This window comes from Crossiella sp. S99.2 (genome assembly GCF_023094165.1).
In the GTDB taxonomy this organism is placed as follows: domain Bacteria; phylum Actinomycetota; class Actinomycetes; order Mycobacteriales; family Pseudonocardiaceae; genus Crossiella.
The window spans coordinates 115,343-202,948 of record NZ_JALMDK010000019.1 but is presented as its reverse complement, the minus strand read 5'-3'; the positions used below and the strand labels follow the sequence as shown (position 1 = coordinate 202,948).

At 71.2% G+C, this 87,606-nt stretch carries 64 protein-coding genes (1 of these 64 running past the window's edge); 29 read left to right on the top strand and 35 right to left on the bottom strand.

The genetic code is table 11. From position 1 onward, the window contains the following. The first annotated feature begins 339 nt into the window (after positions 1–339). Positions 340–2,445, top strand: a complete 2,106-nt coding sequence (locus tag MZC64_RS43620) for an amidase (RefSeq protein WP_247765243.1) — start codon at positions 340–342, stop codon at positions 2,443–2,445. Between the two features lie 44 nt (positions 2,446–2,489). Here the strand turns inward: MZC64_RS43620 and MZC64_RS43615 are convergent, their stop codons facing one another. Together MZC64_RS43615 and MZC64_RS43610 are read right to left on the bottom strand one after the other, a co-directional pair. Further along, the gene (locus MZC64_RS43615; protein ID WP_247765244.1) at positions 2,490–4,094 is read right to left on the bottom strand and encodes an alpha/beta hydrolase; all 1,605 of its coding nucleotides are present in this window, start codon (positions 4,092–4,094) and stop codon (positions 2,490–2,492) included. A gap of 78 nt (positions 4,095–4,172) precedes the next feature. Further along, positions 4,173–4,994: an SMI1/KNR4 family protein gene (locus MZC64_RS43610; protein WP_247765245.1), complete on the bottom strand. Its 822-nt coding sequence runs from the start codon at positions 4,992–4,994 to the stop codon at positions 4,173–4,175. 101 nt (positions 4,995–5,095) lie between these two features. Between MZC64_RS43610 and MZC64_RS43605 the strand changes: the two genes are divergently transcribed. The 3 genes from MZC64_RS43605 (at position 5,096) to MZC64_RS43595 (ending at position 8,445) form a co-directional block, all read left to right on the top strand. After that, positions 5,096–6,334 carry a sugar efflux transporter gene (locus MZC64_RS43605; protein ID WP_247765246.1) on the top strand — a complete coding sequence of 413 codons (1,239 nt, stop codon included), beginning with the start codon at positions 5,096–5,098 and terminating at the stop codon, positions 6,332–6,334. Next, entirely contained in the window at positions 6,331–6,834 is a 504-nt protein-coding gene (gene msrA / locus MZC64_RS43600; RefSeq protein ID WP_247765247.1) for a peptide-methionine (S)-S-oxide reductase MsrA, read from the top strand. The genes MZC64_RS43605 and msrA overlap by 4 nt, the downstream gene beginning before the upstream one ends. A 111-nt stretch (positions 6,835–6,945) precedes the next feature. Continuing rightward, entirely contained in the window at positions 6,946–8,445 is a 1,500-nt protein-coding gene (locus MZC64_RS43595) for an alpha/beta hydrolase (RefSeq protein WP_247765248.1), read from the top strand. 81 nt (positions 8,446–8,526) lie between these two features. On the opposite strand, the gene MZC64_RS43590 is transcribed toward MZC64_RS43595, so the two are convergent. The 6 genes from MZC64_RS43590 to MZC64_RS43565 all read right to left on the bottom strand — a co-directional run bounded on the left by MZC64_RS43590 (position 8,527) and on the right by MZC64_RS43565 (position 29,288). Next, a complete protein-coding gene (locus MZC64_RS43590; protein ID WP_247765249.1) occupies positions 8,527–8,703 on the bottom strand; it encodes a hypothetical protein in 177 nt (58 codons plus the stop codon). A gap of 84 nt (positions 8,704–8,787) precedes the next feature. Next, positions 8,788–9,048 carry a PASTA domain-containing protein gene (locus MZC64_RS43585; RefSeq protein WP_247765250.1) on the bottom strand — a complete coding sequence of 87 codons (261 nt, stop codon included), beginning with the start codon at positions 9,046–9,048 and terminating at the stop codon, positions 8,788–8,790. 63 nt (positions 9,049–9,111) lie between these two features. Continuing rightward, complete coding sequence (locus MZC64_RS43580) at positions 9,112–13,116, bottom strand: type I polyketide synthase (protein ID WP_247765251.1); 4,005 nt, start codon at positions 13,114–13,116, stop codon at positions 9,112–9,114. Positions 13,117–13,167: 51 nt separating this feature from the next. Beyond that, the gene (locus MZC64_RS43575) at positions 13,168–18,663 is read right to left on the bottom strand and encodes a type I polyketide synthase (protein WP_247765252.1); all 5,496 of its coding nucleotides are present in this window, start codon (positions 18,661–18,663) and stop codon (positions 13,168–13,170) included. A gap of 33 nt (positions 18,664–18,696) precedes the next feature. Beyond that, on the bottom strand, positions 18,697–19,956 hold the full coding sequence (locus MZC64_RS43570; RefSeq protein ID WP_247765253.1) for a cytochrome P450: 1,260 nt from the start codon (positions 19,954–19,956) through the stop codon (positions 18,697–18,699). Positions 19,957–19,973: 17 nt separating this feature from the next. Beyond that, the gene (locus tag MZC64_RS43565) at positions 19,974–29,288 is read right to left on the bottom strand and encodes a type I polyketide synthase (protein ID WP_247765254.1); all 9,315 of its coding nucleotides are present in this window, start codon (positions 29,286–29,288) and stop codon (positions 19,974–19,976) included. 430 nt (positions 29,289–29,718) lie between these two features. Here MZC64_RS43565 and MZC64_RS43560 point away from each other — a divergent pair, with 430 nt between their 5' ends. Then, on the top strand, positions 29,719–30,231 hold the full coding sequence (locus tag MZC64_RS43560) for an ester cyclase (protein ID WP_247765255.1): 513 nt from the start codon (positions 29,719–29,721) through the stop codon (positions 30,229–30,231). Between the two features lie 84 nt (positions 30,232–30,315). Next, entirely contained in the window at positions 30,316–31,272 is a 957-nt protein-coding gene (locus tag MZC64_RS43555) for a cyclase family protein (RefSeq protein ID WP_247765256.1), read from the top strand. 7 nt (positions 31,273–31,279) lie between these two features. Here MZC64_RS43555 and MZC64_RS43550 read toward each other — a convergent pair whose 3' ends face one another. Both MZC64_RS43550 and MZC64_RS43545 read right to left on the bottom strand, forming a co-directional pair. After that, positions 31,280–32,065, bottom strand: coding sequence for an SDR family oxidoreductase (locus MZC64_RS43550; protein WP_247765257.1), 786 nt, complete (start codon positions 32,063–32,065; stop codon positions 31,280–31,282). After that, on the bottom strand, positions 32,062–32,742 hold the full coding sequence (locus tag MZC64_RS43545) for a TetR/AcrR family transcriptional regulator (RefSeq protein WP_247797790.1): 681 nt from the start codon (positions 32,740–32,742) through the stop codon (positions 32,062–32,064). The genes MZC64_RS43550 and MZC64_RS43545 overlap by 4 nt, the downstream gene beginning before the upstream one ends. Positions 32,743–33,033: 291 nt before the next feature. Between MZC64_RS43545 and MZC64_RS43540 the strand changes: the two genes are divergently transcribed. Then, positions 33,034–33,681 carry a maleylpyruvate isomerase family mycothiol-dependent enzyme gene (locus MZC64_RS43540; RefSeq protein ID WP_308301136.1) on the top strand — a complete coding sequence of 216 codons (648 nt, stop codon included), beginning with the start codon at positions 33,034–33,036 and terminating at the stop codon, positions 33,679–33,681. A 53-nt stretch (positions 33,682–33,734) separates the two neighbouring features. Here the strand turns inward: MZC64_RS43540 and MZC64_RS43535 are convergent, their stop codons facing one another. The 3 genes from MZC64_RS43535 to MZC64_RS43525 all read right to left on the bottom strand — a co-directional run bounded on the left by MZC64_RS43535 (position 33,735) and on the right by MZC64_RS43525 (position 44,354). Further along, entirely contained in the window at positions 33,735–34,250 is a 516-nt protein-coding gene (locus tag MZC64_RS43535) for an RICIN domain-containing protein (protein WP_247765259.1), read from the bottom strand. 17 nt (positions 34,251–34,267) lie between these two features. After that, positions 34,268–39,943: a sialidase family protein gene (locus MZC64_RS43530; protein WP_247765260.1), complete on the bottom strand. Its 5,676-nt coding sequence runs from the start codon at positions 39,941–39,943 to the stop codon at positions 34,268–34,270. Positions 39,944–40,136: 193 nt separating this feature from the next. Then, positions 40,137–44,354 (bottom strand): trypsin-like peptidase domain-containing protein, encoded by a 4,218-nt coding sequence (locus MZC64_RS43525; protein ID WP_247797789.1) that lies wholly within the window; start codon positions 44,352–44,354, stop codon positions 40,137–40,139. Between the two features lie 98 nt (positions 44,355–44,452). Between MZC64_RS43525 and MZC64_RS43520 the strand changes: the two genes are divergently transcribed. Then, positions 44,453–45,256, top strand: a complete 804-nt coding sequence (locus MZC64_RS43520; protein WP_247765391.1) for an alpha/beta fold hydrolase — start codon at positions 44,453–44,455, stop codon at positions 45,254–45,256. Positions 45,257–45,262: 6 nt separating this feature from the next. Here the strand turns inward: MZC64_RS43520 and MZC64_RS43515 are convergent, their stop codons facing one another. Beyond that, positions 45,263–46,183, bottom strand: a complete 921-nt coding sequence (locus MZC64_RS43515) for a M56 family metallopeptidase (RefSeq protein WP_247765262.1) — start codon at positions 46,181–46,183, stop codon at positions 45,263–45,265. Then, complete coding sequence (locus MZC64_RS43510; protein WP_247765263.1) at positions 46,180–46,542, bottom strand: BlaI/MecI/CopY family transcriptional regulator; 363 nt, start codon at positions 46,540–46,542, stop codon at positions 46,180–46,182. Before MZC64_RS43510 ends, MZC64_RS43515 begins: the two co-directional genes overlap by 4 nt. Before the next feature lie 98 nt (positions 46,543–46,640). Between MZC64_RS43510 and MZC64_RS43505 the strand changes: the two genes are divergently transcribed. Together MZC64_RS43505 and MZC64_RS43500 are read left to right on the top strand one after the other, a co-directional pair. After that, positions 46,641–47,648 (top strand): C40 family peptidase, encoded by a 1,008-nt coding sequence (locus tag MZC64_RS43505; RefSeq protein ID WP_247765264.1) that lies wholly within the window; start codon positions 46,641–46,643, stop codon positions 47,646–47,648. A gap of 55 nt (positions 47,649–47,703) precedes the next feature. Then, positions 47,704–48,573, top strand: a complete 870-nt coding sequence (locus tag MZC64_RS43500) for an aminoglycoside phosphotransferase family protein (protein ID WP_247765265.1) — start codon at positions 47,704–47,706, stop codon at positions 48,571–48,573. A 15-nt stretch (positions 48,574–48,588) separates the two neighbouring features. On the opposite strand, the gene MZC64_RS43495 is transcribed toward MZC64_RS43500, so the two are convergent. Continuing rightward, positions 48,589–49,419 carry an MBL fold metallo-hydrolase gene (locus tag MZC64_RS43495; RefSeq protein ID WP_247765266.1) on the bottom strand — a complete coding sequence of 277 codons (831 nt, stop codon included), beginning with the start codon at positions 49,417–49,419 and terminating at the stop codon, positions 48,589–48,591. Positions 49,420–49,587: 168 nt separating this feature from the next. Between MZC64_RS43495 and MZC64_RS43490 the strand changes: the two genes are divergently transcribed. The 3 genes from MZC64_RS43490 (at position 49,588) to MZC64_RS43480 (ending at position 51,961) form a co-directional block, all read left to right on the top strand. Then, on the top strand, positions 49,588–50,460 hold the full coding sequence (locus MZC64_RS43490; RefSeq protein WP_247765267.1) for a LysR family transcriptional regulator: 873 nt from the start codon (positions 49,588–49,590) through the stop codon (positions 50,458–50,460). A 57-nt stretch (positions 50,461–50,517) separates the two neighbouring features. Next, complete coding sequence (locus MZC64_RS43485; RefSeq protein ID WP_247765392.1) at positions 50,518–51,021, top strand: GNAT family N-acetyltransferase; 504 nt, start codon at positions 50,518–50,520, stop codon at positions 51,019–51,021. Positions 51,022–51,091: 70 nt separating this feature from the next. Further along, positions 51,092–51,961: an AraC family transcriptional regulator gene (locus MZC64_RS43480; protein WP_247765268.1), complete on the top strand. Its 870-nt coding sequence runs from the start codon at positions 51,092–51,094 to the stop codon at positions 51,959–51,961. A gap of 54 nt (positions 51,962–52,015) precedes the next feature. Here the strand turns inward: MZC64_RS43480 and MZC64_RS43475 are convergent, their stop codons facing one another. Next, positions 52,016–55,210: a S8 family peptidase gene (locus MZC64_RS43475; RefSeq protein WP_247765269.1), complete on the bottom strand. Its 3,195-nt coding sequence runs from the start codon at positions 55,208–55,210 to the stop codon at positions 52,016–52,018. 131 nt (positions 55,211–55,341) lie between these two features. On the opposite strand from MZC64_RS43475, the gene MZC64_RS43470 reads away from it, so the two are divergent. Together MZC64_RS43470 and MZC64_RS43465 are read left to right on the top strand one after the other, a co-directional pair. Beyond that, entirely contained in the window at positions 55,342–55,998 is a 657-nt protein-coding gene (locus MZC64_RS43470; RefSeq protein WP_247765270.1) for a response regulator transcription factor, read from the top strand. Beyond that, complete coding sequence (locus tag MZC64_RS43465) at positions 55,995–57,149, top strand: HAMP domain-containing sensor histidine kinase (RefSeq protein ID WP_247765271.1); 1,155 nt, start codon at positions 55,995–55,997, stop codon at positions 57,147–57,149. The genes MZC64_RS43470 and MZC64_RS43465 overlap by 4 nt, the downstream gene beginning before the upstream one ends. Here the strand turns inward: MZC64_RS43465 and MZC64_RS43460 are convergent. Beyond that, complete coding sequence (locus MZC64_RS43460) at positions 57,133–57,783, bottom strand: O-methyltransferase (protein ID WP_247765272.1); 651 nt, start codon at positions 57,781–57,783, stop codon at positions 57,133–57,135. The two genes, MZC64_RS43465 and MZC64_RS43460, sit on opposite strands and share 17 nt — an antisense overlap. A gap of 72 nt (positions 57,784–57,855) precedes the next feature. On the opposite strand from MZC64_RS43460, the gene MZC64_RS43455 reads away from it, so the two are divergent. The 3 genes from MZC64_RS43455 to MZC64_RS43445 all read left to right on the top strand — a co-directional run bounded on the left by MZC64_RS43455 (position 57,856) and on the right by MZC64_RS43445 (position 60,612). Further along, entirely contained in the window at positions 57,856–58,506 is a 651-nt protein-coding gene (locus tag MZC64_RS43455; RefSeq protein ID WP_247765273.1) for a TetR/AcrR family transcriptional regulator, read from the top strand. A gap of 110 nt (positions 58,507–58,616) precedes the next feature. After that, positions 58,617–59,792 (top strand): serine hydrolase, encoded by a 1,176-nt coding sequence (locus tag MZC64_RS43450; RefSeq protein WP_247765274.1) that lies wholly within the window; start codon positions 58,617–58,619, stop codon positions 59,790–59,792. Positions 59,793–59,826: 34 nt separating this feature from the next. Continuing rightward, a complete protein-coding gene (locus MZC64_RS43445; protein ID WP_247765275.1) occupies positions 59,827–60,612 on the top strand; it encodes a MerR family transcriptional regulator in 786 nt (261 codons plus the stop codon). A gap of 88 nt (positions 60,613–60,700) precedes the next feature. On the opposite strand, the gene MZC64_RS43440 is transcribed toward MZC64_RS43445, so the two are convergent. From MZC64_RS43440 to MZC64_RS43430, 3 genes are read right to left on the bottom strand one after another with little or no spacing between them, the layout of a single operon-like run. Then, a complete protein-coding gene (locus MZC64_RS43440) occupies positions 60,701–61,153 on the bottom strand; it encodes a hypothetical protein (protein WP_247765276.1) in 453 nt (150 codons plus the stop codon). Beyond that, a complete protein-coding gene (locus MZC64_RS43435) occupies positions 61,150–61,926 on the bottom strand; it encodes a hypothetical protein (protein WP_247765277.1) in 777 nt (258 codons plus the stop codon). Before MZC64_RS43435 ends, MZC64_RS43440 begins: the two co-directional genes overlap by 4 nt. Before the next feature lie 11 nt (positions 61,927–61,937). Beyond that, entirely contained in the window at positions 61,938–63,116 is a 1,179-nt protein-coding gene (locus MZC64_RS43430; protein ID WP_247765278.1) for a PA2928 family protein, read from the bottom strand. Between the two features lie 134 nt (positions 63,117–63,250). Between MZC64_RS43430 and MZC64_RS43425 the strand changes: the two genes are divergently transcribed. From MZC64_RS43425 to MZC64_RS43405, 5 genes are read left to right on the top strand one after another with little or no spacing between them, the layout of a single operon-like run. Continuing rightward, positions 63,251–64,471, top strand: a complete 1,221-nt coding sequence (locus tag MZC64_RS43425) for a hypothetical protein (RefSeq protein WP_247765279.1) — start codon at positions 63,251–63,253, stop codon at positions 64,469–64,471. Further along, positions 64,468–65,400 carry a hypothetical protein gene (locus tag MZC64_RS43420; RefSeq protein ID WP_247765280.1) on the top strand — a complete coding sequence of 311 codons (933 nt, stop codon included), beginning with the start codon at positions 64,468–64,470 and terminating at the stop codon, positions 65,398–65,400. The genes MZC64_RS43425 and MZC64_RS43420 overlap by 4 nt, the downstream gene beginning before the upstream one ends. Then, positions 65,397–67,046, top strand: a complete 1,650-nt coding sequence (locus MZC64_RS43415; protein ID WP_247765281.1) for a tetratricopeptide repeat protein — start codon at positions 65,397–65,399, stop codon at positions 67,044–67,046. The genes MZC64_RS43420 and MZC64_RS43415 overlap by 4 nt, the downstream gene beginning before the upstream one ends. Beyond that, on the top strand, positions 67,043–68,116 hold the full coding sequence (locus tag MZC64_RS43410; RefSeq protein ID WP_247765282.1) for a CHAT domain-containing protein: 1,074 nt from the start codon (positions 67,043–67,045) through the stop codon (positions 68,114–68,116). Before MZC64_RS43415 ends, MZC64_RS43410 begins: the two co-directional genes overlap by 4 nt. Positions 68,117–68,139: 23 nt before the next feature. After that, positions 68,140–68,577 (top strand): PH domain-containing protein, encoded by a 438-nt coding sequence (locus MZC64_RS43405; protein ID WP_247765283.1) that lies wholly within the window; start codon positions 68,140–68,142, stop codon positions 68,575–68,577. Here MZC64_RS43405 and MZC64_RS43400 read toward each other — a convergent pair. From MZC64_RS43400 to folP, 5 genes are all read right to left on the bottom strand, one after another. Then, positions 68,567–68,770 (bottom strand): hypothetical protein, encoded by a 204-nt coding sequence (locus MZC64_RS43400; protein ID WP_247765284.1) that lies wholly within the window; start codon positions 68,768–68,770, stop codon positions 68,567–68,569. The genes MZC64_RS43405 and MZC64_RS43400 overlap by 11 nt on opposite strands. Positions 68,771–68,826: 56 nt before the next feature. Beyond that, positions 68,827–70,323: an FGGY-family carbohydrate kinase gene (locus tag MZC64_RS43395; protein ID WP_247765285.1), complete on the bottom strand. Its 1,497-nt coding sequence runs from the start codon at positions 70,321–70,323 to the stop codon at positions 68,827–68,829. 8 nt (positions 70,324–70,331) lie between these two features. Next, a complete protein-coding gene (locus tag MZC64_RS43390) occupies positions 70,332–70,505 on the bottom strand; it encodes a hypothetical protein (protein WP_247765286.1) in 174 nt (57 codons plus the stop codon). A 72-nt stretch (positions 70,506–70,577) separates the two neighbouring features. After that, entirely contained in the window at positions 70,578–71,222 is a 645-nt protein-coding gene (locus MZC64_RS43385; RefSeq protein WP_247765287.1) for a nitroreductase family protein, read from the bottom strand. A gap of 11 nt (positions 71,223–71,233) precedes the next feature. Beyond that, complete coding sequence (gene folP, locus MZC64_RS43380; RefSeq protein ID WP_247797788.1) at positions 71,234–72,034, bottom strand: dihydropteroate synthase; 801 nt, start codon at positions 72,032–72,034, stop codon at positions 71,234–71,236. A 552-nt stretch (positions 72,035–72,586) separates the two neighbouring features. Between folP and MZC64_RS43375 the strand changes: the two genes are divergently transcribed. Then, on the top strand, positions 72,587–73,564 hold the full coding sequence (locus tag MZC64_RS43375) for a GGDEF domain-containing protein (RefSeq protein WP_247765299.1): 978 nt from the start codon (positions 72,587–72,589) through the stop codon (positions 73,562–73,564). 144 nt (positions 73,565–73,708) lie between these two features. Here MZC64_RS43375 and MZC64_RS43370 read toward each other — a convergent pair whose 3' ends face one another. Both MZC64_RS43370 and MZC64_RS43365 read right to left on the bottom strand, forming a co-directional pair. Further along, entirely contained in the window at positions 73,709–74,941 is a 1,233-nt protein-coding gene (locus MZC64_RS43370; RefSeq protein WP_247765300.1) for a glycosyltransferase, read from the bottom strand. A 125-nt stretch (positions 74,942–75,066) separates the two neighbouring features. Next, positions 75,067–76,101, bottom strand: coding sequence for an LLM class flavin-dependent oxidoreductase (locus MZC64_RS43365; RefSeq protein WP_247765301.1), 1,035 nt, complete (start codon positions 76,099–76,101; stop codon positions 75,067–75,069). A 56-nt stretch (positions 76,102–76,157) separates the two neighbouring features. Here MZC64_RS43365 and MZC64_RS43360 point away from each other — a divergent pair, with 56 nt between their 5' ends. After that, a complete protein-coding gene (locus tag MZC64_RS43360) occupies positions 76,158–77,762 on the top strand; it encodes an FAD-dependent oxidoreductase (protein WP_247765302.1) in 1,605 nt (534 codons plus the stop codon). Here MZC64_RS43360 and MZC64_RS43355 read toward each other — a convergent pair. Beyond that, entirely contained in the window at positions 77,695–79,083 is a 1,389-nt protein-coding gene (locus MZC64_RS43355; RefSeq protein WP_247765303.1) for a family 43 glycosylhydrolase, read from the bottom strand. The two genes, MZC64_RS43360 and MZC64_RS43355, sit on opposite strands and share 68 nt — an antisense overlap. 351 nt (positions 79,084–79,434) lie before the next feature. Here MZC64_RS43355 and MZC64_RS43350 point away from each other — a divergent pair, with 351 nt between their 5' ends. Beyond that, a complete protein-coding gene (locus MZC64_RS43350; protein ID WP_247765394.1) occupies positions 79,435–79,902 on the top strand; it encodes a hypothetical protein in 468 nt (155 codons plus the stop codon). Then, a complete protein-coding gene (locus tag MZC64_RS43345) occupies positions 79,899–80,987 on the top strand; it encodes an MAB_1171c family putative transporter (protein ID WP_247765304.1) in 1,089 nt (362 codons plus the stop codon). Before MZC64_RS43350 ends, MZC64_RS43345 begins: the two co-directional genes overlap by 4 nt. A 164-nt stretch (positions 80,988–81,151) precedes the next feature. Here the strand turns inward: MZC64_RS43345 and MZC64_RS43340 are convergent, their stop codons facing one another. Beyond that, positions 81,152–81,547 carry a YbjN domain-containing protein gene (locus MZC64_RS43340; RefSeq protein WP_247765305.1) on the bottom strand — a complete coding sequence of 132 codons (396 nt, stop codon included), beginning with the start codon at positions 81,545–81,547 and terminating at the stop codon, positions 81,152–81,154. A 122-nt stretch (positions 81,548–81,669) separates the two neighbouring features. On the opposite strand from MZC64_RS43340, the gene MZC64_RS43335 reads away from it, so the two are divergent. Both MZC64_RS43335 and MZC64_RS43330 read left to right on the top strand, forming a co-directional pair. Further along, positions 81,670–82,317 carry a nitroreductase family protein gene (locus MZC64_RS43335; RefSeq protein WP_247765306.1) on the top strand — a complete coding sequence of 216 codons (648 nt, stop codon included), beginning with the start codon at positions 81,670–81,672 and terminating at the stop codon, positions 82,315–82,317. Positions 82,318–82,341: 24 nt separating this feature from the next. Then, a complete protein-coding gene (locus MZC64_RS43330) occupies positions 82,342–83,124 on the top strand; it encodes a cyclase family protein (RefSeq protein WP_247765307.1) in 783 nt (260 codons plus the stop codon). Between the two features lie 94 nt (positions 83,125–83,218). On the opposite strand, the gene MZC64_RS43325 is transcribed toward MZC64_RS43330, so the two are convergent. The 5 genes from MZC64_RS43325 to MZC64_RS43305 form a co-directional block, all read right to left on the bottom strand. After that, positions 83,219–84,598, bottom strand: coding sequence for a PLP-dependent aminotransferase family protein (locus MZC64_RS43325; RefSeq protein WP_247765308.1), 1,380 nt, complete (start codon positions 84,596–84,598; stop codon positions 83,219–83,221). Further along, positions 84,591–85,049, bottom strand: coding sequence for a carboxymuconolactone decarboxylase family protein (locus MZC64_RS43320; RefSeq protein WP_247765309.1), 459 nt, complete (start codon positions 85,047–85,049; stop codon positions 84,591–84,593). Before MZC64_RS43320 ends, MZC64_RS43325 begins: the two co-directional genes overlap by 8 nt. Before the next feature lie 83 nt (positions 85,050–85,132). After that, on the bottom strand, positions 85,133–85,948 hold the full coding sequence (locus tag MZC64_RS43315; RefSeq protein WP_247765310.1) for an alpha/beta fold hydrolase: 816 nt from the start codon (positions 85,946–85,948) through the stop codon (positions 85,133–85,135). 37 nt (positions 85,949–85,985) lie between these two features. Continuing rightward, entirely contained in the window at positions 85,986–86,582 is a 597-nt protein-coding gene (locus tag MZC64_RS43310; protein ID WP_247765311.1) for a dihydrofolate reductase family protein, read from the bottom strand. A 62-nt stretch (positions 86,583–86,644) separates the two neighbouring features. Beyond that, positions 86,645–87,606, bottom strand: the 3' portion of a protein-coding gene (locus MZC64_RS43305; protein WP_247765312.1) for a CoA transferase. 529 nt of this gene lie beyond the right edge of the window; the window shows 962 of its 1,491 coding nt (coding positions 530–1,491); the start codon falls outside the window, past its right edge; it ends in the stop codon at positions 86,645–86,647.

Genomic DNA, 87,606 nt, shown 5'->3' with positions numbered 1-87,606 from the left:
CCAACTGGTACGCCCGCTTGGGCAAAACCGGCGTACCAGTTGGCCCAACTCGCCGGAAGATCGGCACGCCAGGGCGAGATCGCGACCGGAGTCGTACCAGTTCGGCCAACTCGGTGTACGACAACGGCCAACACGCCGGTGGGTGGCATCGGCTTGACCAGGTAAAAGGCTGGATCGAGCCTCTGGCTTCTTGCCTGTTTCTCTTGTTGGGGCGAGTATCGGGTCAGGGGGGTCGAGTTACCTGGGGTATTCAAATACCGAAAGAGCGGTGACAGCGAAGATCAGCATGCTGGAGCGTGGACGGTGGCCCGCCCGCCACGTTTTCGCACGGAGGAACACATGCACGTTCTGCGTACCCGGGCGCGCGCGATCGCCGCGCTCGGGGCCGGGCTGGCGCTGGTGGCCGCGGGGTGCACCGGCCCGGATCCCGCTCCCCCACCGCCCAAACCGTTCGTGCTCGCCGAGGCGAGCATCGCGGAGGTGGGGCGGGCGCTCAGTTCGGGGGCGCTCACCAGCGTCGAGCTGACCGCGATGTACCTCAACCGGATCCGGGCCTACGACGTCAACGGGCTCCGGCTGAACTCGGTGGTGGTGCCCAATCCGGACGCGCTCGCCGAGGCCGCGGCCGCGGATCAGCGGCGGGCGACCGGCAAGCCGCTCGGGCCGCTGGACGGGATTCCGTACACGGTCAAGGACAGCTACATGGTCAAGGGGCTCACCGTGGCCTCCGGGTCGCCCGCGTTCGCCGATCTCACCGCGAGCGGGGACGCCTTCACCGTGCGGAAGATCCGCGAGGCGGGCGGGGTGCTGATCGGCAAGACCAACATGCCGCCGATGGCCGCCGGGGGCATGCAGCGCGGGCTGTACGGCCGCGCGGAGAGTCCCTACAACGGCAACTACCTCGCCGCGGCCTGGGGTTCGGGGTCCTCCAACGGGTCCGCGGTGGCCACGGCGGCGAACTTCGCGATGTTCGGCATGGGTGAGGAAACTGTCTCTTCCGGACGGTCGCCTGCCTCGAACAACGGGCTGGTGGCCTACACGCCCTCGCGCGGGGTGCTCTCGATTCGCGGGAACTGGCCGCTGTTCGCGGTGATGGACGTGATCGTGCCGCACACTCGCGGGGTCGGTGATCTGCTCACCCTGCTGAACACGATCGCGGTGCACGACGAGGTCACCACCACCGACTTCTGGCGGGATCAGCGCGCCGTCGAACTGCCGCCGGTGGACAAGGTGCGGCCCGCCGACTACACCGCATTGCAGGATCCGAACTCGTTGCGCGGCAAGCGGTTTGGTGTGCCGAAGATGTACGTCGGCGAGGATCTGGGTGGTACCGCGCCGATCGAGGTGCGGCCGTCGATCCGGACCTTGTGGCAGCAGGCGGCCGAGGATCTGCGCAAGCTCGGCGCCGAACTTGTGCCAGTGGACTTCCCGGTGGTGCACAACCTGGAACAGGACCGGGTCGGCGCGAAACCACCGCACGAACGCGGTCTGCTGCCGGTGAATCTGCTGGAGGTCATGGCCAGGGTCGACGCCTACAGCGCGGAGCGGTTCCTCAAATCGGTCGGCGATCCGAAGCTGACCTCCTGGACCCAGGTCGACCTCAACAAGGTCTTCCCCAACCCGCCCGGCTCGGTGGATGCCAAGGAAGGCGTGGACAACGCCGAGTTCTTCCGCAACCATCCGCTGCTGGTGGCCGCCGGGGTGCCCGGTCAGTGGAGCGAGATCTCCGGACTGGCGGAATCCTTGCAGGGACTGGAGAAAACCCGCAAGGCGGACTTCGAGGACTGGCTCGCGGCGCAGCGACTGGACGGGGTGGTGTTCCCGGCCAACGCCGATATCGGCCGGGCCGAGTCCGATGTGGACAAAGCAGCCAACGTCGAGGCGCTGCGCAACGGGGTGCGGCTGTCGAACATGAACCAGCACCTGCGATTGCTGGGCATTCCGAGTGTGTCGGTGCCGATGGGCCTGATGGCCGACACCCGGATGCCGGTGAACCTGACCTTCGCCGGCCCGGCCTACCAGGACAACAGCCTGCTGGCCTTCGGTTACGCCTACGAGCAGGCCACCCGGCACCGGGTGCCGCCGACCCGATCGGCCCCGCTGGCCGATGAGACGGTGGAACTGGCCAAGAGTCCGTTCCCGCAGCCGGGCAGGCGCACCGAGCACAACGCGCCGCAGGTGACGCTCGCGGCCGAGCTGGGCGGGGCGGGGTTGAAGATCACCGGCTCGGCGACGGATTCCGGTGGGGTGGCGCAGACCCGGGTGTACGTCAACGGGGAGCGGGTCGCCACCGGCGGGGACGAGCGGTCCTGGACGGCGGAGATCACGGTGGACAAGTACCGCCGTCCCGGCGCTTTCCAGGCCAAGGAGCTGCTGGTGCTCGCGGTGGTCAAGGACCGCGAGGGCAACACGGCGGTGCAGACCACAACGGTCAAGCTGGGCTGATCCCGGTCCGGGCCCTGCCGTGGCCGGCAGGGCCCGGTGTCGGGTCACTGGATGCCGCTGGTCTCCAGTCGGCGCACGATCCCGGTCGCCTGCTCGACCAGGTTCGGCTCGGTCAGCGGGATCTGGGTGGCGCCCGCGGTGTCCACCGGGATGTCGGCCGGCTTGTCCACGCCTTCACATTCCGAGCGGGTGGCCGGCAGGATGCCGTCGACCAGGTAGCGGTTGACCGCGTTGTCCACGCAGGCGCCGCCGCTGCCGTACTGGCCGTGCTCACCGTCGTTGGGCACGCTGATCAGGTGGTGCCGCAGGGTTTCCGCCATCACCACGCCGTTGGGGTAGGCGGTCTGGGTGTCGCCCTCGGCGTGCACGACCAGCCCTGTCGGGTAGGCGGTGCGGGTGATCCGGGGCAGCGGTTCGGTGCGGGTGAAGCCGCGGAAGGCGCAGTTGGTGGGGGCCAGGAAGGACACCGTGTTGCCGTAGGGGTGGGTGTCCCGCCACTGCCGCATGTCCCGGTAGTACTGCTGCTGATCGCTCGGCCAGTCCCACTCGCACAGCACGGCCTGGAAGACACCCGGGTTGGTCGGCTTGATCAGCGAGCGCTTGGCCAGTTCCAGCAGGGTGGCGGTCTCCTTGGCCAGCTCTGGATTCCCGTTGCCGGACAAGGAGTCCAGCAGCTCGCGAACCTGCCGGGAGAAGCCGGCCCAGACCGCGCGGTAACGCGTGTAGAAGCCGGTGAAGAAGTCCAGGTCCTTGACGGTGGCCAGGCCGCCGACCGGCTTGGTGGCCAGCGCGGCCGCGATCCGGTCCAGCCCCGCGCGCACCTGGGCCGGCGTGCTGCCCAGCTTGAAGGTCTTGTCCCGCGCGGCGGTCCAGGCGGCCCAGGAGTCGAAGTTGAACTTGATCGAGTGCGCCGAGTCGATGTCCTGCTCGTGCCAGGTCTTGTTCGGGTCCATGGCCGAGTCCAGGACACTGCGGTCCAGCAGACGCGGGAACAGGGTGCCGTACATGGCGCCCAGCCAGGTGCCGTAGGAGTACCCGAAGTAGTTGATCTTCTTTTCGCCCAGCACGCCGCGGATGACGTCCATGTCCCGCGCGGTGTTGCGGGTGGTCACCTGCCTGCGGTAGTCCCCACCGGCCCGCATACAGCCGTCCTCGACGTCCCTGGCGGCCGCGGTGAAGTTGGGCAGCTCCGCCTCGGTGGGCCGGGTAGGCAGGGGCAGGTCCAGCAGGCTCGACTCACAGCGCAGCTGGGTGGAGGCGCCCACCCCGCGCGGATCGAACCCGATCACGTCGTAGAGCTGGGCGACCGGCTGGTTGGCGAACCGGTTGGGCAGCCCCAATCCCGACCCGCCGGGCCCACCCGGGTTGACCAGCAACACCCCGCGCCGCTTGGCCGGATCCTTGGCCTTGAGCCTGCTGATCGCGACCTGGATCCGTTCCGCGCCGGGCTTGGCGTAGTCCATCGGGACCACGATCGTCGCGCACTCCAGGTTCGCCGCGGCCGCGCACTGGCTCCACGTGACCTGCTGCTCGTAGAAAACCTTGAGCTTGCTGGGCACCGCCTCCGCACCGGCCACCGCCGGTAACCCACTCGCGCCGAGCGACGCCACTGTCGCCACGGCCAGCACGCTCCACTGCCTCAACCGCACACCGATCTCCCTGTCTGCTGTGGAGGATCGATCCTGGCTTGGCGAGCAGGCGGGCGGCAGGGCGATGTGACCGGGGCCTCAGTGCACCGGGTCCGGCCCCCACATCGGGTAGGCCCAGGTGTCCGGGTCGCCCAGCCCATGGGCGCACAACCCGGGACCGCGGCCCACGAGTTCGGCGACCAGCAGTTCGGTCAGCGTGCCGGGGAAGACCTCGCCGGTGTCGGAGTCGACCAGCGGCCAGGCCGCCGGATCGAGCCCACTGGTGTCCCAGCACAGCTGCTGGCGCCCTTCGCTGATCAGGCAGGTCAGCAGCCCACCCGGTGCCGGGTGCACGCGGTAGCCGTCGAGGTCGTCCAGGAAATGGGCGTGGTCGCGGTGCACGGACACCAGTTCTTCCGGCGGGGAGGGGAACAGGCCGTTGAGCACCGGCTGCGAGCCGTACTCCTCGAACAGCAACCGGTAGTCCGGCGGCAGTGGGCACCCCAGCTCCCGCTCCAGCGCGGCCCAGTCGTAGCGGTGCCCGCCACCGGGGCCGATGAGGGTGCGCAGCTGGGCCAGCGGATCACGCGGACCGGGCAGCCCGGACAGCACCGGCAGGTCGAGCTGACCGGCGCCCAGTCGGCGCAGGAACTCGGTGGTGCTGAGGTTCAGCTGCTGCACGCCGTGCCCGGCCACCACCACCAGCCAGCTCACCGGGTCCGGGTGGATCGGCAGCCACCAGCAGGTCTCACCGGTGTCGAACACACCCCACAGCAGGGCGTCGGGGTGCGGCGGGGAGTGCCGGGACTGCTCGGCGGCCAGGTCCGCGGACGCGAGCAGGCGCACCCCGGCCACCGGGCCTGGGCCGTGTTCGGTCAGCAGTGCGCGGTAGTCCTCGGGCCGGACCGGAACGGAGGTCATGCCCGGATCCTGGCAGCCCACCCTGACAGCGCGGCCGGGGCATCGCTCACATCCTGAGAAACGCGCTACGCCCCGCCCACCGCGCCGGTGAGGATGATCGGGTGAGTGTCACCAGCGAGGCCAGCGCACCCCCACTGACCTTCCGCACCCTGCTTCCCCTGGCCTCGGTCAGCATCTCCGTCGGCCTGGCCGCCGCCGTGACCCTGCCCTTCATCGGCCTGTTCCTCACCACCCAGATCGGCGTCGGCCCGGTCGAACTCGGCGCGTTCCTGCTGGTCTCTCCGTTGGCGGGACTGGTGGTAAGCGCCTTCCTCGGGCGCTGGTCGGATCGGCGGGCAGTGCGGCGGAACCTGCTGGTGGGCGGGGCCGTGGCGGGGATGCTCGGGTCGCTGGTCTTCGCGGTGGTGCGGGACTACTGGGTGCTGCTGGCGGTGTCGGTGACCTTGCTGGCGATCGCGTCCTGTGTGCTGGCGCAGATGTTCGCCTATGCCCGGCAGGCGGTGGAGCGGACCGGGTCGGCGCGGGCCCCGGTGGTGATCAGCAGTCTGCGCACGGTGATCTCGCTGGCCTGGGTGGGTGGGCCGCCGCTGGCGGCGTTGCTGGTGTCCTGGACCGGGTATGTCGGGCTGTACCTGGCCAGCGCCGCCTGTTACGCGCTGGTGGCGGTGTTCGCCTCCCGGTTGCCCGAACTCGGCGGGGTGAGCGCCCCGGCGAAACGGGCCGAGGCGGCGGGTGGGATCGCGCGGCCGCAGGTGGTGTGCGCGGTGCTGGCCTTCGCCGCGTTGCAGGGCGCGTTGTCGCTGGGAGTCAAGGCGTTGCCGTTGTTCGTGACCACCGATCTGGGCGGCACCGAGGCGGACGCGGGGCTGATCCTGGGGTTGTGCGCGGCGCTGGAGATCCCGTTGATGCTGTGGTTCGGGGTGCTCGCGGTGAAGCTGGACCAGCGGCGGCTGGTGCTGCTCGGCGCGGTGGTCGCGGTGGTCTACCAGTCGGTGATGGCGGCGACCCTGGCCACCTGGCAGGTGGCGGCGGCGCAGGCGCTGAACGCGGTGGTGATCTCGGCGCTGATGGGGGTGGGCATCTCCTACTTCCAGGCGCTGGCGCCGGACCGGCCGGGGTTCACCACCACGCTGTACAGCAACACGCTGACCGTGGGCGGCATGCTGGCCGGGCCGCTGCTCGGACTGGCCCAGACCCTCGGCTACCGCAGCGCGTACCTGATGAGCCTGGGCCTGGCCGTGCTCGGAGTGGTGCTTCTCGTCATAACCGGCATCATCGGCAGACGTGGGAACGTTGTGCCTGGTGAGTTGGACCAGCGAGAGAGCGGAGCGAGCAGATGACCGCGGCGAGTGAGAAGGCTGTCCTGGCCGGTGGCTGTTTCTGGGGCATGCAGGACCTGTTCCGCAGGCACCCGGGCGTGCTCGCCACCCGGGTCGGCTACACCGGCGGCGAGGTGCCCAACGCGACCTACCGCAACCACGGCAACCACGCCGAGGGCATCGAGATCGTCTTCGACCCGGCTCAGCTGAGCTACCGCCAGATCCTGGAGTTCTTCTTCCAGATCCACGATCCGAGCACCCGTAACCGGCAGGGCAACGACATCGGCGCCAGCTACCGCTCGGCCATCTTCTACACCGACGAGGCGCAGAAGCAGGTCGCGGAGCAGGTCATCGCCGAGGTGGACGCCTCCGGCAAGTGGCCGGGCAAGGTGGTCACCGAGGTGAGCCAGGCCGGGGACTTCTGGCAGGCCGAGCCGGAGCACCAGGACTACCTTGAGCGCTACCCGAACGGCTACACCTGCCACTACGTGCGGCCGGAGTGGCAGCTCGGCGAGCGGTGACCCTGGTCTTACCCTGATCTTCCTGGCGGTGGGATCCGATCATCGGCAGTATGGGCGTGTGTGAGAACCGTTACTAAACACACACGTGCGAAACGTCCGGGTAACCGAGCATTGCTCACGTTTGTCGCGGGCGCGCTGGCCGTGTCCGGTGCGGTGGTGGCACCGGGCGTGGCCTCGGCCGAACCAGCGGTCAAGCCGGTCAACTGGCAGCCCTGTCCGGGCGCGCCCACAGTGGACTGTGGCAGCGTCGAGGTCCCGGTGGACTGGGCGAACCCGGCCGGGGAGAAGATCCAGATTGGCCTGGCCCGTCGCAAGGCCAAGGATCCGGCCAAGCGCATCGGCGCGGTGCTGATGGACCCGGGTGGCCCCGGTGGTTCCGGCGTCGCCTCGGTCAAGGGTTCCGAGCAGTTCACCGAGGCGGTGCGGGCCCGCTTCGACCAGGTGGGCTTCGACCCGCGCGGCATCAACACCAGCAGCAAGCTGCTCTGCGACAGCGAGCTGGCGAGCAAGGCGACCGCGGCGCGGCACCCCACCAGCCAGGCCGACTTCGACCAGCTGGCCGCGCTGAACCGCCAGCTGCACGACAGTTGCCGGGCCAACTCGGGCAAGCTGGCCGAGCACGTGGACAACCTGAACACCGTGCGCGACATGGACGCGATCCGGGCGGCGCTCGGTGAGCAGAAGCTGACCTACGTCGGCTACTCCTACGGCAGCGTGATGGGCCAGCAGTACGCGGAGAAGTTCCCGCACCGGGTCCGGGCGCTGGTGCTGGACGGCAACATGGACCACAGCATGAACACCGCCTGGGACTTCATGCGCAGCGAGACCGCGCCGGTGGAGCAGGCGTTCATCGAGTTCGCCAAGTGGTGTGACACCACCGCGAAGTGCGCGCTGTACGGCCAGGACACCAAGAAGGTCTACGCCGAACTGCGCGCCAAGGCCAAGGCGGGCACCCTGGTCGGCCCGAACGGCAAGGTGGACTTCTACCAGCTGTCCAACTACGCCTTCGGCACCACCCGCCCCGCCCAGTGGGGCACCGTGGCCACCGCCCTGCGCGGCCTGCGCGACGGCGCCGCCACCGACAGCGCGGTCACCACGCTGGCCGGCCCGGTCGCCAACATCCCCTACCCCAGCATCTGGTGCAGCGACTGGCGTTACCCGGTGCGGAACTACGCCGAGTACCAGGAACTGCGCGACCGGCTGGACAAGCGGTTCCCGAACGTGCAGTGGTCCCCCTACGTGGACCACGCGCTGACCTGCGTGAACAGCGGCACCAAGACCACGAACCCGCAGCGCAGGCTGGACATCAAGGGCGCCCCGCCGCTGGTGATGATCGGCAACATCCACGACCCGGCCACCGTGTACGAGTGGAACGTCACCGCAGCCCGGCAGAGCGGCGCCCGCCTGATCACCTACGAGGGCTGGGGCCACACCGCGTACCGCCAGAGCGGGCCGAGCCCGTGCGTGAACGTGGCGGTCGACGAGTATCTGATCAACCTCAAGCCGCCGCGCTGGGGCCTGAGCTGCCCGGCCACCGAGGTTCCTGGCGGGACCGGGGTGGACGCGCGCGAACTGCAGCAGCCTGAGGTCGGCCCCTACCTGGCCGGCTGATCCGGAGGGTGGCCACGGACCACATGCCGGTCCGTGGCCACCGTTCCGGTTCTACCCGGCGGCGCTGACTCGCCGGGTGGTTCAGGGGGTGCCGATAGCGACGAACGCGGCCAGCACGGCGGTGTCGTCCCGCGCCTCGGCGACCTGCGTGACCGTCCAGGTCCGTGGCTCGGCCAGGCTCGCCCGCGACCGCTGCCGGCGACAGTCCCGGCACCAGCGCCGGGAGAGGTCATGCCGGTCGCAGTGGGTTGTCATCATGGCGTTCACGCCACGTCGGCGACTCGGCCGGTTGCCCGTTCTGGCCACGAATGGTGTGTTTTCACTGCGGTGCCGATGAGAAAGTCATGCCCCGCCGTCCTCCCGGAACTTCTCGAACTCGATCCGCACCACGTCCGCCCGGCGCAGGCGGTGTCCGCTCGGCGGGTCCTGGGCGGTGACCACCCAGGTGCCGGGCCAGGTCAGCGCTCCCAGTGCTGGTCCGTCCAGGTCCCTGGCGGTGACGACCAGGCCGGCGTCGTTGCCGATGCCGCGGGCGATGGGCACGGTCAGGCCGACAAGGTTGGGCACCTCGACCAGTCCGGCTGCTGTTTCCGGTCGCTCCACATTTCCTCCCTACATCGTTGGCAGCCAACAGACTTCCAGCCTCGTTGGACGTGTCCACCGCGCCTACCGGCCGGGCAGCACCTCCGGCAGCCAGGCGTGCAGGCGTTCCGACACGACGTCGGCGTGCCGGGACAGCATGGTGAAGTGGTCGCCGGGGATGGATTCCTTCCGGTGTACCAGGTCCAGGGGGAACTGGCGGTCGGTGGGATTCGCCGAGATGCCGCCGACGGCTTCCGATGCGGTCAGGTGCAGGATCGGGGCCTTGATCGGTTGCGGGTGCCAGTCGCCGAACATGCGGTTGTAGCCGCCCATGGCGCCGATCTGGCCGGTGGTGGTGGCGGTGCGGTCGTCCCGGCCCACCGAGGCGGCCATCAGGTCGCGGCGGCGGATCTGTTCCTGCATGAACTCGCTCTGGTTCTCGGTCTGGGCGACCTCGGCGTCGGGCAGGTAGGTGTCGATGAGCAGTAGCGCGGACACCGGGACGCCCTCGGCTTCCAGGTGTTCGAGCAGGCCGTGCGCCAGGTAGCCGCCGGAGGAGTAGCCGGCCAGCAGGAACGGGCGGTCGGCGAACTGGGCGAGCACTGGTTTGGCGAGCATCCGGAACAGGGCGGGGCGGTCGGCCGGCAGCGGGTTGTCGCCGGTGAAGCCGGGGGCCCACAGGGACCAGACCTCGGAGGCGGGGCGCAGCGCGGAGTGCAGGTAGGTGTAGGGCAGGTCGAGGTTGGGGAAGATCGGCGGGGTGAGTCCGATGATCAGTGGGCCGTCGCCGCCGTCGCCGACCTTGATCAGTTCGGCCAGGTCCCTGGGATCGTCCTGGGTGAAGGTGTCGCGGGTTTCGGAGACGGCGCGGGCCAGGCGCAGGGCGGCGTTGAGCTTGCCGCTTTCGATGGCGCCGATGTAGACGGCGGCCAGGCTGTCGGACTCCTGGGATGGCTCGGGCGCGTTCCCGGGAACGTTCACGGGCGCGGACAGGGTGTCTTCCTCGGCCATTTCGGCGAGTTTTTCCACCGCGAGTTCGGCCAGGTCGAGCACGGTGGGGTAGTTGAGGATGTCGCCGAGGGAGAACTCGATGCCGGTGGCCGAGGTGACCCGGTTGCGCAACTGCATGGCGCTCAACGATTCCAGGCCCTGGTCGCGGAAGGTGTCCTCCAGGGGCACGTCCTCGGTGCCGGGGTGGTTGAGCACCACGGCGACGTGGCTGCGGATGATGTCGACGAGTTCGGTCTCGCGGACCTCCTCGGGCAGTGCCCACAGTCGCGCGGCGGGCGAGGTCGCGCCACCGGCGGGCAGGGCCTGGCCGTCGGCGGTCATCCGCGGGGTTTTCCACTCGCGGTCCAGCCAGTAGCGTTCGCGCTGGAAGGCGTAGCCGGGCAACGGGATTCGCCGCGCGCCGGTGCCGGCGAAGACCGCCTGCCAGTCGATGGCGGCACCGGCGATGTATGCCTCGCCGAGGGCGCGGACAAATCGGGGCAGGCCGGCGTCTTCCCGGTTGAGGGTGCTGGTGGCGACCGCGGAAATGCCTGCGGCGTCAATGGTTTCGCTGACCGGGTGCACCAGCAGTGGGTGTGCGCTGACCTCGACGAAGATGCGGTGGCCGTCGGCGAGCAGGGTGTCGGTGGAGCGGTCGAAGCGGACCGGTTCGCGGATGGCCTGGTACCAGTACCCGGCGTCCAGCTCGGTCGCGCCCACCCACTGGCCGGTGCGGCCGGAGACCAGTGGCACGGCCGGACGTTGCGGCGACAGATCAGCCAACTCGGCGATCAGGTTGTCCCGCAAGGGTTCCATCCGCGGAGTGTGCGAGGCGACCTCGACCTGGACCCGGCGAGCCCGGATGCCCCTGGTCTCGCAGCGGGCGAGCAGTTCGGTGACCGCCTGCTCCTCCCCCGACACGGTGACCGCGAAGGCGCTGTTGACCACCGCGATCCACAGCCGGTCCGCCCAGTCGGCCATCAGCGCGCGGGCGTCGGCCTCGGGCAGCGGCAGGGTGAGCATCCCGGCCGGTCCACCGTCGAGCGCAGCCATCAGTTTTCCGCGTACTGCGGCGATCCGCATGGCCTCGGGCAGGGTCAGCGCACCGGCGGCCCAGGCGGCGGCGACCTCGCCCTGGGAGTGGCCGGCGATCGCGCCCGGGGTCAGGCCGACCTCGCGCCACAGCGCGGTCAGCGCGATCATCACGGCCACGTTGACCGCCTGCACCACCTCGGTGCGGTGCACCGGCGGCGCACCGGGCGCGCCGTGCAGCACCTCCCACAGCGACCAGGACACGTGCGGGCGCAACGCTTTCTCGCACTCGTCCAGGGTGCTGCGGAAGGTCTCCGACTCGGCGCTGAGCGCGGTGGCCATGCCTGCCCACTGCGCGCCCTGGCCGGGGTAGAGGAAGGTGACGCTGCCGTCGCCGACGGCGTTGCCCGCGATGACCGCGTGCGAGCCGCGGTGGGTGGACAGCGCGGTCAGCGCCTCGGTCAGATCCTCAATGGTACGGCCGAAAATGACCGCGCGGCAACGCAGGTGGGTGCGTGCGGTGGCGAGGGAGTGGGCCAGGTCGAGGGGATCCGGTTTGCTGCGCTCGATGTGCGCCAGCAGCGCACCTGCCTGTACTGGCAGGGATTCCGGGGTCTTGGACGAGATGATCCAGGGCAGCAGCGGCAGGGTGCGGGTGGCCGCTTGGGCTGCTTCGGGCTCGGTGTCGGCGTGTTCGAGGATGACGTGCGCGTTGGTGCCGCTGACGCCGAAGGAGGACACACCGGCGCGGCGCGGCCGTCCGGTCTCCGGCCAGGGCAGCGGCTCGTCGAGCAGGGCCAGCGCGGCGCTGTCCCAGTCCACCCGGGGGTTGGGCGCACCGGCGTTGAGGGTTTTGGGCAGCACGCCGTGCCGCATGGCCAGCAGCACCTTCAGCACGCCCGCGACCCCGGCTGCGGCCTGGGTGTGGCCCAGGTTGGACTTCACCGCACCGAGCAGCAGCGGCCGGTCCGCGGTGCGGGCCCGGCCGTAGGTTGCTTGCAGGGCTTCGGCTTCGATCGGGTCGCCGAGCACGGTGCCGGTGCCGTGGGTTTCCACCACGTCGACGTCGGCGGCGGAGAGTTTGGCGGCGGCCAGGGCTGCGGTGATCACGCGTTGCTGGGCCGGGCCGTTGGGGGCGGTGAGGCCGCTGGAGGTGCCGTCGGAGTTGACCGCGGAGCCACGCAGCAAGGCGAGCACCTGGTGGCCGTTGCGGCGGGCGTCGGAAAGGCGTTCCAGCACCACGAGTCCGGCGCCCTCACCCCAGGAGGTGCCGTCGGCGGTGGCGGAGAAGGGTTTGCAGCGGCCGTCGGGCGCGAGTGCGCGCTGCTGGGAGAACTCCACGAACAGCAGCGGGCTGGACAGGATGGTGACGCCACCGGCCAGCGCGAGGGAGCATTCGCCGTTGCGCAGGGCCTGGGCGGCCAGATGCATGGTCACCAGGGAGGAGGAGCAGGCGGTGTCGACGGTGATCGACGGGCCTTCCAGGCCGAAGAAGTAGGACAGCCGCCCGGAGGTGACGCTGGGCGCGTTGCCGATGGAGAACTGGCCGATGAGTTCCTGCGGCACCTCGGTGACCGCGGCGGTGTAGTCCGAGTTGGACAGTCCAATGAAGACACCGGTGCGGCTGCCGCGCAGGCTGGCCGGGTCGATCCCGGTGTCCGCGACGGCCTGCCAGGCCACCTCCATCAGCACCCGCTGCTGCGGGTCCATGCCCAGTGCCTCGCGCGGGGAGATCCCGAAGAAGCCGGGGTCGAAGTCGGCGGAGCCGGTGACGAAGCCGCCTTCGCGCACGTAGGACTTGCCGGGGGTGCCCGGTTCCGGGTGGTAGACCTGGTCCTCGGTCCAGCCCCGGTCGGCCGGGAACCCGGTGATCACGTCCCGGCCCTCGGCGAGCACGTCCCAGAGGTCCTCCGGCGAGGACACACCGCCGCCGAAGCGGCAGCCCATGCCGACCACGGCGATCGGGTCCTCGGCGGCGTTCTCCAGTTCCCGCAGGCGTTCCCGGGTCCGGGCCAGCTCGGCGGTCACCCGCTGGAAGTACACGAGGAGCTTGGGGTCATCGGCCATGGCAGATCAATCCTTCGGGCTGGGTGGCGGACGGGAGGCGGTGGCGGCTGCTCACGAGCTGCCCAGCTCTCGGTCCACGAAGGCGTACAACTCCTCGGCCGAGGCGGTCCGCAGACCGGCCGCGACGTCCTGACCCGGGCTGTCCCCGAGTGTGTCGAGCAACGTGCGCAACCGCTGCCGGAGCAGTTCGCGCGCCTGGTCGTCCGCGCCGAGGGCGCGCTGCCGGACGGCGTCCTCCAGCGCGGTCAGCTCGACGCCGGGGTCGGGGGTGGTTTCCGTTGCGTCCGGGGCGATTTCCTGGCCCAGGTGACCGGCCAGCGCGGCCGGGGTGGGGTGGTCGAAGACCAGCGTGGCGGGCAGGCGCAGGCCGGTCGCGCTGTTGATCCGGTTGCGCAGTTCCACCGAGCTGAGCGAGTCGAAGCCGAGATCGCCGAAGGCGCCCTCGGCCGGGACCCCGTCGGCGGAGGTGTAGCCGAGCACGGCGGCGACGTGGCCGCGCACCAGGTTGGTGAGCTGCCGGTCGCGTTCCTCCGGGCTGAGTCCGGACAGCCGCCGGGCCAGGGCCTGCGGGGTTTCCGAGGGCGCGCCGCCGCGTTGTCCGGCGGCGCTGCGCCGGGAGGAGCGGCGGACCAGGTCGCGCAGCAGCGGCGGGATGCCGTCGGCGCCGAGTTTGCCGACCGCGCCCAGGTCCACCCGGATCGGCACCAGGTAGTCCCGGCCGGTGGCCAGCGCGTCGGTCCACAGCGCGAGGCCCTGGGAGTCGGTGAGGCCGAGGATGCCGGTGCGGTTGAGCCGGGCCTGGTCGGCTGCTGCGAGGCCACCGCCCATGCCGTCCGCGCCGCTCTGCTCGTCGGCGGCCCACAGGCCCCAGCCGAGGGAGAGCCCGGCGAGTCCGGCGGCGCGGCGGCGGGCGGTGAGCGCGTCCAGGAAGCTGTTGGCCGCCGCGTACGCGCCCTGCCCCGCGGTGCCGAACACCCCGGCGGCGGAGGAGAAGCAGACGAACATCGCCAGGTCCAGGTCCTTGGTCAGCTCGTGCAGGTGCCAGCCGCCGTCGACCTTGGGCCGCAGCACGTTCTCCAGCTGCTGCGGAGTGAGCGTCTCGACCAGTCCGTCGTCGAGGACCCCGGCGGCGTGGATGACCGCGGTGAGCGGGTGCGCGGCCGGGATGTCGGCGAGAACCCGTTCCAGGTCCGCCCGCACGGCCACATCGCCTTGGGCCAGCACGGTTTCCGCGCCCAGTTCGGCCAGGTCGGCGAGCAGTTCGGGCGGGGCGGTGCCGCGGCGGGAGAGCAGCACGATCCGCCGGGCGCCCTGGGCGGCCAGGTGCCGGGCGAACACGCCGCCGAGCCGGCCGCCGCCGCCGGTGATCAGCACGGTGCCGTCAGGGTCGGGTTCGCGGTGCGGGTCACCGGCGGTGGCCCGGTGCAGCCGGGGCGCGTACACGGTGCCGTCGCGCAGGGCGAGCTGTGGTTCCCTGGCGGCCTTGGCGGTGGCCACGGCCAGCAGCGGCCAGGAGCGCAGGTCGTCGGTGTCGATCAGCAGCACCCGGTGCGGGTGTTCCATCTGCGCCGAGCGGGCCAGTCCCCAGGCTGCCGCGGTGACCGGGTCGGGTTGTTCGCCGGGCAGCACGCCCAGGGCCTGCTCGGAGCAGAGCACCAGCGCGGACTCGGCGAAGCGCTCGTCGCCCAGCCAGTCCCTGAGCAGTCCGGCCAGCTCGCCCACTGCCGTGCGTACCGCGTCCGTCTCTCTACCGACCGGTCGGTAGAGGCGCGAGAACACGACCTCGGGGGCGGGCATGCCGTCGTCGACCAGTGCGCCGAGCGCGGCCAGGTCGGGGGCCTGCTCCCCCAGCGCGACCCAGTCCCGCGCGGTGTCCGCGGACAGTGGCAGCGGCACCCAGTCCAGGCCGAACAACGCGGAGCTGTCCTCGGCCGGGCCGTGCAGGTGCGCGGCGTCCTTGGGCAGTGGCCGGAACAGCAGCGAGTCGATGGTGGCCACGGTCGCGCCGGAGCCGTCGGCCAGGGTGATGGCCACATCGCCGTTGTCGCCGGTGATGTGCACCCGCAGCATGGCCGCGCCGGCGGCGAACAGGGAGAGCCCGGACCAGGAGAACGGCATCGAACCGTGGCCCTGGTCGATCGCGTCGAGCTGCGGGCCCAGGCCGACCGCGTGCAGCACGGCATCCAGCAGGGCCGGGTGCAGGTTGTACCGCTTGGCATCGCCCGCGGCGTCCACCGGCAGTGCGACCTCGGCGAACATCTCCGGTCCGGCCGGGCTGTCCCGCCGCCACAGCGTGCGCAGGCCGCGGAAGGCCCCTTCGTAGGAGAAGTGCCGTCCTTCCACGACCTCGTCGTAGACCTCGGAGACGTCGATCTCCACCACATCGGTCGGCGGCCACTGCACCAGCGTGGCCTCCGGGACCGCCGTGCGGACCCCGACGAACCCGGTGGCGTGGCCACGCCAGCTGCCGGAATCGTTGTCGGGGCGGGAGAACACCCGCACCGGACGGCGACCGGACTCCTCTGTTGCGCCCAGCACGACCTGGACCTGCACGCCGCCGTCCGTGGGCAGCGCGAGCGGGGCCTCCACGGTCAGTTCCTCGACCGCGTCACAGCCGACCTGTTCGCCCGCGGCCAGCGCGAATTCCAGGAACGCAGTGCCGGCCAGCACGGGGATGCCGCGGATGATGTGCCCGGCCAGCCAGGGCTGGCTCTGCAAGGAAAGGCGGCCGGTGAGCACCACGCCGTCACCGTCGGCGGCGCTGAGTACCGCGCCCAGCAGCGGATGTCCGGCTGCTTCCAGGCCGGCGGACTTGAGGTTGACCGAATCGCCGTCGGGCACCAGCCAGTAGTGCTCGTGCTGGAAGGCGTAGGTGGGCAGGTCGGCGATCCGGGCGGGGGCGGCGGGCAGCACCGCGGTCCAGTCCACGTCCGCGCCGCTGTCGTGCACGGCGCCGAGGGCGCGCAGCAGGCTCTCCGGCTCGGCGTGATCCTTGCGGCACACCGGAATCGCGACCTCGGCCGGTCCGGCGTCCTGGCGGGCCAGCGCGGCGAGCACGGCGTCCGGACCGAGTTCCAGGAAGGTGCTGACGCCGTGCGCGCGGGCGGTGCTCAGGCCGTCGTGGAAGCGCACGGCCTGGCGCACGTGGTCGGCCCAGTAATCGGGTGAGCGCAGTTGGTCGGCGGTGGCGATCCGGCCGGTGAGGTTGGAGATCACCGGGATGGCCGGTTCCGCGGTGGGCAAGGCGGCGACGATCGCCCGGAACTCGGCGAGCATTGGTTCCATCAGCGGCGAGTGGAAGGCGTGGCTGACCTGGAGCCGCTTGGTCTTGCGGCCCTTGGCAACCCAGTCCGCCGCGAGCGCGTCGACCTCGGCGGAGTCGCCGGAGATGACCACCGAGTCGGCCGAGTTCACCGCGGCGATCGACACCAGGTGTTCGCGTCCCGCGAGTACGGCAGCGACCTCTTCCTCGGTGCCCTGCAAGGCCACCATCGCGCCACCGGCGGGAAGCGCGGCCATCAATCGACCGCGCGCGGCGACCAGCTTGGCCGCGTCGGACAGGGTCCACACCCCGGCCACGTGCGCGGCGGCGATCTCGCCGATGGAGTGCCCGAGCAGGTAGGCGGGCCGCAGGCCGCAGGATTCGGCGAACCGGTACAGCGCGACCTCCACCGCGAACAGCGCGGCCTGGGCGAAGTCGGTGCGGTGCAACAGTTCCGGGTCGTTCGCGATCACGTCACGCAGCGGGCGCGGCAGCTGCTCGTCCAGGTGCCCGCACACCTCGTCGAAAGCGGCGGCGAAGGCGGGGAAGGTCTCGGCGAGAGCCAGCCCCATTCCTGGCCGCTGCGCGCCCTGTCCGGTGAAGAGCACGCCGAGCGAGCCGTTGCCGGGCACCGCGTCACCGGCGCCGCTCTCGGCGACGCGGCGCAGTTCCGCGGCCAGTTCCGCCTTGTCCCGGCCGAAAACCGTGCGCCGGTGCCGGAAGTGGGTGCGCCCGGTGGCCAGTGTTCGGGCCACCCCGGCCGCCGGGGCCTGGTCTTGTTCGGCGAACTCGGCCAGCCGCGCGGCCTGGGCCCGCAGTGCGCCTGCGGTTTTGCCGGACACCGTCCACGGCAGCACCGGCAGCACACAATCCACAGTGGACTGAACGTCCTCGGCGGGCGGCTCTTCCAGGATGATGTGCGCGTTGGTTCCGCTGATACCGAAGGAGGACACGCCCGCGCGGCGGGGATTTCCGGTCTCCGGCCAGTCCACCGGTTCGGCCAGCACACTGACCGCGTTGACGCCCCAGTCCACTTTGGGTGTCGGCGCGTCCACGTGCAGTGACTTGGGCACCCGGCCGTGCCGCATCGCCATGATCATCTTGATCGCACCGGCCACGCCTGCCGCGGCCTGGGTGTGCCCGATGTTGGACTTGAGCGAGCCCAGGTACAGCGGTCGCCCGTCCGGCCGGTGCTCGCCGTAGGTGGCCACCAGCGCGGTGCCCTCGATCGGATCGCCCAGCGGCGTCCCGGTGCCGTGCGCCTCGACCACGTCAACCTGTTCGGGCGCCAGGCCCGCATCCGCCAGCGCGGCCCGGATGACCTCCTGCTGCGCGGTGCCGTTGGGTGCGGACAGCCCGTTGCTGGTGCCGTCCTGGTTGATCGCCGAACCACGCAGCAGCGCGAGCACCTGGTGGCCGTTGCGCCGGGCGTCGGACAGTCGTTCCAGCAACAGCAATCCGGCGCCCTCGGCCCAGATCGCGCCATCGGCCGCGGCGGCGAAAGCCTTGCTGCGCGCGTCCTTCGAGGTCACCCCCTGCCCGCAGAACTCCACGAACGTCCCCGGCGTGGCCAGTACGGTCACCCCACCGGCCAGCGCCAGCCCGCACTCCCCCGCCCGCAACGCCCGCGCCGCCAGGTGCGCGGCCACCAGCGAGGAGGAGCACGCCGTGTCGATGGTGACCGCGGGACCGCTGAAGTCGAAGGCGAAGGCGATCCGGCCGGAGATCACGCTCATCGTGCTGCCGGTGATCGCGTACTGGGAGTACTGCGTCGTTCCCTGCCACAACATCTGGTAGTCGTTGCTGGACGCGCCGGCGAACACCCCGGTCCGGCTGCCCGCCATCGACTCCGGCGGGATGCCGGCGGACTCGAAGGCCTCCCAGGCCAGTTCCAGCATCAGCCGCTGCTGCGGGTCCATCACCAGCGCCTCGCGCGGCGAGATGCCGAAGAAGGCGGGATCGAATTCGCCTGCCCCGTCCAGGAATCCGCCCTCGCGCACGTAGGTGCGGCGGGCCTGCTGGGAGTTGGGATCCGGGTCGTAGAGGTCCTCGATCGGCCAGTGCCGGTCGCGCGGGAACGGCGAGATCGCGTCCACCCCGCCGTCGACGAGATCCCACAGCTGGGCCGGGGAGGCCACGCCGCCGGGCAGGCGGCAGGACATGCCGACCACCGCGATCGGCTCGTCGTGCTGCTGTTCGGCCTCGCGCAGCCGTTCCCTGGTGGCGAGCAGGTCCGCGGTGACCTTCTTCAGGTACTGGCGGATCTTGGCTTCGTCGCTGGACATCGGATCACCTCTGGGCGGGTTTGGCAGGCTGGGTCAGGCGGTGAAGGTGATGCGCTGGGTGTCGAGTCCACGCACCACCACGTGCCTGCGGTAGCTCAGCGAGTCCTCGTGCACGTGGAAGTCCCGCAGCCGCTCGGCGACCGTGCGGAAGACGATCTCGGCCTCCAGCTTGGCCAGGCTGTTGCCCAGGCAGTAGTGCGCGCCGACACCGAAGGCCAGGCCCATGCTCTTGCTCTGCCGCTGGATCCGGAACTCATCGGCCTGCGGGAACTCCCGCTCGTCCCGGTTGCCCGAGCCGATCACCAGGGTGACGATGGTGTCCTTGTCGATGTCGATCCCGTTGACCTGCTTGCCTTCCAGCGCGACCCGGCCGATCAGCAGGATCGGGCAGTCGTAGCGCAGCACCTCGTCCACAGTGGACATGGCCAGCGACGGGTCCTGGCGGAGCTGGGCGAGCTGGTCCGGGAACCGGGACAGCGCGAGCAGGCCGTTGGTGATCAGGTTGGTGGTGGACTCGTGCGCGGCGATGAACACGGTGGCCACGGTGTTGGTGACCTCGCGGCGGCTGAGCTTGCGGCCGTCGTGCTCGGTGCGGATCAGGCTGGAGATCAGGTCCTCGCCGAGGTTCTTGCGCCGCTTGAAGATGAGGTCGGCGAAGTAGGCGTGCACCGTGGTGGTGGTCTGGGTGAGCCGGATCAGCTCGTCCCTGGTGAAGGTCTCGGCGTTGTGGAAGCTGGCGACCAGGGTGGGCAGTTCGGTGGACAGCGCCATATCGCTGGACCACTCGCGCAGCTGCGGGATGTCCTCGGCCGGGATGTCGAGCAGTTTCGCGATCACACCGAGGGAAAGTCCGGTGGCCAGGTCCTCGACGCCGTCGAATTCCCCGTCGGCGATGAACTTGGCGAACAACGAGTCCACGATCTCCCGGATCCAGGGCTCGTACCTGGCGGTGATCCGCGGGGTGAACGCCTTGGTGACCAGCCTGCGCTGCCTGCCGTGCGCCGGATCGTCCAGGAAGAAGATGGAGTTGAGCACCGGTTCCTCGGTGGCCTCCGGGAAAACCCGGCGCATCGCGGGCGAGGCGAGGGTGTCGTTGCCCATGGCGGCGTGATCACGCAGGATCGCCATGCAGGTGGCGTAATCGCTGATGATCAGCGAGCCGTCGTCGGTCTCGATCGGCCCCAGCTCCCGCCACTCGGCCAGCATGGGGTAGGGATCGGCGAGGGTTTCCGCCTCCAGCAGCGCGTACAGCGGGTTGTCGCGGCTCGCGACCCGTTCTCCGGCGAGGGTCATCGTGTTGGCTCCCTTGGTCATCGGTCTTCGGCGAGCACGCCGTCAATCAGGTCGAAGATCTCGTCATCGGTGGCGCTGTCCAGGTCGGGCTTTGCTGTCTCCGCGCGTTCCCTGGACTGCCAGGACCGCAGGATCCGTTCCAGCGTGCTGGTGATCGCCTCACCCCGGCCGACCGCGCCGGGCCGCAGTTCCGCCAGCGCCAGTTCCAGTTCGCGCAACCGGGTCATGGTGGTCTGGACCGCGTCCCGCACCCCGCCGCCCAGGACCTCGATCAGGTGCCGGGCCAGCGCCGCCGGGGTGGGGTGTTCGTAGACCACGGTGGCGGTCAGCGGCGCCCCGGTCGCGGTGCTGATCCGGTTGCGCAACTGGACTCCCGCCAGCGAATCCAGGCCGAGTTCACGGAAGGACCGGCCCGGCGGGATGTCACCCGCGTGATGGCCGGATACCGCGGCCACGTGCGAGATCACCACCTGGGTGAGGTAGTTCTCGCGTTCCTCGACCGGCACGTCGTCGAGTCGCACCGAGGCCGGACTGGCGGGCGAGTCGAGTTGCCCGCCGGGCAGGTTGTCGCACAGGTGGCTGGGGCGGATGGCGTTGTGCGCGGCGGCGAATCGGGACCAGTCCACCTCGGCGATCGCGTACTCCGGACCGCCCGCGGCCAGTGCACGACCGAGCGCGTCGAGCGCGGCCACGGCGGGCATCGCGGTGATTCCCCTTGCCCGCCAGGTGGTTTCCAGTTCGGTCGTGGCCATGCCGGTGTCCGCCCACGGACCCCAGGCCAGGCAGGTTGCGGGCAGGCCGAGCGCATGCCGTTGGTGCGCAAGGGCTTCCAGCACCGCGTTGGCGGCGCTGTAGTTGCCCTGGCCGGGCGAGCCGACCGTGCTGGCCAGCGAGGAGCACAGCACGAAGAAGTCCAGCGGGTGATCGCGGGTGAGGTCGTGCAGATGCTGCGCGCCACCCACCTTGGCGGCAAACACGGTGGCGAACCGGTTGGGCGACAAGGATTCCAGCACACCGTCGTCAAGGACTCCGGCCGCGTGCACGACGCCGGAGAGCTTGTGGTCGGCGAGCAGGTCAGCGAGGGCGTCGCGGTCGGCGATATCGCAGGCGGCGATGGTGACCTCGGCACCGGCGGCGGTGAGTTCGGCGTGCAAGTCCGCCGCACCAACGGAATCCGGACCCTGCCGTCCGACGAGCAGCAGGCGGCGGGTGCCACGGGTGGCCAGCAGACGGGCCACGTGCCCGCCCAGTCCGCCCAGTCCGCCGGTGATCAGCACGGTTCCGGTGGTGTCCGGCACGGCGCTGGGCCGGGCGGGCACGGTGGCGAGTCGGCGGACGAACACGCGTCCGTCGCGGATCGCGGCCTGGTCCTCGCCGCCGAGTGCGGCGCGGAAGGCGAGCCAGTCGGCGTCGGTCGGCTGCTCGGGCAGATCAATCAACCCGCCCCAGCTGCCGGGTGCTTCCAGTGCGGCGACCCGGCCGAGTCCCCAGACCCCGGCCTGTTCCGGCCGCGGCACGGTGTCGCCAGCGCGGGCCCGGATCGCGCCCTGGGTGAGCGCCCACACCTGGGTGCCCTCGGGTGCGGACTGGAGCAAGGCGAGGGTGGCGGTGACCGCGCGCGGGACGCTCGCCTCGCCGATCACCGGGTCCAGCGCGAGCAAGGACACGATTCCGGCGCTGGGCGGGAGTTCCTCGGTTCCGTTACACCGCAACACATCTGCGGTGTCTAAGGTGCGCGCCACCGCGTTGGTGATCTCGTCGAACTGCTCCTCCGGCGGCGCGACGACCAGCCACGGACCGGTCAGCGGCAGGTGCTTCGGCGTGGCCGCCGACCACTCGACCACGTGCAGCAGCGGGTCCTGGGCAGGCTGGGCAGCCCGCATCGGCAGCCAGTACCGCTCCCGACTGAACTGGTAGCCCGGCAACGTCACCCGCCGGCCACCGGTACACCAGGCGGGCCAATCCACTGCGACACCACGGGTGTGCGCGCCGCCCAGTGCGCGCAGCACGGATTCCTGGCCGGGGCGGCCCTTGGGCAGCACCGGCAGGAACTCCGCATCGGGCTGGCTTTCCTGGCCGAGGGCGCTGAGTGTGTTGCCCGGCCCGATTTCGAGGTAGGTCCCGGCGGCGAGCGCGCCAAGGCAGTCGTGGAACCGGACCGGGTGCCGGGCATGCCGGACCCAGTATTCCGGGGTGCGCAGATCCGTTGCGGCGGCCGGACGACCGGTGACGGAGGAGATCACCGGGATGGTCGGTTCGTGGAATTCCAGCGTGGCCAGGACTTCCCGGAACGGCGCGAGCATCGGGTCCATGTGCGGCGAGTGGAAGGCTTGCGCCACATCGAGTCTGCGGACGTGCGGGGTGCGGGCGGCCAGTTCCAGGACGAGGTCGGTGGTACCGGAGAGGACCACCGAACTCGGGCCGTTGATGGCGGCGATGGCGACCTGGTTTTCGTGGCCACGCAACAGTTCCCGGGCTTCGGCCTCGGTGGCGCGGATGGCGACCATGGCGCCGTCGCGGTCCAGCTCGTGCATCAGCCGACCGCGGGCGGCGATCAGGGTGCAGGCGTCGGGCAGGGACAGCACCCCGGCGACATGCGCGGCGGCGATCTCGCCGACCGAGTGCCCGGCGAGCGCGTCCGGGGTCACGCCGAACGCGGTGATCAGCCGGTACAGCGCCACTTCCACGGCGAACACGGCGGCCTGGGTGTGGTCGGTGCGGGTGAGATCGGCGGTGAAGGTGAGGGGGTGATCGAGGTGCTGGTTCAGTTCGGCGGTGATGGCGTCGAAGGCGGCGGCGAAGCGGGGTTCGTCGCGGTAGAGGTCGGCGGCCATGCCGGGGAACTGGGCGCCCTGGCCGGGGAAGAGGAAGGCGGTGGGGCCGTCGTGGACCTCGCCGGTGATGGCGGTGGCGGTGGTGATGGCCTGGTGGAGGTCGGGTTTGGTGCGGCCGAGGTAGACGGCTCGGGCGGGGAGGTGGGCTCGGGTGGCGGCCAGGGAGTGGGCGATGTCGAGGGGGTCGGCGGGGTGGGTGAGGAGGGCGTGGGCTTGGCGGGACAGGGCTTGGGGGGTGGCGGCGGAGACGAGCCAGGGCAGGAGTTTCGGCTGGGACTCGGGCTTCGGCGCGGCGCCCGGCGTGGGCACGAGCACCGGCTGGGACGCTGTTTCCGGCGCAGGGCGCGGTGCGGGCGCGGGCTCCGGGGACAGTTCTGGCGCGGGCTGTTCCAGGATCACGTGTGCGTTCGTGCCGCTGATCCCAAACGACGAAATCCCGGCCCGCCGCGGCCGCCCCGTCTCCGGCCAGTTCACCGCCTCGCCCGCGAGTTCCACCGACCCGTCGGTCCAGTCCACGTGCGGGCTCGGCCGGTCCAGGTGCAGCGTCCCGGGCAGCATCCCGTGCCGCATTGCCATCATCATCTTCAGCACCCCAGCGACACCTGCCGCGGCCTGGGTGTGGCCCAGGTTCGACTTGGCCGAGCCGACCAGCACCGGCCGGTCGCGGTCCTGGCCGTAGGTTTCCAGCAATGCCTGGGCCTCGATGGGGTCGCCGAGGGTGGTGCCGGTGCCGTGGGCTTCCACCGCGTCCACTTCGGACGGTCGCAGGCCGGCGGCGGACAGGGCGTCCTGGATCACCCGGCGCTGGGCAGCGCCATTGGGTGCGGTGAGGCCGTTGGAGGCGCCGTCGGAGTTGATCGCGCTGCCGCGCAGGATGGCCAGGACCTGGTGGCCGTTGCGGCGGGCGTCGGAAAGTCTTTCTAGGACAACGAGTCCGGCGCCTTCACTCCAGGCGGTGCCGTCGGCGGCGGCGGCGAAGGGTTTGCAGCGGCCGTCAGGGGCCAGGGCGTAGACCTTGGCGAATTCGACGAACAGGGTGGGGGTGGTCATCACGGTGACGCCGCCGGCCAGGGCCAGGGTGCATTCGCCGTCGCGCAGGGCTCGGGCGGCCAGGTGCATGGCGACCAGGGCCGAGGAGCACGCCGTGTCGAGGGTGATCGCGGGGCCCTCGAAGCCGAAGAAGTAGGCGAGCCGGCCAGAGGCGACGCTGCTCGCGTTGTCAATGGAGACCTGGCCGCTGAGGTCGGCCGGGATCTCGTGCTCGCGGTGCGCGTAGTCGCTGCCCATGGTGCCGGTGAACACCGCGGTGCGGCTGCCGCACAGGGTGGCCGGGTTGATGCCCGCGGATTCCAGCGCGTGCCAGGCGACCTCTAGGAGGATGCGTTGTTGCGGGTCCATCACCAGGGCTTCGCGCGGCGGGATGCCGAAGAAGGCGGGGTCGAACTCAGCGGCGTTGTGCAGGAAACCGCCGCGCCGCACCGAGTTCCGGTCGGCTCCGAGGTCCCAGCCGCGGTCGGTGGGGAACTCGGTGGTGACGTCCCGGCCTTCGGCCAGCAGCGTCCACAGATCGTCCACTGTGGACACTCCGCCGGGGAACCGGCAGCCCGCGCCGACCAGGACGATCGGGTCGTCCTCGGGTGCGTTCGGGGCGACGATCGGGGCCGGAGTGGCGGCGGCGCCGCGTAGGTGGGCGGCGAGCTGGGCGGGGGTCGGGTGGTCGAAGACGGCGGTGGCGGGCAGGCGCAGGCCGGTGGCGGCGCTGAGCCGGTTGCGCAGTTCCAGGCCGCTGAGTGAGTCGAAGCCGAGATCGCGGAAGGCCCGGTCCGGGTTGAGTTTGCTGTCGTTGCCGAGCACGGTGGACACGGTGCTGAGCACCAGGTCCAGCACGGCGCGTTCGTCGCCGGGTACGAAGTTGACCGGCTGGGTGCGGACGGCGGCCCGGCGGCGGGGGGCGAGCAGACCGGCGAAAATGGGTGGCCGATCGGCGGAGTCGCGGTCGGTCAGGTCGAAGCGGGCGGGTACGGACAGCGCTGGGCCGGTCAGGGCCGCGTCGAACAGGGCCAGGCCGTGGTCCTGGGCGATGGGGCGCAGCCGGGACCGGGTGAGCCGGGCGTGGTCGGTGTCGCTGAGGTGGCCGGTCATGCCGGATTCCGGCGCCCACAGGCCCCAGGCCATCGAGGTTCCGGGCAGGCCGTGCGCCCGGCGGTGCGCGGCGAGCGCGTCCAGGTAGCTGTTGGCGGCGGCGTAGTTGGCCTGACCGCGGGTGCCGATGATCCCGGCGACCGAGGAGAACAGCACGAACGCGGTGAGGTCGAGGTGCCGGGTGAGGGTGTGCAGGTTCCGGGCGCCCTCGATTTTGGGCCGGGACACGGTGTCCAGCTGTTCGGGGGTGAGGGCGTCGACCGTGCTGTCGTCCAGGACTCCGGCCGCGTGGATCACCGCGGTGAGCGGGTGCGCGGCGGGGATGGCGGCGAGCAAGGCGGCCAGGGCTTCGGTATCGGCGACGTCGCATGGGATCACCTCGACCTCGGCGCCCGGCAGGTCGGGGGCTTCGGCGGGGCGGCGGGCGGTCAGGATCAGGTGCCGGACGCCGTGGTGGGTGACCAGGTGGCGGGTGAGGGCGCGGCCGAGGGTGCCGGTGCCGCCGGTGATCAGCACTGTGCCGTCGGGGTGGAAGTGGACCGGCTCGCCGGGTTCGGTGTTGCGGGCCAGGCGTGGGGTGAGCAGCTGACCGTCGCGGACGGCGAGTTGTGGTTCGTCGCAGGCGATCGCGGTGTCGAGCTGGGCCGGGTCGTCCAGGTCCACCAGGGCGAAGCGGCCGGGGTGTTCGGACTGCGCGGTGCGCACGAGGCCCCAGACCGGGGCCGCGTCGAGGTCGGTGACGTCCTCGGTCGCGCTGGTGGCGATGGCCCGGTGGGTGACGATGACCAGGACGCCGTCGTGATCCTGGGCCAGCCAGTCGCGGAGCACGCCGAGCACCTGGTGGGCGCTGGTGGCGGGCAGGACCACGGTGTTGCCGGTGCGGGCGGCGCGCGGTGGCACCGGGATCCAGTCGAGGTGGAACAGGGTTCGGTCGCCGCCGAGCAGGTCGGTGCGCACCGGGCGCAGGGAGACCGAGTCGATCTGGGCCACGGGTGCGCCGGTGGGGTCGGTGATGGTGACCCGGTAGGCGTCCGGGCCGGACGGCGACAGCGTGACGCGCACCGTGGACGCGCCGGTGGCGTGCAGGGACACCCCGTCCCAACCGAACGGTAGGCGGAGGTGGTGGTCCGCGCCGAGCAGCAGCGGGTGCAGGGCGGCGTCGAGCAGGGCCGGGTGCAGGCCGTAGCGGCCGGGTTCGGTGGGCAGCGTGACCTCGGCGTACCGGGTGTCGCCGTGCTGCCAGGCGCGGTGGAGGCCCTGGAACACCGGGCCGTACTCGTAGCCGAGTTCAGCTAGGCGCTGGTAGGCGCCGTCGAGGCTGATCTCCTGCGCGCCGGGTGGCGGCCAGGCCGACCGGGCGGTCGGTTCGGGTTCGCCGTGGCCGAGGGTGCCGGTGGCGTGCTGGGTCCACGGTTCGTCGCGGGCCGGGCGGGAGTAGATCGCCAGCGCGCCCGCGGCGTCCACGGTGACCTGCAGCTCGATGGTGGCAGTGGCGGGCACCAGCAGTGGGCGCTGCACCACCAGGTCGTCCAGCCGAGGTGCGCCGATCAGCTCGCCGGCGTGCAGCGCGAGTTCGGCGAAGGCCGCGCCGGGCAGCAGCACGGTGCCGTTGACCGCGTGGTCGGCCAGCCACGGGCGGGCGCGCCGGGACAGCGTTCCGGTGCACACCAGGCCGTCGCCACCGGCCAGCACGACCGCGGCGGTCAGCATCGGATGGTCAGCGGACGCGCTCGCGGCGGCGGTGGGCAGCAGCCAGAACCGTTCCGGCTGGAACGGGTAGGTCGGCAGGCCGGTCAGGCGTGCGCCGGGGAAGGCCCGGTCCAGCCGGAGGTCGATGCCGTTGGCCTGCGCTTCGGCCGCGGCCAGCAGGAAGCGGGGCAGGCCGCCTTCCTCGCGGCGCAGGGTGCCGAGGGTGACGCCGTCCTCGGTGTGCTCGTCCAGGAGCCTGCGCAGGCCGACGGTGAGCACCGGGTGCGTGCTGCACTCCAGGAAAGCGTGCTGTCCCTTGGCGATCAGGCCGCGGACCGCGGTCTCGAACTCGACGGTCTGGCGCAGGTTGGTGAACCAGTAGCCTGCGTCGAGCCCGGCGGTGTCGAACTGCTCGCCGGTGACCGTGGAATGGAACGGGATCTCGCTGGTACGCGGGCGGATCGGGGCCAGCAGGGTGTGCAGTTCGGTGCGCAGCAGGTCGACCTGGGGTGAGTGCGAGGCGTAGTCCACCGGCAGCAGCCGGAACCGCACGCCCTCGGCCTCCAGCGCGGCCGACAGCTCTTGCAACGCCTGCGGATCGCCGGAGACCACGGTGGCCTCGGGACCGTTCACCGCCGCCACGCACAGCGCGCCGGTCCAGGGCTGGATCCGCTGCTCGGCCGCCTCGCGGGACAGTCCGACCGAGGCCATCCCGCCCAGCCCGGAGAGCGCGCGGATCGCCTTGGCGCGCAAGGCGACCACCCGGGCGCCGTCGGCCAGGGACAGCGCGCCGGCCACGGTGGCGGCGGCGATCTCGCCCTGGGAGTGGCCGACCACCGCGACCGGTTCGACGCCGTGTGCCTGCCAGAGCGCGGCCAGGGAGACCATCACCGCCCAGGTCGCAGGCTGCACTATGTCCACAGTGGACAATGCGGTCTCGTCGGCGAGCACCTCGGTCAGCTGCCAGTCCACGAACGGCGTCAGCGCCTGCTGGCAGGCGGCCATCCGCTCGGCGAAGACCGGGCTGGCGGCCAGCAGTTCCAGGGCCATCCCGGTCCACTGGGTGCCTTGGCCGGGGAACACCAGCACCGGGCGCACGTCTCGTTGCGCGGTCCCGGTGACCACCTCCGGCGCGGGCCGGCCGTTGGCGAGTGCGTCCAGTCCGGCGCACAGGGTGTCCCGGTCGGCGGCGAGCACGGCGGCGCGGTGCTCGAACCGGCTCCGGCCGGTGGCCAGGGTGAATCCGGCGTCGGCCAGGTCGGTGTCGGTGTTGTCCAGGTGGGCGCGGAGGCGGGCGGCCTGGGCGCGCAACGCGGTCAGCGAGGTCGCGGACAGCAGCAGCGGCACTACACCGGTTTCCGCGTCTCTACCAACCGGTCGGTCGGGAGCTTGTTCCAGGAGCACGTGCGCGTTGGTGCCGCTGATGCCGAAGGAGGAGATCCCGGCGCGGCGCGGGCGGCCGGTCTCCGGCCAGGGCGTGTGCTCGGCCAGCGGGCGGACCGCGCCGCTGGCCCAGTCCACGTGTGGGCTGGGCTCGGTGAAGTGCAGGATCCTGGGCAGGGTGCCGTGCCGCATGGCGTGCACCATCTTGATCACCCCGGCCACCCCGGCGGCGGCCTGGGTGTGCCCGGTGTTGGACTTGATCGAGCCGAGCAGCAGCGGCTCTTCGCGGTCCTGGCCGTAGGTGTTGAGCAGTGCCTGGGCCTCGATCGGGTCGCCGAGGGTGGTGCCGGTGCCGTGCGCCTCGACCGCGTCGATGTCCGATGTGGACAGACCGGCGACCGAGAGTGCCTGCCGCACCACGAGTTCCTGGGCGGGACCACTCGGCGCGGACAGTCCGTTGGAGGCGCCGTCGGAGTTGACCGCGCTGCCGCGCACGATCGCGTGCACCCGATGCCCGTTGCGCACCGCGTCGGAGAGCCGTTCCAGCACCAGCATGCCGCAGCCCTCGGCCCAGGCGGTGCCGTCCGCGGCCGCGGAGAACGGTTTGCACCGGCCGTCCGGGGCCAGTCCGCGCAGCCGGGAGAACTCGACGAACATCTCCGGGGTGGCCATCACGGTCACCCCGCCGGCGAGCGCGAGATCGCTTTCGCCGCGGTGCAGTGATTCCGCGGCCAGGTGCAGGGTGACCAGCGAGGAGGAACACCCGGTGTCAACGGTGAGCGCGGGGCCGTGCAGCCCGAGCACGTAGGCCAGCCTGCCGGAGGCGACGCTGGCGGTGTTGCCGGTGATCAGGTGGCCTTCCAGGCCGTCCGGCACGGTGTGCACCCTGGGCGCGTAGTCGTGCATCATCACGCCGGTGAACACCGCGGTCCGGCTGCCCCGGATCGACGGGGCGGCGATACCGGCGTCTTCCAGCGCCTCCCAGGCGGCGGTGAGCAGCAGGCGTTGCTGCGGGTCGGTGGTGAGCGCCTCGCGCGGGGACATGCCGAAGAACGCGGCGTCGAAGTCGCCGGCGCGATCCAGGAATCCGCCGTGCCGGGTGTAGGAGCGGCCGGGCCGGTCGGGGTCGGGATCGTAAAGCGAATCCAGGTCCCAGCCGCGATCCGCCGGCATTTCCCCGATCAGGTCGGCAGCACTGATCGAGGCCTGCCACAAACCCTCCGGCGTGGTCACGCCGCCGGGATACCTGCAGGCCATCCCCACGATCGCGATCGGCTCACGCACTGCAACTGCCCCCAGGGTGGTCGGCTCCGGAAGGTGTGGTCCAGATGCTAGCCACGGAAAATAAGCCTCAACCCGAATATGGAAAGGCTCTGATGATTTTCGCGGATTTATCGGCGGAATCGATTACATCTGTTAGCTGACGAGAACCCGTCAAAGAGTGACCGATTCCGGTCAGCGATGTAATGGATCAAGCGCTAATGATCAATCAGGACTGTGCACGGCTATCGACCCCTTGACGCGACTAGGCGACCGGCCCCCAGTTGGCCGTTCGGCGCAGAGACTAACACGAGGACCCGAGAAGGAAATCGAATTGGAAAAGCTGGAATAGGGGTTGTCGCCCCAGGTCGCCCGTGGTGCGGCCGCGTCACCGCTTTGTGACCGGGTTGGACGGTTGCTGCCGGTGAATGCGCCGGGACGCGATAGTCCGGGCATGACGCAACGGGACCAGCAGACCGCCGCCACCGCCGCGGTGGCCGCGGCCTACTTCGCCGACATCGCGGCCAGGGTGGTCGACGCCCAGCTCAAGCACTACGCGCCGGATGGTGTCGGCCACATCCACGGCGCGGTGGGCCCGACCGGCCCGGCGGGCATCGCGGCCTACTTCCGCGAGCTGTACGGCGCTTTCCCCGAGTGGGACTACCGCGTCGAGGAGATCACCGCCGAGGGCGAACTGGCCACCTGCCGCTGGCGGTTGACCGCGACCTTCCTCGGCCCCGGCCGGTTCCAGGGCCTGCGGCCCAACGGCGCCCGGATCCGGGCCGAGGGCGTGGACCTGGTGCGCGTGCGCGCGGGCCGCATCGTGGCCGTGGCGGCCTACAGCGACCAGGCCACCATCGCCCGCCAGCTCGGCGTGCTGCCCCCGGTCGGCTCCCCTACCGAACGGTTGGTCCGGGCGCTGGCCAACTTCCGGGCGCGGTGGAAGCGGATCGGTGTGTCTGCGTAACGCACCACCAGCACTACAGCTGTGCCGTACCCTTCAGCGAACTTTTGTGCCTCGAACCCCCTGACCAGAGGAGTCGATGCCGGCATGACGGCAGAGCGACCGATGCCCACCCAGGACGAGGTGCTCGGGTACTTCGACACGCTGTCGAACTGGGGTCGGTGGGGCGAGGACGACGAGCGCGGCACGTTGAACCACATCACCGACGAGGTCCGGCTGGCGGCGGCGCGGGCCGTGCGCCACGGCCGGAGCGTGTCGTGCGCGTGGGAGATCGCGGTACCGGCGGAGATGGAGCGGTCGACGACGAGCTGCCCGTGCGCGGCCGACATGCCGGGCGCCGAGGACATGCCGGTGCCCGGGTTCCGCAATGACCGGCACTGGGGCTTCTCCAACGAGCGGCTCGGCATCATGTTCCACGGCAACACCATCACCCACGTCGACTCGCCGTGCCACATCTTCTGGGACGGCAAGATGTACAACGGCCGCTCGCACTCGATGGTCGACGCCACAACGGGTTCAGCGTGGGCGGCTGTCACGGCGGCGGCGAACGGGATCGTCACGCGCGGTGTCCTGCTGGACGTCGCGGCGGTCCGCGAGGTGCCGTGGCTGGAACCGGGGCAGGGCGTGTTTCCCGAGGATCTGGAGGAGGCCGAGCGTCGCCAGGGTGTGCGGGTCCGGTCCGGCGACGCGGTGCTGCTGCGGACCGGCTATGGCCGCGCCCGGCACGAGGCCGGTGCGGCCGGCGGTATCACCCAGGCCGGCTGGCACGTGTCCTGCCTGCCGTGGCTGCGCGAACGGGAAGTCGCGTTGATCGGCGCGGACACTCCCCAGGATGTGCAGCCGTCGGGGTACCCGGACGTGTTGATGCCGGTGCACGCCGTGGGCCTGGTCGCGATGGGTCTGTGGCTGCTGGACAACTGCGATCTGGAGGAGTGCGCGAGCACGGCTGCCGAACTGGGCCAGTGGGACTTCCAGCTCGCGGTCGCGCCGGTCCGCTTCGCCGGCACCTCCGGCAGTCCGGTCAACCCGATCGCCACCTTCTGACCGCGGGTCACCGCCGCCGGTCCGCACCTCCGGCAGCTGAGGAAACACCTGTAACCCCAGCCAGGTAGTCCGCGCCGCCGACGTACACCGTGTGCCCGCTCGGCACCGCCGCCGACGCCGCGGCCACCACCTCGCCGGCGAACTCGGCGATCGTGGGCAGCGCACCGGCCTCGGCGCGGCGGGCCTCGATGGCGCCCGGGTTGGCGCGTTCCAGCAGGGTGGGGGTGATGGTGCCCTCGATCATGTCGCCGGAGACGACCACCAGGCTGATCTCGCGGGCGGTCAGGGCGGGGATGCGCGCACGCAGTGCGTCCTCGCCCGCGCGTTTGCTCGCGGCCACCGGCTCGTACACGTCATAGCTGAGGCGGCTTTCGTGGAAGTGCGCCTCATGGCTGGTGACGAAGACGATCCGGCCCGACGGCGGTAGCAGCGGCAGCGCGGCCTCGACCAGGGACACCTGGGCATCGCGGTTCAGCCGGAGCGCGTAGTCGGCGGCACGATCGCGTTCCAGGCCGCCGGAAGCGTTGAGCACCAACAGATCCAGCCGCCCGGCCCGGTCCCGGATCTGCTCGATCATCGCGTCCACCGCGGCCGGGTCGGTGAGGTCCGCGCGCACCGCAGCGGCCGTGCCGCCCGCGCGCTCGATCTCACCTACCACTCGGTCGGCGCGCCGGGCCTTCTCCCGGTAGTTCACGAACACCGTGGCGCCCTCGGCCGCCAGCAACCGCGCTGTTTCCGCGCCGATCCCCCGGGATCCCCCGGTCACCAACGCGATCCGCCCGGCAAGACTCATTTCTTCCCCTCCATCCGGTTGACCATCGTGTCCGCGCCCGCCGTGACCTCCGCGCTGCGCGGCACCCGCCCGCGGGCGAGCCGGGTGCTCACCGCGGCCCCGAACCCGGCCATCCGGACCACCTCGTTGACGAACTCGTCCAGGTCCCCGGGCCAGGGCAGCGAGGGCTGGTTGATCAGCAGCGAGGCGCAGCCGTGCATGGCCGACCACAGGCTCAGCGCGAGCCTGCGTGGTTCGCCGTGCAGCACACCGGTGGCCACGCAGGCGGTGACCGCGTCGACCATGTAGCCGAAGCATGCCTCGGCCGCGGGCGAGGTCTCGGTGCGGCGCAGCATCAGCACCCGGTACTGCACCGGGTGGTCCAGGGCGAACCGGATGTAGGCGCGGCCGCACTGGCCCAGTGCGATGAACGGGTCGGTCAGCCGGGCGCAGGCCTCGCGGATGCGGCTGCCCAGGCCGTCCCACGCACGCAGGCAGACCGCCTCGACCAGCTCGTCCTTGCTGGCGAAGTGCCGGTACACCGAGGGCGTGGTGACGCCGACCCGCTCGGCCACCGCGCGCAGGGTGAGCACCTCCTCGGTGCCGGCCTCGACCAGCATCCGCTCGGCGGCAAGGAGGACTTCCTCCCGCAGCCGACCGCCCTCACCCGGGTTGGCCCGCACTCTCCGGCTCGACACCAGACCACAATGACACCGTCAACCTGACGGCGTCAACTTCCGCCCCGGCGCACGGAAGAAGAACTTCACACAGGCCCGCTGGCCAGGTTCGCGCGGCAGGTTTAGGTTGACTGCCTGAACCACAAGCCAGAGGCGCTGTCCGTACCCACCCAACGCCGAGTTGGCCCAAGTCGTACGCATAGTTGGCTCAACTGGGCGTACCACTTGGGCCAACTCGACGGCGGAGGCGGACCGGAACGGGCAGGCGGCTTCGCTTCTGGTGACCTGCTGGGATGTCGGGAGGACTTTCCGTTGCCTGCCAAGCCATCGACTGATCCGGCCAGCACCCTCGGCATGGCCCGCGCCGAACGCGCGGACTTCCTGGACTTCCTGCGCACGCTGCCCGCCGAGCAGTGGGAAGCGCCCACGCTGTGCGGTGACTGGCGGGTGCGGGAGGTCGTCGCGCACGTCATCAGCTACGACGAGCTGACCCTTGGCGGGGTCGCGGCCCAGTTCGCCCGCGGCCGGTTCAGCCTGGACCGCAGCAACGCGCTCCGCCTGACCGACTACCGCGCCCTGTCCCCCGCGGAGCTGCTCGACGCGTTCGAACGGCACGTCCAGCCACGCGGTCTGACCGCGAGCTTCGGCGGCATGGTCGCCCTGCTGGACGGGCTCATCCACCATCAGGACATCCGGCGGGCCCTGGGGCTGCCGCGGGAGATCCCGGCCGATCGACTGCTCCGGGCCCTGCGGTTGTCCCGGCTGGCACCGCCGATCGGCGCGTGGTGGCGGTCCCGCGGGCTGCGGCTGGTGGCCGAGGACGTGCACTGGTCCGTGGGTTCCGGCGCCGAGGTGCGTGGGAAGGGCGAGGCGTTGCTGATGGCGACGGCCGGGCGCCTGGTCCCGGCGGCGGAGCTGACCGGACCCGGCGCGCCGGTGCTGCTCGCGCGCCGTGGCTGAACCAACCGGTCGGTCGGCGGTGCGGGACCGCCGACCGACCGGTTGGTAGCGCGTCAGGAAGCCGGGGGCTCCCAGCGGGTCGGGGCCCACTTCTGCCAGTCGATGTTGAAGCAGGTCCGCACCACCACATCGGACGGCGTGGTGTGCTGCACCTGGCCCGCGGTCAGGCACAGGTCCGACACCTGGGTCCGGACCTCCACGGACACCGCGATCGGGTCCCGCTGGACGAACTTCCAGCGCTGGCTCGGGGTGTCCGCGCAGGGCTGCTGCACGACGTCCGCACCGTTGCTGGCATTGAGCACGGTCAGGCACAGGTCCGAGATCAGCGACTGGTAGGTGTACCAGCCGCCGCCCTTGTCGGCCCGGCGCCAGGCCTGCGTCTTCGTGTTGTCGCACCGCTCGTAGCCGATGTAGGCGCCGGGTTCCCGGCTGCCCCACAGCGGGGCGAGGCAGCCGCTGCCCGAGGTCGGGCTGGTGAGGTAGTCCTCGGCGGCGCCGGCCGGGGCGGCTCCGGTGCTGAGCAGCAGTCCGGCCGTGGCCAGGACCAGCGCCAACATGCGTTGTCTCATCATGGTTTCCTTGCCCCTCAGCCCTGGAGTGCGGTCAGCTTCTGCTTGGCCGCGTCGAGTTTGGCCTGGTACTTGGCATCGGCCGCGGTGAGCCGGGTGTAGATCTCCACCGCCTCCTTGGCCATGGTCACCGCCTCGGGTTTCTTCCCGTTCCCAACCGCGTAGTCGGTGCCCGGGTTGAGCAGCCAGGTCGCGAGGTGGTCGGCGTAGGAGGGTCCCTTCAACGCCACCGTCCGGACCGCGGCGTGTCCTTCCTGGACCTTGGTCAGGCCGCCGGCCTTGTCGCCCTTGTTCCAGGTGCGGATGCCCTGCCACACCAGGGCATCGGCCTCGTGCAACTTGTGGTCGGACTGCTGCGGTTCCTGCTGGGCCAGCTGCCGGTAGGTGCTGACGGCCTCACCCAGCAAGGCGATCGCCTGGTCGTGTTTCCCGGTCTCGGCCAGGAAACCGCTGGCGGGCATGCGGATCCACTGCGCGAACGCGGCGGCGTAGCCGGGTCCCTTGGCCACCAGGGTGCGGGCCAGGTTGACGCCCTCCAGGGTCTTGTCCCGGCCCTTGTCCTTGTCTCCCTTGTAGAACATCCGATATCCCTGCCACACCAGGGCATCCGCCTCGTTGAGCTTGTACTCGAACTTCTGCGGCTCCTGCTGACTCAGCTGCCGGTAGGTGCTGATCGCCTCACCCAGCAATCCGATCGCCTCATCGTGCTTGCCGGTCTCGGCCAGGTAGCCACTGACCGGCGTGCGGATCCACTGGGCGAACCCGGCGGCGAAGCCGGCTGCCTTGGGCGCCAGGGCACGGGCCACCGCAATGCCTTCCAGGGCCTTGTCCCGGCCCTTGTCCTTCTCACCCTTGTTCCAGATCCGGGTGCCCTGCCACACCAGGGTGTCCGCCTCGTTGAACTTGTGTTCCAGCTTCTGCGGTTCCAGCTGGGCGTTCTTGCGGTAGGTGGTGACCGCCTCACCCAGCAAGGCGATCGCCTGGTCGTGCTTGCCGGTCTCGGCCAGGTAGCCGCTCACCGGGGTGCGGATCCACTGCGCGAACGCCGAGCCGAAGCCGGGTCCCTTGGCCACCAGGGGACGCGCCAGGTCGATACCGGCCAGTGCGCGGTCCCGGCCCTTCTCCTTCTCCCCCTTGTTCCAGATCCGGGTGCCCTGCCACACCAGGGTGTCCGCCTCGCTCAGCTTGTGCTCGAACTTCTGCGGTTCGTACCCGCTGAGCCTGCGGTAGAGCGCGATCGCCTCGTCCAGCAACGTGATCGCCTCATCGTGCCTGCCGGTCTCGGCCAGGTAGCCACTGACCGGGGTGCGGATCCACTGCGCCAGCGTGGCCGCGTAGCCGGGGCTCTCCCGGACCAGTTCGCGGGTGAACTGGAGGGCTTCCTTGGCCTTGACCACGGCCTGCTCGCGTTCACCCCGGTTCCACAGCCGGGTGGCCTCGGTGAGCAGTGCCTCGTTGTGCTGGTGCCGGGCCTCGGCGGTCAGCTTGCTGATCGCCTCGGGCGCCGACCAGGTGATGCCGTCGGCACTGGTGGACACGCTGACCCGGTTGGTGTCCACGGCATCCCGCCAGATCGCGGCGAGCTTGCCGCCCACCACGCCCAGCGAGGGCGTGCCGAGGGCGTGCGCCTGGGCGTGCAGGGCCCGGGGTGCGACCCAGTTCGCGCCGTCGCCGGTGTCGCTGACGGACAGGCCGTCGCCGGCCGCGTTGCGCCAGATCGCGAACACCTTGTTGTTGTGCGAGGTCAGGCTCGGCGCGGCCGGTGACCTGGCGGCACTGGCGTCCAGCACCTTCTGGTTGGCCCAGGTCACGCCGTCGTTGCTGAACGCGGTGTAGAGGGCCTCATCGCCCTCCCAGCCCCGCCACAGCTGGGCCAGGGTGCCGTTGTTGAGCGAGGCCAGGCCCGGCGCGGCGGCGGTGGCGCCGTTGTTGACCACCTGCTGCGGCCGCTTCCAGTTCTTGCCGTCGTGGCTGACGGTGAGGTACTTGCCCTGGTCCGCGCCCTTGAACAGCAGGTGCAGCTGGTCGTTGTGCACGGTCAGGCCGATCCCGCCGGTGGCCAGCGGAATGGGCGCCAGCCGGACCGGTTCGGTCCAGGTCTTGCCGTCGGCGCTGGTGGACACGGCGATGGTGCGCTCGTTGTTGCCGTCCTTCCAGGAGAACGGCCCGCTCTGCCAGACCGCGACCAGCTTGTCCCGGAAGGCGGTGATGGCCGGGACCTCGCCCGCGGTGTGCGGACCGGCGACGGTGACCGGCGGCCACCATGCCTTGCCGTCGGCACTGGTGGCCACCAGCACCTCGTCCTGTTTGCCCTGCCACACCATGAAGTGCTTGCCGCCCAGGGTGGCCCGCGAGCTGCCGCCGAGTCCGCCGAAGGTCTTGCCGATCTCGGCCGGCGGCACCGGGTTGGGCTCGCCGGGCGGGTCCAGCACGTAGTTCGGGTGGGTGGCCTTGGTCTGGATCCGCAGCGAGCGCATCAGCGCGGTGATGGTCTGCGGGTCCTGCGCGGCCGGGTTGGCCACCAGGTCGGTGGCGTAGTACTCGATCCGCTCGCCCAGGGCGCTCCGGCGCTGGCCGCCGATGGTCACCAGGCAGCGGGCCACCGGGTCCGGGGTGGTGACCTCGGCGGGCGCCGCGGTGCAGCCCGGGATCTCGGCCTGGCTGAACACCTTCTGCTCGTGCAGCGCGTCCTTCTCCGCCAACTGGTTCTGCGCGGCCTTGCTGAACAGCGCGGCCAGCGGACTGGTCTCGTTCCTGATCTTGCGGGCGTTCAGCGAGGACGGGACCGCCCGGTCGCCGTAGAGCAGGGCCCGCAGCCGTTCGTCGCTCTGCAACGCGGTCGGGAAGCCGAGTTCCAGGTAGGCCCGCAGCAGGCGCAGGTTGGTGTCGATCGCCTTGGCCTCGGGCAGTTTCGGCTCGGCGTCCTTGAGATCATCGGCCACCAGCGCGTAGTACCGGGCGCGCCGCTCGGCCAGCGTCTTGCTGATCCGCGGGTAGCTGAGGTAGGTGTCGTCTTCGGCCATGGCGCCGTGGGGCTCGTACTTGGGCGCGTTCTTCACCCTCGGGAAGAAGTCGACCGGGTTCATCGTGCACGAGCCGTCGTACGGTTCGTCGTCATGGGGCTGTACACCGGGGTACCGGCACCGCTCCACCGTGCCCACACCGCTCATCCTGGCCAGCGCGGTCTCGTTGGTCTGCCCGGGGATGACCCCGCGGACCTGGAACTCGACGTTGATCCGGACCAGCTTCGTGCTGCCCTGGGTCACCGACTTCGTGCAGCCCACCGGCGGATCCGGCGACCACTTGCACGGGATCCGGGTCGGGCCCTCCAGGTCGTACCGGCCGTAGGAGTGGTCCATCGCGGACACCGAGGCCCAGCAGGTCCGCAGGTTCACGGTGTTGGGGTGCAACTGCTTGAGCAGCTGCACTGGAGCGGGCAGCTTGTCGCTCTTGATCAGGTCAGGCATGGCCGCGAGCCCGGTCTCCCCGGTCGGGGTGTAGCAGTGCTGCACCTCGACGTCGTCCCGCTTCATGAACCCTTCGACCTTCTGGTTCCGGTCGCCCCAGAGGTTGAACGGCCGGGTGGGCTCCTGCACGGTGGAGTCGGACTCGTACTTCTTCAGGCTGTTGGCCAGCGCGATCATCCGCAGGGCGTTCTCCTCCTGCAGACCGCCCAGCAGCGAGTTGGTCGCCACCCAGGGGCCGGTGGTCGGCTTGAACCGGGGCTGGTTGAACCGGCGGGCCGCGCCGACCACGTCACCGCCAGCCTTGAGCAGGTCGTCGACCCTGGCCACGCCGAACTTGCCGTCGCCATCGGGGTCCACCAGTGGTTCCTGCGCGGCCAGCGCCGGGTTCTGGTCCATCAGCACGGCGTAGGCGCGCATCGCGGCGGCCAGCAGGGTCGCGTTCGGGGTGCCCGCGGCGGGTTTGTTGTGCCCGTACTGCGGCCCGAAGTTCTCCTCGGCCCACTTGGTCAGGTAGTTCACCAGCGCGGTCGGGTTGTTGGTGGCCAGGATGCCCGCGGGCGGCACGTCCTGGGGTTCGCGCATGAACACCGCGCTGCGGGCGAGGTCGTCCCCGGCGTCGGAGTATGCCTCCGCGCCGAACTTGTAGGTGTCGTTGCCCTGGTCGTAGGAGGGGATCGGGCGGTTTTCCCGCGCGGCGTAGTCGACGTACTTGCGGATCGCGTTGCGGAACGGGGTGGCCGCGTCGGCCTGCATGCCTGCCAGGATCGCCTGGATGTCGCCCTGGAAGTTGGTGGCGATGGTCAGCAGCGCGGAGTGCAGGTCCTTGATCTGCTGGGTCAGCTGGAAGTTGGACTGCGCGATGGCGATGAGCACCTGGTCGAACTTCATCAGCATGTCGCCGTACATCAGGTTCAGGGTGGCGTCGATGCGGTCGAAGCGGGAGTTGACCTGGGTCTGGAACGCGATCAGGAAGTCCTTGAGCTGCTTGAAACTCTCCCGCATCTCGGTGTGCATGCCCTGGATGGCCTGTAGTTCCGGGCTGGGTCCGCCGCCACCGCTGCCGAGCAGGCCGACCAGGGTGGTGATCAGGCCGACGGCCGCGCCGATCACGGTGCCGATGGCCGGGACGATCGAGCCGATCGCCGCGCCCGCCGCGATGGCGGTGCCCAGCGCGGCCACCGCGTTGATCATCGGCAGCACGTGCTTGCCGATCTTGTACAGGGTGTCGGCGAACTTCACCAGGTCCGCGGCGTAGCGCGGGCTGAGCACCTTGGCCACGGTGGCGAAGGCGGTCAGGCCGCCCTTGACGTAGTCCAGGTAGGTGTCGAACTTCTTGGCCTGTTCCTCGAAGTCCTTCAGTTCCTGCTCGGAGGGCTTCTTGATCTCGCCGGTGTTCTGGTCGACGTGGTCCTTGACCCACTGCATGGCCTGGCCCAGCGGGGTGTTCGGCGAGTTCGGGTCGCCGAGCACCTTGATCAGCGGCTTGATCTGCTTGTTCAGCGCCTCCATGCCCTGCTTGAAGCCCTGTTGGAAGCCGGCCTGGATGGCATCGACGTCAATGACCTTCTTGACCTGCGGCAGCTGCTTGAGGGTGTCCAGCGGCGCCACCGGGTCCACCGCGGCGGTCTCGGCGACGGTGGCCTTGCCGAGCCGGGTCTTCCAGGTGCTGTTGAGGGTCGCGTCCCGGCCGGCCGCCTCGCGCAGCGCGGTCCAGATCGTGGGCGCGATCTCGATGGAGGACACGGTGAACTGCTGCAGCACCCCGCGCAGTTCCTCCGGCGAGTTGGCGCTCTTGAGGTCGCGTTTGGTCAGCACGCCGAGCAGCGTCTTGAGCTGCTTGCCGCCCTTGTCCACCTCGGGGACGGCGTAGAGCGCCTCCACGCCCCGGCCGAGGGTGTCCGGCACCAGGTCGCGCTCGGTGGCCGGGGCGACGGCCAGGCCGACCACCCGTTCCACGTCGGCGGCGTGCCGGTTCAGCACGTCCGCGGTGGCGGCCGGGTTCTTGGCCCGCCAGTCCAGGAGTTCGGCGCTGAGCAGCAGGTTGCGGTCGTGGGTGCGGCCGTTGTCCTTGAGCTGGACGGCGGCGCTGAACAACGCGCTCGCGAGCTGTTCCGGGGTGATCCCCGGTTCGGCCGCGGCCGCGTTCGGCGCGGCGAGCCCACTCGCCAGCACCGCCGTGGCCACGACAGGCGTGACCAGGCGGCTGGCGAATCCGGTCAGATTCATCAACGTTCCTCGCGATCGGGGGCGCGGCCGGTACGGCACGGGGGCGTGATCACCCGGGCCGGAGCCTGCCCAGCGGATCGGCCGGATGCCAGGTCGCGGCGTATCCCCCTGCGGGCGGCGAACTGGATACACCCGCTGACCAGCGCGAATCTGCACGGGGGCAACGGGTCTGCCCGATCGGGCGGCCGGCTGGTCAGGGGCAGCCGGTGACCTGGCGGGCTGGTTCGGGGAGCTGGGCGATCCGCTCCTCGGACAGCTTGGCCGGGCCCACCGCGGCGCACACCGCGGCCCGCCGCGCGCCGGCGGCCGCGGGCAGCACGGTCGGCGCGGGCACCACCTGGTAGAGCAGGCCGCCGGGTGCGGTCTGGGTGCGTTCCTCCTCGACGCCGAACCAGCCGTTGCGCCACACCACGGTGAGCGGGCCGGGTTGTTTGCCGGGCCGGATGCCGTTGTCGGCGGGCAGGTTCTCCGGCACGGTGAGGTCGGCGGCGGTGCGTACCCGGACCGTCTCGTCCTCGGCGAGGGTGAGTTCGGCGGCGGGTTCGGGCAGGGCCAGGGTGTCGGCCAGGCGGCGGGTGGTCAGGTCCCAGAGTTCGACCCGGTCCGGCAGGGCCACCGCGAGGGTCTGGCCGGCCGGGTCCACGGCGAGTGCGGAGACGTCCCGGGAGAACTCGAACGGCAGGGTGAAGGCGGTGTCCGGGACCTCGGCGCTGTCGGCCAGGCGCAGGCGGCGGACCTGGCCGTCGGACTCGGCGATCAGCGCGGTCTCGCCGAGTGGGAAGACCTGGATCACGCCGACCGGGACGTTGTCCTTGCGCCGCTCCGGCACGGTGGCCTGCGGGTGCAGCCGGTGGCCGGTGCGCAGGTCCCAGCGGGTGATGGTGCGGTCCAGCACGGTGGTCAGTTCGGCACCGCCGGTGAAGGTCAGGCCGACCGGGGTGACCAGGACGGGCTGGTTGCCCAGGCCCAGTTCGGTGATCTTGGTGAGGGTGGCCGGATCGTAGACGGTGACCACGAACTGGTGTTCGGTGGCGGTGTCCCGGCGCCGGGCGACGGCCAGCCGGGCGCCGTCCGGGGACAGGGCCATCGACTTGGGCGAGAACGCGTCCAGGGGGTGCCTGCGCTGCTCGGCGGGCACCAGTCCGGTGCGGCGCTGGGTGTTGAGGTCCCAGGTCTGCACGGATCCGTCCAGCAGTTGCACGTGCAGCCGGGAGCCGTCGGGGGCGAAGCGCAGGTTCTCCGCCGAGGCCACCGCGGAGTCGATCGATTCCAGCGGCGGGATACGCAGGCCGACCAGGGTGTTGTCCGCGGCCAGCACCACCCGGCCGGAACCGTCCGGTTGGAAGGCGGCGGCGCGCACGCTCCAGCTGTCCTTCTCGTCCTTGCCGCCCAGGGCCGGGATGGCGAAGCGGCGGTCCGGGGCGCTGCCGTCCACACTCCAGACCGCGAGCACGTCGGGGTGGTCCGGGCCGGTGCGGAAGGTGGCCACGAGTTGCCGGGCGGAGGTGTCCAGGCGCTGGTTGTGCGGCCGGCAGGTGCTGCCGTGCACGGGCAGGTTCCGGTAGAACCTGCGCTCGGCGATGCCGATCACGACGCCTTGTTCCACTGTCTGGTCCTTGAAGCAGCCGCCCATCACGACGTCGTCGGCGGAGTTGGCCACCGGCAGGCCGCCGGGCATGGACGGCAGGTTCCGGGTGCCGCGCGGGCTCAGCTCCAGCAGCGGGTAGCTGCCGTCGGCGGCTTTGGCGTCCAGTACCAGCGCGGTGTCCGTGCCCCGGGCGGCCAGCGCGGTCGCGCCCACGCCCTGCTCGTTGCGCAGCGGGTTGGGCAGCTCCAGGGTGGTGCGCGCGCCCGAGCCGTCCAGGGCCAGCAGGGCCAGGGTGCGGCCGCCGGACTCCCCGAAGGCGAGGGTCTTCCCGGTGCGGTCGAGCAGGAAGGCGGCCGGGAACTGGGAGTTGAAGTTGCCGGGGAACGGGACCAGCCTGCGCACCTCGCGGTCGGCGGCGAGGTCCCAGAGCAGCACCACGTCCTCGCCCTTGGCCAGGGACTGCGGGTTGAGGCGTTTGGCCGAGACCACGGCGTGGCCGGGGTCGAGGATGACGATCCGGTTGGCGAAGGTGAACTCCGCGGGCAGGGTGTAGGTGCGGTCGGTGTGCGCGCGGTCGAACTGGCGGATGGTGAAGCGGTTGGTGAAGCCGTCGGTGGCCGCGGCGGCGGTGGCGTCCGCGCTGACCGAACGGCTGGCGGCGCTGTTGCCGCCCATCTCCATCACCCGCTGTGCCAGCCGCAGGCCCAGGTAGTCCGCATCCGTCCGGCGGCGCACGGCGGGCGGTTCGGCCAGCGCGGCCGCGCGCTGGTTGATCAGCAACCGTTCGGTGAGGGTGTCCGCCCGCTCCGCCCCGGCCTTGAGCGTGTCCAGCGCGGCGGTGCTGCGCGCCTCGGCCGCGCGGGCCTGTTGCCCGGTCACCTGATCCCGCCACAGCAGCGCGCTGCCGGTCAGCAGCACGAGGACCAGCGCGGCCACGCCGATCCGGGTCAGCAGCGAGTTGCGGTGCGCGCGCTGCCCGGCGCGGATGTACTCGGCCTCACCGGGCAGCACCTGGTCCGCGTGTGCTTTTTCCTTGCGCAGCGCGGTTTTCAGCGTGCTGCCGCGCGGTAGCAGCGCCTTCTCCCGGCCGGAGGCACGCCACTGCCCGGCCTGCTGGTGCACGGTGTCCTGCCAGCTGCGGAACTCCCGTTCGGCGGTCAGCCAGTCGCGTAGCCGGTCCCAGCCGTGCACCAGCTGCTCGTGCGCGAGTTCGACCTTGCGCCCGCCGCGGTCGCTGTCGCTGACGGTGATCAGGCGGGTGGTGGCCAGGCTGTCCACCACCGCGGCCAGCGCCGGGTCCAGGTCGGCGGCGTGCAGTGGGCGGCGGGCGTAGCCGGTCTCGCCGATCGGGCTCAGCAGCTGGCAGAGCAGTCGGCGGGCGGAGTCCTGGTCGGGCAGGTCCTGCCACACCGTCTCGGCGTAGCGGGCGATCGCGCCGGTGACGCCGCCGATCCCGTCGTAGGCGGCGTGGTCGATGACGCCGCCGCGTTGCCGCTCCCACAGCATGGTCAGCGCGAACTGCAACAGCGCCAGCGACCCGGCCGGGGTGTGCGTGACGATCCGCTCGACCAGTCCGGGCGCGTAACTCGGCATGGCGGGGGCGCGCAGCGGGGCCTCGATGATCTCGCGGAGTTCGGGCTCGGCCGGCGGTCCGAGCAGGGTCATCCGCTCGTTGAGCAGCTGCGCCATTCCCGACCGAGCGGTCAGCACACCGATCAGATCGCTGCGCACGGTGACCAGCACGGTGACGGTCCAGCCCGGCCGCGGTCCGGCGAGGTTGGCCAGCGCGCGCAGCACGTCCTCGGGCTGTTCGGTCCCGCTGTGGTGCAGTTCCTCGAACTGGTCGACCAGGACCAGCAGTTTCCGCTGTCCCTCTGCCGCGGGCAGCAGGTCCGGGGCCGGGCCGGTGAGCAGGGCGCGGGCGGCCTCGGCGGTGGGGCTGTGTTCGGGCAGGTGCGGGCGCAACGCGGTGGCCAGCCCGGTCCAGATGGTGGCCGAGGGCGTGGCCCGCACTACCGCGACCCGGTAGCCGTCCCGCCGCAGCGCGGGCGCGACCCCGGCCAGCGCGAGGGAGGACTTGCCGCTGCCGGAGGGTCCGGCCAGCACGGCGAACCTGTTCTCCTGCAACGCGGTCACCAGTTCGGTGGTGCGGGCGGCGCGGCCGTGGAAGGTGTCCGCGTCCTCCTCGGTGAAGGGCGCCAGGCCGCGGAAGGGCGGCCGGACCAGGGCGAGCCGGTGCAGTTCCGGCCAGGCCTGGTTGAGCAGCGCGGCCGGGATCAGGTAGCCGGTGCGCCGGTGCGCCTGCCGTTCGGCCGCCGCGACAATACCGACCACCCCGTCGGCGGCGTGGTCCCAGACCGGCGCGCCGCTGAACCCGGGCGCGAGGGAGAACCCGCCGGTGCGCTCATCGTCGATCTGCACCATGCCCGAGGCCGAACTGCCGCGCAGCACCCCACTGGCCCACACGCCCTGGTCATGCCCGACCGGCACGCCGAACGCGCGCACCTCGTGTCCCCACACCGCGTCCACCGAGACCACCCGGGCCGCCGCCGCGGCCTCGGGCGTGCGGTCCAGGACCAGTCCGGCGACATCACGTTCGGGATCCCAGGAGGCCACCGTGGCCTCGACGAACTCCCCCGCCGCGACCAGCGGGAAGTCCACCCGCACCGGCAACCGCGGCGCGGGCCCGGCCAGGGGCACCCCCAGCGCGTCGGCGACCACGTGCGCGCAGGTCAGCACCTGCCGCGGCCCGACAAGGCAGCCCATGCCCAGTGGCTCACCGCCGCGAAACAACCGGACCACCGATGCCGCAAGCGGATCCACCCGCACCCTCCCCGCCTCGGACTCCCCCCAGTGTCGCGGTACGCACCCGCTCCGTTACGCCAAGTTGCCCCTTCGGGCAGGGATAACCTGCCAGCGTGATGATCGAGTCCACCTACCCGGCCGCGGACGGCCGCCCCCTCTTCTTCACCACCCTGGGCACCGGCCCACTGCTGGTCCTGTTGCACGGCGGCGGCCCCGACCACCGCAGCCTGCTCCCCCTGGCCGACCACCTGGCCGACCAGCACACCGTGGCCCTGCCGGACATCCGCGGCTACGGCCGCTCCCACTGCCCCGATCCGGCCCAGCACACCTGGAACCGCTACACCGAGGACGTGCTCGCCCTACTGGATCACCTTGGCGCGCAACGGGCCGCGGTGGGCGGCACCGGCCTGGGCTCGACCATCAGCCTGCGCACCGCGTTGCGCCATCCGGACCGGGTCGCGGCCACCGTGCTGATCAGTGTCGAGGACATCGAGGACGACGCGGGCAAGGCCGCCGAGGCCGAGTTCCTGGCTGCTTTCGCCGAGCGGGTGCGGACTTCGGGCATCGAAGCGGGCTGGGCGCCAATCCTGCCGCAGCTGGCGCCGTTGATCGGCGAGCTGGTGCGGGAGGCGATGCCGCGGGCGGATCCGGCCAGTGTCGCGGCGGCCGCGGCGATCGGGGCGGATCGGGCGTTCAGCGGGGTGGACGAGCTGGCCGGGATGGCGGTGCCGACGTTGATCTTCCCGGGCACTGACCACCGGCACCCACCCGCGGTGGCGCGGGAGTTGTTGGGCCGTCTACCGAACGGTCGGTTGGCGAGCGGTGGGTTGACGGCGGAGTTGCGCAGCGCGGCGGAGCTGGCGGACGCGGTGGGTCCGGCGGTGCGGGAATTCCTGGGCGAGTTCCACCGCTCGGCCTGACCAGGCTCAATGCGTGCCGAGCACCAGCGACAGCACGCACAGTTCGCTGACCTCGCTCGCCGCCCAGCCCGCGCTGACCACCACGCAGGCCAGCACCAGCACCGGCAGCACCCGACGCCAGTACCGACCGCTCGGTCGGGAGAGGTGCGTGATCCGGGCGGCCAGCTGCTCGCCCGGAGCTGCCGTGTGGTGCGGGAAGGCGCGCAACGCGGCCAGCACCGCGGGCACGCCCTGTCTACGGGCGGCGACGGCGTCCGCGTCCAGTTCGGTCAGCAACGCCACCTCGGCAGGGGCGGCCTGGAACAGCGGGGCGAACGGGAAAGCCTTGCGCAGCGCGGCAAAACTCGCCACCAGCAGGTGGTGCCGCCGGGTGCGGTGGGCTTGTTCGTGGGCCAGCACCGCGGCCAGCTGACCTTCGGGCGCCTGGCTGAGCAGGCCGGTGCTGACGACGGTGGGACCGGCCGCGCCGGCCAGGCTGTAGGCCAGGGGCTGGTCGTGCGGCAGGGTGACCACGTCGTGACGGCCGGGGACCGGGGTGGCCAGCAGGGCCAGGGCGTCGCGGTGGTTTCCGGTGCTGTGCCGGACGCGGCGGGCGTGCGGGATCGCGATCAGCAGCAGGCGGGTGACCAGCAGTGCCACCAACAACACGGCGGTGGTGTGCAGGCCGGACTCAGGGGCGAACAAGCCCGCCGCGCGCAGCGCTGTCCAGCACCGGTGGACAGTCGCGGACCAGGCCGCGGTGGTGACCTCGGGGAACAGCAGCAGCGCGATCCCGGCGGGCAGGGCGAGCAGCACCCCGGCGGCGGTGAGCACCCAGGCGGTCAGGGCCAGGGCCGGGGACAACGTGCGGCGGGCCAGCCGGAGGGCCGGGGCGGCGTACCAGGCCAGCGCCAGGGCAGCGGTGATCAGCAGCAGGCCCGCGGTCACCGGGGACGGCCGTCCTCGCCGAGCACATCGCGCAGCGCGGCGGACTCCTCGGCGGAGACCGACTGGGCGAAGTGCAGCAGGACCGCGGCGGAGTCCGGGGACTCGTCGAGCACCTCGCGCAGCAGGCGGGCGGTGCGCTGGGCGCGGGTGGCGGTGGCCAGGTACCGGAACGCGCGGCCGTGCTTCTCCCTGGTCAGCCAGCCCTTGCGGCACAGCTTGTCCAGCACGGTCTGCACCGTGGTGTAAGCCAGCTCCCGATCGGGCCGCAGCGACTCCAGCACGTCACGGACGGCGACCGCGCCCTCGGCGGCCCACACCACGTCCATGATCGCCGATTCCAGTTCCCCAAGCCCGTGCACCTGCGCATTCTGGCACGTCCAGACCACCTTCCTCGAACTCCTACGCTCGATAGTAGTGTGGCGGCGTGGCCGTCAAACCCAACCGCCGACCCGTTCGGATGACTCTGCTGATCGCCGCCCTCGGCGCCACCTCGGTGGCCGTGCCGGGCGCGGCGGCGGCCGATCCACCGCCGCCAGCCAACGCCTCCGAGGCGCTGACCAAGCTCACCGAGCTGAACAAGGAGGCCGTGAAACTCACCGAGGAGTGGCACAACACCCGCGACGACCTGGACCGGCGCCGCAAAGACCAGGACACCGCCAGGACCCAGCTCGACCAGGCGAACCGGGAGGCGGGCACCGCCCGGGACAGCATCAGCACCTACCGGGTCGAGGTGGACAAACTGGCCGCGGCCTCCTTCGACAACGTCAGCCTCAACCCGGTCGCCACCCTGATGACCAGCGGCTCACCCCAGGACTTCCTGGACCGGATGTTGTTGCTGGACATCATTTCCAGCGAACGCAAGGACACCATGGAGGGCTACCGCCGGGCCTTACAGCTGGCCGAGACCGCGCAGCGCCGGGCCGAGGAAGCCGGCCGCCGCGCGGGCGACGCCGAGGCGCAGGCGAACCGGCTGCTCGGTGAACTGGACCAGCGCAAGACCGAGATGGACCGCCGGGTGGCCAGTGCCAAAGCCCAGCTGGACCGGCTCTCCGCCCGGGACCGCGGCGCCCTCACCGGCGGCGGCCAGACCAACTACACGGTCAACGACATCCCGCAGGGCCTGGCCCAGCAGGCCATGCAGAAAGCGTTGGGCCGTCAGGGAAAGCCCTACGTCTGGGGCGCCTCCGGACCGGACACCTTCGACTGCTCCGGCCTGCTGTTCTGGTCCTACCGCCAGCTCGGCGTCACGCTGCCCCGCTCCAGCCGGGACCAGGCCAGGGTCGGCACCGCGGTGACCAGGGACCAGTTGCGACCGGGTGATTTTGTGGCCTTCTACCAACCGGTCGGTCACATCGGGATCTACGTGGGCGACGGGAAGATGGTGCACGCGCCACAGGGCGGGGACACGGTGAAGGTCTCCGGCGTGATGTGGGGCGATCTGGTCGCCATGCGCCGCCTGGGCTGAGCCCTCCGGTGGGTGGCAGGCTGCTCGGGATCCCCCCTACCCGCAGGAGCCGCACTTGACCCTCGACACCGCCCCGCCCATCGATGCCGCGCTGGCCAGGCGGCTGGTCGACACCCAGTTCCCGCGGTGGGCCGGGCTACCGCTGGTTCCGCACGCACCGTCAGGCTCGGATCACGTGATCTACCGGCTGGGCGAGCAGCTGTCCGTTCGGCTGCCGCGCCATGCCGGTGCGATCACGCAGGCGCGGAAGGAAGCCGAGTGGTTGCCCCGGCTCGCCCCGCACCTGCCGCTTGCCATACCCGAACCGGTGGCGGTGGGCGAGGCGGACTTCGGCTACCCGTGGCCGTGGGCGGTGTCGCGCTGGCTGGACGGCGAGGTGGCGACCGTCGAGGCCCTGGCCGGCTCGCATGAGGCCGCCGGTGTGCTGGCCGGATTCCTGACCGCACTCCACCGGTTCGACGCCGAACCGACCGAGGAGTTGACCGGCCGCCCACTGGCCGCGCGCGACCCGGCAACGCGTTCGGCCATCACGACAGTCGGCGATACGTTCGACACCGCGGCGATGACCGAGTTGTGGAACGCGGCCCTCGCCGCCCCTGGCGGGGACCGTCCACCGGTCTGGCGCCACGGCGATTTCCACACCGGCAACCTGCTGACCACCGGCGGCCGGCTCAGCGCGGTCATCGACTTCGGCGAGTTCGGGGTAGGCGATCCGGCCTGCGACCTGATCATCGCCTTCACCCTCCTGTCGGCCGAGACCCGAGCCACCTTCCGCGCCGCGCTCGACGTGGACGAGGCCACCTGGACTCGCGGTCGCGGCTGGGCCTTGGCCACCGGCCTGAACGCCTACGTCTCCTACGCCGCGGTCAACCCCCGCGTGGCCGAGCAGACCACCCGCCAGATCACCCAGGCCCTCACCGGCTGACCAACGCACCGATCGTCAGCCACGACTGCCGCCGCGTTCGTTCCGTTCGGCGAGCCGCCGGGCCTGCCCGTCGTGCACATCGCTTACCCATTCCCAGCCGGGCTTGGCCGAGGGGCCGACCCGCGGGTCACTGGGAACACGGCCCTCGCGCAAGGCGAGCACGTACGCCCGATCCCGCTCGATCCGTGCGTGCAGCTCAGCGGTTCCGCCGACTGACCCGTGGCCGGGGACCACGACCTCGACCTCCTCCGCCACGCCCGCCAGCAGTCGCAGCGCGGCGAGATAGTCCTCGATCGGGTCAGCGGTGTCGCCCAAATCGAGCATCGGAACCAGGACATCGGAGAGCATGTCGCCGGCGACGAGCACCCCGCGTTCCTCGATCACCAGCGCCGCATGGCCCGGCGCGTGCGCCTGATGCTCGATGATCCGGACTCGCGGGCCAGCCCAGGGAATCGTCTCGGCGGGCAGAGCGGTGATGAGGCCGTACAGGTCCAGCGGGACCCGCTCGGCGATGCCCGTCGATTCCAGATGGGCGGTGATCTCGGCCTTCGCACCGGGATTGGCCAGCTCTGCCCGGACCGCGGCCGCGCAACGGGCGGTGCCATACCGCGGGGCCGTGCCGAACCGGGCATGCCACAGCAGGTGATCCCAGTCCGGATGCGTGGAGAAGCCGGCCACCACGGGCTGGCCCAGCTCGGCCAGATCGTTGGCGAGGCAGACCATTTCGTGGTCCTGCACCCCGGGATCGATGAGCAACACGCCGTCGTGTCCTTGCACCACAATGGCGTTGCTCTGCACGAACTCGCTCTCGTGCACCAGCACACCTTCCGCCACCTGCCTCAGCATGGGCCGGCCTCGCGGCTGGTGTGCCGGTGCAGCGATCGCCGCTCGGTGTCGTTCATGTCGTCGCCTCCTGGATCCGCTGGTGTGTCGGGACCGATCCTGACCCGGAACCTTGCGGTGATCAACGCGCAGATCCGACCTGATTGTTCGGCCATGCTGAATAATCCGGGCATGGAACGGCAGGACATCGAGGTGTTCCTCACGCTGGCCGAGGAACTGCACTTCGCCCGGACCGCGGAACGCCTGCGGCTGGCCCCCGCCTCGATCAGCCAGACGATCAAGAAGCTGGAGCGCCGGTTCGGTGCGCCGCTGTTCACCAGGACCACGCGGCGCGTGAGCCTGACCCCGCTGGGCAGGCAACTGCTGGACGACCTGAGCCCGGCCTACGCCCAGGTCCAGGCCGCGATCGCGCGGGCCATCACGGCAGGTCACGGCCACACCGGCGAACTGCGCCTCGGCTACATGTCCGCCGCGGTGGCCCGCCGGGTGCTGGCGCTGGTCGGCGCCGTCCGCGGCCACACACCCGGTGTCCAGGTCAGCATCCGCGAGACCACCCTGGCCGACCTGTGCGGACCGCTGCGCCGAGCCGAGATCGACCTGTCCGTGCTCCCCCTGCCGGTCGCCGAACCCGGCCTCACCGTGGGACCCGTGCTGCTGTCCGAGACCGCGCTGCTCGCCGTCTCCGCCGGCCACCCCCTTGCCCGGCAGGCGGTGGTGACCGCCGATGACCTCGCCGGGCAGACTTTCCTGTTCGCGCAGGGCCTGCCCGAGTACTGGATCGACCAGCACCTGCCCACGGCCCGCTCGGCGAGCAGGATCACCACGGTGTCCGGGTTCCAGGAGATCCTGGCCTACGTCGCCTCCGGGCACGGTGTCGCCGTCGTGGGCGCTCAGGTCGAGCAGTTCTACCCACGCCCGGACCTGGCCTGCGTACCCATCGAGGGCAGCCCCACCTTCGACTACGCCCTGGTGTGGCGCACCGACGACCTCAGCCCGCTCGCCACCACCTTCCTGCGCCACACCGGCGAGCGAGTGATCAAGTAGCGCTGTGGTTAATCCAGGCCGGCGAGGCCGGGTGGCGGGTACCGTGCTGCGGTGCCCATGATCGAACGCCTCCGGCCTGACCACGCCGCGGCGGTACTCGCGTTCGAGCGGGAGAACCGCGCTTACTTCGCGGCCTCGGTACCCGACCGGGGCGAGGACTACTTCACCGATTTCCCGCAGCGGCATCACGCGCTGCTGGCAGAGCAGGCGGCCGGGGTGTGCCATTTCCACGTGGTGCTCGGCGACAGCGGTGCGGTGCTGGGCCGGGTGAACCTGGTCGATGTGGCCGATGGCTGTGCCGAGCTGGGGTTCCGGATCGCGGAGCAGGCCGCGGGCCAGGGCCTGGCCACAGCGGCGGTGCGCCAGCTGTGCGCGATGGCGGCGCGGGACTACGGACTGGTGAGCCTGCGGGCCTCCGCGGCGGTCGACAACCCCGGCTCCCGGGCGGTGCTGGGCCACGCCGGGTTCGCGCCAACCGGGGAGGACGTCCTGTTGGCCGGGCGTCCGGGGCTGCGCTACCTGCTGCGGCTGGCCGATCCCGCGCCGAGCTGCCCCGACTGATCGGATCGGTTCGCCGCGATCGGGCGCGGCCGGGCGCCATCGGTCAGGGTTGATGTCGAAGGGAGGCCACATGATCTCGGCACTCAACCGGCTGGTCGATCTGGTCGAGCAGCACCTGGACGCGGAGTTCGACCTCGACGGCCTGGCCAGGACGCTCGGCACCACCGAGTATCACCTGCGCCGGATGTTCTCGTCCCTGGCGGGCATGCCGCTGTCGGACTACGTGCGCCGGCGCCGGATGACCGTGGCCGCCGCCGAGGTCGTCCTGGGCCAGCACGATCTGCTCAGCATCGCCGTCCGGCACGGCTACGGCTCCACCGAGGCATTCGGCCGGGCATTCCGGGCGGTGCACGGCGCCGGTCCGAGTGATGTCCGCCGGGACGGCGGCCCCCTTCGCACCCAGCCACAACTCAGGTTCCGCCTGACCGTCGAAGGGAACATCCCCATGGACACCCGCATCCTCGACCGCCCCGCGTTCCGGCTGCTCGGCCACGCCACCCGCGTCCCGCTCATCCACCACGGCGTCAACCCGCACATCCAGCAGCACATCACCGCCCTGCCGCAAGAAGAACACTCGCGGCTCAAGGCCCTCGGCAACACCGAACCCCAGGGCCTGCTGCAGGTCTGCGACGACCTCGACCCCGACAACACCGAAGGCAGCGAACTGACCTACCTGCACGGCGTGGCCGTCTCGCCGGACACCCCGGCCCCCGACGACCTCGACGGCATCGAGGTGCCGGCCGGGCGGTGGGCGGTCTTCCGCACCACCGGCCCCTACCCGCAGACCCTGCAGACGACCTGGGCCGCGACCGCGACCGAGTGGTTCCCGGCCAACCCGTGGCGGCTGCGGCCAGGACCCTCGATCGTCACGGTGCTCGACCGCGCGGAGGATTTCAGCACCGCGACCTGCGAACTGTGGCTCCCGGTCGAACCGAGCTGACCGGCCCCGATGCCGGGCGGCTTCCGGCCGCCCGGCATCGGTCACTCGGTCAGATCAGCGTTTCAGTTCGTAGGCGCGCACGATGGTCTGCTCAAGCTTGTTGCCATCGCTGTCGATCACCTTGGCACGCAACGAAACGAACCCGTCGCCCGCCGGGTGCACAAGCCTGGCCGACGCCTTGTCGATCGGCGCCTGCTGCCAGGTCTTGCCGTCGTCGTAGGAGACCTCCACCGTCAGCTCGCGCACGATGGCCCCCGGCGAGCCGGGCTGGCGCTCGACGGCCACCGGAACGGTGAACGGCACACCCGCCTGTGCCCGGTTGAACTCGTCGAGCTGCGGGGTGAACCGGACGGCCATCGCGGGCACGGCCGCCGTGCGGGCGGTGTTCCGGGACCGGAACGTCCACGATGCACTGACCTTTGTGGACAGTGTGGTGACCGTCCTGGTCGCCTCAGTGTCCACCCGGTACTCCGCCGCTTCCTTGGGCAGGGTGAAGTCGCCGAATCCGGGTTTGTCGGTTTCCGCGATCTTCTTGCCATTCTGGTACACCGTGGTGTGCCCGCGGTCCGACCGGTCGGGCATGCCCCAGTGCCCGGCGCCGTCGCTGAACAGCGGCAGCCGCACGGTCAGCGTGTCGCCGGTCCTGGTGAGCCAGTGGTCCGGTGCGAACCGCTCCGGCATCGCGGGGCCCACGACCCCGGTGTTCCAACGCTCCACTGTGGACTGACCAGCGCGGTAACGCTTCAACACCGAGCGCAGCTCCGTCTCCGAGGCCCGGTCGGGACCGGTGCCGAACTGGGTGAGGACACCGCTCCACCGCACCCCCTCGGCGAGGATGTGCTCGGTGCGCCGGGACGGCAGCGGTAGGTCCAGCATGCGGGAGTACGCCACGGTGTCCCCGCGCAACGGCTTGGGCAGCATCGCCTTCCCGCCGGTGCGACTGCCCGAGAGGCTGGCGTACTCCGCCTGCACCGTGGCCAGGTCGGCCTCGCGGACCCGGCGCTCGAAGCCCGTCGGCAGGCGGCCCTGCTCGAACCACGCCAGGTCATAGGTACGGGTGCTGTCCTCCCACTGCGTGTGCACCCTGGCGGTCAACTCGTCCCGGTTGAGGGCCGGACCGATGTGCCCGGTCGAGATTCCGTTCAGGTCGCCGGCCAGGATGCCGCCGCCGACCCAGACCCCGCTCGGCAGGGTCCTGACGAAGCCGACATCGGCGTTGAAGACCGTGGCGGTCGGGCTGGGCACGGTGACGGTGACCGGCCGTGCCACCCTGGCGTCCAGGGTGATCGCGAGGTTGCGGGTGACCTCGAGAACCGGGTACAGCAGCAGGGTGGTCTCGCTCCCGGTGAAAATGCTGGAGTAGAGGGTGTAGCTGCCCTTCGGCAGGCGCAGGGTGGATTTTCCGTTGGCACCGCTGACCTGGTGGTCGGTGGTGGCACCCGCCGCGGTGGCGGAGAAGTCCGACGCGGGGCGGCCTGCGCGGTCGATGACGTCGAGGGCGACGTCGTAGCTCTCGGCCTCCTTGTCCACGGCGAGCGGAGTGCCCACGGTGACCGTCGAGTCGGACGCGATCAACCTGCCGGTGTAGAGCGCGTCCGCTCCTGGCGTGCGGGTGTCCGCGGTGACCTGGACCGTGGCCTCGCCGCCGGCGGGCACGGTCACCGTCGTCTGGTCCACAGTGAACAGTCCCTGTGGCGCCTGCGTCTCGATGCGCAGGGTGAGCGTGCGCGCGGTGGTCCCGGTGTTGCGGTAGGTGACCGGCTTGGTCACCGGTTTGTCGTCGTTGTGCGGCCACTGCTGGGTGCCGAAGCCGAGGCTGCCGGAGGTGCTGATCAGGGTCTGGCTCAGCGCTTTGCCGACGTCGACCCGGCCCGAGCCCTGCTCGAAGACGCCGAGCGTGGGGTTCGGGGTGGCGGAGGAGGTCAGCTGCGCCTTGAGATCGGCGGCCTTCCACCCCGGGTTGCGCTGGGCCAGCAGCGCCGCGACCCCGGCGACGTGCGGGGTCGCCATCGACGTGCCGGACATCGACACGTAGCCGTCCCCGGCGGGCGTGCCGATCCGGCCGTGCGTGGCCTTGCCCGCCACGATGCCGACGCCGGGAGCGGTGATGTCGGGCTTGATCGCGCCGTCGCCGACCCGCGGCCCACGGCTGGAGAACGGGGCCAGCTTGTCGTCCCGGTCGACCGCGCCCACGGTGAGCGCGGCGTCCGCGCTGCCGGGGGTACCGACGCTCTTGGCGTGCGGGCCGCTGTTCCCGGCCGCGATGACGAACAACGTGCCGTACTTGGCGGTCAGCGTGTTGACCGCCTCCTCCAGCGGATCGACCTCCGCGCCGTCACCGCCGCCGAGGCTGAGGTTGGCGATGGTGGCGCCCTGCTCGGCCGCCCACTGCATCCCGGCCAGGATCCAGGAGTCGTAGCCGGAGCCAGTGCTGTCGAGCACCTTGGCGTCGAGGATCTTCGCGCCGTAGGCGACGCCCTTGAACTTGCCGCCGGACTTCGCGCCGGTGCCCGCGATGGTGGAGGCGACGTGCGTGCCGTGCCCCTGCCGGTCCACCGCGTCGGCGTCGCCGGTGAAGTTGCGCTCGGCCAGCTGCCGGTCGGCCAGGTCAGGATGGGTCTCATCGACGCCGGTGTCCAGCACCGCCACCTTGATCCCGTTGCCGGTCAGGCCGCTCTGCCAGGCCGACGGCGCGCCGATCTGCGCGGTGCTGCGGTCCAATGTGGACTTGCGCTTGCCGTCCAGCCACACCCGCTCGACACCCGCGGTGGTGATGGTCTGCCAGAGCTGCGCGGCCCGGCTCTTCTCGACCGACACCGCGGCCGCGCGCACGCTGGGCAGCTCGGCGGTGACCCGCACCCCGGCCTCCCGCACCTGCGGCGCACTCATGATCAACGGGAGGTCGGCGCGGGTGATGTCGTCGTAGCCGGACTCGATCAGCGTGCTCACGTCGAACAGTCGCCGGTCCAGAATTCCCTTGCGCAGCAACGGTTCCGCGTCCTCGGGGACCACCTGCAGGCGACCGCCGACCTGCCGCGTGCTGAACCGGGTCCGCTCCCGCCCTTCGGCCGGCCGGACCACGGCCGAGGCGATCTTGCCGGGGGTCACCCCGACCCGGTCGCCGGTCACCAGGGTCACCCACCGCAGCGGTCCGGGGTCCGATGTGGACTCGCGGGCCGCCGCGGTGCTGGTGCCCGGCACCAAGGTGGCGCCGAGCACCAGCACCGCGCCCAACATGCGCAATCGCACGAATGCCTCCAGCTCTCCGAGCAGACGATGATGGGCACATCAAGCACCACGGTCGATAAATCCGGGATAACCACCGCTCTCGGTTTCCGCCGGCCGCCCCTATGCTCAGGTCGAACGGGTTGGGAGGCCGCATGCGGGTGTTGCTCGTCGAGGACGAACGGGTGCTGGCCGAGGCCATCGCGGAGGGACTGCGCGAGGAAGCGCTGGCCGTGGACGTGGTGCACGACGGCGGCTCGGCCCTGGAGCGGATCGGGGTGCACGCCTACGACGTCGTGGTCCTCGACCGGGACCTGCCGGTGGTGCACGGCGACGAGGTGTGCCGCGCGATCGTCGATTCCGTTGCGGCGACCCGGGTTCTGCTGCTCACCGCCGCGGGTTCGGTGCTCGACCGGGTCGCCGGCCTTGGCCTCGGCGCCGATGACTACCTGCCGAAGCCGTTCGTGTTCGCCGAGCTGGTGGCCAGGGTGCGCGCGCTCGGCCGGCGGGCCCGGCCCGCCGCGCCACCGGTGCTGAGCCGCGCCGGGATCCGCCTGGACCCCGGACGCCTGGAAACCCATCGGGACGGTGCGCTGATCCCGCTGTCCCGCAAGGAGTTCGCCGTGCTGGAGGAGCTGTTGCGGGCCGACGGGATGCCGGTCTCCGCCGAGGAACTGCTCGACCGGGCCTGGGACGAGCACATCGACCCGTTCACCAACGTGGTGCCGATGACGGTGATGAAGCTGCGGCGCAAACTGGGTGACCCGCCGGTGATCGAGACCGTGCCCGGCGCGGGATACCGGATCCCATGACCTTCCGCACCCGGCTGACCGTGCTGTGCGGGGTGGTGGTCCTGGGCGCGAGCGCGGCGCTGCTCGGCCTCATCTACCTGCTGGTCGCCAACAGCCTCGACCGCGTGCTGGGCTCGACCGCGCAGACAATGATGACGCGGGACGATCAGGACCCGATCTTCGGGCTCGCCGTCCCCGTGCCGCCGGATACCTCATTGGACCAGATCAGCGCGCTGCAGGAGCAGTTCCGCTCGGCGACCCTGGACTCCCTGCTGTTGCAGGGAACGATCGCCTTCGCCGTGGTCGGCTCCGCCACCGTGCTGCTGGTGTGGTCGCTCGGCGGACGGGCGCTGCGGCCGCTGCGGCGGATCACCGACACCGCGCGCCGGGTGGCCGACCGCAGCCTGCACGAGCGCATCGCGCTGGACGGCCCGGCCGATGAGATCAAGGAGCTGGCCGACACCTTCGACACCATGCTCGACCGGCTGGACCGCGCCTTCGACGGGCAGCGCCGGTTCGTCGCCAACGCCTCACACGAACTGCGCACCCCGCTGACCACGCAACGAACGCTGGTCGAGGTGGCCATGCGGCGCAAGGACTCCCCACCCGAGCTGCGCAAGCTCGGCGACTCGCTGCTGCTGATCAACGAACGGCACGAACGACTTCTGGAGGGACTGCTCACCCTGGCGCACAGCGAGAACGAGCCGCCGGTCACCGAGCCGGTCGACCTCGCCGACCTCGCCCGCCGGGTCACCGACCAGACGGGGGCCGAGGCGGCGGCGGCCGGGGTGACGATCCGGTCCAGCCTGGCGGCGACACCGGTGCACGGCGACCCGGTGCTGCTGGAACGGGCCGTGCAGAACCTGGTCGAGAACGGCATCCGGCACAACCTCGCCGAGGACGGCTGGGTGCGTGTGGAAACCGGCCCGCCGGGGACGATCTCGGTCACCAACTCCGGCGCCGTGATCACCACCGAGGACCTGCCCCGGCTGTTCGAGCCGTTCCGCCGACTCGGCGGCGACCGGATCGACTCCCGGCGCGGCAGCGGACTGGGCCTGTCGATCGTCCGCTCGGTGGCGCACGCCCACGGCGGCCGGGTCACCGCCGAGCCGAGGCCCGGCGGCGGCCTGACCGTGTCGCTGGTACTGCCCGCGATCACAGCCGACAGCTGATCTCCATACCGTCCTCGACCGGGAAAGTGACGCTCTGGTAGCCGTTTCCCGGGTCGCGGACGTAGTCGAGATAGGGCTGCAAATCAGCCAGGTCGACGTCGTCGGCCACCACCAGGGTGCCTGGGGCCAGTCGGGGTTCCAGGAGCTTGAGCACTGGCAGGCACAGGTTTTTCCAGCCGTCGAGCAGGAGGAAGTCGACCGGGGTGTCCTCGGCGAGGGTGTCCCGGGCGTCACCGAGCCGGATCGTGATCAGGTCGGCCAGGCCGGACTCGGTGAAGGTGCGGCTGGCGGCCTCGGCCTTGGCCGCGCTGAGTTCGGTGGTGATGACCTGGCCGGCGCCGTTGTCGCGGACCGCGGCGGCCAGGTAGAGGGTGGAAATCCCGAATGAGGTGCCGAATTCGACCACGGTGGCGGGCCGGATGGCGCGGATCAGGTTGTAGAGCAGCCTGCCGCCCTGGGCCGAGATCGGCATGAAGATCTCCGCCGCGGCATCGGCCTGCTCCTGCGGCGTGGCCGCGGCGAAGTCGGTGCGCCAGGACGGCGGGAGGCGGGTCTCGTCCTGGTCGGCCGCGGCGAACATGCGGGTCAGCGCGGCACTGACCCTGGGGTCTTCGAGAGTGCTGGAATGCGTCATGTCGGCTAGAGTAGACGCAACGGTGCGTCTAGTCTAGGCAATATTGTCGTACCCTCAGCCGCGGAGGTGGCGATGAAATCGAACGACGTGGCGGCACCGCGCCATCGCGGCAATCGGCACGGGCGCAGTGAGCAGGCACGGCTCGCGGTCCTGGAGGCCGCCGATGATCTGCTGGTGGAGAAGGGATTCGCCGGAGTCACCGTCGAGGCCATCGCCGCGAGCGCCGGGGTGGCGAAACAGACCATCTACCGCTGGTGGAGCACGAAAACGGACATCCTGCTCGACGCCTTCCTGCAGGACGCGGCCGAAGACCTGGTCGTGCCGGATCACGGCGACCTCGGCCCCGACCTGCGGGACTACCTGCGGCGCCTGACGCACTTCCTGACCCGGTCGGACGCGGGCGCCGTGCTGCGCGCCCTGCTCGGCCACGCCCAGCACGACCCCGGGTTCGCCGCGGTGCTGCGGGCGCGATTCCTCGACGAGCAACACGACCGCGACCGGCTGGCGATCGAGCGGGCCGTCCACCGTGGACAGGTGCCGGCCGACCTCGACGTGGCGGCGGAGGTCGATCAGCTCGTGGGGCCGATCTACTACCGCGTGCTGGTCACCGGCAGCCCGATCGACGAGCAGTTCACCGACCGGTTGGTAGGGACGTTTCTGCGTCGCGTCGACGACATGACCCGCACCCACGCACCACTTGGGCCAACTGGTACGCCCACTTGAGCCAAACCGACGTACCAGTTGGCCCAACTCGCCGGAAGATCGGCATGCCGGGGCGACATCGCCGACGGAGTCGTTGACCCCGCCCCGAGGGCGGGCTGCAGCCTGGCCGCATGACACACAACAAGCCGCAGTCGTTGCGGCGAGCAGGGGCCACGGCGCTGACTGTCGCGTTGCTGGCCGGGGCCGCTCCCGAGGCCGCTGCCCGGCCGGATCGCCCAGCCTTGCAGCAGGCTGTGCAGGCGTTCGTTGACATCGGATTCGCCGGGATGCAGGTGCGCGTGCGCGATCAGCGTGGCGAGTGGACGGGCAGCGCCGGGGTGCGCGAACTGGGTGGGACCGCGAAGCCGCCGACGGACGGCAGGTTCCGGATCGGCAGCAATACCAAGACCTTCGTCGCGACCATGGTGCTGCAACTGGTGGCGGAGGGCCGGATCGGCCTGGATTCCCCCGCGGCCGACCACCTGCCGCGGTTCGCCCTGGACCGGCGGATCACGGTGCGGATGTTGCTGGCGCACACCAGCGGGATCTTCAACCACACCGGCGAGGTCGACCCGGACGGGACGGTCGTGCCGGGACTGCCCTCCACCGGCCAGGACTGGGTGGACAACCGGTTCCGCACCTACCAGCCGGACGAACTGGTGCGGTTCGCGCTGGCCAAACCGGCGAGGTTCGCACCGGGCACGGGCTGGAGCTACTCCAACACCGCCTACGCGCTGGCCGCGCTGCTGATCGAGCAGGTCACCGGCCGCTCGTTCGCCGAGGAGCTGCAGCGGCGGATCCTGCGTCCACTCCGCCTGGACAGCACCGTGGCGCCGGGCGCCGGGCCGGGGATCCCCGGGCCGCACGCGCACGGCTACTACCACTACCAGCATGCGGGCCAGGCACACACGGTCGACGTCACCCGCCAGAATCCGTCCCTGCTGTTCGCCTCGGGTGACCTGATCTCGACCACCCGGGACCTGCACACGTTCTTCGCCGCCCTGCAGAGCGGCAAACTCCTGCCTGCCCCGCTGCTGGCCGAAATGCGCCGGACCTCGCCGGACAGCAACGGTTTTGGCCTGGGATTGCGTGTGCAGGAGCTGGGCCCGGACTGCGGCGGCATGCTGTTCTTCCACAACGGCAGCACCGTCGGCTACGGGGCGCTGCTGTACAGCACGCCCGACGGCAGCCGGACCCTGACCGCCTCGATAACCGGTGGGGACGCCGAGGTCGATGTGGTGACCGCGTTCCCGAAGGCGTTGGACCGGCTGGTCAAGGCGGTGTTCTGCGGCGGGCAGGCGGGTTGACCTTGACCCTGGGGCGGGCCGCACACTGTCCGGCATGGCTCCTCCGACCGGCGTCACGATCGGCCAGGCCGCGGCCTTCACCGGGGTCACGGTGAAGACGTTGCGGCACTACCACCAGCACGGGCTGCTCGCCGAACCACCACGGGACAGCTCCGGCTACCGGCGGTACGGCTCGGCCGACCTGTTGCGGCTGGTCCAGGTCCGGATCCTGGCCACCGCCGGGGTGCCGCTGGCCGAGGCCGGGCCGCTGCTCGACGCCGACGCCGAGCAGTTCACCGCCGCGGTCAGCGACGTCGACCGGCGCCTCACCGAGCAGATCGCCGCGCTGACCGCCCGGCGCGACACCCTGCGCCGACTCGCCGAGGGCGACCGGCTGCTGCTGCCCGACCGCGCGCTGGCGATCCTGGACCGGCTCATCGAGCTGGGCTTCGATCCCGACTACGTGGTCGGTCAGCGGGAGGCCCTGGTGCTGGCCAGGGCGGTGGCGCCGGAGTTGTTCGACCTCTTCCTGACCCAGCTCGAACACCGGCTCGACGACCCGGAGTTCGTCGTCCTGACCAAGCGTGCCTGGGACGCGCGGACCTGGGATCCGGACGACCCGCGGATCGAGGAACTGGCCGCCGCACTGGCCGAGAACCTGCTGGCCGACCGCGAACTTCTGGCGGTACCGGCTGGCGTCCAGTCCACGCCCGAGGCTGTCACCCGGTACGGGCTGGTCAACCACCACCGCGAAGATCGGGAATCCACGGTCTGGGCCCGGTTGAACGGGCTCGTCGAGGCCAGGCTGCGCGCGGCGGGTGTGCCCGTCCCGCACCAGTGACGGCCGTCCGACACCGCCGCCTACCGAACGGTCGGTAGAGATGCAAAAGCGACCGGCGCACCCCTCGCGCCGGTCGCTTGCCTCGGGGTCAGGACAGTTCCCGGATTTCCCAGCCCCAGTCGCTGATCGTCTCTCGCCCGTTGTGCTCGGCCAGCACGATGACCTCCATCCCCAGCGGGTTCGGGCCGAAGTGGATCTCCACCCGGCTGCTGAAGTCCGGGCGGATCCCCGAGTGGTACTCCAGCACGTCGACCTCGCCCTTGAGCAGCTGCTCGAACTGGGGTGTGCTGAGCCCGCGGGACACCTTGGCCACTGCCTGCTCGCAGCTCTCGGCGTTCGCCCTGGCCTGGAACTTGGTCAGGGCGGCGCCGGAGAGCAACCGGCAGGCCGTCGGGGAGTTGACCGCGACGGCGCGGAAGAACTCGTACACGGTGGCGCCGCTGGACCGGAGATTGGCCGCGCAGCCCTTGAAGATCAGCACGATCACCCCGACGGTCACCAGCCCGGCCGCGATCCGGGTCAGGACCTGCTGCGCCGTCATGACTGGGCCGGTACCAGGACGACCACCTCGGACTCGTCGTGGGCCAGGTAGCGCACCCGGACCACCGCGCCCGGCTGGGCGTGCGCGACCATCTCCGGCGAGAGCGTCTTCTCCTGCACCAGGTCGAAGCTGCTGCCGTCCGGCCTGGTCACCCGCATGCCCAGGGACACCACCGCACGGTTGCCGCGGATCTCGCCGGTGGGGGCCATGGACAGCACCACCGCCTGGGTTTCCTGGCCCTGCTGGGCGATCTGCAGCTGCCGGGGGGTCACCAGGCCCTTGGCCAGGCGGATCTGGTCGAGCACCTGCTGGAGTTCGGCCGGGGGCGCGTCGGTGGCCAGCACGACCTTGTCGTTCCCTGGCAGGTAGCGCACCGGCAGCAGGCTGCCGGGCTGCACCGCGGGCATGTCGATCAGGTCCACCATCTGTTTGGCCACGGCGCGGAAGGACCGGCCGTCCTGGGTGTCCACATCCAGGGTGATCAGCATCTGCGGCTGGTCGTTGACGGACAATCCGGTGCGGGACAACGCGACCACCGTGCCCATGCCGATCGGCGCACCCCGGTAGGCGGCCGGGATCTTCCCGCCGAAGCCGGAGTTCTCCAGCGCCGAGCTGACCCGGAACAGCATCGGAACCACGGTCAGGGCGCAGATCGGGCCGGCGAGGAAGCCGTTGAGCCAGGGCATCGGGCCCGCACCGGTGAGGCCCTCCTGGATGTAGAAGAAGGTGGCGACCAGGCCGACCGCGGCGATGAGCCAGGCGAGGATCTTCATGTCTGGTCCTTTCAGAGGGAGGGGTTGCCGAAGAAGTCGATGTAGCCGAGGTAGAACCAGTTGATCTGCCCGTCCAGGCCGACCGTGGCGACGCCGTCGCCGAGGACGCTGTCCGCACCGTCGGCGAAGAGCAGCGTGCGCTTGCCGGGGCTGGTCAGGGCGCGGATCGAGCTGGGGCCGATCGGGTGGGTCGCGACGATCTGGCCGGTCTGCACGGACACCACGCTCACCGCGTAGTTCGCGGAGTTGAGGTCGCGGAGGTGGTGCACCACCACCAGTCCGGCGGGTGTGCCTGCTGCCGGACTGGTGATGTTGTCCGGGAAGCCCTTGCCCTCGATCTCGCCAGGCGGCGGGGTGAGCGGCAGGCTGCCCTTGTGGAAGACGGCCTCGCCGATCGGCGTGCCGCCACTGTTCCCGGTGCGGCGGACCAGGCTCAGGCCGGGCACGTCCTCCCGCGGGATCAGCTCCACCTTCTCCCGCCCGGCGAGCACCCCGTGGCTGGAACTGGCACCGCTGGTGCTGTCGGAGCCGGGACGCTGGGGGCTGAGCTTGCCCCGCCAGGCCCTGGCCAGCTCCGGCGGCGCCGGGGCCGCGACCACGGTGTCCAGTGGAATGGTGCGCAGGCCGCCGTCGGCGCTCATGGCCACGATCGAGGTGGACGAGGCGTCATAGCCGTAGGCGGCGCTGGAGGTCACCGGGTTCGGCAGGCCCTGGATGTCGCCGTCGCGGGCCAGGATCTCGCCGCTGGCAAGGTCCAGGATCACCAGGCCGCCGTCGGTGGCCACATAGGCGTTACGGGCGCCCGCGGTGATCACCTTGGCCTGCCAGCTCGGCATGTCGGAGAGCTGCGTGTCCCACAGCCGCCGCCCGGTGTCCAGTTCGACGGCGAACAGCCGCACCTGGAAGGTGTCCTGGGTGAGCATCTGGAACAGGCCCCGGCTGCCGCTGCGCCGGTAGGGCACCAGCGCGATCTCCTTCTCCGCCACCGTGGCGAACCCGACCCCCTTCTGCGGGGCGGTGCTCACGTACGGCGAGGCGAAGTAGGACATGCCGAAGACCATGAATCCGATGAACGAGAACAGGACCAGCACGAAGATCCCGCCGGCTCGCTTCCGCCTGCGGAGGCCGCGCTGCACCTCATAGGGTCCGGGCGCCGCCCACACGTACCCGGCCTGGCTGCTGTCCTTCATCGGGCTGCTCCTCTCGTCATGGGAGAAGCTTCGAGCCCGGGCGCCGGCTACCGATCACAACTTTGCCGCCATCGGCTGGACCGTCGCCGTCAGCCCCTAGGCTTGCCGGTATGGGGATGGGGATGGTGACAACGGTGTCCCGGGGGCAGGTGCTCACTCAGGCCTGGGCGGAGCTGGGTCCGGCGGTGGCGCCGCTGAGCAACGGCCTTGGCCGTCCGCTGGTGCGCACGGAGAAGCTGATCCTGGACCCGCTGGTGCTGCGGCCGACGCACAATCCGCGCTTCGCCGGGGTCTCGGTGCGCGCCGAGCACGCCGAGGAGCTGCGCGCGGTGCTGGCCGCGGCCGGACCGGCGCTGGTGGCCACCGCGGGCTGGTTCACCCTGCTCAAGAAGGCGCGGCGGCGAGCCAAGATCACCGAGGGCAACCCGCAGGACCTGTACTTCCAGCGGTGCTACGAGCTGGCCACCGAGTACGGCGCCCCGGACACCCGGCCGGACGCCGACCGGATCGCCACCGGCACCATCGCCGAGATCCACCAGCCCGGCGGCCGGCTCACCGTCACCGAGTTGCGCGAGTTCGTGCGTACGCACGCCCCCGAGCTGACCGCGCTGCTCAGCCGGACCTGGCCCGCGCCCCGGCAACGCACCGCACCCGCTGCCCGGCCCGCCGATTTCCTGGCCACCAGCGCCGATGCCCCGGATGCCACGCTGTTCGCCACGCTGGTGCGCGATCGCGCGGGCACGCACGAGTCGGCCGAGGTGGAGCGGCCGGGGGTGGCGCTGGGCTACGGGCTCACCGACCACGAGCGGCTGATCCCGCCCGCGCTGGGCAGCACCGCGTCCAAGAAACAGCTGCCCAAACCACTGGACCGCTCGATCCTGGAACGCCTCTTCGCCGCCTTCACCAGCGCCTACCACCGGGAGGCGATGGCCGAGGTGCCCGCGTTGGTACGACAGGAGATCCACCGCTGCGCGCAGCCCTGGCAGCTGGCCGAGGAGGTCAGCCGGGTGGTGCTGGTGCTGGGCCGGGACGCCACCGACGGCCTGGACGCCGACGGTCCGGCCGCCCCCGGCGCGGCCACCCGGCTGCGGGCCCGCTGGCAACGCGAGGCGTACGTGCGGCGGGTGCAGCGACTGCCCGCGGCCGAGGTGCCTGCTCGCTCGCGCGCGGACGTTTTTGGGGTGCGCCAAGCCTATCTGCGTCGGTTGTGGGTGCGGTTGCACGGCCGGGAGCTGCGTGCTGAGGAGGTCACCGCCGAACAGGTGTGGGATCTGCTGGACGGGGTGCTGCGCTCGGTGATCATGGACCAGCGGGACCAGCTGCGCGCGGCGCTGACCAGGGCGGGTGCGGCATGACCCATCCCGAGCAGACCGCGCTGGTGGAGGCCGCGGGCGCGCTGGTGTCCTGGGACCTGCTGGGCGCACCGGATCCGGTCACCGAGGTGCACGCGCCCGACCGCGCCGCCGCCTGGCGGTGGGAACTGGCCGAGCCCGCGGTGCTGGCCGCCGTGCACCGGCTGGCCTGCCTGAACTGGGCCCGGTCCTGGTGGCCTGCCTCCAGTGTCGCCGGGGTGCCGCCGCTGCACCCGGCGTTGCTGGCCGCCGAGCACGCGCTGGCCACGCACGCGGTCAGCCACCTGCTCGACGACGAGCACGCCACCGACCGCGCACTGTCCGGCTTGCTGCCACTCCCGCTGGAAGCCTTGTCCGCCAACGAAACCCTGCACGCCGAGGCACTCGCGCTGGCCGGGCGGCTGGCCGGACTGGCCGAGGACTTCGGCGTCCAGGCGCCCGCACCGGCGGCCCTGGCCCGGCGGGATGACTACGCGCTCGCCGCCAGTGGCGGTGGCACGCCTGATGGCCTGGTGGTGCAACGGGGTTCCGCGCCGGTGGACTGGTCGCTGGTGCCCGCGGGCGCGGTGGACGCGGTCGCCGAGGCGAGCTGGATCATCCTGCGCCGCAACGGGATCTCCGTGCTGGAAGCCTCCATCCCACCCAGCCCCGGCGGCTTCCCACCGCGGCTGGCCGCGCGGTTCGGGCCGGTCAAACTGGACCTGGAACCCACCCCGAGCGGCGAGCTGACCGGCTCGATTCCGTTGCCCGCCAACGTATTGCTGCTGCCCGCCGACCAGCGGGTGCTCACCGTGTACGCGCCGGAGTTCGCCGAACCCACTCCCCCGGATCCGGCCGCCCCGGCCCGCCGCGCCGCACTGGTGCGGTTTGCCTTGGGCCGCTTGGATGATCCGGCCGCCACCCTGACCGAACGCGCCGGGCGACTGCTGTGACCACTCCCGCCGGACCACGCTGGCAGAAGTGGAAGAAGCTGCACAACAAGGGCGCGCTGCAGGCCGGCCGGGGCAACCTGGCGGCGGCGAACCGGTTGGTGCGCAAGGCATACGAGCTGACCCTGACCGCACCCGATGATCCCGAGGCACTGGCCAGGCGGGCCCAGACGCTGATCAACCTGGCCGGTCTCGCCGAGGGCCAGGAGGCGATCGACCTGGTCAACACCGCGATCGAGCTGACCCACGAGTGCGAGGCCCTGGTAGGCGATGAGTTCGGCACGGTGTCCTTGCGCGCCACCCTGTTCGCCGTGCGCGCGATGACCGTGCTCAACACCGGCGAATGGCAGGAACCGCTCGCCGACCTGCGGCGGTCACTGGACCTGGAACCGGCCAACGACACCGCGCAGCCCGTGCTCGGCAACCTGCTCACCTGGCTGGTCCAGCTGGCCCACGCCTTGCGCCACCACGCCGATTTCACCCAGGCCCGGCAGGTGCTCGACGCCGGACTTGATGCCATCACCTGGTTCCCGCTCCCCCAGGAACAGGGCCAGGCCGCCTTCCTGAGCACCAGGGCCTCCGTGCTGGCCGCCGCCGGTGACTACGCCGAGGCCGCCGCCGACGCCGAGCAGGCCCTGACCCTGGCCGAGCGGTCCGCGCCGACACTGATCCCGAACGTGCACCAGGCGCTGGCCGATATCGCCGACGGCACCGGGGATCAGGTCACCGCCGTGGAACACCTGCACCTGGCCCGGGAGTTGTTCGCCGCGATCGGCGAGGGCGACGGCGAGGCGGTCGCGCTGAACAGCCTCGGCAGGCTCGCCCACCTGGCCGGCCGGGACGAGGAAGCGCTGACGCACTACACCGCGGCGGCGCGGCTGGGCACCGATCCCTGGCACCGGGTGGTCAGCCAGTTCGGCCGCGCGGCCATCGCGGTCACCCAGTCCCGCCCGCGGGAGACCTTGCGGCTGCTGGCCGATGTGCCGGTGGACTCGCCGCGGATCCTGTCGGGGGTGTTGTCGGTGCGCGGCAACGCCTATGAGTCGCTGGCCGAGTTCGCCAAGGCCGACGAGTGCCTGGACCAGGCGCGGGCGCTGTGCGTGGACAACGGCATGTGGCACATGGCGCTGACCCTGGACTCCTGGCGCTCGGGCGCCCTGCACCGCCGCGCCGCGCACGGCGTGCCCCCGGCGGAGCTGGTCGCCCCCGCGCTGGACCTGGCCCTGCCCGCCGCGCTGGCCGCCGAGGCCGCCCGCCGCCGCTTCCGCGCCGGTCCGATGCGGGAACGCTGGATCGCGCAGGCCGCCGCCCCGGCCACCAAGGCCGCCCTGGTCGCCATCGGCGCCACCCTGGACGAACAGCTGATCGTGGCCTACCTGGACCACCTGGCCGCTGCGGTGTCCCTGCCCGGCCAGTCCGCCGAACCCGCCGAGATCGACCACTCCGCGCTGCTGTCCCTGCCCACCCCGCAGGATCTGGCCCTGGTCGCCGCGGGCGAGGGCGAGCCGCTGCCGGTGCCGGAACTGCTGCTGCCGCCCCGGGTCCGGGCCAACACCGCGGTGCCCTCGCCGCTGGATCCGTGGCTGGACCTGGCCGAGCAGCGCTACGGCATCCAGGTGCGCTCGGCGGAGGTGGTGCGCTCGTGGTGACCACCGTCCAGGTGACCTACGTCGACGCGGGCGAGCTGTACATCAGCTGGCGCTGGGAACACGATCCGGAGCATCCCCGTGCGCTGATCCTGCCCAGGGACCGGGTCGGCCCGCCACTGGCCGAACTGGCCGCGGCGCTGCCCACCCCGCGTCCCGGCGAGTCCGCGCACCAGGCGCTGACCAGGGCGCTGGCCCACGGCGCGCTGACCGACCGGGACCGTGAACGCGCGCTGTCCTGGCAGCTGACCGGCGTGCTCTTCCCGTCCCAGCTGGGCCGGGAGCTGCACGCGGCGCACCAGCGGGGCCCGCTGCACGTGCGCATCCAGCCGTCCCCGTCCACCGCCCAGGTGCCCTGGGAATCGCTGCGGATGGAAGAGGAGGAACGCTTCGTGCACACCGCGAAGGTCTCCATCCTCACCCCGGCCACCGTGCGCAACGCCGTCGCCCGCCGGGTCTCCCCCGGCGCCGGACCGGTGGCCGCGGTGGTGGACCCGCCCACCCCGCTCGGCCGGGTCCTCGGCCAGGTGCCGGAATCCCTTGCGGCACTGGAGGTCCTGGACCGCGACACACTGCGCCCGGCGCTGGCCGAGGCGGGCCGGTTCCTCTACGTCGGCCACGTCACCACCGCCGCGCACGCCCTGGACGCCCGCCTGCACCTGGCCCAGGGCCCGGTCACCGCCGCCGACCTGCTCGGCTGGCGGATCCCCAACCGCACCGCCCTGATCGCCTGCGAGAGCGGCGGCGACCATCGCTACGCCGAGCCCTCCGGCCTGGTCGCCGCGCTGGTGCACGGCGGGGCCGAGTACGTGACCGCCACCCGCTGGGTTCTGCCCACCGACGCAGGTCTGACCCGGCTGTTCCCCGGCTTCCGGCCGCCGGCCCAGGGCGTGCTGAGCGCGGCGGTGCTGGCCGTGCACGAGGCCCAGGAGCAGCCGGATCCCGTTGCGGCGCTCAATGCCTGGCAACGCACCCAGGCCGAGGGCTGGGACTCGACCGGGGCGCCGGAGCTGACCCCGCTGGTGTGGGGGGCCTTCGGCGTCGCGCACGCACCCGCGCCACCAGGAGCGTAGGCGGGACCTGCGAGAATGCCGATATGACTGGGGAACTTGGCGCGGTTCGGGTGTGGCGGGTGCGGTGGTGGGTCCGCCTGCTGACGGTGGTGCTGCCGGTGGCACTGGCGCCGTTCCTGCTGGTGCCCTCGCTGCTGCCCAACCCGGACTGGCAGCAGCACGGCATGCCCGCCGAGGAGTGGTTCTGGGTCGGGGTGCTCTACCTGGGCCTGGGGCTGGCGGCCTGGTCGGCCTTCCGCGCGCGCATCGAACTGGCCGACGGGCGGGTGCGGGTGGTCAATCCCTGGGGGACGCGGGTGTTCCCGGTCGCCGAGGTGGCCGAGGTCCAGGAAGGGTCCAGGGGTGTGGAGTTCGTGCTGACCTCGGGCCGGGTGGTGGCCGCCTTCGCGGTGCAGTGCACGGCCGCCCACCGCGGTCCGGAACCGCGCTGGGTCGAGGTGGCCAGGGCGGTCAGTCCCTGACCTTCTTGTTGAACCAGCCCATCGAGTTGGCCGCCACCGCGGCACCGATCATGACCACGATGGGCAGGGTGCGGGCCAGGAACGCGCCCGCGTCCAGGGAGATCATCAACGCCAGGGTGCAGCCGCCCAGCGCCAGCAGCACCAGGGTGCCCAGGGCGAGACGGGCTTTGGAGATGTTCGGGTCCATGGCCATGGCGCCCAGTCTCACCCGGGTGTGCCACCGCCGATGAGGTGATTTTTACCAGCACCTCACTGCGCGCCGGACTCGCGCTGCCGCCGGGCCAGGAAGTGCGCGGTGTCCATAGTGGACGGATAAAGCCGCAGGTAGTGCTCGTGGTACTCCGCGTACAGCTCCGCCCGCGCCGGATCCACGGACACGGTGTGCGCCAACGGATTCCACCGCCCCGGATCCACCTCCTCGCCCAGCGCGCCCGCCGCCAGCATCGCGTCGCCGAGGCAGGCGCCCATGGTGTGCCGAGGCACCTCCTGGGCATACCCGGTGACATCGCTGACGATCTGGGTCCACAGCGAGCCCTGCGCGCCACCGCCCACCGCGACCAGCCGCCGGGCCTGGCCACCGGCGGCGGCCAGTGCGGCCAGGTTGTGCCGGACGCCGTGCGCGACACCCTCCAGCGCGGCCCGGTACAGCTCGGCGCGACCGTGCCGCAGGGTGAGTCCGGCGATGATCCCGCGCGCGTCCGGGTCGAAGATCGGGGTGCGCTCACCGGCGAAGTAGGGCAGCACCAGCAGTCCGTTGCTGCCCGCGGGCACCCGGGCGGCCTCCTCGACCAGGGTGCCGAACTCGCCGCCGACCAGGCCGCGCAGCCAGTCGGTGATGGTGCCGGAGGTGGCCATCCCGGCCGCCAGGCTGTACGTGCCGGGGAAGACGCCCCGGGTGGTCCACAGTTCCGGCGCGGGCGCGGGCCGCTCGGGCACCTGGACGAGGAACAGCGTGCTGCCGTACATAATCATGGTGTCGCCGGGGTCGCGGACGCCGACGCTGGTGGCCTCGGCCCAGGCGTCCACCGTGCCCGCGGTGACCGGAATCCCTTGCGGCAGCCCGGTTTCGCGCGCCGCCTCGGCAGTGATCCCGCCCGCGATCTCGGTGGGCCACAACAACTCCGGCAGTGGCAGCCCTGGTGCGACCAGCTCGGCCCAGTCCCGGGCCCAGTCGGCGGCGTGCAGGTCGTAGAGCGGGTCGCACTGGCTGGCCGAGTGGTGGTCCAGCACGAACCGGCCGGTGAGCCGGTGCACCAGGTAGGAACTGGCCATGAACCACAGCTCGGTGCGCCGGTGGATCTCCGGCTCTTGCTCGGCCACCCAGCGGATCTTGGGCCCGACGGCCTGGCTGGACAGCGCGGTGCCGCCACGAGCCAGGATCCGCTGCTCCCCCAGCTCGGCGTTGAGCGCGGCGATCTGTTCGGTGGCCCTGGTGTCCACGCCGTAGAGGATCGCCGGCCGCAGCGGGCGCCCGGCGCCGTCGGCGGGCAGGTAACAGGGCCCGATGCCGCTGACCGCGACCGCGGCCACCGGCTCCTCGGCCTGGCCGAGCAGTTCCCGGGTGAGCGCGAGGAAATCGGCCCACCACACCGCGTCAGCGTCGTGCTCGAACCAGCCGGGCCGGGGCGTGGCCAGGGCGTGCGCCCGGCTCGCCCGCGCCAGCACCCGGCCATCCCGGCTGGTCAGCACACCTTTGGCACTCGACGTCCCGATATCGACGCCGAGCACGATTCCCGAAGCACCCACCGCGCCGGTCAGGACTCCCGGCTCAGGTCGACCCCGTGCTCCCCGGCCAGCCGTTTCAGATTGGCCAGATCGGCCTCATGCAGATCGGCGCGGTGTTCATCGCCGTCTGCCCGCGCGGCCTGGACGGCCGCCTCGGCCTGCGCCACTCGCTGGAGGATGTTCGCCGTGAACTCACTTGCCACGTCTGCTGCCCCTGACCTGCTCAACCGTTCCCGGAACCTGCGACTTCATCATGCCCCTGGCCGCCGACATTTTCACCAGCGGTCGTAGTGCAGCACCTCGGCCAACGGCTGGCGGGCGGCCCGGCGGAAGTCCGTGCCGACAGCGTAGGCGGTCGGGATCAGCGCTGCCTGGCGGATATCGGACGGCAGGCCGAGCAGCCCGGCGATCTCCGTCTCGTACTCCAGGTGCAACGTGGTCCAGGCACTGCCGAGGCCACGGGCCCGCGCGGCCAGCATGTAACTCCACGCCGCGGGCAGGATCGAGCCCCACAGCCCCGCCTGGTTGCCCTCGGCCAGCGCGGGCGCGCGCAGGCACGGGATGACCAGCACCGGCACCTGTCCCATCTTCTCCCCGAGGTAGGCCACGCTGCTGCCCACCTTGGTCTGCACCTTGGCCCGGTCCGGGTCCTCGGCGAAGAGCTTGCCCGCCGCCCCGCCCGATTCCAGGTAGCTCGCCACCGCGAGGCGGTAGTACTCGCCAATCGCGGCCCGCTGCTCCCGATCAGTCACCACCACCCAGTGCCAGCCCTGCCGATTGCTGCCCGACGGCGCCTGCAACGCGATCTCCAGGCATTCCTCGATCAGTTCCCTCGGCACTGGTCGTTCCAGGTCAAGCCGCTTGCGCACCGAGCGGGTGGTGGTCAGCAACTCGTCGGGCGTGAGGTCCAGGATGGCCACGCGACCTGCCTTCAGCTCAGCGGAGCCGCTGCCCGGTTGGCCAACAGCGTGGCCACGGTATCGAGCACCGTCCGAGTGCGCGCGACCTGGTGCGCCCGGAACACCGCGGCCCCCGAGTACGCCGCGATGGCGGTGGCCGCCAGGGTCCCGTCCACCCGCCCCGCCAACGGCACGCCCAGGGTCTCCCCGATGAAATCCTTGTTGGACAACGCCATCAACACCGGCCACCCGGTGTTCACCAGCTCGTCCGCCCGGCGCAGTAGTTCCAGCCCATGCCAGGTGTTCTTCCCGAAGTCATGCGTAGGGTCGATCAGGATCCCCGCCCGCGGAACCCCTTGCCGCACCAGCGATTCCGCCCGCGAGGTGGTCTCCGCGATCACCTCACCCACAATGTCGGTGAACCGCACCCGAAACGGCCGATGCCGAGGTGTGAGCCCACCGGTGTGCGAACACACAAACCCAGCCCCGAACTCCGCCGCCACCTCAACCAGAGCGGGATCCGCCACCGCCCAGGTGTCATTGACCAGATCCGCCCCCTCGGCACAGGCCACCCGCGCGACCTCAGCCCGCCAGGTGTCAATACTGATCACCACGTCGGGGAAAGCCGCCCGCACCGCCACCAGAAACGGCACCGTCCGGGCAATCTCCTCCGCCACCCCCACCTCGGTCCCCGGCCCAGCCTTGACCCCACCGATATCGATGATGTCGGCCCCCTCAGCCACCGCCTTGGCCACCGAAGCCATCGCCGCCCCATCGGCGAAGTTCGCACCCCCGTCATAAAACGAATCCGGCGTCCGATTGATGATCGCCATGATCATCGCGCCCTCGCGCCCCACCCACCGACCACGAAAGCTGAACTCCACCACCCCCCAGGTCTATCACACCCCCCACCCCCGAGTGTTGGCCGTTATGGACGGCGAGTTGGCCGTTATGGACGGCGAGTTGGCCGTTGTAGACGGCGAGTTGGCCCAACTGGTACGCCGAGTTGGCACAAGTGGGCGTGCCAGTTGGCCCAAGTGGTACGAGAGCGGGGTTCGAGCCCTCGGAGCCACGCTGGAACCGGCCCCGGCAGCACACTCAGCCCCGCAACCTGCTCATGCCGGCTTTTGATCTGCCCCGCCGCCTGTTCGGGCTTCGCCCGGTCGCGGCGGCCCATGGCGTACAACAACGGCCAACGTGGCGTCCCACAACCGCCAACACCCCGTACGACAACGGCCAACACTCGGTATGGGGTGACCTCACCCGGTTGGGTGATCACTCGGTGGAACCGGGATTCACCCGCTCACGCATGAGCCCCTTGCCCACAGGAGCTGGTACAAACACCCCACCGAGTGCTGATCACCAAACGGAGGGCTTGCACAGTCATGACCGCGCCCGGTTCGAGCGCCGATCCTGTGGACCCGGCCTGCCACTCCTGTGGCCACGCCGCCACCGACCGCCTCACCGGTCTGCTTGACCGCTGGGGCTGGGACGAGCGGGCACCGGCCGAACTCGCCCAGGCCGCCGCGGCGCGGGATTCGTTGGCGTTGCTGGTCATCGACATCGATCGGTTCAAACAGTTCAACGACCGGTTCGGGCACATCGCGGGCGACGCGGTGATCAAGGCCGTGGCGGACACCGTGCGGCGCTCCACCCGGGAGTCCGATGTGCTCGGCCGGTATGGCGGGCATGGTGGGGACGAGTTCCTGGTGCTGTTGCGCCAGACCGACGCGGCCGAGGCGCTCTCGGTGGCGCATCGGATCCGGACCGGGGTGCGGGAGATCGCGGTGGACGCGCCCAGCACCGACGGCGGGATCATCCGGCTGGACCGGGTCACCACCTCCATCGGGGTGTGTGCCAAGGTGCCGCGGCCCGAGGACGACCTGACCTCCTACGTGGTGGCCGCGGACGCCGCGCTCCAGGTGGCCAAGCAGGCCGGCCGGGATCGGATCCGGCTGGCCGACGAGTCGCGCACGCCGTTGCCGGTGCCGCTGGGTCGGCACCGCGCGGCCGCCCGGCCCGCCATCCGGCGGTTCGTGCCGGTGCTCATCGGACTGGGTTCCGCGCTGGCCGCCTTCGCCTACATCGTGGTCTTCGCCCCGCCCGGCGAGCGGGAGGAACCGGCGATGGCGGCCGCGCAGCTCGCGCCGATCGCCACCGCCGCGCCGTCCACCGAGACCACGATCATCGTGGTGACCACGGTGATCGCGCCGCCGCCCGCGCCCCCGCAGCGGCCCGATGCCAAGCCCGCCACCGCGAAGAAGAAGCTCACCGGCAAGCCCGCGCCGACCACCACCACCGAGCAGAAACCCCTGGTCGACGTCTGCCAGATCATGCGCCAGGTAGTCGGCCGGATCTGCTAGCCAGCCCCCGCCACTGTGTTGGCCGTTGTGGACGGCGAGTTGGGCCAACCCGTACGCCGACTTTGCCCAAGCGGGCGTACCAGTTGGCCCAAGCGGTACCAGTTCGGCCAAGGCTGTGTACGACAACGGCCAACACGGCGCGCGTTATGGGCGGGGCTGCTGGGTCTCGGCCAGCAGCAGTTGCGCTGCGACCTGGGTGCCGTCGGTGCGGACCTGCTTCGCGATCTTCCTGCCCCGCTCGGCGATCTCCGGCTGCAGCACGAACTCCAGTGCCGTCACCAGTGATTCCGCCGTGGGCGCCCCGGGCGCGTGCGCGAAGCCGATGCCCAGGGCTTGCACCCGCTCGGCGAGGTAGTGCTGGTCGTAGAGCTGCGGCACGATCACCTGCGGGGTGCCGGAGCGGGTGACCGCGGTGCTGGTGCCGGAACCGCCGTGGTGCACCACCGCCGCGACCCGCGGGAACAGCGCGTCGTAGTTGACCTCGCCGACGGACAGGCAGTCCGGCGCGTCCTCGATCAGCTCCACATCGGCCCAGCCGCGGGAGACGATCGCCCGCCGCCCCACCGCGCGGGCCGCCTTGAGCACCTCCTGGCCCAGGTCACCGGGTGCGGGCATGCTGCCGAAGCCGAAGAAGACCGGCGGCTCGCCCGCGTCCAGGAACTCGGTCAGCTCCGGTGGCAGCGGCCGCTCGTCCGGCATGCTCCACGCGCCGGTCTGCACCACGTCCAGTTCGGCGGGCCGCTGCCAGGGCGCCAGGGTCGGGTCGGCGGCCAGCCAGGGCTGCTCGGTGAACATGTAGCCGCGGACATCGGTGACCGGGGACAGGCCGAGTTCCGCGCGGTGGGTGTTGAGTGCCTCGCCCCAGCCCGCGTTCAGGAATTCCGCGTTCTGTGCCCAGAGTTCGGCGAATTGCGCCGGATCCTCGGGCGGTTTCTGCCCGAGGCTGCCCAATGGGGCCGGTCCGTGGTGCGGCGAGGGCAGGGTGTTCGGGCAGAAGGTGACATAGACGTAGCGGATTCCCAGGTGTTCGGCCACCGAGGCGGCCGCGATCTGCAGCGCCGACCAGGCCACGATCACATCGCACCCGCGCGCCGCCTCGCCGAGTGCGGCGAACTGATCGCGGACCGTGCCTTCCATCAACTGCTTGCGCTGCTCGGCGGTTGGCGGGACCTGCGGCTTCCCCGGGTCGGGCCGGGCGCTGTGCCGCAGCGTCGGCCCGACCGGGGTGAACGGGATCCCGAGCGAGCCGATCCACTCGCCGAAGTCCGGCGGCGCGACAATCCGCACCTCCTGCCCGAGTTCGCGCAATGTCAGCGCCAGTGCGACCACCGGTTGCACATCGCCGCGCGACCCGATTGTCGACAGCAGAACCCGCATGGCAAATCCCCTTGGTAATCGCGAACGCGCACCAGCCGGCGCACGTGGCGAAATTGTGGACCGCCACCGGGGCCTTGCCGCAAGCCCCCCACCCCGCTATAACTTGAAAGTGGAGCGCAGCGCTATCAGTCCGTGAACTCCTTCCGGACCAGCGGCAGCACCTCGGTCCCGAGCAGTTCGATCGCCTTCATCACGTGCTCGTGCGGCACCCCGGACCAGTCCATCTGCATCGCGTACCGGTTCGCGCCAACCAGCTTGCCAACACTGATGATCCGCTCCGCCACCTGCTCCGGACTACCGGTGAACAGCGCGTTCGCGTTCTCGGTGTACCCGTCGTAGTCGGCCCTGGTGGGCACCGCCCAGCCCCGCGCCCGCGCGCCGTACTTCATCGTCTGCAGCCAGTACGGGTAGAAAATGTCCTTGGCGTCCTGCGAACGCGGCGCGATGAACCCGATCGCGCCCATGGTCACGTGCAGATCCTCCGGCGCGTGCTCGGCGGCCGCCCCAGCCCGCCGGTACAGGTCCACCAGCGGCGCGAACCGTTCCGGCTGGCCGCCGATCACCGCGTACACCACGGGCAGGCCGAGCACGCCCGCGCGGATCGAGGACTCCGGGTTGCCGCCGGTGCCCACGGAGATGCGCAGCCGCCTACCGTACGGTCGGGGCAGCACTCGCACGTTCTCCAGCCGGGTGCGGTGCTTGCCGGACCAGGTCAGCGGGTCCTCGCGGTCGATGCGCAGCAGCAGCGCCAGCTTCTCCTCGAACAACTCGTCGTAGTCGCCGAGGTCCGCGCCAAAGAGCGGGAAGGACTCGGTGAACGAGCCGCGACCGGCCAGCAGTTCGGCGCGGCCGTGACTGAGCTGGTCCAGCGTGGTGAACTGCTGGTAGACCCGGACCGGGTCCTCGGTGCTGAGCACGGTGACCGCGGAGCTGAGCGTGATGTGCTCGGTGACACTGGCCGCCGCGGCCAGCACGGTGGCCGGGTTGGAGATCGCGTACTGGTCCAGGTGGTGCTCACCCAGACCGTAGAAGGACAGGCCCAGCTCGTCCGCCAGCTTGATCCGCTCCAGCTGGTTGGCCAGGGCCCGTGCCACGGAGACCTGCTCGCCCGTCACCGGATCGGGGCTGCGGTCGCCGAAGCTGTAGATACCGAGTTCCATGGGCACTACAACGCCGGGCCCGCACGATCCGATACCCGGCGGACGAGGGCGAGGACATGAGCGAGAGCACGGACGTGGTGGTGATCGGCTCGGGCGCGGCCGGGCTGTGCGCGGCACTGGCCGCGGCGGTCGGCGGGGCCAGGGTGACCGTGCTGGAGGGCAGTCCGCACTGGGGCGGCACCACCGCGGTCTCCGGTGGTCAGGCGTGGGTGCCGGACAACCACCGGATGGCCGCGTTCGGCGTGGCCGACGACCGGGCGGACGCGCTGACCTACCTGCTGGGCCGCACCGCGGGCCGGGAACCCGAGCTGGCCACCGCGTTCGTGGACGCGGCGCCGCGGATGGCCCGGTTCGTCGAGGCGCACAGCCCGATCGAGTTCACACCGATGAGCACCCCGGACTCCTTCGCCGAGGCCCCCGGCGGCAAACCCGGGGGGCGCAACATCGAGGTGGCGCCGGTCGAACTGGGTGGGCTGGGCCGGGCGGACGACCTGTTCTGGCCGGCTGCCTTCCCGATGGTGCTGACGAACGAGGAGATCGCCGGGCTCGGCCTGATGACCGGCGGACAGCTGCCCCAGGGCCTGATCGAGTACCGGATGACCACCGGCCAGGTCACCCTGGGCCAGGGCCTGATCGCCGGACTGCTGCACGGGTGTCAGGCAGCCGGCGTCCAACTGCGGAAGGGGCAGCCGGTCTCCGGACTCCGGCTCGACGGCGACTGGGTGACCGGGGTGCGCACGCCCTACGGCGAACTCGGCGCGGACGCGGTGATCCTGGCCTGCGGCGGCTTCGAGCACGATGCCGGCCTGGCCGAGCGGCTGCTGCACGGCCCCTACCTGCACCCGGTCTCGCCACCGGTCAACCGGGGCGCGGCGATCCGGCTGGCGGCCCAGGCAGGCGCGGCGTTCGCGCACCTGGGTGAGGCGTGGAGCTGGCCGGTACGCCAGGGTTCGACCTGGGCGGACGGCTCGCCGCGGCCGGAACTGGTGCTGTCCGAACGGATGCTGCCGCATGTCATCTGGGTCAACCAGGCCGGACGGCGGTTCGTCAACGAGTCCAGTCACAACGTCGCACTCGCCTTCGCCGAAGCCGATCCGGTCACCGGCCTGCCGCGCAACCTGCCCGCCTGGGCCATCGCCGACGCGCACTTCCGCGCCCGCTACCCCTTCGCCGGGGCCTACCCCGGCCAGCCGCTGCCCGCGCACGTCCGCCAGGCCGACACCCTGCCCGAACTGGCCGACCAGCTCGGCATCCCGGCCGCCACGCTGACCGCCACCGTCACCGAGTTCAACACACACGCGGCCCAGGGCGCCGATCCCGCGTTCGCTCGTGGCGCCTTCGCCTACGACCGCCACGGCGGCGACCCGGGCGCACCACACCCCAACCTCGGCCCGCTCACCGAACCCCCGTTCCTCGCCATGCCGGTGCAGGCCGGGCTGGTCGGCACCAAGGGCGGGCCTCGGGTGGACGCGCACGCCAGGGTCTTGCGCTGGGACGATTCGCCGATCACCGGCCTCTACGCCGCGGGCAACGCGATGGCCGCCGCGATCGGCCCCGGCACGGTGTCCGCGGGCGCCACCATCGGCTCCGCGCTCACCTGGGGCTGGCTAGCGGGCGCAACGACATCCGGTCCACATCGCACACCAGCCGCGCCCCGGTGAGATCGGTCGCGCACACCCCGAGGAAGCCGCGCGAGACCGGCAGCGGCGGGCCGATCCCGGTCCAGGTCCCGCCGTCGGCGGAGGCGGTGAAACGCAGCTCGCCGTGCTGGATCAGGGCGCGCAGCCAGACCGGTCCACTCGGCCAGGGCAGCGGGTCGGCCGGGGCAGCCAGCTGACCGTTTTCGCTGGTCAGGACGGCGAGGCAGCGGCCGATCCGCTCGTGGTGGGTGAGGTGCAGCCAGTGCCAGCGGGTGTGGTCGGTGTAGTGGATCAGCCCGGCCAGCTGCTGGAAATGCGTGGGCTGGGCGTCGAGCACGGCGCTGAACTCGCAGTCCTGGTGCTGGTGGCGGGCGAGCAGGCTGACCCGGTGGCGGCTGGCCGGGGACTCGTCCGCGCGCAGCCGCAGCCAGCCGGGGCGTTCGCGGAGCGAGAGCCAGCCGGGGTCGGGCGGGCGGCGCACGGACTGCCAGCAGAAGGCGAGTTCGGTGGCGTCGAAGTCGTCGACCAAGTGGGCCGGATCAGGTGCGGTGGGACTGATCCGCGGCCGCTGTGCACCGACCCGCGGCCACCCGTCACCTGCCCAATCCACCGCCCGCACAACGGTTTCCGGCCCCAGCGCGCACCCGTCCGCCGGCCACGCCGTCAGCCACCACTCCCCCGCCCGGCCCTCGACCAGGCACCCCGGCCCGCCGCCGGCCACCAGCGCGCCGTGCGGATCCGGGTGGAACGGCCCGGTCAGGTGCGGCGACCTGGCCACCGCGATTCCTTCGGCCACCAGGTAGTACCAGCCCGCCCGCCGGTGCAGCCGGGCGCCTCGGTCACCCCCGCGCACCGGATGCGCCCGCCCGGTCAGCCGCCGCGCGCCGCGATCGAACTCCTGCGCCCAGGTTCCGCCGGAGGAGTCCCGGCCCGGCCGGTGGTCCCACTCGGCCCACAACAGGTAGGACCGCCCTGACTCGTGGTAGAGCGACGGATGGAAACCCTTGGCGTGCAACAACTCCGGCGGCGACCAGGGGCCATGTGGCGACGGCGCCCGCACGTGGAAGATCGGCGAATCGGCGAAGCCGTGCTCGCCCGCGGAGAGCGCCGTGCTGTACAGCAGGTGGTACACACCGTCCACATAGGACAGGTCAGGTCCACGCAGGACACCGGACTCCGGCAGCTCGACCTGCTCCAGCGGATGCGGGAGTTGTTCCCAGCGCGCCAGGTCCGGGGAGCGGAAAAGCAGGACGCCGGGATAGAAGCCGCCGGTGGCGATGGCGGCCAGATACTCGCCGTCGGCCTGGATGATCGACGGGTGGTCGCGCTGGTTCGTGGTCATCGGCGCTCCCGTTCCCCCGTGTGGCGGGAGACGTTAGGTCGCGATACTTCGTGGGTCAATGACTACGGCGCGGCGGTGACCGTAAGTTCACTTTTCGCAGGTAGTTCGAGGATGTGGCCATGTGTCCGCCGCCAACCGGGTGGCAGTCTGCGCCAGAATCACCGCGGGTGGACAGTCCTAAATGGTCATTACCCCCGAGTAGTCGACGACTTTGCGCAGGTCAGGGGCATCATCGGTCGGGGCGAGCCGGGTGCGCGGCAGCCGGGAAGCCCCCGGGACCACATCAAACATGCTGGCCACGCCTCCACTCCGCGCGATGTTGCTGGCACCATGGCGTCCGTGTCGCGGCTGGTGAACGAACGCAGGTTGCGCCAGGAGTGCCGCCGGTTGCTCAGGGAGCTGGGCCTGCGGCCACCACTGGACGTGCGGGAGCTGTGCCGCCGGGTCGGTGAACGCCGCGGGCGGGCGATTCACCTGATGCCGCACCGGTTTCCGGTGCCCGGCCCGTTCGGCGCGTGGACCGCGGGCGCCGAGGCCGACCACATCCACTTCCAGGCCGAGACCTCCGCCGCGCACCAGGATCACATCATCCTGCACGAGCTGAGCCACCTGCTGGCCGGACACGAGCCGACCCCGGAGAAAGCGCTTTACCGGCGCACCCACTACACCACCGCGGCCGAGTACGAGGCCGAGGCGCTGGCCACCATCATCCTGGAATGGTCGGCGGTGGCCGGGCGGATCAACCCCGGGCGCTCCAGCACGCTGCCCGCGCGGCGGATCAGCCGCAGCCTCTCCGGTGAAGCGGTGGGCTGGTTGTGACCGCGGTCTACCCGATCGCCACCTACCTCACCCTCACCTGGGTGCTGTTCCTGCTCGCCCGCCGCCCGCACGACATCCGGCTGCGCGCCATCGTCGGGGTGGTCGCCTGCTGGGCGCTGGCCTACCCGTTCCAGGAGCTGGCCAACGACCACGTCACCCTCCTCGGGCTGCCGCCGATGGCCGCCCGGTTCCTCCAGCACTCCCTGTTCCTGATCGCGGTGAACTTCCTGATCGTGTTCTTCCTGCACTCCGCGCTGGAGGAGGAACTGGCCCGGCGGCGGGCCCGCTGGTGCGCGGTGCCACTGGGTGTGGCCGTGACGGTGCTGCTGGTGACCGCGGCGCTCACCCCGCCGGCGGCCGACACCAACGACCAGTCGGTGACCAGCATCGCGGTGTTCTTCCTGACCTCCAACCTCTACGTGGTGTTCGGCTTCACGCTGTCCTGCGTCTGGACCCTGCGGCACGCCCGCGGCGCCGAACCCCGGCTGGCCCGCGGGCTGCGGCTGGCCGCGGTCGGCCTGGCCGGGATCGTGGCCGCGGACCTGGTGTTCCTGCCGACCGTGCTGATCCGCTGGTCCGGCGGGTTCGCGCCGCGCTGGTTCGTCGACATCGGGATCACGCTGGTACTGCTGGGAATCGTGCTGTTCCTGGCCGGGGTGTGCTATCCAGCCGCGGGCATGCGGGTGGCCGGGCTGGGCGTGTGGTGGCAGCACCTGCGGCTGTACCGGCGGCTCTATCCACTGTGGACGATCCTGCACGAGCGGTTCCCGCAGGACACGCTGGAGTCCTTGCCCGCCAACACTCTGCGCGAGCTGTACGGGTTACGCGGGGTGCACCGCCGCTACTACCGGCGGGTGATCGAATGCCGGGACGGGCTGGTGCGGATCAGCCCGTACCTGGGTTGCTCGCGCCGGGCCGGCCTGCCCCTGGCCGAACAGCTGCGCGCCGCGCTGCGGGCACACGCGGCAGGCATCCCGGCCGCGGTGCACGCGGTGCCAGTGGCAATCCCGCGCGCCGAGGGCCTGGAAGCCGATGTGCGCGAACTGGTAGCCCTCTCCGACGCCCTGCGCCAGGCCCCCCTCTAAACCCGCCCCGCGTTGGCCGTTGTAGACGCCGTGTTGGCCGTTGTGGACGGCGAGTTGGCCCAACTGGTACGCCGGTTTGGCTCAAGTGGGCGTACCAGTTGGCCCAAGTGGTGCGGGGTCTGGCGCACGCCGATGGGGTGCGGGTGGGACTGGTGGCCGCGGGCTCAGTAGTCGTCGTCCTCGCCGGAGAACTGCTCCTCCAGCTCGTCCGCGGTGGCCGCGAGCAGGCTCAGCGGTTCGGTGAACTCGTTGAGGTCCAGGTTCTCCAGCGGTAGCGTATGCCGCAGCACCACGTGCTCACCCATGATCACCACGCCCCCGGCCACGGTGTTGTGCCCGACCTCGACCAGCAGCGCCCGCAGGTCAACCCGCCCGGCCCGGCCGCACGGCGAGGCGATCTGCACCCACTCGTGCTTGCCGTCGAGCACCTCCCGGCCCAGCAACACGGTCTGGCTGCGGTCGTCCTCGAATCGCACCAGCAGCCGCAGTTCGTCCGGCTGCTGATCGACCACCTTGTAGGCCGACCGGACGTAGCTGACCAGCTCGTCCCAGGTTGCCACGATGCCCCTCCCCGATGACCGGAACAACTCCGGGCCGAAGCCTAGTGGCAGCCGATCTATTCCCGGCGTTCCACAGTGCGAGATCACGCCACCGGGTCAACCCGGGTCCCGATACTGATCACATGACCGAGCTGTCCGCGCACGAAGTGCTCACCACCACCCGCACCGTCCGCCGCCGCCTCGACCTGGACCGCCCGGTCGACCCCGACCTCATCCGCCAGGCCCTGACCACCGCGTTGCAGGCCCCCAGCAGCTCGAACGCCCAGCGCTGGCACTTCCTGGTGATCACCGACGCCGACCGGCGAGCGGCCATCGGCGAGTACTACCGGCGCGCGGCCGAGGCGTATTTCGAGACCGCGGAGTCCGCGGGCAACCAGCCACACGAGGATCCCGCCCGCCAGCGCACCCAGCAGCGGGTCCGGGCCAGTTCCGCGCACCTCGCCCAGAATATGGGCCGGGTACCGGTGCTGGTCATTCCGGCCGTGGAGACCCCGGATGTCACCGAGTTGCCCGCGGGCAACCAGTCCGGCCTGTGGGGCACCATCCTGCCCGCCGCCTGGAGTTACATGCTCGCCGCCCGCAGCCTGGGCCTGGCCGCCGCCTGGACCACCCTGCACCTGAAGTACGAACGCGAGGTGGCCGACCTGCTCGGCCTGCCACCCACCGTGCACCAGGCCGCGCTGATCCCGACCGCCCACTACACCGGCGACGGTTTCACACCGGCCGCCCGCCAGCCGCTGGACCAGGTCCTGCACCTCAACCGGTGGTGACAGCGGCTGGGTCATGATGGAGGCATGCGCACCTTCGTCGACATCTCCGTCCCCCTGATGAGCGGCATCGCCTCCGACCCACCCGGCTTCACCCCGGAGATCACCTACCTGGACCACCAGGACACCGCGGCCGACGTCGTCTCCTTCTTCCCCGGCGCGAAGAAGGAAGACCTGCCGGATGGCGAGGGCTGGGCGCTCGAATGGGTGCGAATGACCACCCACTGCGGCACCCACCTGGACGCGCCCTACCACTATGCGTCCACAATGGACGGCGGGCAGCGAGCGATCACCATTGACGAGGTGCCGCTGGAGTGGTGCCTGCAACCCGGGGTGAAACTGGACTTCCGGCACCTGCCGGACGGGTATGTGGTGACCCCCGCGGACATCGACGCGGAGCTGGCCCGGATCGGGCATACGTTGAGCCCGTTGGAGATCGTGGTGGTCAACACGAGCGCGGGCACCCGGTATGGGCAGCCGGACTATGTGTCGAAGGGGTGCGGGGTCGGGCGGGCGGCGACGTTGCATCTGCTGGAGCAGGGGGTGCGGTTGACGGGGACGGATGCGTGGAGCTGGGATGCGCCGTTTGTGTATACGGCACAACGGTTTGCGACGGAGGGCGATCCGTCGGTGATCTGGGAGGGTCACAAGGCGGGGCGCGACATCGGCTACTGCCACATCGAGAAACTGCACAACCTGGAAGCGTTGCCCGCCACCGGGTTTCAGGTTTCTTGCTTTCCGCACAAGGTCCATCGCGGGTCGGCGGGGTGGACCCGAGCAGTCGCCATCATCGACACTCCCGAACCTTAAACCCGTACCACTTGGGCCAACTGGTACGTCCACTTGGGCCAAACTGGCGTACCAGTTGGGCCAACTCGCCGTACGACAACGGCCAACACTCGGGTTAGCTCAAGGTGTTGAGGAGGGTTTGCACGGTGCGGCGCCAGGCGTGCGGGGCGGGGGTGGCGAAGCCGAGGACCAAGGCCGCGGTCGAGCCGGCGTTCTGGTCGTGCCAGTAGCCGAAGGCGTGCATTCCTTGCAGGAGTAGGCCGTTGGCGCGGGCTTTGGCGACGAGATGAGTTTCCTGCTCGGCCGAGTCCAGTGGGAGCAGGGCTTGCAGGCCGGCTGGGATTCCGTGCACCGCGGACCCGGTGGCGGACTCGAGCGCGGTGACCAGCTCCGTGCGGCGGCGTCGGTAGGACAGGCGGGCGCGGCGGATGTGGCGGTCGTAGTCGCCGTGGACGATCAAGTCGGCCAGGGCCATCTGGTCCAGTGATGGGACAGTGGCGCCCAGGGCGAAGAGCTTGGTGTGGACGGGATTTCGCAGGGCGGGTGGGAGTACCAGCCAGCCGATGCGGACGCCGGGGGCCATGGTTTTGCTGGTGCTGCCTGCGAAGATCACTCGGTCGGGGGCCAGGGCTTGCAGGGCGCCTACGGGGCGTTGGTCGTAGCGGAATTCGCCGTCGTAGTCGTCTTCGATGAGGTAGCCGTCCACCCGGGCCGCCCAGTCCACAAAGGACTTTCGGCGAGCCGGGGACAGCACGTAACCCATGGGGAACTGGTGGTTTGGGGTGAGCAGGGCGGCTCGGGCCTCGGTGGGCAGGTCGGCGGGGTTGGCGCCGTGGGTGTCGACCGTGAGCGGGGTGGTGGACAGGCCCGCGGCGGTGAGCCAGGTGCGATGCAGGGGCAGGCTGGGGTTTTCGGTGGCGACGGTGGTGATGTCCTGGTCGCGCAGGACCCGGGCCAGTACGGCCAGGGCGTGGCTGAAGCCGCAGGTGATGACTACCGAATCTGGATCGGCTGGTACGCCTCGGGTGCGGGCTACGTAGTCGGCTACGGCGGCGCGCAGGGCGGGCAGGCCCGCGGGGTTGGCGTAGTCGAAGTCCAGGCGGCCCGCGGTGGACAGGACCCGGCGGATGCTCGCGGTCCAGGCGGTGCGGGGGAAGGTGCTGATGTCGGGGCGACCGGGGCGTAGGTCCAAAGTGGACTGTGGAGGTGGTGGTGTGGTGGCGGACTGGGTGCCGGTGGCGTCGGCGACGCGGGTGCTGGAGCCCGCGCTGCCGATCAGCCAGCCTTCGGCGATGAGCTGGGTGTAGACCTGGACCACGGTGCCGCGGGCCAATCCCAGGTCCGTGGCCAGGCGGCGAGTGCCGGGCAGGCGGGCGCCGGGGGCGAGGCGGCCGGTGCGGACCGCCTCGCGTAGCGCCTCCTCCAGGGACCGGCCCACACCGCCTGGGGTGCGGCGGATGCCGGCCAGGTGCAGGTCCAGGCCAGGGTCACGCATGTGGGAGCTTGGCGTGACTGGGTACGGCCAGCCGATTGAAGGCGTTGATCACCACGATCATCCACATCACCGCCTTGTACTGGTCGGGGGTGAGCAGTTCGGTGGCGCGCTGGTACAGCTCGTCGGGGACGTCGCGGGTTTCGGCCAGGCGGGTGACCTCTTCGGTCAGTTCCAGGGCGACGCGTTCCTGGTCGGTGTAGAGCTGGGTTTCCCGCCAGGCGTTGAGCAGGAAGATCCGGCGCTGGCTCTCGCCCGCTTTGAGGGTTTCCTTGGTGTGCAGGTCGATGCAGAACGCGCAGCCGTTGAGCTGGGAGGCGCGGATCTTGACCAGTTCGAGCAGCTTGGGGTCCAGGCCCGCGGCGCGGCCCGCTTCGGCGACCTGGTTGTTGATGTCGATCAGGGCCTGGTAAGCGCTGGGGATACCGGGGCTGAGTTGGATTCGCTGGGTCACCCCGCCAACGTTAGGCGTGGTACAGCCGGTCCGCTGTACCGCTTGGGGGGTGGTTCTGTGTACCGGTTGGGTGGTTCGCGCGGTCAGTCCTGGGCGCGCAGGAAACCGTCGATGAGGGTGTTCACCGTTTCGGGGACTTCCAGGGCGGCCAGGTGCGCGGCGTTGTCCAGCACCAGGAAGCGGGCGCCGGGGATGGCGTCGGCCATCGCCCTGGTCTCGGCCACCGGGAAGGTCTGGTCCTGCACGCCCGCGACCACCAGCACCGGGGTGCGGATGAGGCCGAACAGGCCGCGCTGGTCCGGTCGGCGCGGCACCACGCTGGTCACCGCCCAGGTCACCGAGCGCACGTTGATCCGCCTCAGCGCGGCCCGGATGGCGGCGACCGCGTGTGGGCGGGTGCGCAGCGAGGTCGGGCCGAGGAATGCCTTGAGCACCGAGGGCACCAGGGGCGCGCGGACGCCGCCGAGCAGTCGGGCCACCCTGGTGAGCAGGCCGTACTCGATCCGCTGGCGGCGACCGGCCGGGGAAGCGGTGCAGTTCATCAGCACCGCGGCCCCGATCCGGTCCGGGTAGCGGGCGGCGAAGGTGCCGCCGATCATGCCGCCCCAGGAGTTGCCCACGAAGTCGGCGCGGTCCAGGCCGAGATGGTCCAGGATCTGCCGCACGCAGGTGGCGCACTCCTCGAAGGTGAACTCCCGGCCCAGCGGCTCGCTGCCGCCGTGCCCCGGCGGGTCGACCAGGAGCACCTGCCGCGTCCCGGCGAAGTACTCGGCCTGGGCTGTCCACAGTGCACTGTCCATCAGCAGACTGGGCCAGAACAGCAGTGCGGGCCCCGTTCCGGCCCGGCGCACCCGCAGGCGGCCGAGCACGGTGGGCACGTGGACGTCCTGGAGTTCCATGGGGCCTCCCGTCACCGAGGTGCGAAGAGACTACCCGTCAACGGACCACGCGGTACTTCAAGTGCGTGACCGCGCTGCCCTGCACGGTGGAGATCGGCCCCTCCAGGGTCACCGGCGAGCTGGCCAGCGAGGCGAAGTAGGGCACGCCGGCGCCCAGCACCACGGGCACCAGGTCGATCCACACCTCGTCCACCAGTCCGGCGTCCAGCGCCTGGCCGCCGGTGATGCCGGCGGCGACGCCGACCTGCCGGTCCCCCGCGATCTCCTTGGCCTTGGCCACCGCGGCCTCGATGCCCTCGGTGACGAAGACGAAGTTCTCGCCGTCCTGTTCCCAGCCGTCCGGGACGCTGTGCGTGAGCACCACGGTGCGCACGCCGAGGGGGTGCTCGCCGCCCCAGCCGTTGGTCATATCGAACAGCCTGCGGCCGACCAGCAGCGCGCCGGTGTCGCTCAGGATGCTCTGGAAGTACGCGGCGCTGGTCTCGGTGAGTTTGAAGGTCAGTGTGGGATGCCTGGTCTCGACCACGACGTCACCGTTCTCGTACCACTGGAACAGCTTGTCGAAGCCGCTCTCACCGGGCCCGGAGACGTACCCGTCCAGCGACATGCTCGCGCCGACATACACCTTGGCCATGGTCCCGCTCCTCTGCTCCTGTTGCGGTTGTCATGAGGTCTGACTCGGGCCGCGGCCGGAACTCATCGGTCCCGCGGCAGCCATTCCGCGCGGGAGGAGCCGCGGGGCACCAGCACGGTGCGGTAGCGGCCGGGGGTGGCCGACATCCGGACCTGGTCGGTGACGCCCTGGTAGTGGCCGAGCGGGGTGTCCGCGGTGAAGGTCTCCGGGTCCAGGTAGGCGTGCTCTTCGCCTTGGCCGGCAACGGAATGCGCGTACTCGCGGTCGAAGATGCCCATGCCCAGGATCCAGAGCGCGACCCGGGTGAGCGAGACGTGCACCCGGTAGCTGCCGCCGTCGCGGGCGCGGCGGGCCAGGGCCTCGGTGGCGCCTGCGGCCATCAGCCAGGACACGATGTAGTCGTTGACCACCAGGATCGGTGGCAGCGCGGGGGTTTCGCCGTCGCCTTCCAGGTCCATCATGCCGACCAGGCTGCCCGCGGTCTGGTCGAAGCCGACCCGGTCGGCCCAGGGCCCGGTCTGCCCGTTGAGCGAGGCGGTGACGTGGATGAGGCCGGGCCGGATCGCGGCGGCTTCCTCGGCGGAGAGGCCGAGCTGGTCGAGGTAGCCGGGGCGGCGGTTGGCGTAGAAGAGGTCGGCGTGCGCGAGCAGGTCGCGGATGCGGTGGTGGCCTTCGGTGGCGTAGGGGTTGATGGTGGCGGAGCGGGTGCCGACGTTCGCGGTGAGGTAGGTGGTGTCGTGTTCGAGTTCGCCGGGGCGCCAGATGTTGAGCACGTCGGCGCCGTGCAGGGCGAGTGACCGGCCAGCGCCCGCCCCGGCGATCACATGGCCCATGCCCAGCGCCCGGATGCCGTCCAGGGGGCCGGAACCGTTGGGCCCCAACGGTTCCGGCTCGCTGTCCGCGATCCGGGTGATCTCGATCAGTGGCAGGTCCGCCAGGGCCTCGCGATAGTGCGAGGTGGCCAGGAATTCGGTGGTGGAGCGGAGCATGGGCAGCACGACACCCGCCTCGACCGCGGCCTCTT

What these genes read in the sequence shown, in the direction of transcription:
- MZC64_RS43520 (WP_247765391.1), top strand. Translation starts at nt 44,453, where the DNA reads ATGATCGAGTCCACCTACCCGGCCGCGGACGGCCGCCCCCTCTTCTTC.
- MZC64_RS43430 (WP_247765278.1), bottom strand. Translation starts at nt 63,116, where the DNA reads ATGAAGGACAGCAGCCAGGCCGGGTACGTGTGGGCGGCGCCCGGACCC.
- MZC64_RS43310 (WP_247765311.1), bottom strand. Translation starts at nt 86,582, where the DNA reads ATGGCCAAGGTGTATGTCGGCGCGAGCATGTCGCTGGACGGGTACGTC.
- MZC64_RS43535 (WP_247765259.1), bottom strand. Translation starts at nt 34,250, where the DNA reads ATGAGACAACGCATGTTGGCGCTGGTCCTGGCCACGGCCGGACTGCTG.
- MZC64_RS43505 (WP_247765264.1), top strand. Translation starts at nt 46,641, where the DNA reads ATGACTCTGCTGATCGCCGCCCTCGGCGCCACCTCGGTGGCCGTGCCG.
- MZC64_RS43375 (WP_247765299.1), top strand. Translation starts at nt 72,587, where the DNA reads ATGACCGCGCCCGGTTCGAGCGCCGATCCTGTGGACCCGGCCTGCCAC.
- MZC64_RS43455 (WP_247765273.1), top strand. Translation starts at nt 57,856, where the DNA reads ATGAAATCGAACGACGTGGCGGCACCGCGCCATCGCGGCAATCGGCAC.
- MZC64_RS43360 (WP_247765302.1), top strand. Translation starts at nt 76,158, where the DNA reads ATGAGCGAGAGCACGGACGTGGTGGTGATCGGCTCGGGCGCGGCCGGG.
- MZC64_RS43610 (WP_247765245.1), bottom strand. Translation starts at nt 4,994, where the DNA reads ATGACCTCCGTTCCGGTCCGGCCCGAGGACTACCGCGCACTGCTGACC.
- MZC64_RS43445 (WP_247765275.1), top strand. Translation starts at nt 59,827, where the DNA reads ATGGCTCCTCCGACCGGCGTCACGATCGGCCAGGCCGCGGCCTTCACC.
- MZC64_RS43365 (WP_247765301.1), bottom strand. Translation starts at nt 76,101, where the DNA reads ATGGAACTCGGTATCTACAGCTTCGGCGACCGCAGCCCCGATCCGGTG.
- MZC64_RS43620 (WP_247765243.1), top strand. Translation starts at nt 340, where the DNA reads ATGCACGTTCTGCGTACCCGGGCGCGCGCGATCGCCGCGCTCGGGGCC.
- MZC64_RS43330 (WP_247765307.1), top strand. Translation starts at nt 82,342, where the DNA reads ATGCGCACCTTCGTCGACATCTCCGTCCCCCTGATGAGCGGCATCGCC.
- MZC64_RS43435 (WP_247765277.1), bottom strand. Translation starts at nt 61,926, where the DNA reads ATGAAGATCCTCGCCTGGCTCATCGCCGCGGTCGGCCTGGTCGCCACC.
- MZC64_RS43580 (WP_247765251.1), bottom strand. Translation starts at nt 13,116, where the DNA reads ATGGCCGATGACCCCAAGCTCCTCGTGTACTTCCAGCGGGTGACCGCC.
- MZC64_RS43370 (WP_247765300.1), bottom strand. Translation starts at nt 74,941, where the DNA reads ATGCGGGTTCTGCTGTCGACAATCGGGTCGCGCGGCGATGTGCAACCG.
- MZC64_RS43485 (WP_247765392.1), top strand. Translation starts at nt 50,518, where the DNA reads ATGATCGAACGCCTCCGGCCTGACCACGCCGCGGCGGTACTCGCGTTC.
- MZC64_RS43465 (WP_247765271.1), top strand. Translation starts at nt 55,995, where the DNA reads ATGACCTTCCGCACCCGGCTGACCGTGCTGTGCGGGGTGGTGGTCCTG.
- MZC64_RS43325 (WP_247765308.1), bottom strand. Translation starts at nt 84,598, where the DNA reads ATGCGTGACCCTGGCCTGGACCTGCACCTGGCCGGCATCCGCCGCACC.
- MZC64_RS43440 (WP_247765276.1), bottom strand. Translation starts at nt 61,153, where the DNA reads ATGACGGCGCAGCAGGTCCTGACCCGGATCGCGGCCGGGCTGGTGACC.
- MZC64_RS43335 (WP_247765306.1), top strand. Translation starts at nt 81,670, where the DNA reads ATGACCGAGCTGTCCGCGCACGAAGTGCTCACCACCACCCGCACCGTC.
- MZC64_RS43570 (WP_247765253.1), bottom strand. Translation starts at nt 19,956, where the DNA reads ATGACCCTCGCCGGAGAACGGGTCGCGAGCCGCGACAACCCGCTGTAC.
- MZC64_RS43420 (WP_247765280.1), top strand. Translation starts at nt 64,468, where the DNA reads ATGACCCATCCCGAGCAGACCGCGCTGGTGGAGGCCGCGGGCGCGCTG.
- MZC64_RS43405 (WP_247765283.1), top strand. Translation starts at nt 68,140, where the DNA reads ATGACTGGGGAACTTGGCGCGGTTCGGGTGTGGCGGGTGCGGTGGTGG.
- MZC64_RS43590 (WP_247765249.1), bottom strand. Translation starts at nt 8,703, where the DNA reads ATGATGACAACCCACTGCGACCGGCATGACCTCTCCCGGCGCTGGTGC.
- msrA (WP_247765247.1), top strand. Translation starts at nt 6,331, where the DNA reads ATGACCGCGGCGAGTGAGAAGGCTGTCCTGGCCGGTGGCTGTTTCTGG.
- folP (WP_247797788.1), bottom strand. Translation starts at nt 72,034, where the DNA reads ATGGCGATCATCAATCGGACGCCGGATTCGTTTTATGACGGGGGTGCG.
- MZC64_RS43315 (WP_247765310.1), bottom strand. Translation starts at nt 85,948, where the DNA reads ATGGAACTCCAGGACGTCCACGTGCCCACCGTGCTCGGCCGCCTGCGG.
- MZC64_RS43495 (WP_247765266.1), bottom strand. Translation starts at nt 49,419, where the DNA reads ATGCTGAGGCAGGTGGCGGAAGGTGTGCTGGTGCACGAGAGCGAGTTC.
- MZC64_RS43400 (WP_247765284.1), bottom strand. Translation starts at nt 68,770, where the DNA reads ATGGCCATGGACCCGAACATCTCCAAAGCCCGTCTCGCCCTGGGCACC.
- MZC64_RS43470 (WP_247765270.1), top strand. Translation starts at nt 55,342, where the DNA reads ATGCGGGTGTTGCTCGTCGAGGACGAACGGGTGCTGGCCGAGGCCATC.
- MZC64_RS43530 (WP_247765260.1), bottom strand. Translation starts at nt 39,943, where the DNA reads ATGAATCTGACCGGATTCGCCAGCCGCCTGGTCACGCCTGTCGTGGCC.
- MZC64_RS43460 (WP_247765272.1), bottom strand. Translation starts at nt 57,783, where the DNA reads ATGACGCATTCCAGCACTCTCGAAGACCCCAGGGTCAGTGCCGCGCTG.
- MZC64_RS43575 (WP_247765252.1), bottom strand. Translation starts at nt 18,663, where the DNA reads ATGTCCAGCGACGAAGCCAAGATCCGCCAGTACCTGAAGAAGGTCACC.
- MZC64_RS43480 (WP_247765268.1), top strand. Translation starts at nt 51,092, where the DNA reads ATGATCTCGGCACTCAACCGGCTGGTCGATCTGGTCGAGCAGCACCTG.
- MZC64_RS43450 (WP_247765274.1), top strand. Translation starts at nt 58,617, where the DNA reads ATGACACACAACAAGCCGCAGTCGTTGCGGCGAGCAGGGGCCACGGCG.
- MZC64_RS43490 (WP_247765267.1), top strand. Translation starts at nt 49,588, where the DNA reads ATGGAACGGCAGGACATCGAGGTGTTCCTCACGCTGGCCGAGGAACTG.
- MZC64_RS43550 (WP_247765257.1), bottom strand. Translation starts at nt 32,065, where the DNA reads ATGAGTCTTGCCGGGCGGATCGCGTTGGTGACCGGGGGATCCCGGGGG.
- MZC64_RS43560 (WP_247765255.1), top strand. Translation starts at nt 29,719, where the DNA reads ATGACGCAACGGGACCAGCAGACCGCCGCCACCGCCGCGGTGGCCGCG.
- MZC64_RS43355 (WP_247765303.1), bottom strand. Translation starts at nt 79,083, where the DNA reads ATGACCACGAACCAGCGCGACCACCCGTCGATCATCCAGGCCGACGGC.
- MZC64_RS43555 (WP_247765256.1), top strand. Translation starts at nt 30,316, where the DNA reads ATGACGGCAGAGCGACCGATGCCCACCCAGGACGAGGTGCTCGGGTAC.